General features: G+C 57.2%; 65 protein-coding genes and 3 pseudogenes. 20 read left to right on the forward strand and 48 right to left on the reverse strand.

Going from position 1 to position 81,636, the window contains the following annotated elements; genetic code table 11:
• Positions 1 to 682: 682 nt before the first annotated feature.
• The 4 genes and pseudogenes from QCE48_RS11055 to QCE48_RS11070 form a co-directional block, all read right to left on the reverse strand.
• Complete coding sequence (locus tag QCE48_RS11055; RefSeq protein ID WP_309787804.1) at positions 683 to 1,369, reverse strand: heavy metal response regulator transcription factor; 687 nt, start codon at positions 1,367 to 1,369, stop codon at positions 683 to 685.
• 451 nt (positions 1,370 to 1,820) lie between these two features.
• Positions 1,821 to 2,153: a DUF4148 domain-containing protein gene (locus QCE48_RS11060; protein WP_309787803.1), complete on the reverse strand. Its 333-nt coding sequence runs from the start codon at positions 2,151 to 2,153 to the stop codon at positions 1,821 to 1,823.
• Between the two features lie 333 nt (positions 2,154 to 2,486).
• Positions 2,487 to 3,194: pseudogene (locus tag QCE48_RS11065) on the reverse strand (type II restriction endonuclease); the annotation flags it as partial.
• A 25-nt stretch (positions 3,195 to 3,219) separates the two neighbouring features.
• Positions 3,220 to 4,005 carry a DUF305 domain-containing protein gene (locus QCE48_RS11070; protein ID WP_309787802.1) on the reverse strand — a complete coding sequence of 262 codons (786 nt, stop codon included), beginning with the start codon at positions 4,003 to 4,005 and terminating at the stop codon, positions 3,220 to 3,222.
• Between the two features lie 570 nt (positions 4,006 to 4,575).
• Here QCE48_RS11070 and QCE48_RS11075 point away from each other — a divergent pair.
• On the forward strand, positions 4,576 to 4,773 hold the full coding sequence (locus QCE48_RS11075; RefSeq protein ID WP_309787801.1) for a heavy-metal-associated domain-containing protein: 198 nt from the start codon (positions 4,576 to 4,578) through the stop codon (positions 4,771 to 4,773).
• 238 nt (positions 4,774 to 5,011) lie between these two features.
• On the opposite strand, the gene QCE48_RS11080 is transcribed toward QCE48_RS11075, so the two are convergent.
• The 3 genes from QCE48_RS11080 to QCE48_RS11090 form a co-directional block, all read right to left on the reverse strand.
• The gene (locus tag QCE48_RS11080; protein WP_309787800.1) at positions 5,012 to 6,136 is read right to left on the reverse strand and encodes a copper resistance protein B; all 1,125 of its coding nucleotides are present in this window, start codon (positions 6,134 to 6,136) and stop codon (positions 5,012 to 5,014) included.
• Complete coding sequence (locus QCE48_RS11085; RefSeq protein ID WP_309788350.1) at positions 6,133 to 7,959, reverse strand: copper resistance system multicopper oxidase; 1,827 nt, start codon at positions 7,957 to 7,959, stop codon at positions 6,133 to 6,135. Before QCE48_RS11085 ends, QCE48_RS11080 begins: the two co-directional genes overlap by 4 nt.
• Before the next feature lie 1,411 nt (positions 7,960 to 9,370).
• The gene (locus tag QCE48_RS11090; RefSeq protein ID WP_309787799.1) at positions 9,371 to 10,432 is read right to left on the reverse strand and encodes a DMT family transporter; all 1,062 of its coding nucleotides are present in this window, start codon (positions 10,430 to 10,432) and stop codon (positions 9,371 to 9,373) included.
• 151 nt (positions 10,433 to 10,583) lie between these two features.
• On the opposite strand from QCE48_RS11090, the gene QCE48_RS11095 reads away from it, so the two are divergent.
• Positions 10,584 to 10,859, forward strand: a complete 276-nt coding sequence (locus QCE48_RS11095) for a metal/formaldehyde-sensitive transcriptional repressor (protein WP_309787798.1) — start codon at positions 10,584 to 10,586, stop codon at positions 10,857 to 10,859.
• Between the two features lie 7 nt (positions 10,860 to 10,866).
• Positions 10,867 to 12,153 carry a CDF family Co(II)/Ni(II) efflux transporter DmeF gene (gene dmeF, locus QCE48_RS11100; protein ID WP_309787797.1) on the forward strand — a complete coding sequence of 429 codons (1,287 nt, stop codon included), beginning with the start codon at positions 10,867 to 10,869 and terminating at the stop codon, positions 12,151 to 12,153.
• A 469-nt stretch (positions 12,154 to 12,622) separates the two neighbouring features.
• Here the strand turns inward: dmeF and QCE48_RS11105 are convergent, their stop codons facing one another.
• Positions 12,623 to 13,855 carry an acyltransferase gene (locus QCE48_RS11105; protein ID WP_309787796.1) on the reverse strand — a complete coding sequence of 411 codons (1,233 nt, stop codon included), beginning with the start codon at positions 13,853 to 13,855 and terminating at the stop codon, positions 12,623 to 12,625.
• A 716-nt stretch (positions 13,856 to 14,571) separates the two neighbouring features.
• On the opposite strand from QCE48_RS11105, the gene QCE48_RS11110 reads away from it, so the two are divergent.
• Both QCE48_RS11110 and QCE48_RS11115 read left to right on the forward strand, forming a co-directional pair.
• Positions 14,572 to 14,775, forward strand: coding sequence for a hypothetical protein (locus QCE48_RS11110; RefSeq protein WP_309787795.1), 204 nt, complete (start codon positions 14,572 to 14,574; stop codon positions 14,773 to 14,775).
• 814 nt (positions 14,776 to 15,589) lie between these two features.
• Positions 15,590 to 16,408 (forward strand): hypothetical protein, encoded by an 819-nt coding sequence (locus QCE48_RS11115; protein WP_309787794.1) that lies wholly within the window; start codon positions 15,590 to 15,592, stop codon positions 16,406 to 16,408.
• Between the two features lie 3 nt (positions 16,409 to 16,411).
• On the opposite strand, the gene QCE48_RS11120 is transcribed toward QCE48_RS11115, so the two are convergent.
• From QCE48_RS11120 to QCE48_RS11180, 13 genes are all read right to left on the reverse strand, one after another.
• A complete protein-coding gene (locus tag QCE48_RS11120; protein WP_309787793.1) occupies positions 16,412 to 16,627 on the reverse strand; it encodes a DUF2934 domain-containing protein in 216 nt (71 codons plus the stop codon).
• A gap of 67 nt (positions 16,628 to 16,694) precedes the next feature.
• Positions 16,695 to 18,035 (reverse strand): alkaline phosphatase family protein, encoded by a 1,341-nt coding sequence (locus QCE48_RS11125; RefSeq protein WP_309787792.1) that lies wholly within the window; start codon positions 18,033 to 18,035, stop codon positions 16,695 to 16,697.
• A gap of 559 nt (positions 18,036 to 18,594) precedes the next feature.
• Positions 18,595 to 18,981: a response regulator gene (locus QCE48_RS11130; RefSeq protein ID WP_309787791.1), complete on the reverse strand. Its 387-nt coding sequence runs from the start codon at positions 18,979 to 18,981 to the stop codon at positions 18,595 to 18,597.
• A 771-nt stretch (positions 18,982 to 19,752) separates the two neighbouring features.
• The gene (locus tag QCE48_RS11135) at positions 19,753 to 19,908 is read right to left on the reverse strand and encodes a hypothetical protein (RefSeq protein ID WP_309787790.1); all 156 of its coding nucleotides are present in this window, start codon (positions 19,906 to 19,908) and stop codon (positions 19,753 to 19,755) included.
• Between the two features lie 91 nt (positions 19,909 to 19,999).
• Complete coding sequence (locus QCE48_RS11140) at positions 20,000 to 20,227, reverse strand: DUF2933 domain-containing protein (RefSeq protein WP_309787789.1); 228 nt, start codon at positions 20,225 to 20,227, stop codon at positions 20,000 to 20,002.
• 54 nt (positions 20,228 to 20,281) lie between these two features.
• Positions 20,282 to 20,572, reverse strand: coding sequence for a hypothetical protein (locus QCE48_RS11145; RefSeq protein WP_309787788.1), 291 nt, complete (start codon positions 20,570 to 20,572; stop codon positions 20,282 to 20,284).
• A 133-nt stretch (positions 20,573 to 20,705) separates the two neighbouring features.
• Positions 20,706 to 21,116 carry a hypothetical protein gene (locus QCE48_RS11150; protein WP_309787787.1) on the reverse strand — a complete coding sequence of 137 codons (411 nt, stop codon included), beginning with the start codon at positions 21,114 to 21,116 and terminating at the stop codon, positions 20,706 to 20,708.
• Positions 21,117 to 21,131: 15 nt separating this feature from the next.
• Positions 21,132 to 22,919 (reverse strand): protein-disulfide reductase DsbD, encoded by a 1,788-nt coding sequence (dsbD, locus tag QCE48_RS11155; protein WP_309787786.1) that lies wholly within the window; start codon positions 22,917 to 22,919, stop codon positions 21,132 to 21,134.
• Between the two features lie 159 nt (positions 22,920 to 23,078).
• On the reverse strand, positions 23,079 to 23,426 hold the full coding sequence (locus tag QCE48_RS11160; protein WP_309787785.1) for a copper-binding protein: 348 nt from the start codon (positions 23,424 to 23,426) through the stop codon (positions 23,079 to 23,081).
• Positions 23,423 to 26,629: an efflux RND transporter permease subunit gene (locus QCE48_RS11165; protein ID WP_309787784.1), complete on the reverse strand. Its 3,207-nt coding sequence runs from the start codon at positions 26,627 to 26,629 to the stop codon at positions 23,423 to 23,425. Before QCE48_RS11165 ends, QCE48_RS11160 begins: the two co-directional genes overlap by 4 nt.
• The gene (locus tag QCE48_RS11170; RefSeq protein WP_309787783.1) at positions 26,626 to 28,152 is read right to left on the reverse strand and encodes an efflux RND transporter periplasmic adaptor subunit; all 1,527 of its coding nucleotides are present in this window, start codon (positions 28,150 to 28,152) and stop codon (positions 26,626 to 26,628) included. The genes QCE48_RS11165 and QCE48_RS11170 overlap by 4 nt, the downstream gene beginning before the upstream one ends.
• An 11-nt stretch (positions 28,153 to 28,163) precedes the next feature.
• A complete protein-coding gene (locus QCE48_RS11175) occupies positions 28,164 to 29,459 on the reverse strand; it encodes a TolC family protein (RefSeq protein WP_309787782.1) in 1,296 nt (431 codons plus the stop codon).
• Positions 29,460 to 29,550: 91 nt separating this feature from the next.
• On the reverse strand, positions 29,551 to 29,913 hold the full coding sequence (locus QCE48_RS11180; protein ID WP_309787781.1) for a hypothetical protein: 363 nt from the start codon (positions 29,911 to 29,913) through the stop codon (positions 29,551 to 29,553).
• Positions 29,914 to 30,362: 449 nt separating this feature from the next.
• Here QCE48_RS11180 and QCE48_RS11185 point away from each other — a divergent pair, with 449 nt between their 5' ends.
• A complete protein-coding gene (locus QCE48_RS11185) occupies positions 30,363 to 31,571 on the forward strand; it encodes a permease (RefSeq protein ID WP_309787780.1) in 1,209 nt (402 codons plus the stop codon).
• Positions 31,572 to 32,201: 630 nt separating this feature from the next.
• Complete coding sequence (locus tag QCE48_RS11190) at positions 32,202 to 33,527, forward strand: Nramp family divalent metal transporter (RefSeq protein WP_309787779.1); 1,326 nt, start codon at positions 32,202 to 32,204, stop codon at positions 33,525 to 33,527.
• 258 nt (positions 33,528 to 33,785) lie between these two features.
• On the opposite strand, the gene QCE48_RS11195 is transcribed toward QCE48_RS11190, so the two are convergent.
• Together QCE48_RS11195 and QCE48_RS11200 are read right to left on the reverse strand one after the other, a co-directional pair.
• Positions 33,786 to 34,511 (reverse strand): hypothetical protein, encoded by a 726-nt coding sequence (locus tag QCE48_RS11195; RefSeq protein WP_309787778.1) that lies wholly within the window; start codon positions 34,509 to 34,511, stop codon positions 33,786 to 33,788.
• 392 nt (positions 34,512 to 34,903) lie between these two features.
• The gene (locus QCE48_RS11200) at positions 34,904 to 36,907 is read right to left on the reverse strand and encodes a heavy metal translocating P-type ATPase (protein ID WP_309787777.1); all 2,004 of its coding nucleotides are present in this window, start codon (positions 36,905 to 36,907) and stop codon (positions 34,904 to 34,906) included.
• 275 nt (positions 36,908 to 37,182) lie between these two features.
• On the opposite strand from QCE48_RS11200, the gene QCE48_RS11205 reads away from it, so the two are divergent.
• Positions 37,183 to 37,629, forward strand: a complete 447-nt coding sequence (locus tag QCE48_RS11205; RefSeq protein WP_309787776.1) for a Cd(II)/Pb(II)-responsive transcriptional regulator — start codon at positions 37,183 to 37,185, stop codon at positions 37,627 to 37,629.
• A 178-nt stretch (positions 37,630 to 37,807) separates the two neighbouring features.
• A complete protein-coding gene (locus tag QCE48_RS11210; RefSeq protein ID WP_309794135.1) occupies positions 37,808 to 38,044 on the forward strand; it encodes a cation transporter in 237 nt (78 codons plus the stop codon).
• A 111-nt stretch (positions 38,045 to 38,155) separates the two neighbouring features.
• Here QCE48_RS11210 and QCE48_RS11215 read toward each other — a convergent pair whose 3' ends face one another.
• From QCE48_RS11215 to QCE48_RS11245, 6 genes are all read right to left on the reverse strand, one after another.
• Positions 38,156 to 39,364, reverse strand: coding sequence for an MFS transporter (locus tag QCE48_RS11215; RefSeq protein ID WP_309788348.1), 1,209 nt, complete (start codon positions 39,362 to 39,364; stop codon positions 38,156 to 38,158).
• A gap of 1,418 nt (positions 39,365 to 40,782) precedes the next feature.
• Positions 40,783 to 41,727: a CopD family protein gene (locus QCE48_RS11225; RefSeq protein WP_309787774.1), complete on the reverse strand. Its 945-nt coding sequence runs from the start codon at positions 41,725 to 41,727 to the stop codon at positions 40,783 to 40,785.
• A complete protein-coding gene (locus tag QCE48_RS11230; RefSeq protein WP_309787773.1) occupies positions 41,727 to 42,101 on the reverse strand; it encodes a copper resistance protein CopC in 375 nt (124 codons plus the stop codon). Before QCE48_RS11230 ends, QCE48_RS11225 begins: the two co-directional genes overlap by 1 nt.
• A gap of 73 nt (positions 42,102 to 42,174) precedes the next feature.
• Positions 42,175 to 42,522, reverse strand: coding sequence for a copper-binding protein (locus QCE48_RS11235; protein ID WP_309787772.1), 348 nt, complete (start codon positions 42,520 to 42,522; stop codon positions 42,175 to 42,177).
• Positions 42,523 to 42,579: 57 nt separating this feature from the next.
• On the reverse strand, positions 42,580 to 43,878 hold the full coding sequence (locus tag QCE48_RS11240) for a copper oxidase (protein ID WP_309787771.1): 1,299 nt from the start codon (positions 43,876 to 43,878) through the stop codon (positions 42,580 to 42,582).
• Position 43,879: 1 nt separating this feature from the next.
• On the reverse strand, positions 43,880 to 45,313 hold the full coding sequence (locus QCE48_RS11245) for a TolC family protein (RefSeq protein ID WP_309787770.1): 1,434 nt from the start codon (positions 45,311 to 45,313) through the stop codon (positions 43,880 to 43,882).
• Between the two features lie 1,161 nt (positions 45,314 to 46,474).
• Here QCE48_RS11245 and QCE48_RS11250 point away from each other — a divergent pair.
• From QCE48_RS11250 to QCE48_RS31860, 5 genes are all read left to right on the forward strand, one after another.
• A complete protein-coding gene (locus tag QCE48_RS11250; RefSeq protein ID WP_309787769.1) occupies positions 46,475 to 47,146 on the forward strand; it encodes a heavy metal response regulator transcription factor in 672 nt (223 codons plus the stop codon).
• Entirely contained in the window at positions 47,143 to 48,567 is a 1,425-nt protein-coding gene (locus QCE48_RS11255) for a heavy metal sensor histidine kinase (RefSeq protein ID WP_309787768.1), read from the forward strand. Before QCE48_RS11250 ends, QCE48_RS11255 begins: the two co-directional genes overlap by 4 nt.
• On the forward strand, positions 48,564 to 49,523 hold the full coding sequence (locus QCE48_RS11260) for a beta-propeller fold lactonase family protein (protein ID WP_309787767.1): 960 nt from the start codon (positions 48,564 to 48,566) through the stop codon (positions 49,521 to 49,523). Before QCE48_RS11255 ends, QCE48_RS11260 begins: the two co-directional genes overlap by 4 nt.
• Positions 49,524 to 49,653: 130 nt before the next feature.
• Entirely contained in the window at positions 49,654 to 50,058 is a 405-nt protein-coding gene (locus tag QCE48_RS11265; RefSeq protein WP_309787766.1) for a DUF305 domain-containing protein, read from the forward strand.
• A 591-nt stretch (positions 50,059 to 50,649) separates the two neighbouring features.
• Positions 50,650 to 50,958 (forward strand): DUF4148 domain-containing protein, encoded by a 309-nt coding sequence (locus QCE48_RS31860; RefSeq protein ID WP_409014660.1) that lies wholly within the window; start codon positions 50,650 to 50,652, stop codon positions 50,956 to 50,958.
• A gap of 1,536 nt (positions 50,959 to 52,494) precedes the next feature.
• Here the strand turns inward: QCE48_RS31860 and QCE48_RS11270 are convergent.
• The 6 genes from QCE48_RS11270 to QCE48_RS11295 all read right to left on the reverse strand — a co-directional run bounded on the left by QCE48_RS11270 (position 52,495) and on the right by QCE48_RS11295 (position 58,082).
• Entirely contained in the window at positions 52,495 to 53,754 is a 1,260-nt protein-coding gene (locus tag QCE48_RS11270) for a helix-turn-helix domain-containing protein (RefSeq protein WP_309787765.1), read from the reverse strand.
• A gap of 351 nt (positions 53,755 to 54,105) precedes the next feature.
• On the reverse strand, positions 54,106 to 54,537 hold the full coding sequence (locus QCE48_RS11275; RefSeq protein WP_309787764.1) for a hypothetical protein: 432 nt from the start codon (positions 54,535 to 54,537) through the stop codon (positions 54,106 to 54,108).
• A complete protein-coding gene (locus tag QCE48_RS11280; protein ID WP_309794137.1) occupies positions 54,512 to 54,949 on the reverse strand; it encodes a DUF6088 family protein in 438 nt (145 codons plus the stop codon). The genes QCE48_RS11275 and QCE48_RS11280 overlap by 26 nt, the downstream gene beginning before the upstream one ends.
• Entirely contained in the window at positions 54,946 to 55,335 is a 390-nt protein-coding gene (locus QCE48_RS11285; RefSeq protein WP_309787763.1) for a hypothetical protein, read from the reverse strand. Before QCE48_RS11285 ends, QCE48_RS11280 begins: the two co-directional genes overlap by 4 nt.
• A 446-nt stretch (positions 55,336 to 55,781) precedes the next feature.
• Entirely contained in the window at positions 55,782 to 56,336 is a 555-nt protein-coding gene (locus QCE48_RS31865; RefSeq protein ID WP_404983211.1) for an HAD domain-containing protein, read from the reverse strand.
• Positions 56,337 to 56,420: 84 nt separating this feature from the next.
• Positions 56,421 to 58,082 carry a hypothetical protein gene (locus QCE48_RS11295; protein ID WP_309787761.1) on the reverse strand — a complete coding sequence of 554 codons (1,662 nt, stop codon included), beginning with the start codon at positions 58,080 to 58,082 and terminating at the stop codon, positions 56,421 to 56,423.
• Between the two features lie 182 nt (positions 58,083 to 58,264).
• On the opposite strand from QCE48_RS11295, the gene QCE48_RS11300 reads away from it, so the two are divergent.
• On the forward strand, positions 58,265 to 58,717 hold the full coding sequence (locus QCE48_RS11300; RefSeq protein ID WP_309787760.1) for a helix-turn-helix transcriptional regulator: 453 nt from the start codon (positions 58,265 to 58,267) through the stop codon (positions 58,715 to 58,717).
• Between the two features lie 840 nt (positions 58,718 to 59,557).
• Positions 59,558 to 60,691, forward strand: coding sequence for a GNAT family N-acetyltransferase (locus QCE48_RS11305; RefSeq protein ID WP_309788346.1), 1,134 nt, complete (start codon positions 59,558 to 59,560; stop codon positions 60,689 to 60,691).
• Here the strand turns inward: QCE48_RS11305 and QCE48_RS11310 are convergent.
• The 7 genes and pseudogenes from QCE48_RS11310 to QCE48_RS11340 all read right to left on the reverse strand — a co-directional run.
• Complete coding sequence (locus tag QCE48_RS11310; protein ID WP_309787759.1) at positions 60,675 to 62,021, reverse strand: hypothetical protein; 1,347 nt, start codon at positions 62,019 to 62,021, stop codon at positions 60,675 to 60,677. The two genes, QCE48_RS11305 and QCE48_RS11310, sit on opposite strands and share 17 nt — an antisense overlap.
• A gap of 185 nt (positions 62,022 to 62,206) precedes the next feature.
• Positions 62,207 to 64,228, reverse strand: coding sequence for a helix-hairpin-helix domain-containing protein (locus QCE48_RS11315; protein WP_309787758.1), 2,022 nt, complete (start codon positions 64,226 to 64,228; stop codon positions 62,207 to 62,209).
• Entirely contained in the window at positions 64,225 to 64,593 is a 369-nt protein-coding gene (locus QCE48_RS11320; protein ID WP_309787757.1) for a hypothetical protein, read from the reverse strand. The genes QCE48_RS11315 and QCE48_RS11320 overlap by 4 nt, the downstream gene beginning before the upstream one ends.
• A gap of 14 nt (positions 64,594 to 64,607) precedes the next feature.
• Complete coding sequence (locus QCE48_RS11325; RefSeq protein ID WP_309787756.1) at positions 64,608 to 65,213, reverse strand: hypothetical protein; 606 nt, start codon at positions 65,211 to 65,213, stop codon at positions 64,608 to 64,610.
• Complete coding sequence (locus QCE48_RS11330; RefSeq protein WP_309787755.1) at positions 65,206 to 67,551, reverse strand: hypothetical protein; 2,346 nt, start codon at positions 67,549 to 67,551, stop codon at positions 65,206 to 65,208. The genes QCE48_RS11325 and QCE48_RS11330 overlap by 8 nt, the downstream gene beginning before the upstream one ends.
• A 75-nt stretch (positions 67,552 to 67,626) precedes the next feature.
• Positions 67,627 to 69,777, reverse strand: coding sequence for a hypothetical protein (locus tag QCE48_RS11335; RefSeq protein WP_309787754.1), 2,151 nt, complete (start codon positions 69,775 to 69,777; stop codon positions 67,627 to 67,629).
• Positions 69,778 to 70,115: 338 nt separating this feature from the next.
• Positions 70,116 to 70,355, reverse strand: a pseudogene (locus tag QCE48_RS11340) (peptidogalycan biosysnthesis protein); the annotation flags it as partial.
• Positions 70,356 to 70,534: 179 nt separating this feature from the next.
• Between QCE48_RS11340 and QCE48_RS11345 the strand changes: the two are divergent.
• Positions 70,535 to 70,804 (forward strand): annotated as a pseudogene (locus QCE48_RS11345) (GIY-YIG nuclease family protein); the annotation flags it as partial.
• A gap of 132 nt (positions 70,805 to 70,936) precedes the next feature.
• Here QCE48_RS11345 and ppa read toward each other — a convergent pair.
• Positions 70,937 to 71,464, reverse strand: a complete 528-nt coding sequence (gene ppa, locus QCE48_RS11350; RefSeq protein WP_309787752.1) for an inorganic diphosphatase — start codon at positions 71,462 to 71,464, stop codon at positions 70,937 to 70,939.
• Positions 71,465 to 71,653: 189 nt separating this feature from the next.
• Between ppa and QCE48_RS11355 the strand changes: the two genes are divergently transcribed.
• From QCE48_RS11355 to QCE48_RS11365, 3 genes are all read left to right on the forward strand, one after another.
• On the forward strand, positions 71,654 to 73,093 hold the full coding sequence (locus QCE48_RS11355) for an aldehyde dehydrogenase family protein (RefSeq protein WP_309787751.1): 1,440 nt from the start codon (positions 71,654 to 71,656) through the stop codon (positions 73,091 to 73,093).
• Between the two features lie 25 nt (positions 73,094 to 73,118).
• The gene (locus QCE48_RS11360) at positions 73,119 to 73,877 is read left to right on the forward strand and encodes an SDR family oxidoreductase (RefSeq protein ID WP_309787750.1); all 759 of its coding nucleotides are present in this window, start codon (positions 73,119 to 73,121) and stop codon (positions 73,875 to 73,877) included.
• Between the two features lie 152 nt (positions 73,878 to 74,029).
• Complete coding sequence (locus QCE48_RS11365) at positions 74,030 to 75,346, forward strand: MFS transporter (RefSeq protein WP_309787749.1); 1,317 nt, start codon at positions 74,030 to 74,032, stop codon at positions 75,344 to 75,346.
• A gap of 394 nt (positions 75,347 to 75,740) precedes the next feature.
• Here QCE48_RS11365 and QCE48_RS11370 read toward each other — a convergent pair whose 3' ends face one another.
• From QCE48_RS11370 to QCE48_RS11390, 5 genes are all read right to left on the reverse strand, one after another.
• Positions 75,741 to 76,736: a hypothetical protein gene (locus QCE48_RS11370; protein ID WP_309787748.1), complete on the reverse strand. Its 996-nt coding sequence runs from the start codon at positions 76,734 to 76,736 to the stop codon at positions 75,741 to 75,743.
• Positions 76,737 to 76,792: 56 nt separating this feature from the next.
• Positions 76,793 to 78,103, reverse strand: a complete 1,311-nt coding sequence (locus tag QCE48_RS11375) for a sel1 repeat family protein (RefSeq protein WP_309787747.1) — start codon at positions 78,101 to 78,103, stop codon at positions 76,793 to 76,795.
• A 3-nt stretch (positions 78,104 to 78,106) separates the two neighbouring features.
• Positions 78,107 to 79,234: a phospholipase D-like domain-containing protein gene (locus tag QCE48_RS11380; RefSeq protein WP_309794141.1), complete on the reverse strand. Its 1,128-nt coding sequence runs from the start codon at positions 79,232 to 79,234 to the stop codon at positions 78,107 to 78,109.
• Positions 79,234 to 80,511 (reverse strand): sel1 repeat family protein, encoded by a 1,278-nt coding sequence (locus QCE48_RS11385; protein WP_404983207.1) that lies wholly within the window; start codon positions 80,509 to 80,511, stop codon positions 79,234 to 79,236. The genes QCE48_RS11380 and QCE48_RS11385 overlap by 1 nt, the downstream gene beginning before the upstream one ends.
• A gap of 5 nt (positions 80,512 to 80,516) precedes the next feature.
• Positions 80,517 to 81,636 (reverse strand): phospholipase D-like domain-containing protein (locus tag QCE48_RS11390; protein WP_409014661.1); only part of this gene is annotated, 1,120 nt, incomplete at its 5' end.

The raw sequence follows: 81,636 nt of genomic DNA on the forward strand, positions 1-81,636 counted from the left end.
TCATCTTCTGTCATGGATTGCGTCCGCAAAGTGAGGTTGCGGACGCAATCGTGAGCCTTCTTAACAACGCAAGCTAGGTGTGCGAAATCGCGCGCTTACGAGCAAAACAAGGTCGTAGACGCCGTTTCCGAGCGCCAGTTCCCCCGCTCTTCCATCGTTCGCCCAGTCAACCGCGTGGCCGAGCACTCTCAATGCGTCAAGGACGCACTCGGCAATCATGCCATCGTCCTCTACAAGTAGTAGACGCATAGTCCGCCTCCTGGACTGTAAGATTGCCTTTGTACCTAGAAATCCAACGCTCGCCCCCACTTGGCGTAGACGTCCAAGCCGCGCTCTTTTGCGGTACAGACATTGCACAGTTTTAACTAACAGGCGATGCGTCGAAAGAAAGCCCTAAGTGAAGCAGTATTCACCCTCTCCGGAAGAGACCGCTCGCGAGCGTGAGACCAAGAGTTCGTTCCATCTCGATGCCCCCGTCCAAATCGGATTGCGTTCACGATATGTTGCGCCAGCCATGCTTAACGCATGCTTAACGGCACAAGACAAAGACGAGATGGCGAGTTCAAGACCGACTACTCCGGTCGGCCGCCCAGAAAACCCCGCGGACAAATCTTTGCGGGAGTCGTAGAAGCGCAACCGCGGCATCTCCGTCTTCGAATCCTCAGAATGAAGCTCAACAGCACTATTTTGCTCCCGCTGGAGACCTGTCCTCCAGTACGTAGCCCATCCCGCGGACGGTATGCACCAACTTCTTTTCGAAAGGTGAATCAATCTTCGTTCTTAGCCTTCGGATTGCGACGTCCACCAGATTCGTGTCGCTGTCGAAGTTAATATCCCAAATTTGCGACGTAATAAACGTCCGGGTCAACACCTCTCCCTGCCGGTCCGCAAACAATTGAAGGAGTGTAAATTCTTGCGCCGTAAGGTCAATACGAACACCGCCACGCCTCACCCGCCTGTTGACAAGTTCAATCTCCAAGTCGGCTATGAAAAGAAAATCCCGCGTGTTACGTGGTGCCCGGCGTAGCAACGAGCGAATGCGAGCCAGCAACTCCACGTACGCGAAAGGCTTCGGGAGAAAGTCGTCGGCTCCTAGTTCGAAGCCCTTCACCTTGTTGTCGACCCCGTCACGCGCCGACAGCAACAGAACCGGCGTTTGCTTCTGCTCACGGAGGCGCTTCAAAACCTCGAAGCCGTCAATCTCTGGGAGCATCACGTCAAGAAGAATAAGGTCAAATTCCTCGTGTAACGCCAGAAACAATCCGTGACGTCCGTTGTCGGCTGTGTCGACTTTGAAGCTAGCCTCAGTCAGCCCTTTACGAAGGTAAGAACTCATCTTCTGCTCGTGTTCGATGATTAGGATGCGCATACGGTATAGCTTGGTCCTTCAACCAACGTCCGCGGGCGGTTGCTCCAAAGTTACGCCGCCTCGAATAATGGTTATCAACTCAGGGCTGCAAAACGTGCGGCCTCAATTTCGGCGTTCGCAACCGTAACAACGTTTCTCGTTGGGCATTGTCGCGTTGGAGGAAGTGCTCAACCGTTCTCCATTTATCGGGGTGGACAGTCTGGCGGCTTCACGTGTAGATTTTGACAGGGGAAGTCTTGCCTTAAGTGAGGGCTCGAACCGAATCGTGCGATGCTTTCCGGGTGTGAATCATCTTGCTTTGAAACTCCGCTACATGCGGCGAGCAAGTTGCTTGCTAACGCCGCTCCCAGTGCTATCCTCGCGCCGAAGACAATTGATTTCACTCTTGACCTCGCCTGTGCCCAGTGCCAGTTTGATGACTGTACCAGCCAATCGACGGGCCAGTTGACGCTCACTTACCTTGCCCGAACCGTTGACGACCTGCATAACGTTCCTTGTTCATCTCGATGAGACGTTCGCTCGACGGATAGTCGCTTCTGCTCGTCGGAAGGAGTCCGTCTCGTTGGGCCTGAATCAGTTCCTCGACGACCTGCTGTCGGGTCTTTCCAACGGGCATGGCGGAATTGGAAGCCGGCGCTTGCCAGGCGGAAGCAGGTTGTTGTCCGGTTGAAGTAGCGGTCGCCCCCGTTGCCTGCTGTTGAGGGAAGTTGTGTAAAGAGTCTGCGAGTGCAAGTGTAGAGGCAGCGCTAAAAGAAAAGGCGATAGCCAAGTGATGCAGTTTCATAAGGACCTCGTTGGTTAAAGCTACGCCGGTGAGTCGGCATGCAACGGGAACCATTCTGAAGAGTGGCGTCTGAACTGACCGTGACGGCTGGATGACCATTCAGTCACTCAACTTCCAGACGCCAAGCCCGATGCAGTCGCAATTCTCTCCACTGCACCTCAAGGAATCGCTAGTCCGAGACGCGAACGCTTGCCGCCAACGGTAAGAGCGACCATTAGCTTTGCCGAAGTTTAATACTCCACCAAGTACGGCGCCTAGCGGTTTGAGGTCCTCCAAGACGGCACAGAATACCCCTTGGCGACCCCGTTTATTTTTCCGGCCGACAGACGAAACCTAGAGCTCTGAGGCGATAGCCTCAATGGGCTTAATGCCGCTTCCGAAACGCGCAATGTTTTCTCGATGTTCTCTCAACGCACTGTATCGAATGTACCTAATGCCCAATTTAGCCACCAGGGAGAATGCCGGTCTTCGAAGCTGACTACGCACGTCAGACTCGCGACTATCAGGGGGGACAAGGTACAGGTGCCGATGAATAGTGTCCGCGGAGCCCAATGCCAAGTCGAGCAACCGCACGATTCCGGAGTAGATTGACGTTGAGTGCTCGACTTCGAAGGCTGCAACAACAGAGCCTTCGTCATTCAACCAGATGACGTCGATGAGCGGCACCGTCTCCCCTCCCGCGATAGAAAGCGAAAGTGGTAACTGAACCAGGCATCCATCGGCGAGCTTCCCATCACGGTACGGTCGGGACCTATCATTTGTCGCAATCCAGACCTTATATCCGAATGAGTGTCCAAGGTCTCGAAGCCATCCCTGAACCTGCGTGTGCGTTGCGTCCTCTTGCCTGCTCGCTTCAAGTTGCTTCGCCTGACTCGCAGACTGCGCGCGCACCTCTTCGAGGTCTATTCGCCACGCGTCACGGGAGGCCGCGCCGTCACCCGATGGTGGAAGCGGGTACCGCCCACTCCCAACATCAAACAGGAAACCGGCTACTGCACCGAGGTCGTTCGACAGCTGCGTCCGGTGGGTCGCGTTAAATGCGGCGGGCGACGAAGTGTTTTCTGCTTCAGTCGCCGCCACTGTGGTACCCACGCGGGCTTGCCGGCCTGGTCCGCAGCGGCCTGTCGCCGTCAAAGGGTTGATAGTCGACAACGCCGAATTTTTGCTCCAGGAGCTCGCGCATCTCGTCAACGCCGGCAGTCTGAGCGTGCCACATCTCTGTGCAGAGACGAACCAGCGCAACGTGACGCCTATCCGCTCCTGTGATACAACCGTTCAACGGTTCAAACAATTCGTAATGGTGGCGCGCGAAAACCTCAAGATAAGCATGGTCAAACGTCCTTCCCGACTGCGCGTGTTCCAAAATTCCAATAGCCGGCTGCTGCTCCGGACGAACCTTTGGTTGATAGTTGACTCCATACCACTCTGTTAGAAACTGTTCTAACTGCAGAATCTGCTCTCTCTGCGTACGATTCTCCATGCGAGCGTTGGATTTAACTTCCGCCATCGAAGCTTTGGACCGCGTCGCAGGATACGCCGGCGTGGGAGAGGTGCCTTCGTTAGGTGAAAGGTCGCCCGTACGACGGGTATCTGTACCGGCCGCTAATTCAGTCATTCTCAAGGCCGAATAATGATGGTCGATTATCTGCTCCATAAGTGCTATTTCGAAGTTGGCAGTGAGTCCCCTGCCCTGCTCTGCTGCAACCGCCGTCGTGCTCGCGGGGAACCCAAAGGCCAACATGGCGACTGTCGTTAGAATAGTTTTCGAGAGGCGCAGCCATGACCATTGGCTCTTCAACGTGGTTCCGGGCGCGCGTGCGAAATTTCCATCAACTCTGGGCGTTTGAATCATCGCATCCTCCGGCATATGAATAATCGGGCTCGCGCATACTTGACACCATGTCCGAGACGCGAGTTAACGCGCCTTGAGCGCGCGGTGCGGACCACGCAATCGAGATTCCTCCGACTCCTTAGATGACAGCCGCGTAGCCGGCAAGACGTTTGGGGAAAATGCGCTTCAACGGGCGTAGCTTAACAGCGTAGCTTGCAGGCCGAGAGCGCATTACACAGGTAGCAAAAATGACTGGAAGATGACTAAGATGTAACCCCGGAGCCATTTTTGATTTCACTTGGGGACCTCCGAGCGTTTGAACAACCACTGCCGACTTGCAAGAACATGGGCTACGTGTTCAAGCACGTCGTGCATCTTAGTCAGCTCTAGATAGCAACGCTTCTCGCGCTCTAGGAAGACGTGCGTCGGTCGACTTTGCCGTGCGGAGACTTCCGGCCGGGCTGTTAATTTCTGAAGGTTCGCTGCAGCGCGGCCCTAGGTAGCCGGCCAGTTCCATGTTAATAGTTCCTTGACCTTCCTTCGGTGGGAAGGTCGATACTACTGTCACAAACATCACCGGATGAGGGAAGCATGGAATTTCAAGTTGAAGACATGAGCTGCGGAGGCTGTGCGAAAAGCATCACCAATGCAGTCAAGCAAGTCGACCCCGCCGCGTCAGTGGAGGTCGATATCGCAAAGAAGACGGTAAGAGTGTCTTCCCCGGTATCGTCCGAGGATGTGCTCAGTGCAATAAATGCGGCTGGGTACAGCCCGGTATTGAAGAGTTGATTGCTGTCGAGTTCGGTGACAGCCGGGCGACCCGTCAAGATGTCGGAAACCGTTGGCAGACGAGCCGCTGCGATGCTCAAGCAAGGGTAGTTTCTTGCGCGGCTGCGCCATTGAGGCAGCGTGCCTGCGTTCTAACCGGCGCAAACCTAGGCGCTGAGGATGTCTACGCAGAGCCTGGCGGGTGTCGAAACTACGCCGGTGTGTACGCGGACACTGGTACCTACCCCTCACTTGAATGTCAATACCAGAGCCGCACACCGACAACGAGTTCCTTGTCCGTCACTGGCTCACCATCACGACGCGAGAAATCCGCGGTACGGCCGAAGCGCCGTCCCCAGACAAATCCGACGTACGGGGCTATCTCCCGTCGCACTTCGAAACGGAGCCGCAATCCGAGCTTGATATCGGATATACCGCTGCCGATTTCACGCTCCGGGTCCGACTTCCCATAGATGTTCATTTCAGCTTCGGGCGTCAAGAAAAGCTTCTGCGAAAGCAGAAAGTCGTAGGACGTTTTCAGCTGCAAGGCGGTTCGGCCAGACGTCCCGATATAGCCAGTCGCCTGTACATTGAAGAAGTATGGCGCGAGGCCCTCGACGCCGATAGCAGCCCAATCACGGGTCGGACCGTTGCCGAAGTCATGGCGCCACCCGGCTTGTGCGTTCCAATAGGTCGAGTACGCATGGGATATCAGCGCTTCAACGCGTGCGTCGTCTGTTTTGCCGTACAGCCGCTCGCCAGAGCTTTTTAACCATAACCTATTGATATCGCCGCCAACCCAAGCCTCCCCATCCCACGCCCATCCTTGTCCACCTGCTGCCTTAACGTACTCCAACTGATTGAGAAGAATTTGATGGTAGACGTCGTCATCCGCCATATCCATTCCGGGCATAGGTATGCCTTGATTCCGGTTCTCCATCGGAATTTTAGGCTCGGCAACTCTGATAATGTGATTGGGACCGTCGGACGGACCGCCCTGTTGAATTTGGGAACCGCTAGAATCGAAACCGGTGGAGTGACCGGTATGGCCCTGTTCGCCACGCTCAGAGCGTCCACGGGACGTGCCTGCAGGCTGGTCACTCGGCATCTCCATGTGCCCCATTCCTTTCATTCCGGGCATGTCATTCATCTCGGACCGGCCCTCCGTTTGCGGAGGCTGGCCGTGATGCCCGGAGGCATCTGGCGCGTTTCGTGGCATGTCCATGTTGCCCATGCCCTTCATCTCGGACATATCTTCAATTGTCGAAACATCACTGGCTGCAATAGCCGATTGGGAGGCTATGCACAGGGCAATCCACGCCGACGTGATAGCGAAGATTGGTACGCTTCGAGCGAAGCGAGCGGGAAATTGATTTGAATTCATGCGACAACCACTTTGCGGAACATTCCCGCTTCCATGTGGTACAGAAGGTGACAGTGAAATGCCCACTGTCCGGGAGCGTCTGCTGTAATTAGATAGCTCACCCGTTTCGTTGGCTGGACATTCACGGTGTGCTTTCGAACGAGGAACCTGCCGCTTTCGTCCTCCAGTTCCTGAAACATGCCGTGGAGGTGAATCGGATGATTCATCATCGTGTCGTTGATGAGTGTAATCCTTAACCGCTCGCCGTAAATGAAAGCAATAGGCTCCGCCTCAGAGAACTTCTTGCCGTCAAATCCCCAAATGAAGCGCTCCATGTTCCCAGTAAGGCGCAACGTTATTTCGCGGGTAGGTGGTCTATTGTCCAGTGGGCCACCGACGGTGTGCAGGTCCGCATACGTAAGCACCTTCCGCCCATTTCCGCGCAACCGTGGCCCAGCGTCACTTAATGAGCGCGAAACCTTCATGGGTCGCATGTCAACTTCGGGTCCCGTCCGGAGCGCCATCTCGCCCCTGTCGCCACCATCGCCCACATCGTCCATGCCGGCCATGCCTTTTCCGCCGAGTTTCCCCTTCATGCCCTCCGTATGGTCCATGCCCTTCATGTCGCCCATGTCCTTCATGTCGCCCATGTCCTTCATGTCGTTCATGTCGTTCATGTCGTTCATGTCGCCCATGTCGTTCATGTCACCCATGCCGCCCATTCCCATGTCATCCATGCTCAGCCAGGTCTTTGGGTCCATGGGCGGAATGGCGGCTTTCATGCCAACTCGCGGTGCGAGAGTGGCGCGGGCGTACCCACTTCGGTCCATTGATTGACAAAAAATCGTGTAGGGCCTGTCGTCGGGCATCTCCACTACTACGTCGTAGGTCTCCGCCACAGCAATCCGAAACTCGTCAACCGATACGGGCTCGACCTCTTGACCATCCGCCGACACAACCGTCATCTTCATGCCGGGAATGCGAATATCGAAAAAGGTTTCGGACGACCCGTTGATAAAACGGAGCCTTACTTTTTCGCCTGCGCGCGCAACACCCGTCCAGTTGCCCGCAGGCGTAACACCGTTCACGAGGTATGTATAAGTGGCTCCCGAGACATCATGAAAGTCGGTCGGATTCATTCGCATCTCGTTCCACATCTGCCGCTTTTTTAACGCGCCCTTTAGCCCCATTTGTCGCACGTCATGAAAAAACTGCGGCGTCGTCGGCATCTGGTAGTTGTAGTAATCGCTGGACACTTTCAGCTTCTCCATGATTCGCTCAGGATTCTCATCGGTCCAATCGCTGAGCATCACAACGTAGTCACGGTCCGTATGTATGCTTTCGCCGGTGGCAGGTTCGATAACCAGTGCGCCGTATAGCCCCGTTTGTTCCTGAAACCGGCTGTGACTGTGATACCAGTAGGTTCCCGCCTGCCTCACTAGGAAGTTGTAGGTGAAAGTCTCGCCAGGCTGAATACCAGGAAAACTGATGCCGGGGACACCGTCCATTCGGAATGGGACGAGGATGCCGTGCCAATGGATGGAGGTCGGCACAGCGAGTCGATTCGTCACGCGCATTGTGACTTCACTGCCTTGCTTCCATTTTAGAATCGGAGCAGGAATCGACCCGTTGACTGACGTGGTGGGACGTGTTCGGCCGGTGTAATCAACAGGCGTGGAGTCGATTGTTAAATCGAATTGCGTCCCAGTGAGCTCCGCCGGTCCGGTTTCTATACTGGCAGCACGCGAAACAAAAGACCACCCGCCGAGGCCGGCAATAATACCGCCCGATGCGAGTCCCTGTACGAATCGACGTCGGCTACCGGCGTTTACCGCAATGTCCATTTGCTGCTTTACCGTGCTCACGACAAGCCCTCACAGAGCTGATTAAGGTTTAGCGCGCGCCAGTCGAATATGACGACCAACTGGCGTCGCCTCTAACATGTATGAACAGCCGCCCGTCGATGGGCACGTCCGAGCGTTTGCTCAAACGCGAATGACATTCTGGCTAAACGCGTCGCCGCGCTTAGCCAGTGATATCGCATTCTTCCCGCGCGGTCCTGCCGACCTTGGGTGCGAGATTAACTGCACACTGCTCTCGTTGGAAAGTGAAAAAGCACTATAAAGTCCAACATGGCAAGTAAATGACCAAACGGTAATGCCCTTGCAATCAACGAGTCATTTGCAAGCGCTTCCGAGAGTTGAGGTGACGCGGGACGCCGTGCCCGAGGTCGCTACAAGCTAGTTCAGGAGGAACTGCCGGTAACCGAAAACAATCTGCGAGTCGAACATGTGTCGACTGAAGAAGCTTCCGTCGTGCAGCGCGCGCTGTGGAACCGCCAAGGGCTACGGCATGACCGTCGTTCATTATGGTCCAAAGCCGCTTGCGCTCAGGGGCACCGGGTCAACTCGGTGTAGCGGTTCCCTTGCCGTCGCCCGGAGAGCCCATGTTTTACATGCCGAGGTTCTTGTCTCGATTCATCTTCGTAGGTTTAGGATGCTTTTATGAAAGCTCCTGATTTAGGGCGGATAGCGAAGCGAAGGACGGCAGTGGAAGAACAAACGAGCACGACCAACTCGGTCTAATAGCGAGCTGAAATTCCGCTGCGACGCGAAATTGCATCTCCGACATCGATGGACGTTTCCGCCCAGTACGTCGTCGTGCGATGCCATGTTCACGGAGCGTTGGCGTGAGTAGTTGCGGCGCGATTGCCGAACCGGGACAGGCCGAGAGACGGTAACCTGGAATACCGCTTGCGGAGCTTCTCTGTAATCTGCATTCTCCTCCTAGACCTTTACCGGCGCGACGCGCCCTGACTCGCGGCCAACTCGAGACCACATACAGCACGGGGTGCGCTTTGATTTGGCGAGAATTGTCAATGAACAAACTGCGCACACTAACTGCAACGTTGATATTCATTGCGGCAATCGCCGGTCTGGTCGCCTACGCGACGGTGATTTTCTTGACGAGCGATTGATTGCTTTGCGTCGAAATGGCATGGGAAATTTGGCGCACAGCTCACGAACACTCGAGATAGCTGGTAGCTTTAACGGCCCCACTTCGGCGACCTTCGCAACGCCTTTCGATAGTCTCTAGACAGAAAATCTTATCGTTTGGGTGAGGAAGGGGCGCGGTAACGCGCGGCTCGGCTAAATTTGCGATGAAGACGCTCGGAGAAGGAACGACCGTGCGGTCGACTCGTCGGACCAAGCAAAACCAATATAGTAATTGCTTACACGCGCCAGTTGTCGCGCATCAGTGCATGTGGCGATGATGGATGTCGGGAAAGTGCGGATGCACATGCGTGATGGGTTCGTGCCGGTGTGGATGGGTATGCGGTTCCCGCTCGTCCCACGCAAAGTCGTGCGTGTGCTGGTGGTGTACATCGTGTCGGTGTCGATGATTGTGTTCGAGAACCTCGTGCGTGTGAGCATGTTCGTGCCTCTCGCGGATGTGAAGCCAAACTCCTACGGCCATCAGGACAGACGCTGTCCAGAACAGAAACGAAGGGACTTCGGGCCACAGCACGAGCGATAACGCGACACCGAAAATGGGCGCACCTGAGAAATACGCGCCGGTTCTCGCCGTGCCCAGGTTCCGAAGCGCAACAACAAAAAGGACAAGGCTGACGCCATAACCAGCGAAGCCCGTCACCATGGCAGCCGCCATGGTGACGACGCTTGGCGGGCGCGCACCTAGTAAAAGCGCAACGAAGAGGTTGACCGCACCCGCGACGAGCCCTTTCATGCAGGCAATTACCATCGCGTCGTTAGTTGATACCTTTCGCGTCAAGTTGTTGTCAACGGCCCACGCCACGCACGCTGCGACGACGAGAAGCGCGCCTGTCGATAGCCCAGCGGCCCCGGGGTGCCAAGACAGGGCGACGCCACCTGCCACTATAGCGACCATCCCAAAGAATATCTGAAGGTCGACGTTCTCTCGGAAAATTACCCACGCAATGACTGCTGTGAAGACACCTTCGAGATTGAGAAGAAGAGAGCTCGTTGCCGCGGGCGTCGTGCTGAGGCCCAACATCAGCAACGACGGTCCTGCGATACCACCGGCCGCAATGGCACCAACCAGCCACGGCACCTCCGAGAGTTGAATCCGACTCACTTGTTGACTCTCCCGATGAGAGCGCCGCAGACGCCGAACAAGCAGTGCAGCGGCGAGCCCCAGCCCGCTACCGAGGTAGAACAAACCAGCGACCATGAACGCCGAGAGGTTACCCAGCAACGTCTTAGCGAGTGGAGTGGTTGCACCAAAAAGCGCGGCTGCGAGAAGCGCTGTGAAGGCGGCGTTATGACGTACGAGCATAGGCTACGGGCTTTTAAAAAAAGCTAAAACGGAAAAAATCTTGTATTGACATCTTACGCAAAATGCTTGGCTTTCGGAAAAGCCGCCTATACCCCTCCCCCCTATCAGGTTATGCGATGAAGTATACACTCGCGTTGGAATCGGAGAAACAATGGCACACACCATCAAGGATAAGCAGAAGCTTTTGAACAGGGTTCGCCGTATCAAGGGACAAGTAGAAGCCATTGAGCGAGCGCTCGCCGAAGAGTACGGATGCTCAGACGTTCTGCAACGGATTACGAGTTGTCGGGGGGCGATGAACGGACTATTGGCCGTCGTGCTAGAAGACCACATCAGGAACCACCTCGTTGATGTCGATAACGGCGAAAACCCCCACGGCAGCGCGGCGGACCAGTTAATCGAAGTTGTTCACAGCTATTTCAAGTAGAGTAAAAATGAATGATGAGAAAAACACCGCATTCTGCGCGGGCCATGACCACATCTTTCTCGGCGCAGCCCATGAGCAAAACGAACGCAAGACATGGGCGGTGATTGCACTATGCTCTGCAATGATGGTCCTCGAGATTGTCGGCGGTACGTTGTTTGGGTCGCTTGCGCTCGTTGCCGATGGTCTGCATATGTCCACACATGCCGGCGCAATGCTCATCGCCGCCCTTGCCTACACATACGCTCGAAAACATGCGACCGATTCGCGCTTCGTGTTCGGAACGGGCAAGCTTGGCGACCTTGCAGGATTCTCTAGCGCAATCGTTCTAGCCATGATTGCTTTGCTCATAGGCTATGAGGCTGTTGCACGCTTTATCTCCCCCATCCCGATTCATTTCAGGGAGGCAATTCCCATTGCGGTGCTCGGCTTAGCGGTCAATCTCGCGAGCGTCTGGCTCCTGCGCGGGAACCATCACGGGCATGGGCATGGGCATGAACATGAACACGACCAATCCAGTGACCACCCGCTTGATGCGGCAAACCATGGGGGAGACGCACAACTTATAGCCACCAAGTTCGGCCATCAGACCTTGAGTATCTTTGAACATGGCATTCCTCCGGTTTTTAGAATTACGCCGGCAGGAGACGCGCTGAAACTTCCGACGTCATGTCTGTCTGTCGACACGGTCCGCCCGGGCGGCTCCGTACAAAAATTCGACTTCGTTGACCAAGGTGATTTCCTCGAATCGACCGCCAGCATTTCGGAGCCGCACGAGTTCAAGGCTATAGTCAGGTTGGCAGGTGAAAATCATGAGGTCGATTTCGCGGAGCATAGTCACGCGCATGCGATGCGCACTAGCTCCGTTCATCGCGACCACAATATACGTTCGGCGTATGTTCACGTGATTGCAGATGCTGCCGTCTCGGTCCTGGCAATCGTCGGGCTACTCCTCGCCTGGACGTTCGGGTGGAACTGGATGGACCCGCTTGCGGGCATCATTGGCGCTCTGGTCATTGCAAATTGGGCATACGGACTTATGAGGGACACGGGACCTATTCTTTTGGACGTCAATACTGATGAACGAACTACGCAAACGGTGCGCAGCGCAATTGAGGACCGAGGCGACAAGGTACTCGACCTGCACGTCTGGCGTGTGGGCCCCGGCCACATGAGTGCAGTCCTCTCAGTTGCCACGGACTGCCCGGCTCGGAGCGCGGTGTTCTACCATGGCGTTCTGCAGAACGTCGCGTCACTATCGCACGTCACCGTTGAGGTTCGGCGGGCAGGTAACTAGCCACCGGACCCGGCCCGGGCAACGACCATACGGTCCGATTTCCGTCCATCGTGGGAAGGTTGTCAATAGCGCTGGCGACCTCGACATACTTATCCACAGATTCTGTTAAAGAAGTTCCTGAAAAACCTGCAATCACGCCAAATCGAGCGATTGGAGGCTTCGCTCAGATTGCACGGCAAGAGTAGCGTCTCGACCCGGCCGGCGGAGCAATCTGCGCTGGGCATGAATCAGGTCCTAAAATGCGTTCTAGCATTGGCCACGGCTCGAAGCTCAGAAATTTGTCTTCGCGGCAGACTCTGATTTCTCCGCGGCAACCGCGCGCCCTCGCGCAGGGGCACTAAATACCGTTAATGCTGGCGTCTGCGAGACCTAGCGGGCGCGACCCGCGGACCGTCACGTGCAGCCGTTCGGGCACGCCCGGAAACTCGAACGGCAGCAGTTAAAGTATTGACGCGGTGCGACTGCCGAACTAAGCGTTCGGACTGACCGCCTCGTTCGACACCTTCTTCGTCTTCGCTAGCAGCCTGCGCCGAATCAAATTTCTCATCGGATTGACCAACCTCTCTTGAAAGTACACTGCAACAAATACCGTCCCGACCAGGTAAAGCGGATAAGTCGCCATGCTAGGTATCACTTCCTTTGAGGCGGAGACGCAAGATGCGAAATTTGTTGCGCACCACACGGGCGACTCCCCTATGGAAAACAGTTTCACCACTTTGATAAGCACCATAAAGAGAGGTACGTGGATAGCGAAGATTGACAGTGCAGAGTTTCCGAGAGTAACGGATATCCGTTCAAACGGCGTCGGCACAGTTACCCGAGCGCATAGCACGATTAGCGCTACCTCCGCCGGCATAAGCGCTCCATTGTGAACCAGATAACGCGCGTAGAGCGGGCCGACGCTTATCACCCGAGACGCCAAGGCAAAGCAAACACCGACGAACAGCAGCCCAACAGTTCTTTGGACTCGTGTTGCATATATCCATTCCAGTTTACCTTCTTTGAACAGGCCGTACAGGACGATGCCACCGAAGAACTCGGGCAACCTAAGCAGTGGGTTACGGGTCACAATTCCCACAGCAAGCGGACCGTACCACTTCATCACACTCGCGAGCACAGGCGGAACGAGATAAAGAACCCATAGCGCGATAAGAATCCACCCCTTGTTGCGGGCCGGAAGCAATCGAGACGCAGCGAACGGGAAGATGACATAGAAGGACAACAACGTCGACAATGACCACGACGGAGGGTTTACCGACCCGAAGAGCGGATTCCACACCTGCAGCATCAATAGATTCAGGGCGAAGTTGAACGCTGTCCCTGCCGACCCAAGGACGACCATATTCTTTGGACCGTCTTCCAGTGTCATGAGGGCAAACTGATTCAGTGCTCGTGTGCTGGACAACGAAACAATCATCAGCAGCGCGAGTGCGATGAGGTGTATAGGGTACAGATTCGAAAGGCGTTTAACAAAGAACGCCCAGGTGCCGCCGCGCAGTTCGGTCGATTGACCGAAATAAACGTGGCTCAGTATGAAGCCCGACAAAAGGAAAAAGCTGCTCGTTGCAAACCCGCCCAGGCCGGCCAAATCAATAAACGGGATAGCGACGTTCTGGGGATACTCGTGAATCGAGTGAAATATCATCAAGTAAAACGCCAGCGCAAACCGCAACAGGTCGAGCCCGATAAATTTCTTTTTCACGCTACCTCTGCAAATAACGTCGTTGGTCGGCTAGGCCAGCCGCGGCCGGGCTCCGTTGAAGCCCGCTGAGAGCCCTGAACGTACAACGTGGTCAACTCGCTTCACGTTCGGAAGGACACAAAGCGCCGGTTTTCGAAAGAGGCAAGGCGAATATGCGGACCCATTCAGATAGAACTGGGTTTGCTCAATTGGCGAGTTCTCCAAGAATTCTTTTCCCGGGTTCCGGCCAGCAACCATTGAATCATTGCACGACTCATTTGGACGGCCAAGAAAGATGACATTTCGATGTCGAAGATGTCATCCGCTCGCCATCTGGTTCCCGGACTGCCGCGTTACGGGACGTCTTGAGCTTCGTTCTTTTGACAGTTCGGTTTTCGAGACAAATACGTGAAGGCGGTCACTCTCCGCCCCAAGATGTCAGAAAGATTGCTGAATGGTCATTCCCGGGCCACGCCCGATTCAGCGGCCGTTATGCAAAATAGCGACCGCTAGTGCTCCTTCGAAAGCGCCGGCGTGGCAAGACGACTAAAGGAGCACGTTGTGCTGCTCAAGCGATTGATTGCCGGCGCCCTACGGACACCAGGCTTGACAAGATGGGAACGCAGCCACTTACAGTCTGCGATGAGCAACGTAGAACGCTTTATCCAGCGCGCGAACTATGGCGTCGCGAACGGATTCATGACGTTTCGGCGATTCCAAACAACAGGAGGGGCACCATGGCGGAATCTCTTTGCGGCATAGATTTGAACCAAGCACGGCGTAGCGGGTCGACTATCAAAATCGAACTCGACGATGGAGAGACCGTCGAAGGGCGTATCGTGTCCTTTGACCACTGGCACTTGCTTGTTCAATTGGAAGAGTTCCCCTGTGTCGTCCTTATTGCGGCGATTGCCCGGATGGAGCAAGTGCGCGCATCGTAGCGGAACAACGAAGGCGAAGCTATTGCCTTTAGCACGGACATTGCCGCGAACGCCATGGCAGGCGGAAAGAGAGCGTTCCGTACTCCCCCTGCAATGAAGATGTTTCTGCTGATGAGGCGCAGATATATACAGTGAAGATTGACCCTCCGTCAAAGGCCGTCTCTGTGACCATGAACGTCTTTGCGGAGCGCCCACATTACTGACGGCGCACATGACGTAAAGACAAGCACTGGCGCGGGGCTCTTTCTTGCGACGACGTCGATGGCGCATATGAGTTATAGAGACGGCCGGAATCGCCACGCACAGCTGCTGTGTCGGCCTCTTACCTGTCGTGAATGACGGCGGCGACGCACGGCGCCGAAGCGGGCGACATCGGCCGGCGGAATCCAACCCCGAAGAACGCGCGTGCGCGCACCGGAGACGATGCGTGGAGATTCGACCCTAAAGTAAATCGTTCGCTTGCCGATAACTCCTGGTTAGACGGAAGGTCTTTTGAATTCAGGCTGCGTTTGCGGCGTCGGCATCACAAGGGTGCTACGCAGGTGGTGTACTGCCTCTCGGAACGGGCAAGTTGAATGGAGAACCGATGGATATTAGTCTATCTAGGGGCTTGGCGAGCCGGTTCATGAGGGAGCATCTTGAGAGTTTGGTCCGCTCGTTGCACCAGATGAACCGCCTCACCCTTTCTGCTCCAAAATGTGGGTTTTCGAAGCGCACGCAGTGGAAGAATTGGGCGACGCGAGTACGTGACGCCCTTGCGAAGTCAGTGATTTCTGACGTTGAGCAGGGAAGCGCTCGGAAGAGGTTGAGAGTTATGCATTTCCTGGGCGGCCCGAACTCGAACCCGCTTACTCAATGGCAGGAAGAAGCCATCCCAGTGCAGGTGCTCGCCACGGCTTATCCGAACGGCATCATTCCACTTCTGCTTCCGATTAGATGCTTGCTTGGCAAGCACGCGATTGCGCGCCTCATTCAGCGAAGTGGTCACTTCGACGCGCGTGACGTACGAAATATCGACTTCTGCGCGCTTAACTCAGAAATCGCGCCGTTGACGTCGTGGTCGGCGGTTTGGACGATATTGTTAGCCGAGGCACTGCGTTCGCCCGGTTTGCAGAGAAGCGAACTGATGGTGCCAATCCCAACGCAGAGCGGCGTCTTTATGGCGACCATATGCTCCGACCATCCCCTACTAAACGTACGCACATTTTTATGCGACCAACAGTTGTCCGAGCGCCAGCTCGCGCTGAAAGACAGGCTGGTCCGAGCGATGAGTGCAGACGAGCATGCACTCATCGAGTGCTGTGCGCCAGAACTGCAAGTTCCTGATGCGAGTTTCGCCCTGTCAATGGTGCTTTCGCGTGTTGCGCGCATCTCGCAGGATTGGCTCGGGCCGTTGATGACTCGCATCGCATGTCGAGACGACAGGCGGAAACTCGCGACGTCTATCGCGGCCACACTCGCCGTCTTCACCCTCGACGACTCGATGCACACCCTATATGAGCGGGTTGGCCTTTCTGCAGTGTCGGCTGCGCTAAGAAAGCCCGACGCCAATGCCGCATTGATGCGCCTCCTCGCAAGTGAGGCAAAGAAAATGCGGCCGACATTGAACCCGCATATAGAAGTGGAGGCATGAATGTCACGACCGCTTGTCTTGGGAGGCTGGCTTCGTGGACGGTGCCTCTGCGAATTCATCAGAGTCCGCAACAACGTCTTCCTGAGTAGGCGCCTCTAGCTCTACAAGTTGCGAGCGCGCCTGCTCCCAAAATTCGTCTGCGCGCCCTTCTGGGCTGCCTGCCTCGAGCCAGAGTTCATATGCACAAGAACGGATGTCGTCGTCGGAGCCTGTGGTCATACGATGCCTCAATTTTCGTCTGCGATTTAACCGCTAGTCGCGCCACAATGGTGCGCCTTCCCGGAAGTCACCCCCGAGCATACAGCGGCAGAAAGGGGTGCTTGCTCCGGGGAGCGCCGGTACTCGACGGGCGCTCGTCCCCAATCGCGACTGGCGAGGGACATAGAGGAACGTCTGCCCTGGCCGTCGTGAGCGCGAGCATCTTCGTAAAGTCATTTGCGGCACGCACGCGCGCAGTGAGGTTCAACGCTCCGCCCAATCGAAATGCCTTGTCGACAGTCTTCAATAACGACGTGTGGTCGTACAGAGTGTGGTCAATGGTACCCGGTGGAACATGCGGCGAGATGACAAGGGCTGGCACCCGCACTCCCAAACGGTCAAAGGAAAAGTTGTGCTCTTTCAGTCGTGGGTTCTCTTGTGCGCCCGGCGGCACCGCCGGCGGGGAGCGAACATGGTCGAAGAAGCCCCCGTGCTCATCGAACGTAATAAGGAACAGACTGTTCGGCCAGAACTTCGAAGCACTAATTGCATCATACAGGGACTTGACCAGTGCTTCTCCGCGACGAACGTCGCCAGCCGGGTGCATCGAGTTTCCATTTCTGAAGTCATTCAGGGCGTCATACTCCGGCTCGATGAAAATGAACCGCTCAAGCAGTGAGCCGTCGGACACCTGAGCGATGAAGTTCTCCATCGTCGAGAACCGGCTCCGTTGATTTTGCATGCCGTAGATGCAGCGCGTCTGTGCCACATCGCCCCGCACGATAAGCCAGTCCGACGGCGGCAGTTTCGAGAAAACAGTGCCGTTCGCAAAAGTGAAGATGGGCTCATTCAAGGCTACAGCCTCAAGAACCTGCGCGCTGCTTGGTGTATGGTCCAGCCCGGACGACGTCCCGGCGACGGCAAAGAAGCGATTAGGCCACGTCGGCCCGGGGACTGACGCAAACCAGTTGTCGCACACGCCGAACTGAGAGGCGAGAAAGGTTAGGACCGGCAATTGGTCGGGAGTGAAGGCGCTGAAGGCGTCGGCGATGATGCCGTTCACGTCTTCGTACGTCGCCGCAAAGCCCGTCTTGGACCAATCTGGCGCCAATGGTGGATATCCGCCCGCGCCTAAAACAAGGGTGTCCTTCTGGACGGCGGACGTGCTTGCCACCGCCGGCCCGCACAGTTGGACGCATGAATCGGTGAATTCGTGCCCTGGGTCGAAATTGAGAAAATACGGAGACCCTTCTCTCAGTCGATAGACCGTACCGCCGCGACCGACATTAGTGACGGCCTTAACTAGCAGCCCGTTAGCGGATGTCGGCGTTCCGTCTGGAGACTGCCCGGAAAGATTCGCAAGGCCGAACACGCTGTCGAACGAGCGGTTTTCCAGCATCAGGACAAAGATGTGAGTTATCGCGCACATATCACTTGGATGCCGGCACGTCGCTTCACCGCCGCGCGCTAAATCGCGGAAGCCTTGGAAAACATTTTACACTTTCGCGCGATTCCCACCGCTTCGTTCACCAAGAACGATGCGGTCTGCCGATTGCGCTCTTATACAAATTTGGGTGTGACATGGACGTGGCGGCAGGTTCGCATCGATGTCCCGGCCTGTAATCGATTTTGAGGAAGAAGAGAGGTTACATGCCGACCGTGCATTTCCTCGACCAAGAATTGGCACATATCGAGGGCATGGTTCGTCACCCGCTTGTTGGCGACTGCGCAGATGGACCACTCGACGGCTGTCGTTAGTCCGCCTTATTCGCGACGACGTATCGAAGGCGTTCTGGACTTCTCAAGCGGTGAACTAGAACTTCTGGAGGTGCGTCCGCGCTGATGCGTGCTGTCGACCAATTCCCTGACAACGAGTTACGGTGATGCGCGACGGGACTTGCATGCCAGAGGACCGAGAGCGCGGTAAGCGGAACCAAGGCGGCGGCCCCCTTGGAATATAAACGTGGCTTCAACCTGTCCCGGCGACGCTACCTTGCGGGCCGCCGGTGAAGCAGACGCGGCTCTTCAAGGTCTGGCGACAACGTCGCTTCAAAATCAGCCAATGCAACCGGCTTCAGTAGGTAGCCGTCGAAGCACCGGGGGTCGTTCCGCTGGACAACGTCGGCGTTCCCGGTAATGGCTATGATTGTTGCGTCGCGTGACGGTCCTTCACTGCGGATGCGGTCACAGACATCGCACCCGTCCGCGTCGGGCAGTCCGATGTCCAAGAAAATCCGGTCGAACGGCTGTACGGCCGTAAGCGCGAGACATTCAGCCCCATCGTGCGCAATAGCAGCGGTATGACCAATGCCGACTGCGATGTCTGCAAGTATTTCGGCACAAGCGCGTGAGTCGTCGACAAAGAGTAAATGCATAGCAACGCAGCTTTAAGTGGCCTCAGTTGCGGCCTCCGACTTCGGAGGGAGTGCTTCCGGCGGGTCGCAATCCAGCACATGGTCACTCCGTCAGCGTAGAGCTTACCGAGCAGAAAACCAAGAGCGGAAAGTCCGACGGGCTCTAAGCATGCGCCGCCTGCGACCTCCGAACGTGGACAAATGGCCGCGCGGCGGCGGCGGGACAGGCCTTTGATTTTATCTTTTGTGCGATAAGGGAACTGCGATGCGCAAAGCGCTAGCCGACGACGCGCACGCGGGACTTATCGAGAACTTGTCGTGCGGCTGCCGCCATGCAAGAACGCTTGCCAGTCCGTGCGGCCGTGGGCGGACGCCGCACTCGGCTTCGCAAGGTGTCTCACCTTAGGACGTGAGACCGGGCGATTGAGTGCTGCATGAAAAGCGATGCCGCCTTCACCGACCTTAATGCGCTACACCACTCCCGTAAGCGGGATAGACGGTCAACCCGCGGCTTCGCGCCTGATTTGTTCATCACGGAACCTAGACAAGATATCTCGCGCATCGTCGTTTCTGTCCGGGATTTGGGAGCGAGGACAGCCGTTAAGTAAACGCCGAATGAAACCGGACGGATATAGAAGCTTCCCGCGGCTACGGTCAGTAGGATTGCAGTTGCACACGCACTACAAAGCGAAGAATTTCGATGTCGGTCGAGCTGAAAACGCGGTAATTCGACCCGGTGCGGCCCGCTGTATCCGATTTTTCATTGCAACTCTTTTTTTCACAGGCCGGCGGCTATCGCCAGAGACGCATCGCTTCACTGCAAGAACGCATGCCGTGCATCATGCTTACGTGCATCACAGTCATGCCGGCGTTGCCAAGCACAGCGACGAGGCCAATGACGGCGAAGATAACGATGACGACGTTAAGTATCCGAGCACTGTCGAACATGACTTCCTCCTTCGTATCAGTCGCGGAGCAGCGTGATGGGCAGCAACATCGCGCCGCTCCGCGTGACTTGAACGTGGCGTGATGAATCAGGTCACGATTTCGGCTCCGTCACTGCATTACTCTGCACGTCCTGCTGGTCGGTACTGGACTTCTTAGCACGCGTCATGAGCAGCATCGAGAGCGGACACACCAGCATGCAGGCGACCAGGATGAGTGGAGCGAGAGCGCCTCTGAACTGAGGCAGCGCCCAATCTCCGAGGGCGATAACAAGTGCGAGCGCAAGTGCAGTCGTCGCCATGGTCTTTGTGTTGCACTTCATAAGTGTTTCCTTTCGGGAACTGGATTGGATATCAGTGTTGGGAAGAAATCCGCGTCACTTCGATGGAGACGTACCCGCCTGGTCCGAGTACTTGAGCATGATGTCGCCCATCGCCTTCATCATTTCCCCATGCATGCGCATCGCGGTCTTCGGGTCCATACCCATATTGCCGCCCATCATTGGACAACTACCCATCATGCCGCCGCCCATCATGGAGGGACTGTGCTCGCGCGTTTGCGGGGGGCGACTCGCGTCATTGCCGGTCCCACCGGCAGCCATTGCCACAGCGCCCGTACCCAACGAGAGTGTCAATAGGGCAGCAGTCAGTAGTGATTTGGCGTTCATATGTATCTCCGGATTCGGTTAAATCGTGTCACTGAGAAAGCAGTTGTCGAGGCGCGAGCCGACGCTCTCCGCGTTCGCGACACGCGTGCGTGCACAACGACGCGGGGCCGTTCGAGACTCATCGACGCGGGAACTACAGGGAGCGAGGTGGAGGCGCTGGCAGTTCGGGGATGAACTGCGATATGAGAATGAGGTTGGTGGCCCGGTAGACGGGCGAGGAAGTCACGACTGCCGTCTTGTGCGTCGTGGGTATGACCGCCATACCACAGCCGAGACCGCTCAGGTTGCCGTGACATGCGAGCTGGGAACCCGTTACGTGGGCTCTTGCATCTTGTGCGCACGCCACCATGCCCGGTGTATGCGGCGCTTTCATCTGAGACTGCATGGTCGACGACGACATCTCCGGGCAAAGCGCCACCTGCGCGGGGTAGCCGAGGAGCGGCAGCCACGCGATAAGCAGACAGGCGACGAGCTTTGCCCAGAATTTCATCATTTCAGTATAGGTGGTCCACGCGGCATCGCCAAAGGACAGGATGACGCTCACGCGTTACCCGGTAAATCACTGGCCCCAACGTTTTAGATGCGCGAGGAACGCGTCAGCACCCACAAACCCGACCAGCTGCGCGTCGAGCTGCTGATGCCCATTGCGGTCGTAGAAAATGAGCGCCGGTGGCCCGAAAAGCCCGAAGCGCCTTAACATCTCAGCGTCTTCGGGTGTGTTCTTCGTCACATCAATACGCAGCAGTTTCCAGTGGGCGAACTCGCTTACCACGCGCGCATCGGTAAAGGTAAATCGCTCGAGTTCCTTGCAACTGATGCACCAGTCAGCGTAGAAATCCACCATGACGGGCTGGCCGCGTGCCGATTCAAGCGCCCGGTCGAGTCCGGCAGTCGACCGTATCGAATCAAAACGCTCTGCACTGACCGTCTCGGTCTGTGCCCCCCGTATAACACCGCGCAATGGCTGAAGAACGTCAAAATTCCCAGACGCAATGCCGACCAGTTCGGCAATCGCGGCGGCCAGCAGCAGTACACCAATTGCTTTGCCTGCGCGAACCACGCCGTGGGCGTCCGGCGGCAGCGGGTCGAGGGCGCGCAGCATCATCGCGCAATCGGCTAGCAGCAAAGCGACTAATGCCATCAGCAGCCAATCCGGCAGTAGCGAATAGACGAACCACAATGCTGCTGCAAGCAGCGTGACGCCCAACGTGTTCTGAACGGCAACCATCCAGGGACCGGATTTCGGTAGCACGTGTGTGCCGAACGTGCCGACGAGCAGTAGCGGAATGCCTATTCCGACGCCCATCACGTACAAGGCCAGCGCTCCGCCGACGACATCGCGACTGTTGGCGATATACAGCAGTGCACCGGCCAGCGCTGGTGTGGAGCATGGGCCGACAATCAGTGCGGAGAGCATGCCCATCACGAACACAGGGACAATCCGGCCGCCGGGCAGCCGATTGCTCCACTCGGTAAGCCTGGTCTGCCAGCCCGTTGGCAACTGCAGTCTGAATAGACCGAACATACCGAGCGCAAGGACGACCATGAGCAAACCAAAGGTGGCCAGGGCCCAGGGCTTTTGCGTGACAGCCACCAACGGGATGCCAACGAGTGCCGCAATGGTGCCGGCGACCGCATAGGTAACCGCAAGTCCCTGCACATAAGCGACCGACAGCGCGAAGCCGCGCCACACGGTTGGCCGTTGCTGACCTCCGCCGACGACAGTGGTCACAATGGGAATGAGGGGATACATACAGACCGTGCCGGCCATCAACAGGCCGGCAAGCAGGAAGCCCAGCAGTTCGGGAAGGCCAAGGCCATTCGCCGGTCGCAGAGTCAGGCCGAATACAGCGATACCCCGGTTTTCGACGACAACTGGAAACACGGTCGCCCCCGCTGATGCGTTCCCTTCGTTCGCAATGGGGGTGACGATGCCGTTGGAAGCTATCCGGTAGCTCCGGGTTAGCGGTGGGTAGCAGACCCCGAGGTCCGCACACCCCTGCGACGTGACAGAGAGCACAGTGCTCACCGCGCTGGCGCGGGCCAACGGAACGCGAATCTGCACAGGCCGGTGATAGACCTGGACCACGCCAAATGTCGGGTCGTTTTTCGATTCTGCGGGCGGCATCTGGTCCGGCGTCACTGACTTACCATCCACGGCGAAGCTGAAGCGGTCCCGGTACAGGTAGTAGCCAGATTTTGTGCCGAAGTCGAGCGTTACCTGTTGCGGACCGCTGACGCTGACCGTCAATGGGAAGGCTTCGTTGACGGGTAGCAGGTCAGATTCGTTCACCGCGTAAGCGGCTAGAGACACGAATACGAACAGCAAGCCAAGCGCGATGCGCAACGCGTGCTTCGCTGCGTCTGTTTGACGGCAAATTCCCCGCCGTACGTCGGATGATGTCACTCGCATTGCAGTGCCTCTACTCACAAGATGTCAGCGCAAACGCGTGACCGCTGGCCCACTGCCACTCCGCGAGCCCGCGAGTGCGGTGTCAACGCTTCATCACGACTGCTTTTCCAGTTTCATAATGGTCAGGGTGCCGTTGACGTTTTCGACGCGGACCTTGACCTTGTCGCCCTCGTGAACCTGCTTGACCATCGCGGCATCCTTCGCCTTGAACGCCATCGTCATCGGCGGCATCCCGACGTTCTCCAACGCGCCGTGCTTCAGCGTGACCATGCCGGTCGCAGCGTCCACCTTCCTGACCTCCGCATCGGTGAGCGCAGTGTTCAATGACGTCTTCGAAGCCGACGGCTTGGACATGTCCATGCCGGCCATATCATCACCAGCGAACGCGGGCGCAGCAACGATAGCTGCAAGAGCAACAGACGCAACAATCAGCTTTTTCATTGAGTTTCTCCAGTCTGGGTAGATGGCACTTTCATGCCGGAAGGTACTGCATGGGGGTGCCGCGCATGGCCAAGCCTTCGCGCGCGGCGGCGTTGCAGCAGGAACCAGGCTGCAGGGATAACGAACATTGAAAGGATTGGCGCCGTGACCATGCCGCCTACCATCGGTGCGGCGATGCGCTGCATGACTTCTGAACCGGCGCCGTGCCCGACCATGATGGGGATGAGACCAGCCAGCACGACAGCAACCGTCATCGCTTTCGGACGCACGCGCAACACGGCGCCTTCGCGAATTGCATCGAACAGAAGCGCCTCAGTTAGCGGTTCGCCAAGCTCCAGCCGACGATTGAGCGCGCCCTTCAGGTAGAGCAGCATCACGACGCCGAACTCAGCCGCGACACCCGCGAGCGCGATAAATCCAACGGCGGTTGCGACAGATACCGCGTGGCCCAGAATCCAGATGAGCCAGAAGCCACCGACCAAAGCGAATGGCACGGTCGACATCAGCAACAGCGCATCGGCTGCGGAGTTGAAAGTAAGAAACAGCAGCACGAAGATGACAAGGAGCGTCACCGGAATGACCGTGCGCAACTTCGCGGCAGCGCGCTCCAGATATTCGAACTGTCCGGACCAGGCAATCGAGTAACCGGGGGGCAATACGACCTTATCGGCGACAGCGCGCTGCATCGCCTTCACAGCCGATTGCAGGTCCGTGTTACGGATGTCCACATAGACGTAGCCGGAAAGACGGGCGTTCTCGCTACGAATCATCGGCGGACCGTCGGCAATCGTGATGTGCGCCACATCGCCGAGCTGGATTTGTGCCCCGCGGCCCGTGACGACTGGTAGCTGACGCAGTTTCTCGAGGGAATCGCGAATTTCGCGTGGATAGCGGATGTTGATGGGGAACCGCTCACGGCCGGCAATCACTTCTCCGACGTTGTCACCGCCAACGGCCGAGGACACAACCGACTGGATGTCCGCCACGGCAAGCCCGTAACGAGCGGCCGCGAGTCGGTCGATGTCGACGTCAACGTAGCGGCCCCCGTTCAGTCGTTCAGCCAACGCCGATGTGACGCCCGGAACACCCTTGACCGCTGCTTCGACCTGGGCCGCAACCTTGTCGATTTGTGTGAGGTCTGGGCCCGAAATCTTGACGCCAACGGGCGTCTTGATGCCGGTGGACAACATGTCGAGACGATTCCGAATAGGTGGCACCCACACATTCGAGAGGCCAGGCACCTTGACCGTCCGGTCCAGTTCATCAATCAACTTCTCCGGCGTCATATCTGGTCGCCACTCGCCGCGCGGCTTGAACTGAATCGTCGTCTCGAACATTTCGAGCGGTGCCGGGTCAGTCGCGGTGTCCGCCCGCCCAGATTTGCCGAAGACCGTTGCGACCTCAGGGACAGTCTTGATAAGGCGGTCCGTCTGCTGCAGCAGTTCGCTGGCCTTCTCGGCGGAGATTCCCGGAAGCGCTGTCGGCATATACAGCAGGTCGCCTTCATCAAGCGGCGGCATGAATTCGCCGCCGAGCTGGGAAAGCGGAATCACCGAAGCGGCCAGCGCAACGACCGCCAAACCAATGGCAACCCACGGCCGCCGCAGCGTCGCTTCCAGGAACGGTCGGTACAGTCGAATCAGTACGCGATTGATTGGGTTCGAGTTCTCATAGGGAATGCGACCTCGAATCAGATAGCCCATCAGCACGGGCACCAGCGTCACTGACAACCCGGCAGCAGCGGCAATGGTGTAGGTCTTGGTGAAAGCCAGCGGCGAAAACAGCTTCCCCTCCTGCCCCTCGAGCGAGAACACCGGAATGAACGACAGCGTTATGATGAGCAGCGAGAAAAACAACGCCGGCCCCACCTCCGCTGCAGATGTCGCGATGAGTTCCCAGCGCTGTGCCGTCGTTATTGGTTCACCCGGATGCTCGTGGTCGTACGCTTCGAGATGCTTGTGAGCGTTCTCAATCATCACGATGGCCGCATCAATCATCGCCCCGATGGCAATTGCGATGCCGCCCAGCGACATCAGGTTCGCATTCACCCCCTGATAGCGCATCACGATGAAGGCGGCCAGCACCCCTAGCGGCAGTGACAAAATCGCCACGAACGCGCTGCGCAAATGGAACAGGAACACCGCGCAGACCAACCCAACGATGATGAATTCCTCGATGAGCTTGTCCTTGAGATTATCCACCGCGCGCTCGATGAGCTGGGAGCGGTCGTAGGTGGTCACGACTTCGACACCAGCCGGCAACGAGCGCTTCAGGTCGGCCAGTTTCGCCTTCACCGCATCGATAGTCGTCAGCGCGTTCTTGCCGGAACGCATGACGATGACGGCGCCGGCAACTTCCCCCTGGCCATTCAGCTCGGCAATACCCCGTCGCATCTCCGGTCCGATTTGAATCCGGGCTACATCGCCGAGCAGAACCGGGGTACCGGCATCGTTCGTCCGCAGTACGACGTTGCGAAAGTCGTCGAGCGTATGCAGGTAACCTGACGAGCGGACCATGTACTCCGATTCGGCCATTTCGACGACAGACCCACCGGATTCCTGGTTCGCCTTGCCGAGCGCGTCGGCCACCATCCCCTGCGTGATGTTGTAGGCGCGGAGTTTGTCCGGGTCGAGCACAACCTGATACTGGCGCACCATGCCGCCGATGCTTGCAACTTCAGACACGTCCGGCACTGACTTCAGTTCGAACTTCAGGAACCAGTCGTTCAGTGCGCGCAGTTGTCCGAGGTCGTGTTGCCCGGTTTTGTCGACGAGTGCATATTCGTAGACCCAACCCACGCCAGTTGCATCAGGGCCAAGCGAAACAGTCGCGCCCTGCGGCAGGCGGCTTTGCACCTGATTCAGATATTCGAGCACGCGCGAGCGTGCCCAGTACTGGTCGGTCTTGTCGTCGAACAGCACGTAGACGAATGCATCGCCGAACGACGAATACGCGCGGATGGTTTTGGCCCCAGGCACACCAAGCAACGTGGTCGTAAGCGGATAGGTCACCTGGTCCTCGATGACCTGCGGTGCCTTGCCAGGATACGACGCCTTGATGATGACCTGGGTATCGGACAGGTCGGGCAGTGCATCGAGCGGCGTTTGCGTGACCGAATAGACGCCCCATGCCGTAACGAGCACGGTCGCGAGCAGAACCAGGAAGCGGTTGTGAATAGACCACCTTATAAGACGCGCAATCATTTGGCGCCTCCGACCGGTTCGACCTTGGTCAACTGGTAGCCGTCGTCAGATTGCTTGAAAACAAAGTGCACGGTCTCGCCAGGCTTCACGTCTGGAAACGCCGTCGGCGAGGGTTTGCCGAATGCCATCGTCATCGCGCCCCAGCCGAGCGCTGGAACGGGTTGATGTGAAAACGTGATGTCTCCGGCCGTCACCTGCTCGACCTTACCTGTGGTGTCGTAGGTCTGCGGCGCTGCCGCGGCAGATGCCGGAGCCGGCGCGCTAACACCGCTCGGTGCGGTTGCTTCGAGTTTCGGCAGAACGGATTTCAGACTCGCTTCTGAGTCAATCAGAAACTGGCCGGATGCGACGACCTGCTGGCCTTCAGTCAGGCCGCTGCTTACCTCGGTATCGTCGCCGGCATCGTTGCCAACGGTGACCGAGACAGGTTGCAACCTGCCGTCGGAATTCCTGACGATGACCACCGACCGCTTACCCGTCGTGATGACGGCTTCCGAGGGAACCAGCAACCGCGAAACCTTTTTCGCGGCGCCGATGCGCGCCCGCATCAGCATCCCCGGCGTCAATCTGAAGTTCGCGTTGTCGATTTCGAGGCGTGCCTGGAGCGTGCGACTGCTCGTGCTGATGCCCGGCAGGATTTCGCGGATGTGCCCCATGAAATGTTGCGCCGGGTCGCCGGCAAACACGGCGTCCACGGTCATCCCTGGTTGAACCTGGAGGGCCAGGGCTTCGGGCACCTCGACAACGAGCCACAGCCTGCTGAGTCCGGACACTTTCGCAAGCGTCTGACCGGGCGACACCATCGCGCCATCGCGCACGTTCAGTTCGGTCAGCACACCGGTTTCTGGTGCAGACAGTGTGATGTGCGTCTGTGCCTTGTCGGTATGGTCGAGACTTGCAATCACACCGTCCGGAATCGACATCGCCCGCATGCGCGCACGTGACGCCGCGAGCATGCCGTCGTCCATGCCGCCACGTTTCAGCGCCAGATACTCTTCCTGCGGCGCAAGCCAGTCTGGAACGAACAGGGACGCAATCGGAGCGCCTTTCGTTACGCGTTGCATCGGCGCGCTGGCGTAAAGATGGTCAATGTAGCCGGTCACCCGCGACTGGACGACATCAGCTTTCGACTCATCGAACTGCGTAGTACCCACTGCGTCGAATCCGTCCGTTGTTTCCTGCCGACGCACCGTTGCGTAGCGAATGCCCAGATTCTGCTGAAGACTCGGGTCAATCTTGATGCCGTTCGAGCCACCTTCATCAGCGTAGACCGGCTCTAACTGCATGTTCATGAAAGGTGACTTGCCCGGCTTGTCGAAATGCTGGTTTGGCACCATCGGGTCGTGCCAGTACAGTACCTTCCGGCCAGTCTTCGGGTCGATTTTGTCGCCGGAAGGTGTAGCCGCAAGAGCGCTCTCGCCACTCATCGCCGAACGATGCGTGCCGGCGACATAGCCGGCCCCGAGCAACGCCGCAGCGGCAAACACTATCAGGGCCAAGCGTGCCAGTTGTTTCTTCTGCATGTTGTTCTCCTTCACTGACTCACGGACATCGAGGCGGGTACGACTTGGTACTCGAGCTGAGCCCATGTCTGCGATACGTCTCGCTGCAGGTCGAGCACCTGAAGCTGGGAGTCGAGTTGCGCGCGCCTGGCAGCGAAGGTGTCCGCAAGCGAGCCTGTGCCTGACCTGTACGCTGCAGTCGCGAGTCGAGCGCGCTGGTCCGCAGCGGGCAGCAGGGAATTGCGGAGGTTGTCAATACGTTCGCGACCGCTGGCGAGAGTTGCCGCCTGCGTGCGAATATCCGCTTCCACCTGACGCTGCGCATCCTCGTACATCAGACGGGCCCTAGTGCCGAGTTCCGCCTTTTCGGCGGCATCGCGGTTCTGACGGTTTTTGCGATTGATAGGCAACGGGATGCTGACGCCGACCGACACCATGTTCGAGTACGCCCCGCCGCGCTGCTGATACGACACCTCCCACGTCCAGTTGGGACTGCGGTCACTGTTGGCAACCGCGGTATCAGCATCCGCTACGGCGATGTCCCTTGACGCGGCGATAAGTGCTGGCTGGACTTCGCGCAGCGCATCGGCAGGTAGGGACGAGACATACGACTGTGGCGCCGGTGGCTCGCCGGTCACATCAGAAACGGGTGTTGCCGTCCAGCGAGAAAGGCCGATGAGCGCGGTTTGAAACGTCTGCTGGCCCTTGAGCAACTGGTCCTGCGTCTGTGCAAGCATTGCCTGAGCCTGTGTCACATCGCCGGCCGTTGCTTTAGCTCCTCGATAGGACGCTTTGGTCGCCTCCAGCTCATGGGTCATGTGGCCAACGAGTTCCTGCTGCAGCACTACGGCTTTCTTCGCATACACGGCGTTCAGCCACGCCGTGGCTGTTTGCTGGCGCGTATTTGCCAGCTGGGCGAGGTAGCCGGCCCGCTCGCGGTCCACTACGTCATTCGCTAATGCGGACCGCAGCCGCCGCTTGTCGCTCGATACCCATTCCTGCTCGATGCCGATACGGCGCATCGTCATGAAGTCCTGGCCGATGGTGTATTTCTGCTGTCCGGTCACAGGCAGGTTGTCGACGCCGGCTTTCAGCATTGGGTCCGGCAACTGGCCAGCTTTTACAGCCACCTCTGAACTGGCACGCACCGAGGCCTGCGCAGCCCCCATTGCGGAAGAGCGGTCGGTAGCGGACTGGAGTGCCGCATCGAGCGTGACGGGCGTTTCCTGCGCGTGCGCGGCGACGCTCGCGAGAATCAGCGCGGCAAAAAGCGAACGCGCGCGCAGTGCTGCACGCCGGTATGACGGCGTGCCAATAGTTAAAGGCATGTTCTAACCCCAACGGCGGAATCCCAAAGGAATCCACGTCCTGAACGCAGGACGACCTCACCGCAAGTGCGGTGAACCTGTCAGAAAGGGATTAGATGGCGCGCGGAGGTCGCCAGAGACCGGCCAGTTCACGGACGGTCAGCGACTGTGCGTAGTGGAATACGACGGCGATGGATAGCCCGGCGGGACGGGTTACTTCAGTCGTGGACACCGGATGATACAGGCTACCAAGCTGGCATTGCGCCGTTACCTTGCAGAGGAAGCCTTTGGCTTTCGCCGGTTGCGAGGATTTCATCGTCTCGCACCCAGGCATCTCCGAAGGCATTGCACTGCCATCATCGGCGCCCATGCTCATCTGCATTGGACATTCTCCAGTCAAGCCGCTGGCCGCCAGCCCACTAATGGGCAGCACAGCGCAAAGCAATAGGAGAAGCAATGTCCGGAGAAATTTCATGGCTGAATTATATCGACGTCATTTTACCCATGTTCCGTGGACTTTGTCGTCGCACCAGGTCACCAAATCGGGCGAGAATACAGCCCTTGACATTCCTGTCATGGGAAGGTTGATGCTTGGGTCCGCGAGTTGCTAATGAAAGTAATAATGGAATTCAAAGTGACGGATATGTCACGCGTCGGTTGCGCCAATTCGACTACGCGCCCGGTCACTCCTGTCAGTCCGACGGGAAAGCTCGACATCACCAGAAGAATCCTGGAGGTCGATTCGGCTTCGCAATGAGAGCGTCTGGTCGCTTTCACTGAGGTTGCGAATTATCACTCAAAGGTCAGTTGGCAGTTCCATCGGTTAAGAAGGTAAATGAAGTGCGGCTCGGATAGTCGTCGCACCGCGTCTTCGTTTCTAGCCGTGCGCGGCTTTTTGTAGGAGTTTCGACACAGGAGGTTGCGATGCAGATTGTCACCGCGCTCGGTCATGCATTCTGGATGGCCTTCACGATGCTGTGGCAGATTTTCTGGGGCTTGAGCCTGGGGTTCCTGTTCTCTGCCGTGATTGAGATTGCCGTCTCGAAGTCCGAAATGTCGAGGCTGCTGCCTGACTCATCCGCCCGGTCGCTGACCGTGGCCAGCCTGCTAGGCGCGGCATCCTCCTCATGCTCCTACGCTGCTGTCGCCATGGCTCGCTCAATTGTGCGTAAGGGCGGCGACTTTACCGCGGCAATGGCGTTTCAGTTCGCCGCGACGAATCTGGTGCTGGAACTGGGCGTGCTGATGTGGGTGCTGATTTCGTGGCAATTCGCCGCCGCCGAATTCGTCGGCGGCCCAATCATGATTGTCGTTCTGGTGCTGCTCTTCCGGGTCTTCCTCAAAGATTCTACGAAGAAGAAGGCCATCGAGCAGGCGGACAAGGGAGTCGCCGGCAGCATGGAAGGTCATGCCGCTATGTCGATGGGCGAACAGCACGGGAACTGGAAGCAACGACTCTCATCCAGAACTGGATGGATAGCAATCAGTCACAGCTACGTGATGAACTGGTCGATGCTTTGGCGAGACATCGGGATTGGATTGCTCGTCGCAGGCGCGCTCGCCTCCTGGGTTCCGGACAGCTTCTGGCAGAAATTCTTCCTCGTCAGTCATCCGACGGCCGCGATGATTTGGGGTGCGTTTGTCGGACCCCTGATTGCCGTCGCGTCGTTTACCTGTTCCGTGGGAAATGTGCCCCTCGCCGCCGTGCTGTGGAATGGTGGTATCAGCTTCGGTGGCGTCGCTTCGTTCATCTTTGGCGACCTCATCATTCTTCCCATCTTAAACATCTACAGGAAGTACTACGGGGGCCGGATGACCGGCTTTCTCGCTGTGACCTTCTATCTCGCGATGGTCTCAGCCGCACTTGTGGTTGAAGCGCTGTTCCAGTCGCTCGGATGGGTTCCGACGGAACGGCATACAGCAGTCGTCAACGCAGCTATTACATTCAACTACACCACCGTGCTCAACATCATCTTTGGTGCAATCTTCATCGTGTTGACGATTGTATTTTTCAGGACCGGTGGTCCGGAGATGATGCGCATGATGGAGGGCGGCCAGCACGACCACAGCGGTCATGGGCATCAGGCTGCACATAACGACGCCCATCACCATCATCACGACCCATCGCACTGATTCACATGCAGGGAACTTCAGCTTGACGCCCTTCCCATCCCAAAGCCCGGGGATTCCTGAGCTTCGGAAGTCAGGTTCCTGTTTCGCTTCGGACAGTTGCGGCCATGCGAGGTAAAGCCGTTGCGCCACAGGGAATAGCTCTGCGCGGCCCGCTTGAGCATGAAGCGAGGAAAGCCCGCCCGCCGGCCGAAAAATTCCCGTACGCTATGTAGAGGTGACGAATCGACGTTTGATGGGGGACGCTGGAGATATCACGCAGCCGACGTCGGCTTGAGCGCGGTCAACGCGGCGGCGTCATCAACGTAGTTCGAGTTCAGGCCGTCCTTGTGTCGCTGCTGACGACGCGCGAGCGACATGGTTGTAGACGAACCGCATGCAGCGAGGGCGCTGCGCCAGCTGCTGGCAAGCAATTCGTGACGCGGCCAGCTAGCAGCACGCGGTGAAGACTGGCGCCTATCGGTGCGGTGCAACGACAAGCAATGGATGCGCTCCCCGTTCAATTGCTCGCTGGGCTTGATTCGGCTCGAGCGAAAACCTTGGGGCACGTAGTCACCGATAAAGTTTCATGTTAGAAATGATGTTGCGGCAGAAGTCTCGACGAGTCTGCTCGCAGGTATCGGTGGAGTTGCTATGGACGACCGCGCTCGTGACAAAGGCAGGCGTAAGCCGCTCACAGAGCGAACCACATCGGCGATACGAGAGCGGCTCGAAGGCGGAGGGGCGCCATTGCTCTTGCCATTTGTCGGACCGGCCGTGGTCGTCTCAATCGCGTACATGGACCCGGGCAACTTCGCGACGAACATTCAGGCTGGCGCGAAGTACGGCTATTCGCTCCTCTGGGTTGTGCTGCTGGCAAACCTGATAGCTATGCTCTTTCAGGCGCTCTCCGCAAAACTCGGCATAGTTACCGGTCGAAACCTCGCGGAGCTTTGCCGCGAACACTTCCCCAAGCCGCTCGTCCTTTTCATGTGGGGTGTGAGCGAGTTAGCAGCGATGGCAACGGATTTGGCCGAGTTTCTGGGCGGAGCAATCGGCCTGTCCCTGCTGTTCCACATGCCTTTGTTTGCCAGCATGGTAGTCACCGCTCTCGTGACCTACGTACTTCTGTTGTTTGAGCGCGCGGGATTTCGTCCACTCGAACTGGCAATTGGTGGACTGGTCGGCGTGATTGGCATCTCATACCTGGCCGAGCTATTCATCGTACCGATTACGTGGCCCGACGTCCTCGTCCATACGTTTTCGCCGCATCTCCCGGACTCAGAAGCGCTCACCATTGCTGTCGGCATTATTGGCGCGACCGTCATGCCACATGCGCTTTTTCTTCATTCGGCCTTGACTCAAGGTCGCGTGCTACCTAAGACAGAAGCTGAACGCACCACGCTGCTCGCGTATTCGAACATCGAGGTCATCATCGCATTGGCCACTGCCGGTCTTATAAACATGGCCATGGTCATCATGGCTTCCGGCGCATTCCACGAGGGACACCCTGATATCGCCGAAATCGAGACGGCATACCACACACTGGGGCCGCTGCTGGGCATAGGGGCCGCGGGCATTTTTCTCCTGGCGCTAATCGCTTCCGGGATATCGAGTTCGGTCGTGGGTACAATGGCCGGCCAGATTATTATGCAAGGCTTCATTGGCTTTCGTATTCCGCTTTGGGTCCGAAGGGTCGTCACAATGGTGCCCAGTTTTGTCGTTGTCGGTTTCGGGGTGAACGCTACCAACGCGCTCGTCTTAAGCCAGGTCGTATTGAGTCTTGCATTGCCGTTTCCGATGATGGCGCTGCTATGGTTCAGTTGTCGACGAGACATCATGGGCGTCCGCAAGAACCGCATGGGCACTACCATATTGGCCACGGTAGCAGCCGCCATCGTCTTATCCCTCAATGCGTTTTTGCTGCTGCAAACGTTCCGAGGCTCACTTCCGGGTTTGTCACGGCTATTATCTGGCTAGCGTGAACGGTCGGTGGACCTTCACAATCAATACGCAGCGATGCCAAGGTTGGTCGGACTATTCGCGCGAAAGCCCAGATATTTGCAGCTTGCGCCGGGGCGTCGCCCGTTGCGACGAGGGTTACTACTACCGTGAATATCGGCCTTTCCATCGTCTTCTCCTTGACCGCCCTCGCCCAAGCAACTACTGGCACCGGTATGAAGAAGCGACGGAGCGCTTGAATGATTGCAAGATGACAGAAGTCATGAAACGGGCAGCTCATCCTGTCTTGACGGATGCCTCGATTATGAAGAAGACAATAAAGCCCAGGAAGAACGCTGCGGTGGCAATTGACGTCTCGGGTACTTCGTGCGCTTCGACCAGCAGTTCCTCTGTGACAAGGTAGATAAGAGCGACGGTTCCGAGACCCAGCAGCACTGCATAGAAGTTCGCCGGCAGGCCGGCGAACAACACGTGACCGCCGACCGCGGATATGCTCAGCAGCGCCGCCAGCAAAACCGGCGCGCCCAGAGTCCACAACCTGCGAACGCGCGCAGCGGCGAGCGCTGTACCCACCGACAGCGCGAGGAAGAGCACTTCGAGAGTGAGCGCTACCGTCAGTATTAGGCCCGTCTCTTCACCCGCAGAAAATGCTATTCCGAGCACAAGGCCATCGACGATGAGGTCAATGGCAGTCACGATAATCAGACCCGTCGGCAGGCTCGAATCTTCAAACCGCCGTTCCAGCTTGGTACACAACTGTCGGATGGTCAGCATCAGTATCAGGCCGAGAACAAATCCAATGACAACTGGCGCTGTGGAGTGCGTTCTGTCCTGCGGAAGTAATTCAAGGGCTGCGGCCGCGAACACAATACCACCGGTGAAGTGCTGAATGACGCTCGTCGCGCGAGCGCCCGGCGTTTTAATCGACGCGACGAACGCCCCCGCGCCTGCTGCAATTAGCGGAGAAACCGTGAGAACTGCTAGCTTGACGGAGGGCGTCATCAGGTCGCCGCAGTGCCGCACTGGCTACGGAACTTCACAGCCGCTACCGGCGCGCTGTCGCACTTCCCGCAGGCTGCCGGAACGAGCAACGTAGCGCATTGACTGCAAAAGCGCGCGCCTTGGGAATTCGCCATCTTGCACTGGGGGAAGATAACTGCGCTCTGAACAGGGTGGGCTGGCGGGTGTCCTTCCCGATGTCTGGTCCTCACGGTGAGCATAGCCGTGTCCACGTCCATCACCGTGCCCGCCGTTGCGTCCATGTCCACCCTCGTGCGAACGCGATATCCGTAATCGCGGCTACGCGGCCGCCGTGATAGCCGCCACGCATTCTTTCCAACCATCCCATCATAACCTCGGGTTTGTTCAATCCATTGTTAACGTGGTCCGTCTGGTCACTTGCGTAGCAGACGAAGGCCATTGCCGACAACGAGCAGACTCGCTCCGACGTCGGCGAACACGGCCATCCACATGGTTCCGTAACCGACAAGCGTCAATGCAAGGAAGACACCTTTGATTCCGAGTGCTAGTGTAATGTTCTGCACAAGAATCGAGTGTGTTGCCTTCGACAAACGAATAAACGCGGGAATTTTTCTTAGGTCATCGTCCATCAACGCGACATCTGCCGTCTCGATTGCCGTATCTGTTCCCATTGCTCCCATTGCAAATCCGATATCGGCTCGCGCAAGTGCCGGGGCATCGTTGATGCCGTCGCCGACCATACCAACCATCACTGAGTTGCCAGACAGCCGCTCCACCGTGCGTAGCTTGTCTTCCGGCAACTGATTGCCCTCAGCCTGGTCGATGCCGACCTGCTGCGCGATTGCCTGCGCTGTGTGAGGGTTGTCGCCGGTCAGCATTGCTGTGCGCACACCAAGCTTGTGAAGCTCCGAAATCGCCTCGCGGCTGCTGTCCTTGACAGTATCCGCTACGGCAAAGAGCGCCAGCACGCGAACTTCATCAATTAGCATCACAACCGTTCTGCCTTGACGCTCAAGCGCGTCAAGTCGCTCTTCCAGTTCCGCGGAGCAGCGGCCGAGTTCTTCGACGAGGCGGTGGTTGCCAAGCGAGTAACTCCTTCCGTTCACTAAGCCGCGAACGCCTCGCCCTGGAATTGCTTCGAATTGCTCGACCGGGTGTTGCGGTATGTTGTCAGCTTCCGCAGCTTGGGCGATGGCCATCGATACGGGGTGGTCGGAACGGCCTGCCAAGCTCGCTGCGAGTGAGCGGACGGGGAAAGCATCGATGTCCGTGACACGGAGTTCGAACTCCGTCTGAACCGGTTTGCCATGGGTGATGGTTCCAGTCTTGTCCAACGCGAGCCACTTAAGCTTGCGTCCCTGCTCCAGATAAGTACCACCCTTGATAAGGATGCCGCGACGCGCGGCTGCCGCGAGGCCGCTGACAATCGAGACCGGAGTCGAGATAACCAGCGCGCAGGGGCAAGCAATGACGAGCAGGACAAGCGCCTTGTAAATCCAGTCGAACCAGCTTCCAGAAAAGAGTAGCGGAGGCACTACCGCAACAACAAGTGCCACAACGAACACAATGGGCGTATAAATGCGCGCGAACTGGTCGACGAATCGCTGTATTGGAGCCTTCGAACCTTGTGCCTCTTCAACGGCGTGAATTATGCGCGCCAGCGCTGTGTTGTTCGCTGCTGCCGTGACCTTGTACTCGAACGAGCCGGATTCATTGATTGTTCCCGCAAACACGGCGTCCCCTTCCACCTTTTCGACCGGAAGGCTTTCGCCAGTGATGGTGGCTTGGTTGATGGTCGACTGACCGCCGGTGATTTCGCCATCGAGACCGACGCGCTCGCCCGGCTTTACTCGCACGACTGAGCCGAGCGTGACGGAATTCGGTTCGACTTCAGCCCAAGTCCCGTCTGCCTGTCTGACCGTCGCCTTCTCCGGCGCCAGCCGCATTAGGCCATGGATGGCATTCCGAGCACGGTCGAGCGACCTGGCCTCGATGAGTTCCGCAATCGTGAACAGCACCATGACCATCGCTGCTTCCGGCCACTGGCCGAGAAGCAGCGCGCCCGTAACAGCAATGCTCATCAGTGCGTTGATGTTCAGGTTGCCGTTGCGAACGGCAATCCAGCTCTTCCTGTACGTCGTCAGGCCGGCGCCGAATACCGCGAGCAAAGCAAGCGCGGCAACGAGCCATGTCGATTGCCCGAGCCAACTGGCGGCTTCGGCACCAATTGCGACGGCGCCGGCAAGTGCGAGCGGCCACCACGGCGTGTGCTCAGATTGCGGCACATTCGCCGGTCGGTCACCTGCACCGGCCAGTTCGGGCGTAAATCCCAGCGACCGCAAGCCTTCGAGTACCGAGGTAAGCGCCTCGGGCTCGTGGACAACCGTCAGCACTCGCTGCATCAGGTTGAATTCCATTCCCCTAATCGCCGGCATGCCTGTCAGCTTTCTACGGATTAACGCCTCCTCCGTCGGGCAGTCCATCTGGAGCACGCGAATTTGCGTCCGGACAGTATCGCGAACGGCAGCCGGTGCGGCTAGGGCGCCAAGAGAAACGGCTGCGGGTGCGCAGCAGCTGTCGCCGGCCGCATGAAAATGACAATTGCCATGCTCCTGGCTGTGGCCATGGCCGTGTTCGTGCTTATGCTCGTGGTCAGACGCGCCTTTGCAGCAGTGGGCGTGACCGTCCGAGGATGACGGTCTGCATTCGGACTCGTCGTGGTGCTCTGCGCCGCCAGCACAATCTGACCGACACAATCCGGTTCTATGAAAAGGAAGGTCTGCTACCAGAGGCGGACCGGACGGAAAAAAACTACCGCAGCTATAACGAGGGCCACATTGACCGTCTGCGTTTCATCCGGAACTGTCGCGCCTTGGACATGACGCACGACGAGGTTCGTTCGCTGCTCAAGGCCGCCGATGGTCCGGCCACCGGTTGCGGTGTCGTCAACGCGTTGGTCGATGAGCACATTGAGCACGTCAATACGCGTATCAACGAACTGCTTCAGCTCCGAGCGCAGCTAATCGCGCTGCGGGAACGATGCGCGGGGGAACAGCCGGTTGCGAACTGCGGAATTATTCACAGGCTGACGTCGATGGAGAGTGCCCAGCCGAATGCAAACACTTCCCACCTAGGTTAGGCAACACGCAGATGCCCTGCTGCTGGCTGAGCGTCTTCTAAATGACGGAGTTTGTAGTCGCAACCAACTGCGTGGCGTAACAGCCCCGCGACGCATCGGATGGGAGTTCATCAGCGCCCTGTTGATGTTCGTCGAGTTATCGGAGGCGGCCTGTCGGGCTCGCTGGCCCTGTTGGCGGATGCGGGCCACAGGTAGGTTATATGGCAGCCCTCGGACTCAGCTTCATAGCTTTTCACTATGGCCGGCATCCGGCGACCGCGCAACTTTGTACGGCCACAAGCGGCTCGAAGTCCTCGCGGTGTTCGTGAATGGGTGTGCGTTCCTCATCATCTCGGCTTGGATTTTATTCGAGGCAATTCAGCGGTTCTTGTTGCCGGGGCCGGCGCAGTCAGCGCGACACACCGTCACTAAGTAGGAAGACCTTCAATCTCAGCACGATTGTGATTGCAGAACCTTTTTATTGCCGTGTGGCTTGTCACCGTCAAGGCGAAGATGGCACGTTTGGCATCCCTTCAGGCACGCCGGCTCAGCGACCCGCCGCAGTGCCAGGCGTCCTTCCGGACAAAAGCAACGCGATGGTCAGCACGCAAAAACCTGCTCCCGCATAGAAAGTGGCAGCTGCACCAAAGCCGTCCCACAAGGCACCGGCAATAACACTAGACGCAAGCGTAACGATGCCGCTGAGCAGGTTGAAGAAACCGAAGGCGGTGCCACGCAGTTGCGCAGGCGCGGTATGAGCAACCATCGTGGCCAGCAACCCTTGCGTCATCCCCATATGCAGGCCCCACAGCGCGACACCCACGAGCACGACGCTCCAGTGGGAGCCGTGGGCGAGGAGCAATTCCGAAGTAATCAAAATCACGAGACCAGCGACCAGCAATGGGACGTGGTTCATCGTGTCGGCGAGTCTTCCGAACGGATAGGCTGACAGCGCGTACACGACGTTCATGGCGACCATCGTCAGCGGGACCAACGCAATCGGCACTCCGCTGCCCATGGCGCGCAATATGAGGAAAGCTTCACTGAACCGAGCCAGTGCGAATACCGCACCCACGCCGACTACCCACCAATAGCTGGCGCCGAGCTGCCTAATGCTGTCCCAGCGAACAGGATTGACCCGCTTTGTGCCCGCCTCCCGCGCTGGCTCTTCGATGCCAAAGGTCAACAGGGCTACTGCGAGCAGACCGGGAATGACGGCGAGCCAGAACGCGAGCCGGAAGTTATTTGCCCACACCAGCATGATTACAACGGCAAGCAACGGTCCGAGGAACGCTCCGACGGTGTCAAGCGACTGACGAAGACCAAATGCTGCACCTCGCAGATGCGGCGGCGTGACATCGGCCACGAGAGCATCGCGCGGCGCACCTCTGATACCTTTTCCAACCCGGTCTATGACGCGCGCCGTTACAACGATACCGATGGTTGGCGCCACTGCAAATAGCGGTTTGCTTAGTGCGCCCAATCCGTATCCCGCAACTGCAAGCCATTTGCGCTTACCGAGGTAATCGCTGAGGGTACCTGAGAACACCTTGACGATTGGGGCTGTCGCCTCAGCGAGTCCCTCAATCAAGCCGATGGTCGTTGCACTAGCACCGAGACTCGCCATGAGAAACATGGGCAACAGGCTATGGATGATTTCGGAAGAAACATCCATGAGCAGGCTGACACACCCAAGTACCCACACACTGCGTGGAATTTGTCGAAGAACCCTTGTCCGCCGCTCTTCAGTCTGCATTGGAAATGCCTTTCTCAAACCAAAGATGTGGATAGTCGAGCCTACCGCGAGAGGCAGGCGTGCTGGGTGATTTTTTAGTTCAATACGATGCTTATTGCTGCGCCCGACCGGCATCTCGCAATTTCAGCACAACTAGCTTGCGTCCTCCGCACGTCCGCAACGCTCGTCGCCCGGACCTTGAGATGCGACGCAGCTAATTGACCACTGTTCTTCCGAAAAAGCGGTCAAGTCAGATTAAAGTGGTCGGGCGCGAGAATCCGAAGACCCCCGGAATTGGGTCGTCGGACCCATGGAACCTAGTTCATGACGGTCGCATTATCGAGAATCAGTCACAAGGCCGTCGTTTGCACGACTCCTTAAACGTGGCCGTCAGCCGTGGCTGCAGCGCTGTCGGGGCAAGCGTATCAGATGCGCGTGCTCGCTCGCCTTGCTGCGAACTTGCCCAATACGCTTGCCAATGATTCTACAAAGCAGGCGACGGACCTGTGAAGTCCATGGATTCCGGTTCTGGGCAGGTAAAAGCCGAGTCACTCTTCCTAAACTAATTTGAAAACACGTCGCACCTAGTTACGGCAAGATGACTAACATGTAATGAACGCGCCATGTTGAGCATTGGAAATGAGGACGTGGTTCGGACCGGCGATGAAGCAATAGCAGCGAAATCCCTACGTCTGTCGACACCGCCGGTTTCGGTGTCAGCCCATTGTTTGACATTCGGCGGCGCATTTTCGACAAGCAGCAGCGCATTGTTTGCAATGCCCGGCCTCGTGCTTCTCGCATTCTGCAGCGCATGCTTCACAGAGTTCGGCGCAAAGCGCGCAAATGGATTTAACGTGGCTGCTGCTCCTCGCCATCGCGGCAGATGCCAGCCTGCACACCGCAGCGCAGTCGATGTCAAGCTTAATGCAAGCGGCCATCTCCGTTGCATGACCCTCAGATAAGCAAGATGCAGCGCAGTGGTCACAGGCAGTAGCACAGGCGTCGCAAGCTGAGATGCAAGATTGAAGCTGTCCGTGTGGCATGTTGTTCTCCAGTGGAAGGTCCGGTTGAAGTACCGGCAACCACATCGAGCAATGCGGAGGCCAGGTACGTGACTGTTGTCATCTCGCGTTACCCGGCGGAGGCGTCTTCAAAAGAACCCACACGAGACAATCGGCGCGCTCTTTATAGTTCACGATTCGCGACCCGGTTCCAACCAACGATGGAACGAGTTGCTCGTGGCCAAATGCGCCTTTGTAAAAAAAAGGCCCAGAGGAAACGCCCTTGGCCCAAAGAATGACTCGCCGCGCTCGTCCGCCGATAAACTTATAGTTACAGCAACCCCGCATAGAATCATCGCGTGGATATATCGGACGCAGTCCGGACGCAGTCCGATAGAACCGCAAGACCTTCCGAGATACCGGACCCGAAAGGAGAAGTCACTCTGTACCGGGAAGCGGGCTCGATACGAGGACCGTCGCAACGGCAATCACGCCAATTAGCACCCACGACTCGACATGCAGAACCGTGGAAAAGCGTTTCAGATGGCGCGCCTGATTGTCCGAAGACGTGCCGCGTAACGAAGCAAGCAGCGCAGGCATCTCGAAGAATCGATTGTGGCCTCCTAGTGCCGCCGCGACTAGCACGAGTGCGAGCTTAAAGACGAGCACCAGACCGTACCACGAACCAAAAATGTTTTCGGGCGCACTGACACCGCGCCACCCGTTGTAGGCGCCAGTCAAGAACAAAGCGACAAGCGCAACGGTAGCCGCGTCCGACATTGCTTGAATAAACGTTGCTGCGCCGGAGAGCTCAGTTGGCCGGGCGAGAGAAATCCCCGGCGAAACGATGAATGTTGCAACGAGAACCATTCCAACCCAAGAGCTAATCGCGAGAAGATGCACCCAGTCGGCCCATACCGGAAGACTCAGAATTCCCGCATCGACCGGATGCCCCGCATTGCTCTTTGCCAACGCCACTCCAGCTATGACGAGCCACATAAGAGGCTGAGCGGGTATATCTAGGCGCCTTGCCCTTATGAACGACACCGCAACGGCGCAAAATATCAGTCCCGTCCCGATTGCCCAAATATGGCCGAATTGCGTTTTTATCACCATGGAACGCACGGCAGGCCAAGCGTCCTGAAGTGACGTCTCGCTCATCAACGCACAATGCACCCAAAACCCGAAAGTGCTCGACACCAACGCCGCTACGGCCGAGGCTTTAAAGACAGATGCGAGCTTTGCAGATACGCGCACCTGCCATCCGGGCGCAGTTCCCTTCAACCACCGCGCGCCCAACAAGGCACCCACCATCGTGGCAAATGCGAGGTTTTGCAGCGCAATCAGAACCAGGCGTGCGATGTCTAAGGACCCGTAGTTCATCACTTCACCGAGAATTTATACGTGCCCTTCGCTTTGTGGCTGTCGCCCGTCATCACCGCCCATTGCACCGAGTATGTACCGGCCGGCAACTTTGGGACACCAAGCGTCAAAACGCGCTTGTTTTCGGCATCAACCTTGGCTTTTTCGCCACCGATAGCGGCTCCGCTTCCGTCGGTCAGCTTGACGGTGCTAAATGCCGGCTCAAGGTCTTCATTGAACGTCAGGCGCAATGCGCTCGGTGCCGCCGACACGGTGCCGTTCACAGGCGGTTCGGCGCTTTTAAGCCTCCCATGTGCGAGCGCAATAGTTGGGGCCAACGCGATGGCACCGGTCGTGAATGCCGTAACCATGAACTTTCTTTTCAATGCATTCATTTCTGAATTTCCCTGAAAATACGCTGGTGCGGCTCATCGAAACGCTGCCGCACGCCAATGCTCCAACCGGCCTTCACTGCTTCTGCAGTTTCGTGACGGTCAGCGCGCCATTGACTTCCTCAGCGACGAAGTCAATCTTGTCTCCCACCATGACTTGCGACAGCATGGCCGGGTCCCTTACTTTGAAGGCCATCGTCATGCCGTCCATGCCGAGGTTTTCAAGCGGACCGTGCTTGATGGTCAACTTTCCCGATGCCGTGTCCACCTTCTTGACTTCACCATGTGACATCGACGGATTGGTCGCCCCGGTCTGCTTTGCGCCGCTCGACATGTCCATGTTGCCCATTTCGCCGGCGGCGAAAGCCGCGCCAGAGGTAGCCACTGCAAGTCCTAATGCAATCGATATAAACGTCTGCTTCATGCTCTCTCTCCAATTTCTGTTTAAGAAAAATCTGCGGTACGCCGTATGCTTTGAAAATCAGCTTTCTGACGACATGTCGCCGGTGTACTCGTATGCGACGGTGCCCTTCGGGTGCTTGTACCAACCAGGGTCTCGATAATCGTTTCGGCCTAAGCCTTCTCGAACTTTCACCACCGTGAACATACCCCCCATCTCGAGCGGTCCGAACGGACCTGTTCCGGTCATCATGGGCAACGTGTTATCAGGCAACGGCATTTCCATTTCACCCATCGCGCCACCCGCACTCCCCATTGCCATGTAGTCCGGCACAAGCTTGTTGATGCGCTTTGCCAGGTCTTTCTGCTGCACGCCAATCAGGTTCGGGACCTGATGCCCCATGGCATTCATCGTGTGGTGCGACTTGTGACAATGGAACGCCCAGTCGCCGGGCCGGTTCGCCGTGAATTCAATGGCTCGCATCTGGCCCACAGCCACGTCTGCTGTCACCTCCGGCCAACGCGCGCCAGGCGGTATCCAGCCCCCGTCCGTGCCCGCTACTTCAAAGTGGTAGCCATGCAGGTGAATTGGGTGATTGGTCATAGTTAGATTGCCGAATCGGATGCGAACGCGGTCGCCCATACGGACCGGCAGCGAGTTAATGCCCGGGAACACGCGGGAATTCCACGTCCACATATTAAAGTCGGTCATCTCGTTCACACGGGGCGTGAAGCTCCCGGGGTCAATGTCGTACGCGGACATAATGAAAACGAAATCACGGTCGACGCGCAGGACGTTCGGGTCCTTCGGGTGGACTATGAACGTACCCATCATGCCCATCGCCATTTGGACCATTTCGTCCGCGTGCGGGTGATACATAAACGTCCCGTGTTTTTCGAGTTGAAATTCGTAGACGAAGGTCTTGCCTGGCGGGATGTGCGGTTGCGTCAAACCTCCGACGCCGTCCATGCCGGACGGCAGGAGCATCCCGTGCCAGTGCACCGTGGTGTGCTCCGGCAGCTTGTTCGTCACGAAGATGCGAACTTTGTCGCCCTCGACAGCTTCGATGGTCGGGCCTGGGGATTGGCCGTTGTAGCCCCACAAGTTCGCTTTCATCCCGGCAGCCATTTCCCGCACGACCGGCTCGGCCGTTAGGTGAAATTCCTTCCAGCCGTTCTTTATGCGCCAGGGCAACGACCAGCCGTTGAGCGTCGCGACCGGCGTGTAGGGGCGGCCATTAGGCGGCGACAACGGCGGCTGCATGTCCACGCTCGCCATGCTCGGAGCTTCCGGCAACGACGCAGCTCCGGCCTTGCTCACAAGGGCGGCGCCAAGCAGAGCAGCACCCGAGCCGCCGATGAAGTTTCGACGTGAAACCATTTCATTTACCTTCAGTATTTGTGGGCGACACAGGTTGCGTCAGAGGCCGAGGCTGAGACTGAGCCACTGCGAGCGCAGGAAGGCGACCACCAACTGCTTGCTGCAAATCAGTCTCGGCAATCCAATAGTCTTTTAGCGCCTCGATATAGCTGTTGACAGCGCCGACCTGCTCGCGTGAATCCGCCAGCAACTCAAAAACGCTTGCGAGCATGCCGTTGTAGCGAAGCAAAAGCTCGTCGGAGATTGTTTTGCGCAGCGGGACAACCTCGTCGCGATAGTGCTTGGCCACGTCGTATCCGGTTGCATAGGCCGAGTATGATTCGCGAACCTCCGAGCGAGCGTTGACCGCCGTCTCCGCCAACCGGTTCGCCGATTGCATGTAGATTGCTTCCGCGCGCGCGACCTTCGAACCGCCCCAGTTAAAGATGGGGATTTCGACGCTGATTTCGTAGCCGTGCTCGTGGCCCTTGTCGGTCTCGTAATTATTCAGAATGCCGACATCAAGCGCGTTGATAAAGCGTGTCGCCTTAGTCAAACCCAACGACGTGGCCACGCTTCGCGTCTGCAACCGCGCCGCTTGGATGTCCAGCCGGTTTTGCATCGCAAAGCTCTCCAAGTCTTTCAAATCAGGTCGCGACGCGGGAAGGTCCGGCAGACGGTCCGGAAGCTGGTACTGGGCACCCGACCCCCACAGCCCCAAGATACGGGTCAACCTCTCGCGGGCTGAGACGCTTTCTTGACGCGTTTTGGCTAGTTGAGCCACCGAGTCGGCGTAGAACGCCTGTTCCCGAGCGTAGTCGAGCTTGCTAAAGTTGCCTGCTTGTTGCATCCGTTGCGCGAGTTCTGCGACCGCCTCTGCCGAATCCCTGACTTGTTCTGCATAAGCAACCGACTGCTGCGCAGCTACTGCAGTGACGTATGCGCGGCGAGCGTCAGCGGCGACCTTGAGCATGGCGTCGGCAGTAAGCAGTTTCGTCTGCTCAAAACGACGGCTCTCAATTCGAGTGGCGAGCGGCAGTGTGAAGATACTCAAAATGCCGATTGAGAACGTACGGCTGATACTCAAATCGTTGCTGGAATGCGTCCGACTAAATGTGAAACTAGGGTTCGGCAAGCGTCCAGCCTGCACGAGGTCAGCCTCAGAGATGCCGAGCTCGCCGTAAGAAGCCTGCAATCCGCGATTGTTCAGAAGCGCGACCTGTACTGCATCGTCCATTGAGAGCGGCTTGGCCAACAATTCCTTGGTTCGCTCGAAGACCGCGTTGCGGTCTTCGTCAGTTTTTACGACGACAGCATCCTTTCCCAATCGCTCCGACGCGACGTTAGAAACTGTGTTGAAGCCGCCGTCCTTGGAAAATGTCGTGCACCCGGCCAGCACCGCGACGACGCTTACGGTCGCGACCAGACGGCCAGCAGGAAAAAGGTGCTGGTTCATTCGTGCATGCCCTCGTGATTCATGTGCCCTTTCTTGTAGTCACCGGCCGCACCCGTCTTAGGGGCGGGGACTGCATTCGGGGACATTTGCGAATGGTCCGTTCCGGCCATCATGTCGTAGTTCGTTTGCCCCTTCCCGTCGCTGCTCGTCCCGTCAGTTTTTGCGCTGCGAGTAGCCGTTCGGGCGGGCATCCTCGAGTGGCCCATCCCTCCCATTCCCGGCATGCCAGTCACACCACGCTTCTTGGCTGGCGTGGCTACGGCGTTGTTGAGCTCGCGCCAAGACGCGACCGGCTCGTCTCGGAACGGTTGGTAGGCGCCGGTTACTGACGGAACGCTCTCGGCCGGCACCGATGCGGCGGCGTCAGTCGGCTCGGGGAGAGACGGCGCCTCGCTCGCGAACGAAGGCATCGCCGCAGCTGCAGTGAGCAGCGCCGCTAAAATAATTCGCATGAGGGTTTTCTCGACGTAAGTCAGCTGTCCGCAAAAACTGCGGCCAGAACAATGGTGCGTCACGCCACGGGCGAGACGGCTCGACTTAAGCGAGGAGAGTGCGAGGGGGCCGTTCGATGCCACCCGTCAAAAAACAGGCTGCACGGATGGGCGGTGGTGTAGGAGCCACGGGATGGGCTAGTTCGATGAGCGTTGCAACGACCGCAACAGGCGGCAACGCGCTCCCGAAGCAACACGACGCGCAGGAACTGCAATGTTCACTGCCGTGACTGTGGGAGGCTTCGTGCGAGTCGTGATTGTATCGGGCGGCATCCATCGACACGACGGAATTCGTCGATGTATGGAACATGTGGTGAAGGTGGCGATGATTGACGGACGAACCTTCTCCGCCGGCCTGCGCAAGTTCGCAGTCCAACGGGGCGCTTGCGAACGCCGGAGCCGACAAGCTCAGCATCAGCAGAACGACAGTGAGAAGACTTCGCCAGTTAATCATGGGGCCAGAGTCTAGCATGCGGGTTTATACCCGTTGTAAGGTTTGAAGAGGTATTTGACGGAACGATACCGACGCGACGGTGACGCCACCGTGGCGTGAACATTACTGCTTTGTCATCGAAGCGGTGAAAATGACCAAAATGTCATTTCTTCGCCATCTCATTGAATGGCGGCAATTGTTAATCTCACCATCGTAAGGACGATTGTAAGGCTCGGTATGCGCATACTTCTCATTGAAGACGAACAAAAAATGACGTCGTACCTGCACAAGGGTCTGACAGAGGCGAGCTTTAATGTCGACGTCGCCACCAATGGCAAGGACGGACTCTTCCTCGCATTGCATGAGGACTTCGATATCGTCGTCTTAGATGTAATGCTTCCCCAATTAGACGGATTTGAGGTGCTGCGCCGATTGCGCCAGCAGAAGTCGACACCGGTTCTTCTCCTAACCGCCCGGGACACCGTCGAGGACAAGGTAAAGGGACTTGAGTTAGGTGCCGACGACTACCTGTCGAAGCCGTTTGCGTACGCTGAATTCTTGGCACGCATCAAATCGCTGCTCCGACGCTCGCCGCGTGGGGCGCGCGACGTCATCAACATCGCTGACCTCGAGCTTGAACTTTTCAAGCGGCGGGCGCGGCGCGGAAACGTTCGCATCGATTTGACCGCCCAGGAGTTCGCGCTTCTTCAACTTTTTGCAGAACGCCAGGGAGAGGTGCTAACCCGCACCTTCATCACGTCGCAGTTATGGGATATGAACTTCGACAGCGACACAAATGTAGTCGACGTCGCGGTAAAGCGGCTGCGCTCCAAAATCGACGCATCCTTTGAACGTAAGCTGCTCCACACGGTGCGCGGCATGGGCTATGTCCTGGAGGACCGGACATGAGCGAGCATGCCCGGCACTACTCACTGTCCGGTCGCCTCGCCTTCGCCTTTCTCCTGGTCGCGGCGATGGTATTCGCGCTGATGGGCGCCTTCCTCTATACCTCGCTTTCCGCCGAACTTCAAAGGCGTGACGACATCGAGATTGATGGAAAACTTAGCCAATTTCTCCAGCTAACCCACGACGCCGGAACGGTGGCAGGGGTCCGTTCGGCGCAAGTAGTGTTTCACGAAATATTGCTATCACACCCAGGTGTGTATCTGGCCGTGCTAGACAAAGCAGGGACCGTTGTAGCGCAGCATTCTGAGGCCCTCAGCATGCATCTTCCATCCCTGTACGACGCAAGCCGGGCTGAACGAATTCCGTACACATGCGCGGCCGGCCTAATCGGGTCGGCTAGGTGCGTCTTCGCCAATCAAACCTTGCCTTCAGGCGAGCCCGTTCGCATACTTCTCGCGCGCACGGCAGCCGACAGAGAGTCGCTGCTGGGCAGCTACCGTCTCGACGTCTGGGGCGCCGCGGCAGTTGGTTCGACTCTAGTCGGCCTTTTGGGCTATCTCGTCGCGAGGCGCGGTCTGACGCCGGTTAAAAGCATAGGTCGTCAAGCATCCCGCATTGAGGCAGACAACTTGAGCGAACGGCTCAATATCGGCCGCGGTCCTGTCGAGCTGAATGACATAGCAGTCTCTGTAAATCGAATGCTAGACCGCCTTGAACGCGCGTTCGTCCGCTTATCACAGTTTTCCTCGGACCTCGCCCATGACATGCGTACGCCGCTGGCAAACGTAATCAGTTCATCCCAGATTACGTTATCCAAGACCAGAAGCGTTGAAGAATACGAAACGCTTATTGATTCGAATATCGAGGAATGTGAACGCCTTCAGCGCATGATTGAAAATATGCTGTTTCTTGCTCGGACGGACAATGCAAGGCAAGGGCTAAGAGTGTCATCGTTAGACATTGGCTCAGAACTGCGACGCCTCGCATCATACTTTCAAGGCCTTGCTGATGAAAGCGGACACAACCTTGTTATCGAAGGGGACGGCGCCGTCAAAGCGGATACGACCATGTTCAGACGTGCAGTGAGTAATCTTGTCAGTAACGCCTTAGACCACGCGGCACCGAGTTCGACCATAATTCTGAAGGCGGTCGAGTTGCCGAACGGTATGAGCATTTCAGTAACCAACTCGGGCAAGGTCATCCCTCCGGTGCATCTCGGCAATATTTTTGACCGCTTTTATCGCATCGACCCGGCCAGGCACGATTCGGGGAAGAACTCCGGACTAGGGCTTGCCATTGTGAAGTCCATCATGGAACTGCATCGCGGCCATGTTGAGGTAGAGAGTGGCAATGGACGCACGACCTTCACCCTGACGTTCCCCAAGTGCGTGGCCAGCCCGTCGCTGGAGGAGTCCACCATATGAGATTTTTCCCCGCCTTGTACGGATTTTTACTAGCCTCAACCGCTGCCCATGCCGAGCTCGTCACCGTACTGAACTCCGCCGACGCGAGCGTGAGCTTTGTCGACATGTCTACTCAGACGGTGTTAAACACCATTCCGGTCGGTAAGGAACCGCATCATCTGATGGCCACACCGGACAATAAGTCTCTCATCGTCGCAAACTCGGTGAGTAATAGTCTGGTCCTGCTCGAGCCGAGGACTGGCAAGGTTCAGCGTTGGATTGACGGCATCGAAGACCCCTACCAGTTGGGTTTCTCGTTCGATACGAAGTGGTTTGTCACCAACGGGTTACGGCTCAATCGAATCGATATCTACCGATACGATGGTACTAATTTCGCTCTCGCCAAACGAGTACCGCTCGCGGAAACGCCTAGCCATATGGCTTTCACACGGGACAACAAGACGGTCTTCATCACTTTGCAGACGTCCGGGGAGCTCGCCGCAATCGACCTTGCGACACAAACCGTCAAGTGGAAAATGAAGGTTGGCAAGGCGCCCGCGGGACTTTTCTTCACACCCGACGAGAAATATTTGCTCATCGGCATGACGGGCGCTGATTACGTTTCCGTGGTCGACTGGCGAACACAGACGGTCGTCAAAACCATTCATACTGACCGCGGCGCCCACAATTTCCGCTCACTTGCGGACGGTCGGCGCGTTCTGGTAAGCAATCGGGTGGGTAACACAATTAGCGTTATCGACCTTCAGACGCTCAGCGTAGTCAACACAATCACCGGCTTGCTTCCTGGCCCAGATGACATGGAACTGACGCCCGACAAGCGGTTTCTTTGGGTGACATTCCGATTCACTAGATATGTGGGAGTGATTGACCTCCAAGCGATGAAGCTGCTCAGCACAATTCACGTTGGCAAGTCTCCTCACGGCATTTATTTTCCGGACCGAGCACCATTGAGCTAAACCTGCAACTCGCGAAGCCATGGAGATTGCGCGAAAAAATTATCACTGCGGTCGCCGTCCCTACCGCGGACGCAGTTTTTGCAGCATTTTTTTTGCGATTTGACCAAGGACGCGAAACAGGAAGGATGGTATGAGCAAAAAGTTGAGTTCCAAAATGTGCGCCGCAATCGCGGCGGGAGTTGTATCCGCATCGCTCACCAACGCAGCATTCGCGCAACAACCTGCAAGCTCGCCTATGCCCGGCATGAAAATGGGCAAGGAGTCGCCTTCCGGCAAGAACCCCTCTTCCCAGGCGTTCATGCAGGGCCGCTCCGACATGATGCAGCACATGGACGTGCCGTTAACGGGCGATGCCGACAAAGACTTTATCGCCGGAATGATTCCACACCACCAAGGTGCAATCGAAATGGCGAAAATCGAACTGAAGTACGGGAAAGACCCGCAGGCCCGCAAGATGGCGGAAAACATCGTCGCCGAGCAGAAGAAAGAAATCGTCGAGATGAAAAAGTGGCAAGAAAAGCGCGGTGTGAAATAGAAGCCAATGAAGACATCGCTTTCGGCCAACGATGTCGTAGCGACATTCAGCTTGTTGGACGGTTAGCGTGCTCGTGTGCTCGCCGTCCCATACCGAGCTCAGAGGGACGTCTGAGTCCTCTACCTTTCGTATCGCTCTCGGCGGTGCTGAGCGAGACTCGACATCGCATGCCTAAAGCGTCTGCTTCGCGGACATGTTGGCTAGCCCCTGTCTCCTAGTTTTTTCCTCGGCTTGGACAAAAAGATGACCAAAAGTTCATCTAAGGGCCACGTCACGTACATGCCGCACGTTCCACAATGTTTCAATGCGCTGATAAGGGCGCTGGCACGCAAGGGAGCCCCGTATAACGTTGTTCATTGGCGTTGCCGCACCCCTGCGACCCATTGGTTTAATGTTGCCTTCGCTGACGGCGACCATAACTGTACATACGCCAATCGTCATCAGAATCACCGCTGGGCGCGAATCGTCCCCACCGACGCAAGGCTGCCGGCGAGACGAGCGCCGACCTGCCTGTACATTGACCTACTATAGCTGTTCGGACGGGGGGAGACGCCGTGAATGGCGTGAATGGTTGAAATCGCGGAGTCAGACATGAAAAAGTCAATCGTTGCCGTCGTGCTTGCCGTGACGACGTCCGTAGCCAATGCTCAATACGCCCCCTGTCGGCCGCCCGTTGCTACGACAGACAGCGTGTCATCGAGCGCGCTTGGCGCAAATAGCAACGAGCCCGGGGTTGCGAGGACCCGCGCGCAGGTGATGGCAGAGCTTTACGAGGCGCGAAGGCAGGGCTTAGCTCCTTCGGGGAGACAAGACTGGCCTCCGACGGAGCAAAGTATCCGGCGTAATAAGGCACGCTATGCAGCCAGCCAACGTTGGCACGAGACTCACCCGTGCGAATAGCCTCGATTGACCGATGGGTACGACCCACCGGCAACCCGCAGGGATAGCTCAGCGCAAAAGGCGGAGCGTCGGCCTTCACCTCGACGATGAGCATTTTTTAATCTCAATCGTCGTGCGGAGCGCTGCCGCCTCCAGATAGCCAAGCAACGTCGACGCCGAGAATCAAGGCCAAACGCTGGCACTGAGCGCTATTTGGAACAGTCGCACCGGCACGCCAAAGAGCTACTTCACTCTCCTGCACATGGAGCAAGGCGGCTATCTTGTTCGATGACAACTTCGAACGTTTTAGCGACATGTCGAGCTTCGCAGCGAGAAGTCTGCGAAATTCGCTACTGGCAATTCCGGCTGCCAGTCGCGCGGCGAGATTTGGACGGCGATTCATTAGTCGGAAAGTTCAAGACGAGTTAGGCGGCATCGAGGCTACGACTTCCCGGGAGTGCAGAAGTTCCGATTCTGCGAGTAAATACCCCCGACCAACCAGTGCAAACAGCCGAGCAAATGTACCGCCTCAAGTTTAGCTCCAACATGACCCGCACCGATATTCATTGCCTGCTTTTAATTCGAGGTATGCCGGACCGTCGCGCCCTTTCTACTACGACGTCGGTCTCTGTGAACTGTGCAACGAAATAAACACCTCGAAGAAACGATTTCGCGCCACAGCAGCGTGACCGACCTCATTTGATAGCGTCCGAAGACGGCTCCCTCGGACCGGGTGCAGCGCCTTGACCAATTCCCGGGGGCCGTTTGCGGTTCCCCCGTTTGCCCAAAAGCAGGAGTTGGCGCAACATTTGGCTATGAGCGGTTCGCGTTCAACACGTTGCTCGCGAGCCGCCAGCAGTGACCAGGCGGCCGAGTTCGACCTCCTAGCTGATTGAAGCTGTCGACGCGTGCGGCATCTTCGATTCAACACCCTATGAGGCAAATTGAGTGAGGTCGCGCAGCGCGGAAGGCCGCGGATTTTAGCCCGACGGGGCGTCCTCCAATGCGCACGTATTGCAGGCGACCGCTTTCGTGCACGGGCACTTCGGGAAGCGTCGATTTTGCCGGCAGCTGTTCAACGTCGCTGTTGAGCGCGACAACGATGCTCCGTGCCATCAAATGCCATATCGACCGAGACCATCGAGGGTAGCTGCAAAGCGTCGGAAATTTGCCCACTTCGCAACACAGGTCTTCCTGAGTTCCAGTTCGTAATCGACAAGCGTGCCGCGTCTTAGGCGCGCGATATTAGCGGTCGCGATTACACGCCGTTCCGGTTCGCCCCACTGGGCCATTGTTCCATAATAGCTCTCAGCATTCGCTTCCTCTTAGTCAACGCATCGAATAATCACGTGCCTCTGTTCCCATGGTACGCAACGCTTCCGAGCGAACAATCCGTGCATCGTATGCCGTCGATTCTTCGCGGAAAGTGCGCGACGACTTTCTTTGTTTGCTACCAGCCGAAGTGGTGCATCCAGCCTTTCCATAAGCCGGTCTATTTCTTGGCGCTCTAACCATCCTTTGCGTCCAATCGGATTTCCCACGAGCGCGACGGTGTCGTCATTGACCTGGTAGTCCCTTGTCTTCGGCCTGGTTCGCAAGCCATACCGTAGCCTCGACGAGTTTCTTCTCCTTGTACGCGAGCACGTCGACTGTCCGAACGAACCGGGCTTTGCCGACACGGTGATGCAATGGCAGCAATCTGTCATTGATAAGTTTCACGACGTGCTGCCGCGACACACAGAGAATCACAGCCGCCTCCTTCGTCGACATGACTTCGTCAGTCGCCGCTGCGCCCTCATGCGACGGTGACCGCACGTTTTGTGGAATATCCGCGAGCCGAATAGCGCTCGCTTTCAGATTCGCGATAACTCGCTTCGCTAGGCTAATCAGGTTCATGTTCTTGCCAGCATCGAACGCCTTCGACCCGAGCGTCGTCCCAGACGCCGCGGCAATACGAATCCGAATGACCTCCCCATCCACGGCAATATTCACACGGGCTTCTGAAATTGCCGACGGTTGACCGGCCGTCTGACGTTCAACGAACAGGGTAAATTCCCGCACATTCCGATATGGGCCGAGCGGCCACTCGTACCCATGTGTATAAAGCGCTTCCGAAGCGCGCTCCCACAATGGCCGCCGGGGGTCAATCTCCGCCGCCGCCGTGTACAGCGGTTGAAGCTCCTTCGGCTCACGGTCGTGTTCGCCCTCGTACATCGTCACGGTCGTGCGGGACCACTCCGCCGCCCATGCGGCAGCCACCGTTTGCAGACGCTTGAAATCAATGTCATCGTCTAGCATTTCAAGAGGAATTTGGTCACCAAGGCTACCGCGTGGCGACGTCAAAAAGTCGAGGCGGCTAGTCGCCGGCGCGGGCGCGATGATTCGGCAGATTGCCTGCAATCGCTTTTGATTGCGTGATGGGTCTACCAGCTGTGAAGGGAAATACTGCGTCTCGTCGACTTCCATTGCGAAGACGCTCCCGTCTGCTACGATTTTTTCCAAACTCCGTTTTGTTATGCCAAGGCGTTCGCGGAAATCGGATTCGGGAATGAGTTCTGCATTTGCAATCATCTCGCGGCGAGCGGCGAAAGCTTGCTGCCGAAGATACCCGCGCAGGGCGTCGCCGCCGACAGCCACGCCTACTTCCAAGTAAGCGTGGCGCACAATTGCTTCCACGCGAGCAATCACATCGTCCGGCAACTTCTGAAACTTTTCGCGCTTGCTTTCCGGCACGCGAAAGTTGCTCGCAGCGATTGTGCGTACAAGAGAGGACGCCAGAAACTGCGGGATGTCGAATTCCGCGTCAATGCGTCGCATTGCGATGCTCCAGCCGCGCTCCTGCAAGGAAGACTGACGTGACATGGCGTTGCTACGCCGAAAGAAAAATCACAGAGACGTTTTGGTAAATCACGTTCTCGCAGTCGTATCGGAGGGTACTATGAGGTTCTCCGGGATGCAGAGTTTCGTACGGCCGGCCCTTACTTAAGCCCCGCTCGTATGTCCACGTCGTCTCGCCCGAACGAACGGAGCAGACTGCTTGAGCTTCTTCTTCGAGCGCATCGTCGGAGAGAAGCATCACCGTGGCATCCGGGTCCGCCCTGCGCAAGTGACTAATCATGTCTCTTACCTTCATTGAGTGTCTCTCCTCCACTTCTATATTGAAGATTCTCATGACCCGGCCCGGAAAATCGCACGCGCTATCTCAACAACGTCGTCGCCAATGCGGAAGCGGACGGGGTCAAAATCAGCGCGCGAACCCGTGCTGTGAACATAAGCGTGCGCCACGCTCTGTTCGCACATGACATCGACGCGATACGCGGCCAGCACATGCGTATCGTCGGTTACATCCGGAAGCGTTTCGTGGACAAAAATCGTAAAGCGATTCGTAACAGGGTAAGGCCCGGGAGGTGACGGTTGAGTAAGTGCATCAAGAGCCCGTTGCCACGTCGAACCGCCCGATTCAATGGTTGTTCCCTCGCAGGCAATGAATAGGCTCTCGCCGGTGCAATCGCCCAAATAAAGAGTGACGTCAGTCTGCAAGCTCACGCCCGGCTTCTCGGAAAACGGCAGCGCGCTAGTTCGTTCCTCTGGTTCGCTCATAGATAACTCGCTTGCTCCCAACCTGTATTTTCCTGGTGATACGGCGTCGCCCCGTGGTCACGACTGGCATGATAGGTATTTGGGTAGACCGGCCGGAGTTGTATTCTTCAGCTAGCATTCCGGGACCGACCGCAATCCCGAGTCTGTCGAAAGCTTCGGCAGCGATTGACTCAAAAGTGGCAGCAGGCATGAGCGTCCCAGTGAATTTATTCATCTTCGTCTTTGCGTACACGCCGTGGCTGATTCGTACAAGTTTCCTTGTGGCTACGAGCGCGGCAAGGACCCGCGTGAGCTCCGAGCGGCCACCTAGCTTGGTCAGGTCCGACCGAAGAACCACGACCCCTACGCGACGGTGAATCGAACGCATTACTCGGTCTTTGAGTCGGGCCTTTTTCCTCTTCCCCGTGCTCATCCGTTATCAAACCCGATGCGACAGAGCATCGCGTCGTAAATGCGTTCCGCCAACTCGCAGACATCGGTCACCGAAACTGCCGGCACGAACGGTGAACTACGTTGTGACCAATAAAGCAGCACGTCGACAGTTACGCTGTCTTTGCCGGGTAGTTTTAGCGCCGGAAGGGCTACATCAAGAATTTTAAGTCTGGAGTGCGCAATTTCATCGACCGGCACGCCTTCGGACTCTACAACCTCGACACAGCAAAGATACATGCACTCGAGCGCCAATCGATAACGCGTATGCAGGGAGAGCGACTCATTTTTGGCGTCGCGCAGTAGGTCCTTGCATCCAGGAATACGAGGCCGAATGCTGTCAAGAGACCGCTGTCGAGTTTCCGTCATGCATCCCTCCGTTAGCGCTGGCGAACGTTTTTCCGTGGCGTCGCCCGCCGCGTCAGCATTGGGGCCCGCTTGTGCGTTCATTGTTGCGGGTTGCGGTCGGAGTGTGCACGGGCGTCGTGCGTCGGCGGTTCTTCGGTCTCCCGCACTGCACAGGAGAGCCATTCGCATGTAACGTCGGTCCAACTCTCAACACCGCTCTTCATACATTACTGCCGCCAAACCGCATCCGCAGCGACTGAGCTTTTGCTCGGTCCTTCGAGCTTGTAGCGATTTCCAGAGCGTGTGGTGCCCTGTAAGACCTCGCGGTCAAATGACTTAATCTCGGAACTGACACGCCCTCGCCCGTGTGTCGCCCGGCATCCGACAAAGTGACAAGTTCCCGCGCATATCCGCAAGATGCGCCAATCAAAAATTTCAATCAGTTGCTGCGTCATGTGAGTAGATGTTCAATCAGTGCCAATGCCTGTTGCGGCGAGCCAAAGCTGAAGCTTCCTTTGCACATCGAGAGCACCGAGTCCTGTTTCTGACGATGTTCGTAGGAAATGATGCTCAAAACCTGACGGAACGCCCCAAGCTTCATCGTCCAGCGCGAGCCACAGTCGAATTGCGTGCTTTCGAGCATGATGGATGGGCACCCACGCCTTAGCGGAGCCATCGCGCAGTTCTGCCAGTCGCGGTGGCGTTTCTCGCGTGGTTCCCACAACGCGTCGACGTAATTCGTCGGGCAGTAGCTCAGTTGTTCTTTCTGCACCTAGCGTTTGGAGCCAAGAAGTTGTGAGAACAATTTGAACCATTGGCTGCGACGTCAAGAAGTTGATAAGAATCGGCGCATGCTCGAACAGCTCTCGTCCCGAATCCAAGGTGACTACCCCGTCGTCGCCGACGAGCCCGTGCCCAACGTTCAGCACTCCCCCGAAGTTTAGGTACAGCGTTGGCGCATCGACCCTCAGATTTCTGACTTGCTTTGTCACGTCGGGCACCACTCGGTTTGTTTCGCGCATGGTCGTGGGGAATACTCGATACGTTCAAGATGCTGGGATATTCCGGAGAATCGGAGCGAAACATATGCACGGCCAATTCTTCTCTCACTGCGAGCACGAGGGCGCCAGCGAGTTGACCGCCGTAACGATGCCCTTTAACTCCGCAAGCGAGAGCAGTCGGCCCGACGAGCCCTCGAAGCTTTCTGTGCTTGACACATAAAGGGCGAAGCTCCAATCACCGTCGAATGCGAGCGCCTTCCTGGCCTCTGTCCTGATGGTTTCGAAATCAAAGTCTTTTGCTTTGACCTTTACCTCAAGACGACGGGCAAGCCTTTCCAGGCGCAAAGCATGTGGCGATGGCGCAACCGCTCTAGCTTCGATATCTCGCGAGTGAAGCTCCTGCAGGATGTCATATGCTCCGCGCGCCCACCGCTGAAGCCGTCCATGAGCACGACTCGGTAACTCGCTCAGCCAGTCGATATGCTTGTTCATCTCGTCGAGCATGCGGTAATAATCGAAGGCGCTCTCCTTTGATTCTTGCGACGGGTAGCCGTGAGGCGGGTCATAGTCGGTCCGAGCGTGCATGAGCGCAGCCTCGACGTTGTTGCTCGGCGGGTAGAGTTCCCGTTCGATTTGCCATGCCTCGTGACCCGCACGCTTGAATAGCTGCATTTCGGCGTGAATAGTGCGCCGCACGCACTGGCGGAGCGTCGGACTCCGTCCCATGGTATGCGGCACAATCGTGCTGACACTCTTTTCAACCGCCTTCATTTGCGCGAGAAGGCGACTAGAGGCACGGGACAGCGGATGCAAAAGTCCTGTCTCGATTTCCACAGTCGGGCTTTGAAGTGGCTCCCGCGGAGGCATGTCCACCTTGCCCCGCCTCGCTCTCTTCGCCGCGACTTCGGCTAACTTGCCGGCCATGAAATCGCCGATGTCAAAGTCCGGTTCCGTATGCCCACCGAAGACGCGAACACTTTCGATGACGACGTCCTCTTGCACACGAGCGTGGCCGTAAAGCCAAAGGTCGACCGATTCCTGATTTTCGCGCAGTAGCAGTCGGCTACGACTGGGACGCAACGATGCATCAGTGTGGACGCCTTCGACTGCCCGCGGTTCAAAGTAAGAGACGATTATTGTCGGACCGTCAAACTTGTAGGCCAGCCTGTCGGCCAGCCACTTGAGGGTTCGCCGATGCTCGACCATAGCGACGGCTGGATGCATCTCAACATGCCCTTCTGCGGTGGAGAAGTCAGGCATTGCCCATTCATTTGCGGCGCAGATGGCGGACGCGTCGGCTGCATTGCTCGCTTCCCTCCACCAATCGGCGCATCCAATTGGTTTCAAGTCGGTCGCTGTCTTCGCGAACCAACCTACGATATCGAGGCGCGAGTCCTCGGGCGATGTCCATAGCGGCGCTCCCAGAAAACGGACGCCATCTAAAACGACTTGGTCGCGCTCCAGCACGTTGACGAGGGTGTCCGCAGCTGCCTCTCGGCCTGCCGCCGCGACCGAAGTAATCTCTCTTCCGCGGCACTCTTCAATTCCGGGAACGTACACGACGGGAAGTCCGCTTTTAGACAAAGCTTCCACGCTCGAAACAATGTCGCCGAGCCCTCCGGCGACAACGAGGACGTCGCAGTCACTTACGCAGGTCAAAGCGTGACTCCGCTCATCCGCGTTTCCGCCGGCGAGCAGCTTAATCCTAGGAAAGGGCGTGTCTCGAAACAGCCTAAAAAGGCTGTCCCCATATTTCGGTACTGGCACTCGGGACCCCAGAAAGGAAATATCGCTTTACGTCGATGCTAAAACGGATGGCGTGTACGAGTAAGTGTAGACGGCTGCGTTGTATATGTAAACGCCTCCAACGCGATTGTCTCCAACGCAGCAGTCGTAGACAGCTAGATTGGAAGCAGGAGAATGGTGCCGTTCCATTTTAGAAGTGACCGATGACGTTACAAGAGCGCTTTATCCGCAACCTGAGGCGGTTTCGCGAGGACCTCAATTGGACTCAGGAACAACTAGGCAGCGCGATGGGGTCCGACAGAACAGTAATCGGCAGGTACGAGCGCTCCTCGTCGCGCATGAATCTTGAGCGCGCGGATGAACTGGCACGAGCACTGGGAGTGGATGTCCGAGCCCTGCTCGAATCGCCAACAACGGGACCGATTGTTCGCCGCCCACCTGGCGGCCCAGTCAGCAGTCGCCAAGTCGGCGCGAAAGTGAAGATGATGCGAGAAGCCGAAGGGATTACGCAGCAAGAACTCGGTGAGCGTATCGGAATGGACCGTAACCATATTTCGCGAATCGAAGCGCAAGGAGACAATGTAGCGGCCCTCCAGCTATCAACGCTTGAACGGCTAGCTGCGGCACTTCGGGTGAAGCCTGTCGACCTTCTGTGAGATTGTCCCCACGGCACGGAGAACAGGCCCGCCATTTTCGGCCTTCCAGCTTTCCGAGTCGCTGCATAAGCGCGCCTGGCAATCAACTCGGGCTCGAACTATGGCGTGTCCGCGTTCTCCCGCGCGATACGCTGGGTAGCCCCCCTTCAGTGGGAATCCGCAGCGCCAATAAGGGAGGGTCAATACCTTGCTTTACGAGCCGCGCCGACACAACGTCGTGCCTCCACCGCAACATGCATTTGTCGAAAAGCGAGGCACGCGGTGGCAGCAGCCATGGGCGGTGTTTTGCTCGCAACACTACGGTTCGCACGGAAAGATTAAGGACGTCAGCTAGTTCTTGGGAGGTCGAGGTAGGTCTGGCGGTCGCGCGATTCGATTGATGTCGTCACAAATCTACCGCGGCGTATTAGCCCAGCTGATACCGCACATGGAGCAGCACCCGCGTAGAGCCCCGTTCGACGGGGCGCCGGCGGTTTGCAACAAAAAATCCCTACCGGACGATAGAGGCGCTCTCGCAGCCTCTTGCAAGCCTGCGCTCCGGTCTTTGCGCCAGCCGACGTGGCCGTGTCCCTAAAAAAGGTGCGGCGCGTTCTAGAAAGCAAAAAGAAAGCTAAGGGTGGTCTTCATGTTGAAAGTTGGGCGCTCCGCTGCCCGGGCCGGACCCGTGGCGGCCAGGTCATGCGCCACAAGGTGACTGAATTCCGACCGCCGCCGTCTAACTCGTTTGGCGCCCTCACCTTCCCTTCTCAACACGGTGATTTAAGTTGCTGCAAAATACGCATTTGCGTCCTGACGACATTCGACGGGCTCGCCACCTCCGCCAAAGCTAGACGAGGCAATGTGATTCGCGAAATTGAAATTCAGGTAGTTGAGTCGCTCGTAGACGTCGACGCGAAGGAGTGGAATGCCCTCGCTGGCGCAAACCCTTTCGTTCAGCACGCGTACCTGTCCGCGATGCACGATACCAAGTGTGCTTCGAAGCGAACTGGGTGGCAGCCACATTACCTCCTGTTGATGCGTGGTGGCTCTCTCGCGGGCGCCATGGCGCTCTATTTGAAGGCTCATTCCAGGGGAGAGTACGTGTTTGACCATAGTTGGGCGGACGCCTTCCAGCGGCATGGTCTGCGGTATTACCCGAAGCTACTCAGCGCAGTGCCTTTTACGCCAGTGACAGGGCCACGCCTGCTTGCAAACAATCACGATGACCGGGTGCTATTGGCACGAGGCGCAATCCAGTTGGCACGTCAGATGGACGTGTCCTCGATACATGTGCTCTTTTCCGACGAGCGAGACGTCGCCGCCGTGACTGATGCAGGGTACATGCTACGAGAAGGTGTCCAGTTTCACTGGAAAAACGACAGCTACGCGAACTTCGACGCGTTTTTGGCCACAATGAACCAGCAAAAGCGCAAAAAAATAAAACAGGACCGTCGACACGTCGCAGAAGCCGGCGTCTCCTATCAGTGGCTGCGCGGGACTGAGATTGATGCTGAAGCATTGGACTTCTTCTACTCGTGCTATGAGAACACATACCGTGAGCACTGGAACCCGCCGTACCTGACGCGGGAGTTTTTTGGTCTCATCCATGAGGCAGCGCCGGAAAGTTTGTTCCTTGTCATCGCAGAAGCGGATGGGGAGCGACTCGCGTGTGCGCTCAACATCATTGGCGACAACGTCATGTACGGTCGGTACTGGGGAACTCGTGAGTTCGTCTCGGGCCTGCACTTCGAGACCTGTTATATGCAAGGCATCGAGTACTGCATTTTGAACGGCCTGGACGCGTTCGAAGGCGGAGCCCAAGGTGTTCACAAGATGTCGCGCGGCATGCTTCCGACGCCCACTTGGTCAGCACACTGGATTGCGGACGACCGGTTTGCTCATGCCATCAGTGAATTCCTGGACGAAGAAACGTCAGCAATGGACGAGCATATTGGCGAGCTTGAGGCACACACGCCTTTTAAGAGCCGAGCTTAGTCTTATCGCGCTTTTTTGGGGCCTGTGCTGTCTCCTTCCAATGACGAGCTTCCTGTTGGGCTGCCTCCAATTGCTTCCTAAGGTCCGACTCCATCTCCACCGCCTGAGATTCAAGTTGCTCCAGCCGCGCCTCGAGGAGGGCCGCCTCCGCACTCGCATCTGTAATCTGCTCGCGCAGTCGGGCCTCAACGCTCGAGCCTTTCACGCGCTTAACTGCACGGACGTAACACTCCCACGAATAGTCACCTCGATGGTCGAGCGCGCTCTTCATCGTTGCCGCCAAGTTCTCCCATGTAAGAGCGATACCACGGCTCTTGAATGAAGCAATAACCTCATCAGCAGTGTTATCGCCAAACAAGCGCTTGAAGGAGTGCAATCCGGCCCCTAGCGGCGCACCGACTGCCCGAAAGGCGTCGCCAAACTCTGCTGAGATGTGCGCTGGAGTGAGCGGAGTACCATCAGAAACGTTCACAAATACAGCGCTGCACTGCTGCGCGCCCGTCAGCAGTAGTCTCTTCATAATTCGCGCCCTACCACCGTTGATATAAGTGTTGACCATTCGACACCAAAGGAGGCTGACCGGCTTTTTAAACGCGTTACCGGACTTCTGTGTCGACGGCCTAATCAATAGCGTTGTCTCTCCGTTTGCAGCGGCGTTTTCGATGCACTCGAGAGAAAACAAGTCAGTCGTCAGGCTTAATAGCGCATTTCGTCTCCAGCCGGTGTACTGCGCCAGTCGCATCAATAGCACATTTCGCTCGGCCACATCCGGCCCCCGATTCTTCCGAAACCATGTAGTCAATGCGTCAGCGTCTTCTTCTGTTGCCCAATATTGGTCATCCGAAATGCGAGAATTTTCGCCCACACTTGGAAAGCATTTCGGGTGCATCCGTTTGTCGGGAAACGATTTCCCAGCTCGCTTCGCTTCCACAATGACACTCTGAATCCGGTATTCTTTTCCCTTCCCAATCAAGTTCTCGCAGAGCCTTGCTTCTTCCTGCGCCCAACAGCAAAACGCGTAGATAACTCTAAGCCTGTAGTTGGATGTTCTCTGTGACGACAAGTCGTTTCGGACTCGCGGGTCTTTCTTTGTGCGCTCATTCAGCCAGTCACGGAAAGACTCGAGCCTCTTGTCGTTGAGCTCATTCCACGTGATTCCAAACTCGTTCAAAAACAACGAAAGTAGCTGCAACGCGCGAGCGACTTCATCGATGCCAGAATCGTACGACAATGAACCAGGTCGCTGGTATATCTCAAGCAGTTCCCTTGCCACGTATTGTGCGTAATGATTAAACGCGTCAATGCGTCGGAGCTTGGCGTCGCGATACATGGGTATTCTCCGACCTCCTCGGAAGCGGACCATACGCATGCATGGCTCAATCTTCCTCGTAAGTCTTCGTGCGGGCAGCCTTACCACGTTTGCAATGGCTGTCTCAGAGTAGTCGAGCGCAACCCTAAATGCTTGTTCGTCGTCCGTCTTTTGCTTCATTAACGCACTCCTTTATCAAACTGGCGTTACGTTATTACACCTGCCGCTAGCATCTCGTTGGCGCTTCCGACGACTACAGTTCCAGCGGCGGAGCGCGATGTCGCCATTGCAACTGCGTCTGAAGAGAGAAAGCGAGTTCGCGCCAACAGAACGACCGCGAACTCGACTCTTGGTTGAACGGCGTCTAAAAACGACGTCGCATACCCAAGGCGCAGTGAAGATAGTTCATCGCGTCCAACCTTCACGTCGCCAACACCATCGAAACGTATGGTCATCGCCAGTTCCCGCACCCTTCCCTCGTCGTCAAACTCTATGTACCCGCGTTTCAAAACATCAAGGACTTGTCCGCGGGCGCCCCGAAATAACCGCCGTCCGAAATCTTGTCCTTCCCAAATGACCATGTCTCCAATCGTTGCAAATTGTTGACGGGACAGTGCGGCAAGCGGACACGGTAGAGATTGGTACTTTCTGGCATCCAAATTCTCAACGTGAAACTGGCGATTTATCAAATTCCCCACGCGTCGCGACATAGTGACGAAGAGCGAGCTTCCTACGGAAGAACACAATCTGAATTGTCCACAGGCTACGTCGTACCCAGTTCGCAAGTCATTTACCTCAACGCAGAGACGAGTAAAACCGCTTGCGCCTCCCATCGAGCACTGCAACCCGTCTGAGTTCGACTCTTCATGCGTGGTCTTCGACCAACGGTGAGGAGGAATATTCCTGCGGCGGAGTGTCTGCTTGCCTCGACTGGGTTGCGCACTGTCGATGATGTTTGCCTGGAAGTGGGGCTCGAGCCTGCAAGGCGCATAGCACAAGAAAACGACCCGCATCACGCGCTCTAAACGGCGAAGAAGACCGTGCGTCACGGAGAAACTCAGCGTCGACGCGTCGTGGACTAGAGCAATATCGAAGCCCTGCGTAGCCTCTACCCCTAAGGCCAACACCTCTTGAACAGAAAGCAGCGCTTGTCCTGCTGCCCCCCGCCCCAATCGAGACGATATGCTATCGGAACTGAACAGGTGGATGGTGCGCCGCATTGCCGGTGTCTTCACGTTCAGCCAGACTCCTGACCGTTCACCAAACATCACTATCTGAAGAGAGCGTGCTTCATCCCGCTCTTCGAGAGCAAAGCCCTCTTCGAAGATATGTCTGGTAACACGTCGGCGTGCGAGCACATCAGAAATAGAGTCCTCAAGAATGGAAGCGCCCTGGGCTTGGAGAGTCGCTTCTCTCACCCGATTTTGCTTCCTCACGTGTCCGCTTCGCACAGACTCTTTGATTGCCTTATCGGCAAGCTTACCGGTGCCGAGTAGGCGCGAGATGCGCTTAGTAGCCTCAATTTGAGTGAGCCTCAGCTCGCCTTGGGCCGCAGCGTCGTTGAGCACCTTGATGCAAGCCCATCGGCACCGAAGGTGCGAGTTAGAGTCTACATTGAATAGGCTTGTAGCCACGCGGTCGACCGTCGCCCAGCGGCTGAAAAGAAGCAGTAAATATGGGTCTTCCGCAATCCTCGCAAACGCATCATGCCCCCACATTTCGTATGCTTTCCGCACGACCGATTGAGGTAGTTCATGCTCTGTTGCATGGCGTCCTATTTCAACATCGGCGTTGTAGTGGGTCCATCCGCGTACAAGGACGTGTGCCTGACGAATAGTCAAGGCTTTAGCAGTCAACTCGTCGACTCTTCGGTCGTTCAGCAATTGGTAGAGCCGGGAGCCTTCTTTTCGCCAGAGGTCGGAAATCGCGGCGCGACCAACACCGACAAAGAACGGGTGGTGCTCAACAAAAGTCACAATCTGGTCGAGTTCTGGCAGTCCGCGAATTACCTGGCAGGCTTCGAACTGCGGACCATAGGCGGAATCGACATACGTTCCTTTCGCCTCCAATACCTCTCCAAGCCAAGGCGCGTCACGCATTACACAGTACGAAGCACGGACCCGAACGCCTTTAGATGTCGATTTGCTACGAAGCCTGAAGATTGCACCGCCGAAGGCTCCTTCACTGGTGATTCTAGTAACGACGCCGGTGACACTGAAGGTATTCATCCCGGAATCCATATGACGTATTCCTCGAGGTAAGAAAGTCTCGCCAGCTTTCGCCGCAAGGCATCAGCCTCGGCTGGCGAAACTCCCTGCGACTCCACGGATGGTCGCAGCGCCCTGGCCGGATGCGACCGGCTAGGCATTGGAGCCGAATTGCGTAATCGCTCATCCAACTCATCAAACACCTTGCGGATGCCGTCGTTGCTGCCAACCGTGGAAGGAGAAATGTCAAAAGTTTTGCAAATCCTGGAACGATTGATTTTGCCAAACTGATTTAATGGCATCGATTCTAATGGCGTGCGTTTAACCCAGTCGGATAGCAGTTGCGCGGCCTTCTCACCTTTCTCTTGATTCGAGATAGTGCTCATAGAGCTTTCCTGAATTACATCGATTGCAAAGGAGCTATCTTTCGCGCAATGCTAGATAACTCAGCGTTTCGCTTTTCGAGCTTCTCGATACGCCCCAGTAGTTCCTCTTCATTGCTCCGGCGCGTCTTCTTCTCGCGCTCAATCTCTACTTCCATGACTGCAACTTCATCGAGCAAAACCGCAATTTCCGTCTCCTGTTGCTGGATAAGCTTGCGTTGCCACGAGCGCTCGCCTAAAAGGCGATTTATCAAGTCGGCTTTATTTGCGCGTAGAAGTTGATGGTTTGCCCGGGCCTTCAACGTCCGAAACATCTCTTCGACCAGAAGTCGCGATGAGAGATGAGTAGTTCGCGTCATTGCCGACCTACTTGGGCCCTTGAAGTCCAGTCCCTCTTTCTGCCTTACGAAGCTCGAGTTCCGAGTACCGTCCCAGTCGCAGAATGCGTAGATGTTTGTCGGGAAGAATTCAAGAACGAGCTCGCCTCTTTCGTCTCTTGCAGGCTGACCGTCATCTTTAGCCTTCCACGGTATCGCTCTACTCCAGCGACGAAGGACGCCCAATTTACGGTCTATTTGCTCCGTTACTCGGCGCTTTTCGGTGACTGATACATGCTCAGGCATGTGACTTCTCCCTGAATACGATAGGCTTCCAACCCTTCACTAGCCGCCCCATCATTGCCTGCATCTCTGCAGCGGTATCCAATTCCTTTTGTGCGATGGCCTTGAGCCCATCTGCCGCATCTTGAGCAGACAAGCGGAGTTGCATCGGTCGTTTTGCGTCGTTCGCGGCCTTCGTCAGCTCTTCAATCTCCTTCTCTAACGTCGAACGGTGATTGCACGTAGTGATTGCGTGGATACAGTCTGCGCACGTCTCTGCGCTGGCCGTCTCGGGACTTATGCGTCCCTCTTCTTGGTTGTAGCAGTTCGCTTGCCGCTTTGTCTTTTCAGCAGAGCCGGCCGCGCAAGACGTGTTCGCTTTTGGTTCTGTAGCATACCCCTCCTTCTCAGCCTCTTCGCGAGTTAGCCTCGCTTTCTCATCTATGGATGCTTCGCGGAACGACGCATTAGCTTCAAGCTTGCGTCCAATCTTGGCCACGATTCGTGCGAACTGGCCGCTGACGCTTTCCCCTTTGAGAATTTGTAGAATCTTGTCTTGAAAGTAGGTTGACCGTACGTCCTCGAATTCGTCACGGAACCCGGCGTCATCTGCGTCGATAGCAGCAAAAAGGCTCTCGATGCTCCGAGCATCCTCAACATCTTTGCCGTCGGTGACGTAGACTCGCGTCGTTTCCAATGTGAGATGACAGAGGTGTCTGCTGAGAGCCATTAAAACAGGGTGGTCATGTCGATACATGTAGATAAGCGCGAAGCAACGCCGGTAGATGTGCGAAGCACTGACCTTCTCGACTGAGACATCTAAGTCCGCGAAGAACAGCTTGGCCGCAGCAGCGAAGTTGAACATGTTCGGCTCACTCTCGAACCCGGCGTGCGAGAAATGGCGCCAAACGAATAACTTGTCTTTTCGAGCGTCGGCAAGTTCGCCTGCAGGTGCCAACGCGTCGGTTCCAAGGGGACGAAACGTCTGTCCAAGTCGCTCGAGTACATCAACGGCGCGTTCTACGATTTCGTTTGCCCACATAGACGCGTAACGCTGGAGGGTCTTTTCAATGTATATGTCTAGATACGACCCACCACCATCAGTTGAGGGAGTCAGGCAGCCGCGATACAACCCGTATGGCACGCGGTACCCAATCACTTCCTCACGTCTTCGGCCGTGATTGAAAAGGACAGCAATTGCACAAGAGAATTGCAGCTTGAGAATAAAATGCCGCAGGCTATGTTCGCCGTCCCGCGCAAGTGCCCGCAGGCCGTCAGGGAGAGCGAATCTCTCAGCGATTGCTTCGTGCGTAGCCAGAACCTGGGAAGTCACCCTGTCGGAGATGGCTTCCGGAAAGAGGTCCGCTGGGTCCCATAGCTCCAGTTCTTTGCGCGCCGCCTCGCAGAGCATGACGATGCCGTCCGCGCGCACGTGGACCCACATGAGTGCCTCGGTAAATATAGTGACTACGTCTTCAACACCTAGGTTCTCAGTTCGAGGTTCGCGATGACTGCCTGTATACAACGCTCGGGCGCGGGCCTGCGGTGACTTGAACGGCGGGTGTAGGAAGGAATCAAAGCCCTCGATGAGCGCGCAGCGGTTGAGGAATTTGAAGTGCAAGTACAGGCTGTGAAGCGTGACCTTAGGCGGGTCATTGTCATCGGCTACTGTTCTACTGGAGCCCGCAAGCTGCGCAATGCGCCGCACGACTTGCCGTGGAAGCTGACTGCCCATCAGCGGCAGACGCAACTCAGAGCGAAGAACATCCATGTTGCAGGTAAATTTGTCCGTGTGCCCACTTCCTTCTAACGACTTTGCGAGCTTAACGTCTCCTGCTGCTCGCTTCAGAAGCAAGTCAAGTCGCTTATCGTATTCCAATACGTCCCACCATCCACCGCGGCCCAGTTCTATGGCAAGTTCCTTGAGAAGGTTCGGTTCAACGTTTTGCAACTTGTAGCGAGCGCGTGAGAACATCCAGGCTATTAACCGGACGAAATGGTTTATCGTTCTTACGGCTGCAACGCGGACATTTCCCTTGTCGCAAGCGTGACAGTCCTCATTTATCAGCACCTTTAATGTTGCAAATAAGTCTGGACGCTCGGCGAGAGTGATGACCTTATGCGCACTATTTCCTCCTGAGACATCGATTTTCATCCGTCCATCAAAGACAACCTGCACATCCGGATTGCTGACGTCAGCGTCAGCCACATCAAGCCGAATCTCAGCGTCGTCCCAAGCGCTTTTGTATCTTTTGTGTCGGCTAGCCTCGAAGAAATCCCTGCCAGCATTGATAGTTTGGTGCTCCTCGCCGCCAATCGACATCGCTTTACGAATAGTAATCGCTGCTCTTCGCCGATTCATGGAACCCTCCTTAGCTGAAGCTGTCCAGCACGCGCCAGTCTTCAAAGCCCGCAACTGTATCCCGGGGTTTCGCACTCAAATATCGAATTCCTTTCGTCTAACTATGTAGGAGAATGGACTTTCTTTGAGAAGCCTATGTAACGCAGCACAGAAAACTATTCTCGCCAAGTGATATTCCAAAAATCTATTCTCGTTGAAAGAAATTAAAAATCTCAAATTTTTTTCGTAAAACTTTTGTTGATAACAGCAATGGATGGCGTCGCTTTCCGTTATTTCGAGGCGCATCTCACCGATTGATGCCAGCCACGCGTCGGCTGCACTATCGCTCTTTTCCGCTGAGTGTGGCGATAGGGGAAAGAGCAATCGCCTCGCAGCCTTGGATTCTTCGGTATTATCTAGTTGCTTTCGGCCGGTCACCCACAAAATCGATTTGGCTAAAATTCGCATATATCTACGGATATTTGAGTCGTGTAACTCAGCCTGGATTCTTCCCCTAATATAACGAGCCGTAGTAGCAAGGCTCGCGTGACCAGCGCGGATTTGGGTGGCGACAATATCCCCACCTCCGGCGACGTAAGTATAGTTGAGCCGAAGGTTCCGATAATCGCGTATCGTTATGCGGGGAAGATTATTAGCCTTGAGGAATGCCAATAAAGTCCTATCGAACCGAGGCAGATTTGCAATCCGAGGCCCGTCAAATTTGAGTCGCATAGGGCAAAAAACTGATTCGGTTCTGCGTTCAGCAAACAAATCAACGTTTTTGTTATGCCAGAGAAGTAATTCTATTGCACGGCAGGCTAGTTTATCATCTGTTCGAGATTCAATTTCCTCTATTTCTTCCTGTTGAAGTTGATTCGTTTTTGTCTTAATGCCGGTCATTCGGTAACCACTTCCCGTCTTCCGGATTCTGCTTGGGCTCAGCGTCGCAACTGTTGAGCCGTTCCAACCGGTCGTAATCGCCAAGATTATGAAGCAAGCAATCATGGAGCTATGCGTAAGGTAAAACTGCGATAACGCTACGTCGAAGGCATAACCGGCTGTCGGCTCAAACCCATAATTCGACAAAAAAACAGATAGTCCAAAACCTCTATTCTTGGATGTGCCATGAGAGAACATTTGCTCGTTATGGACAAACGATAAAAGAAACCAGTCTAGAGCGTCCTGCGGAAGGCGCTGCATTGTGTCGTAGGAAGGAATAATACCGTTCCTATAACCCTTCAACAGTTGACGGGTTACCGTCGAAGGGGGCCCTCCCGAGAGGATGGCATCCATTCGTTCCACACATTCTCTTTGCTCGTTAAGCACCTGCTCGCAAGCAATAAGATATGTGTCCATTTGGGCGCGGATTTGCTGGGTCGCCTTATCGTAAGCTTCGCTATCGTCCGACGCTGAAATGAATTTCAAGGAATCAAGTAACCCTCTTTGGGAATCATCTCGCTGAAGTTGGTCTGCATCTTCCTTCTTCTGCAAAACGACCTGTTCGCTTACCGGGGACGCGTTTCCTTCGGTGTGGTCCGACTCTTTAAACGGGTGACATCGCACACCGTAAGCCGCGTCGGCGAAATACTGGCCGCTCTTGAGATGTGCCAAGCTAAATCGCATGACTTTCTTGAACGAATTAAAATAATCGCTCCGACTTTTGAAATTGGGTAAAAGACTGTCTGCCAGGGCAAAGAGCCGATATACGTGGCTTGCTTCTTGAAGAACTGCGGGCGTCGAGAGAAGCCGTCGGCCCTCTTCAACCGCCGAGACGCGAGACAGCAGTGATGTAAATCGATAAAAGTCCACGCCAAGAAGCGGGTCCGGTGCACCCAATAGCGCCTCTGAAAGTAGTCCGCCTGCTTTGATTCCGAGTACGTCTAGGTTGACTACCCTCAGCGAGCTGGTTTCAATTCCGTTTACCCTCGCGCGCGTGGTTACCTCAAAATAGTTGCCATGCGCCGGCAATCTTTTAAGCGTTAAAAAGTCAGAAGCCGCTTCAGCCACGCTCATCCCGTCACTAAGAGGACGCGGACATAACGACAGTGCCTTAGCGAAAGCCCGGAGTCTTTTCGCCTTATCCCGGCTGTCATCTGAAGTTAAATTGCTTACGTGTGAAAGGAGTTCACGAAGGTCTTTAGAACTGATGTGCTCAGGCGGCTTTGAAAGCATCCCTCGTCCGAACTTGCTTTCCAGTGCTGTCCGTAGTGCGCCACTGACCCGGTAGAACATGATTTCAGGCAGCACGCGCGGTAATGCATCTAGCGCAAGCCACAGAATGCTCTCAGACGCAATTCCTGACTCGCCGAGACTAACACACCGCGTTGTAACTTTCCGTAATCCGTGCTCGACACGGACTGACTGCAAGACGACATCCATTATTCGCTGGGTCACCGGCGTAACTCCAGCCTGTTTCCTGGCACAAAAGAGCGCACAGATAACGGTTGGCGAATTTCCGCGCCAAAAGTAACCTTTTCCGGTGTTTCACTAGGCTGCATGCCTTTACCTCCTGCGCCATCCCTCACTTATTGAGTTATAGGCCGTTCGTTCAGTAAGTCAAGTTAGGCCATCCTACATAAGCGAAAGTACTCGCCGCGCGAATGCGACTTCAGATAGAGCGGCATCGCGCCGGCGAGCTGCCCGCCGCGCTTGAGCAGCAGATGCTGGGCGCGCCAGCCGGTGCGCGCGATGGCGCAGCGCGTGTCCTGCAGCGCCGAAAGGAACGCGTGACGCACGAACGGATTGTCGCCGGCGAGGCGGTTCCAGTCGTCGGCGCTCACGCCTTCGAGCGTATCGACCACATGTATTTCGACATCGCGATTCAAGAGGCGTCCTCGCTGGGTGATCCGAAGCGCGGCGCCGTCGATTCATTTAACGGAGCGCGCCGCGAAGGGCCTATTCTCGCGCAAGTCGAAAAAATGCGCCGTCCGCTTTGGCGCGAAGGCTCGCCTCAAAGCGGTGCTCTCGGCGATAATGCCGCCAACTCAACGCGGTCCCGCTCGCCATGCCGTGGTTTCTCTACCTGATCGAATGCGCCGACGGCAGCATCTACACCGGCATCGCGACCGACGTTACCGCACGCTTCGAAAAGCATTCGAGCGGCAAGGGCGCGCGCTACACGCGTTCGAGAAAGCCGCTTGCCGTGCTGGCGTCGTTCGAACTGGCCGGGCGCTCGGAGGCGTCGCGCGCGGAATACTGGGTCAAGCGGCTCTCCGCGATGGAAAAACGCGCGCTCGTCGCGGGCGTGCGCACGCTCGACTCGGTGCTGCCGGCGCGAGAGGAAGACGCGTCGCCGGAGACACCCGCCTAGCGTACCGAACGCACCGGACGCATCAAACGCAAAAAAGCCGCGCGTGCCCGGATTGCCCGGAGCACGCGCGGCTCTTTGACCCGCTCGACGAACCGCTTACTTCTTGTAGTTCGCGACGCCGTCGGTGATTTCCTTCAGTGCGGCGTCGGCGTCTGCCCAGCCTTCGACCTTCACCCACTTGCCTTTTTCGAGCGCCTTGTAGTGTTCGAAGAAGTGCTTGATCTGGTCTTTCAGGTACTCGGGCACGTCGTCGATGGACTTCATGTGCGCCGTCATCGGGCAGATCTTGTCGTGCGGCACGGCGATCAGTTTCGCGTCGACGCCTGATTCGTCCGTCATCTGCAGCATGCCGAGCGCGCGCGAGCGCACGACCGAGCCTGCCAGGAGCGGGAACGGCGTGATGACAAGCACGTCGACCGGATCGCCGTCGCCGGAGAGCGTCTGCGGAATGAAGCCGTAGTTGACGGGATAGCGCATGCCGGTGCCGATGAAACGGTCGACGACGAGCAGGCCCATGTCCTTGTCGGCTTCGTATTTGACCGGATCGCTTTGCGCAGGGATTTCGATGATGACGTTGAAATCGTGCGGAAGGTCCTTGCCCGGGGGTACGTTGTTGAAGCTCATGAGCGCTCTCTGAGAAAGTTGAGGTTCTGAAGCCGGTGACGCGCACCGCGCGACGCGCGAACGGGACGCATTGGAAATGAAAATGCGCGAATGCGTCATTATAGCCAATCGGGATTTGGGTTCGGACGCGTCCGATGGCGCGATAATCGCCGGAAGCGTCGGACGAAGAACCGCTATTAGGAGACACGCATGGAAGAAGCAAAGCACTTCATTGGCAACCGCTGGGTCGCGCCGGCGGTCGGCGAAACGATTCCGGTCGTCGATCCGTCCGACGGGCAGGTGTTCGCGCAGCTCGCGCGCGGCAACGCCGCCGACATCGACCGCGCCGTGCAATCGGCGCGCGCCGCCTACGACGGCGCCTGGGGCCACACGAGCGCCGCGGACCGCGGACGCATCCTCGCGCGGCTGTCGATGCTGATCGCCGCGTGCCAGGACGAGATCGCGCAGCTCGAAGCGCGCGACACCGGCAAGCCGCTCAAGCAGGCGCACGCCGACGCGGCGGGCATCGCGCGCTATTTCGAGTTCTACGCGGGCGCCGCCGACAAGCTGCACGGCGAAACGCTGCCCTACCAGACGGGCTACACGGTGCTGACGATCCGCGAGCCGCACGGCGTGACCGGCCACATCGTCCCGTGGAACTATCCGCTGCAGATTTTCGGGCGCAGCGTCGCGGCGGCGCTCGCGGCGGGCAACGCGTGCGTCGTCAAACCGGCCGAGGACGCGTGCCTGTCGCTCTTGCGCGTCGCCGAACTGGCCGCCGAGGCAGGCCTGCCCGAAGGCGCGCTCAACATCGTGACGGGCTACGGCCACGAGGCGGGCGCGGCGCTCGCGCGGCATCCCGGTATCGATCACATCTCGTTTACCGGCTCGCCCGCGACGGGCGCGGCCGTCACCAAAATGGCCGCGGACAACCACATCCCGGTCACGCTGGAACTCGGCGGGAAGTCGCCGCAGATCGTCTTCGCCGATGCCGACATGGACGCCGCGTTGCCCGTGCTCGTCGCGGCGATCGTGCAGAACGCCGGCCAGACGTGCTCGGCGGGCAGCCGCGTGCTGATCGAGCGCGCCGCCTACGAGCCGCTCGTCGAGCGGCTCGCGCAAGCCTTTTCGGCGCTGAAGGTCGGGCCGAGCAGGCTCGATCTCGACTGCGGGCCACTTATCAGCGCGAAGCAGCAGCAGCGCGTGTGGGATTTCCTCTCCGATGCGCAACACGACGGCATCGCGATGGCCGCGCACGGCGAAGTCGTCGCAGAAGCGCCGGAAGCGGGTTTCTATCAGGCGCCGACGCTCCTGCGCGATGTCCCGCCGACGCACCGTCTCGCGCGCGAGGAAGTGTTCGGCCCGGTGCTCGCCGCACTGCCGTTCGACAGCGAAGACGACGCATTGCGGCTCGCCAACGACACCAACTACGGGCTCGTCGCCGGTATCTGGACGCGCGACGGCGGCCGTCAGATGCGCCTTGCGCGCCGCGTGCGCTCGGGACAGGTGTTCATCAACAACTATGGCGCGGGCGGCGGCGTCGAATTGCCGTTCGGCGGCGTCAAGCACTCGGGGCACGGCCGCGAGAAAGGCTTCGAGGCGCTCTACGGCTTCACGGTCCTGAAGACGATCGCAATCAAACACGGCTGATCGGGCCGGCAAACAAGGAGACACCATGCGACTGCAAGGCAAAACGACCATCGTGACGGGCGCCGGCTCGGGTTTCGGCGAGGGCATCGCGAAGACGTTCGCGCGCGAAGGGGCGAACGTCGTCGTGAACGATCTGAACGGACCCGGCGCCGAGCGCGTCGCGAGCGAGATCGCGCTCGCGGGCGGACGCGCGATCGCGGTTCAGGGCGACGTCACGAAGCGCGAGGACTGGCAGACGCTCTTCGATGCGGCCATCGAGGACTTCGGCAGCGTGCAGGTCGTCGTGAACAACGCGGGCACGACGCACCGGAACAAACCGGTGCTCGACGTGACCGAAGCCGAGTTCGACCGCGTCTACGCGGTGAACGTGAAGAGCCTCTACTGGAGCGTCGAGCAGTTCGTGCCGTATTTTCGAGCCCAGGGCGGCGGCGCGTTCATCAACATCGCGTCGACGGCGGGCGTGCGGCCCCGCCCGGGCCTCGTCTGGTACAACGGCAGCAAGGCGGCGGTGATCATCGCGAGCAAGGCGCTCGCGGTCGAACTCGGGCCGGACCGCATCCGCGTGAACTGCATCAATCCGGTGATGGGTGAAACGGGGCTCTTGTCCGAATTCATGGGCATGGAAGACACGCCCGCGAACCGCCAGAAATTCCTCGCGACGATTCCGCTCGGGCGCCTCTCGACGCCGCAGGACATCGCCAACGCCGCGCTTTATCTCGCCTCCGACGACGCCGAGTTCATCACCGGCGTGAGCCTCGAAGTGGACGGCGGACGCTGCGTCTGAGCGTGCGCCAAGCGGGCGCGGCAGCGCGCCCGCGCATCCGTGTTTTCCCCGATCAATTGAGCTGTCTGGCGTCCATCCGAGCGGCTAGAATCCAGCAGCATCGGGCGCTTTCTTGCAAAGCGCTTTCTACTAAAAAATCGAGGAGACAACACATGACCAGCACCGCACCGCCGCTGCATCGCCCCGGCGCAGGCGCGCCTTCCGCCTTCGAGGAAGCCACCTATCGCAAAGTCGCGTGGCGGCTTTCGCCGCTGCTGCTGCTCTGTTACGTGGTGGCGTATCTGGATCGCGTGAACGTCGGCTTTGCGAAGCTGCAGATGAGCGCCGACCTTGGTTTGTCGGATGCCGTCTACGGTTTCGGCGCCGGCATCTTCTTCTTCGGCTACTTCATCTTCGAGATTCCGAGCAACGTCATCCTGCACAAGGTCGGCGCGCGCGTGTGGATCGCGCGGATCATGATTACGTGGGGCATCATCTCCGCGCTCACGATGTTCATCACCACGCCGACGATGTTCTACGTGATGCGCTTTTTGCTCGGCGTCGCGGAAGCAGGGTTCTTCCCCGGCATCATCCTGTATCTCACGTACTGGTATCCGGCGCACCGGCGCGGCCGCATGACCACGCTGTTCATGACCGCGATCGCGCTCTCCGGGCTGATCGGCGGGCCGGTCTCGGGCTGGATCATGAAGAGCTTCGACGGTGCGAACGGCTGGCACGGCTGGCAATGGCTGCTGTTGCTGGAGGGCATTCCGTCGGTCGTCGTCGGGATCATGGTGCTGATGCTGCTCGATGACCGCATCGCGAAGGCAAAGTGGCTGACGGCCGAGGAACGCGACCTGCTCGAGCGCAACATCGCGGCGGATAACGTCGAGAAGGAAGACATGCCGATCGGCAAGATCCTGTCGAGCGGGCGCGTATGGATGATGAGCCTCATCTATTTTTCGTTCGTGATGGGGCTTTACGGCGTGAGCTTCTGGCTGCCGACGATCATCAAGGCGACGGGCGTCACGGATGCCTTGAGCATCGGCCTGCTTTCGGCGATTCCCTATGGTGCGGCGGTGGTCGGCATGCTGCTGGTCGCGAGAAGCGCCGACAAGCGCGGCGAGCGTCGCTGGCACATCGCGATTCCGGCGGTGCTCGGCTCGATCGGACTGGTGTTGTCGGTGATCTGGGCGAACAACACCGCGCTCGCGATGCTCGGCCTGACGCTCGGCACGATGGGCATTCTCACGACGCTGCCGCTGTTCTGGAGTCTGCCGACGGCGTTTCTCGCAGGAACGGGCGCCGCGGCCGGCATTGCGATGATTAATTCGCTTGGAAATCTCGCTGGCTTTCTGAGTCCGTATCTCGTGGGATGGCTCAAGCAGGTCACGGGATCGAATTCCAGCGGGATGTATATGCTTGCCGGGTTTCTGATTCTTGGCGCAGTGCTCGTGTTAAGTGTGCCGGCTCGGATGGTCAATCGGTAAGGTTCGTGACGGGTTTTTTTAAAACGTCGGATGCCTTCGTGCTTCTGGAGAACTTGCTTTGCCGTGGCCTACTAGTTCTGCCCCGGACAGGGGCGTCATTTGTGTAAGCTCGCATTCCACGCAAGCGTTGCCAGGTAAGGCTTCCAGCGGATGACCCTGTTCCAGGACTGATCAAAACACGTCCCGTGTGGGGAGCCAGCGGGGAATTCGCGGGAGCTTTCTAGGAAGCCCACGTGTTACCGGCTCCGTTTAATCTTCCGCTGCCCCTTCGGGGACCTCCTGCACGACACGCCGTTTGCGTATCACGACTACCGCCGTCCACGTTTCCGGTGTCGTGATTTTTCCGGCTCAGAATTCGAGAACGGTTTGCTGTCCATCAAATAGAAAAAGACGCCTATTCGCTGTCCGCAGAAGCTTCGAACTCTAAAAGTTTGAGAAGTTCGTCATCGGACGGATGGAACTCCAAAGCAACCGGCAGCGGACGAAACAGGTCAGGCAATTCTGTGTCTCCGTACATAAAGCTATCTGTGTAAAACTGGGTGATCCGCTTCAATTCCGGCAGCAAGTCGATCATTGATACATTATCTGGATCATAGCCGTTCCGAATCTTTGCAAGCCTTGCCAAATTATCGACGCATTGGTCACACCCGCTGTTCAGTCCCTTGACCCAGAGATGAAAAGCATCAATCTTGTGACCTTCCATGTCGGCAAGCCGGCCGAGACCGGCGTACGCGTTTGCATTGCCCTGATTCGCCGCACAATCGAGCATTGCTTTAGCCAATGAGCGCAATTGCTTTGATCGGGCAATTATGCTCCTGCCAACTAGCTCCATCGCATTTGGACTCCCTCTGTCAATTGCCTGCTTCAGAAGGTAATACATCATTTCGTCGTCTCGACCATATAGATACGTGGCGTATTTGTATGCGGCGATTGGAATTCCCTGGCGAACAAGCTGTTCAAGCTGTCGGGATGCGTTCTGTCGCGACTGGCTCGAACTTGGGAAACGGATCGACCAAATCGAATCGACATAAGCGGCCTTCCAGCTTCCGGCATCGACTGCCGTTTTTAACAGATCATCGCGTTTCTTCCGATTAGTCTCACTCAGCCAGAGCTTCTCATCGGCGTCGCCCTGCTTCGTATAGCGAACAAATTCGCTGAATTTACCTTTGGCCTCGTCCGCATCCAGTGGCGTATAGTCCACAGCATTGCGACATACAAAGGGACGTCCCTTGAACGCGGATATCAACATAGTGTCCGATTCATCGGCGCTTGCCCCGTCCGATGGGGTCGATTGGTTAAACTGGTCGAGCCGGCTATCTGCCGCATGCACGGAAGATAGCGGTACTGACAATGCGAGAATAAAAGAAACAATTTTTGAAAAAAATCGCATGTTTAAATGTTCACAAAAAATTTACCTGAAAATCGGCGACTCGCCCCGGTAGCGTCTCAGAAAGTCCGGCATCGGTGGTTTATTGGTCGACGGGCTAATGAAAAAAATGCTGAAATACACCATTCGCTGTCGCTCCGAAACTTGCGCATGCCGAGCAGAGCGTCGAGGCCCGGAATGAGACGAGGATCGTTCATCACGAGCTGTGGCATCGTTTCGCCTTTTCTGAAGCGGCGCGTCGCGTCATAGGAAACGGCCGCGAATTGCTTCACGGTCCAGAGCCCGTCCTGCGGACATACTTGCCCCGTGCGGGCAACCGTCCCCAATGGCACGCGCTCGTCCTTCGCGCTTTTGGCAGGGGCAAGGGGGAATCCCGTCGCAGGGTCGAGGTTCTTTTCGCGCGCAAGACGTTCAATCAGCTTGTCGTCGGGCTTTTGCGGCGGCACGGCCGCAGCCTGTTCCTTCGCCCACTGGAATGTGCCGTCCCACGCGGGCAAAGGTGCCGGTGGCAGCGGTACGATTTTGTCGATATCGGGGACTTTGGGGTTCAGACCTTCGTTACTGTCGAGAAATTTACGGATCACTCTGTAGCGGCGCGAGCGTTCGGGATCGTTCGGAACAGCAAGGTAGTACAGACGATCATCCGGTGGGGGACCTTTGAAGCCATTTTCCAGAGCCCACGCGGCCTCACTGTTTCCCGCCGCCACGCCCTGCTGGAAAGCCTTGACTGCTTCGCCGTAGAACTTTTCTGCCGCACGACCTATAGCGTTGGAGGTCGCGGCTTTGCCATGTCCCTGATCCGCTGAACACCGATACATTTGCAGCGCAACTTCCGGTGCGGCGTCGATCGGGAACAGTTTTTCCGCGAGGTAATACTGCGCATCCGGGCTGCCCAGATCCGCTGCCTTGCGGAAATAACGCAGGGCCGTCTCACTATTTTGCTTCAGGCCGTAGCCGAGTTCGAGGTAGTGACCGATATCGTAATAGCCGGCCGGCACACCCTGTTTCACCAACTGGATCGCCAGATCGACTGATTCGTTCGGTGCGTTCGGCGAATCAGCCAGCCCCGTCGATACCAACTGCTGAAGGTTGGTGTTGGCCTTGTAGTGATCGTGGGCCGCCGCGATCCGGTAATACCGTGCGATATCGCCGAAGTCCTTCGGGCCGTCCTGCTTTTGCAGCCAGCGGGCGTATTTGAACAACTGGTCCGCATCGGGATCGAGCGGCGGCAGATGGTCAGCCTCATGCACGCAGGTAAAGGCGAGATTCGCGCGCACGGCGCTCAGATCAGGGAGTGAGGCCAAGGGATTCTCCTTTGTACAGGCGCAGGCAAGACCTGCCAGCAGGGCGATAAGAATGCGTCGTCTCATGGTTCAATCCGCGTAAGCGCGATTAGGCGAGGTACGCAGGAAACCCACAAGGGACGCCATCGGAGCCTGCTTTCGGCTCTGATTTTTGGTGTTCTGGGAAATGACGTAGCTCCACGCGAGATACGCTTCCGACACGTCATCTTGCGCCCCCCGATTGTTCGTATGAAGCGCCCACATCTGTTTGCGCAGCGCGCGCGTCACGCCGCCATGCTCATGGCAGATATTCAGTTCGCTATCGACTTCCATGCTGCGCCGGTTGACATTGGCCGAACCGTGCGTGGTGAACACATCGTCAACGATCATCAGCTTCTGGTGGATGTAGACGTAGTCCCACGCCTTACCGGCCGGCGCGTCCGGGGCGACCAGGGTACAGACCAGCACTTTCATGCCGGGCATGTCCTGTGGCGGCACGAGATCTCCCTTCTCCGTCACGCCTTTCGGGCTGAGGTCCGCCACCCGGCGTTGCTCCTGCCTTATCTTGTCGAGTTGCTGCTGTATTTCAACCTGCCGGGTCTGCTCGTCCTGAAGGTAGTTCCCAAGCCCTTGCGCCTCCGAAAAACTCGCGCCCTGCTTCAACAGGCGCTGGACGGCCGCCTGCTCGCTGGCAAGCTGCTTCTCCAGCGCCTGTGCCTGCGGTGAAAGCTGGTCGCTCTTCTCCAGCTTCTCGACGCCAGGCATCCGGTCGCCGTATCCGAGCGCGTCGAGCATCTGGTAGGTGCTGACCGTGCCGAGCCCAATGCCGTCGTCGTTCGAGTTCGTGACCACGAACAGATAGACCATGCCGTGCTTCGCCGGATTGCGTCCGCCCGCTATCTGCGCATTGACGTTCTTGCGCAGCTTGTCGGCCACCGGCATATACCGGAAGTACTGGTTTTCGATGTAGACGAACTTCGTCGTGTTGTTCACCGCCTGAAGGTACAGCGAAGAGATGTCCTTCGTGCCGCCGTTGCCGTGCTGTGACTGCGTGCGAAGAACCTGCGCCATGACCGGCGTGCCGTGTTCAGGACGCAGCTTCAGCCGGCACGCCAACATCGCCCGTGCCGGGGTGATGCTTTGGCCGGTCGCGTCGTCCCAGGCCTGGCAGAAATTGCGGTCCAGGTAGTCGACGATCGGTCCTGTCACGAAACCCACTACGCCTCTTCGACGTAAGCCTTCAGGGTCCATTCGCTGTCCCTCCGAAACTTGCGCATGCCGAGCAGAGCGTCGAGGCCCGGAATGAGACGAGAGTTGTTCATCACGAGTTGGGGCATCGTTTCGCCTTTTCTGAAGCGGCGCGTCGCGTCATAGGAAACGTCCGCGAATTGCTTCACGGTCCAGAGCCCGTCTTGCGGACATACCTGCCCCGTGCGGGCAACCGTCCCCAACGGCACACGCTCGTCCTCCGCGCTTTTGGCCGGCGCAAGGGGGAATCCCGTCGCAGGGTCGAGGTTCTTCTCGCGGGCCAGTCTTGTGACCAGCGTTTCGGCGGGCTTTTGGGGCGGCTGAGCCGCGTCTTGTTCCTTCTGCCACTGGAACGTGCCGTCCCATGGCGGCAGTTTCGTCGGCGGCAGCGGCACGATCTGGTCGATGTCCGACACCGTGGGATTGCGGCCTTCGTTGCTGCCGATGAATTTGCCAATCAGCTTGTATCGACGTGCTCGCTCTGGATCGGCAGGCAACGCCATATAGTTAAGCGGATCGGACGGCTGCGTGTTGAATCCATTTTCCAAAAAAGAAGCAGACTCGGCATCACCAGCCTCTACCCCTCGTTGAAATGCCCGTACGGCTTCGGCATAGAGTTTGTCTGTCTTTAGATCTATGCCCAAATAACTGGCTGCCTTGCCAAGTCCTTGATCGGTCGCACACTTCATCATCTGTCTTGAAATGTCCGGGGCGCGATCTCGTGGCGAAAGCAAGTCCCCAACATAATATTGGGCGTCGGGATCACCCAGATCGGCCGCCTGACGAAAATACTGACGCGCTTTATCGGCGTCCTGCTCAACGCCATAACCCGTTTCAAGGTAGTGGCCCATGTCGTAGTAGCCCCAGGGTATGTCAGCCTTGATTAACTGTATCGCCAGACCAACAGCTTCCGAAGGCGCGTCGGGCGAAGATGCCACACCATTCTCCAGCAAGCCCTGAAGATTGTTATTGGCTTTATAGTGTCCATAAGCCGCCGCGATCCGGTAATAACGGGTTATCTCGTCGTAGTTTTTCGGGCCGTCCTGCCTGTCCAGATAGCGCGCGTATGTGAAAAGTTCATTGGCAGTCGGATCAAGGGACGGCAAGTGATCGGCCGCGTGAACACATGTAAAGGTCAGGCGCGCACGAACCGCAGCCATGTCAGAGGGGGAAGGCACAGCGTTCTCCTTGTTCGAACAGGAACACAACAATGACGCCAAAAGAATTAATAGAGATACTCTCGGCATAGACATCAGTCCAACTGGCTTTTTAGCGTTGACGTACGCGAGAATCCAATGAGCGAAGCGATGGGCGGCAACCCAGATTTCTGATTCCTCGCATTCTGATCAATGGTTTTTTTCCATGCCATGAAAGCATCTTCTGGCGAGTCCGATGCTCCATCCTTGATTCCTTTTGTATGGATATTCCACAAGCGCCGGCGCAATGGCTGTGTCACGTCCATCCGCTCATGACAGATGTTCAGCTCGCTATCCACTTCCATGCTGCGCGTGTTGATGTTCGCCGAGCCGTGCGTCAAAAACACGTCATCGATAATCATGATCTTGCTGTGAATATAAACCGGCATCCAATTGTCACCTGGCGAATCGGGCGCCACCAGCGTACAGATGTGAATTTTCAGACCGGGGATGTCCTTTGGCGTAAGCGGTCCATTGCGCCCCTGTCGAGCGTCATCAAGTTTCTTCTGTGCAGCCTTCTGACGCGCCGCAGCGTCCGTTCCAGAACTCATCCGGGCGATCGCAAGTTCATTCACCGCGCTCATGACGTCGTGCTGTTGCTGGATATCCTGATGCTCTTTCGCCATACCGGACATGAGGTTTGCCCGCCCAAGACTATCGAGCATCTTGTAGGTACTTACCGTGCCAACACCCATCCCGTCATCGCTTGAATTGGTCACAACGAAAAGATAAATCGACCCGTGTTTTCCGGGATCGCGGCCCCATGCGACTTGCTTCGCGGCAGCTTCCTTGATCTTTTTAGCCAGCGGTTCCCAGCGGAAATACTGGTTCTCGATATAGATGAACTTCGTCGCGTTGCACGCCACCTGAAGATAAAGCGACTTGATATCCTGCTTGCTTTCCTGAGACTGGGTGCGCGTAATCTGCGCCATGACAGGAATTCCAAAGTCAGGGCGCACCTTCAGACGGGCTGCCAATGGCTTGCGCTTCGTCAGTAGATCAACCTTTGCATTATGCTTCCACGCGTTACAAAAATTCGCGTTCAGGCATTCCAGAATCGGTCCCGTGACAATGCTCGACATATCCTGACGCGGCGTTTCTCCGTTGCGTCCAAAGCGCGCATTCATTCTGGCATAGCGATGCGCGTCATCGTCCCAATATGCGTCGAGCGTATTG

The organism is Caballeronia sp. LZ024 (genome assembly GCF_031451455.1).
GTDB lineage: Bacteria > Pseudomonadota > Gammaproteobacteria > Burkholderiales > Burkholderiaceae > Caballeronia > Caballeronia telluris.

Bases quoted from the DNA above. Each gene is read 5' to 3' on its own strand.
- QCE48_RS11370 (WP_309787748.1), bottom strand. From the start codon at position 76,736: ATGCGATTTTTTTCAAAAATTGTTTCTTTTATTCTCGCATTGTCAGTA.
- QCE48_RS11210 (WP_309794135.1), top strand. From the start codon at position 37,808: ATGCGGGCCACAGGTAGGTTATATGGCAGCCCTCGGACTCAGCTTCAT.
- QCE48_RS11070 (WP_309787802.1), bottom strand. From the start codon at position 4,005: ATGATTCAAACGCCCAGAGTTGATGGAAATTTCGCACGCGCGCCCGGA.
- QCE48_RS11270 (WP_309787765.1), bottom strand. From the start codon at position 53,754: ATGCGACGCATTGACGCGGAATTCGACATCCCGCAGTTTCTGGCGTCC.
- QCE48_RS11245 (WP_309787770.1), bottom strand. From the start codon at position 45,313: ATGAACCAGCACCTTTTTCCTGCTGGCCGTCTGGTCGCGACCGTAAGC.
- QCE48_RS11240 (WP_309787771.1), bottom strand. From the start codon at position 43,878: ATGGTTTCACGTCGAAACTTCATCGGCGGCTCGGGTGCTGCTCTGCTT.
- QCE48_RS11200 (WP_309787777.1), bottom strand. From the start codon at position 36,907: ATGGAATTCAACCTGATGCAGCGAGTGCTGACGGTTGTCCACGAGCCC.
- QCE48_RS11365 (WP_309787749.1), top strand. From the start codon at position 74,030: ATGACCAGCACCGCACCGCCGCTGCATCGCCCCGGCGCAGGCGCGCCT.
- QCE48_RS11320 (WP_309787757.1), bottom strand. From the start codon at position 64,593: ATGAGCACTATCTCGAATCAAGAGAAAGGTGAGAAGGCCGCGCAACTG.
- QCE48_RS11360 (WP_309787750.1), top strand. From the start codon at position 73,119: ATGCGACTGCAAGGCAAAACGACCATCGTGACGGGCGCCGGCTCGGGT.
- QCE48_RS11055 (WP_309787804.1), bottom strand. From the start codon at position 1,369: ATGCGCATCCTAATCATCGAACACGAGCAGAAGATGAGTTCTTACCTT.
- QCE48_RS11250 (WP_309787769.1), top strand. From the start codon at position 46,475: ATGCGCATACTTCTCATTGAAGACGAACAAAAAATGACGTCGTACCTG.
- QCE48_RS11275 (WP_309787764.1), bottom strand. From the start codon at position 54,537: ATGAGCGAACCAGAGGAACGAACTAGCGCGCTGCCGTTTTCCGAGAAG.
- QCE48_RS11385 (WP_404983207.1), bottom strand. From the start codon at position 80,511: ATGCCGAGAGTATCTCTATTAATTCTTTTGGCGTCATTGTTGTGTTCC.
- QCE48_RS11075 (WP_309787801.1), top strand. From the start codon at position 4,576: ATGGAATTTCAAGTTGAAGACATGAGCTGCGGAGGCTGTGCGAAAAGC.
- QCE48_RS11260 (WP_309787767.1), top strand. From the start codon at position 48,564: ATGAGATTTTTCCCCGCCTTGTACGGATTTTTACTAGCCTCAACCGCT.
- QCE48_RS11300 (WP_309787760.1), top strand. From the start codon at position 58,265: ATGACGTTACAAGAGCGCTTTATCCGCAACCTGAGGCGGTTTCGCGAG.
- QCE48_RS11185 (WP_309787780.1), top strand. From the start codon at position 30,363: ATGCAGATTGTCACCGCGCTCGGTCATGCATTCTGGATGGCCTTCACG.
- QCE48_RS11145 (WP_309787788.1), bottom strand. From the start codon at position 20,572: ATGAACGCCAAATCACTACTGACTGCTGCCCTATTGACACTCTCGTTG.
- QCE48_RS11230 (WP_309787773.1), bottom strand. From the start codon at position 42,101: ATGAATGCATTGAAAAGAAAGTTCATGGTTACGGCATTCACGACCGGT.
- QCE48_RS11355 (WP_309787751.1), top strand. From the start codon at position 71,654: ATGGAAGAAGCAAAGCACTTCATTGGCAACCGCTGGGTCGCGCCGGCG.
- QCE48_RS11135 (WP_309787790.1), bottom strand. From the start codon at position 19,908: ATGTTCGACAGTGCTCGGATACTTAACGTCGTCATCGTTATCTTCGCC.
- QCE48_RS11215 (WP_309788348.1), bottom strand. From the start codon at position 39,364: ATGCAGACTGAAGAGCGGCGGACAAGGGTTCTTCGACAAATTCCACGC.
- QCE48_RS11115 (WP_309787794.1), top strand. From the start codon at position 15,590: ATGCATTTCCTGGGCGGCCCGAACTCGAACCCGCTTACTCAATGGCAG.
- QCE48_RS11110 (WP_309787795.1), top strand. From the start codon at position 14,572: ATGGCGGAATCTCTTTGCGGCATAGATTTGAACCAAGCACGGCGTAGC.
- QCE48_RS11085 (WP_309788350.1), bottom strand. From the start codon at position 7,959: ATGGACATTGCGGTAAACGCCGGTAGCCGACGTCGATTCGTACAGGGA.
- QCE48_RS11330 (WP_309787755.1), bottom strand. From the start codon at position 67,551: ATGAATCGGCGAAGAGCAGCGATTACTATTCGTAAAGCGATGTCGATT.
- QCE48_RS11090 (WP_309787799.1), bottom strand. From the start codon at position 10,432: ATGCTCGTACGTCATAACGCCGCCTTCACAGCGCTTCTCGCAGCCGCG.
- QCE48_RS11205 (WP_309787776.1), top strand. From the start codon at position 37,183: ATGACGGTCTGCATTCGGACTCGTCGTGGTGCTCTGCGCCGCCAGCAC.
- QCE48_RS11255 (WP_309787768.1), top strand. From the start codon at position 47,143: ATGAGCGAGCATGCCCGGCACTACTCACTGTCCGGTCGCCTCGCCTTC.
- QCE48_RS11125 (WP_309787792.1), bottom strand. From the start codon at position 18,035: ATGTGCGCGATAACTCACATCTTTGTCCTGATGCTGGAAAACCGCTCG.
- QCE48_RS11195 (WP_309787778.1), bottom strand. From the start codon at position 34,511: ATGACGCCCTCCGTCAAGCTAGCAGTTCTCACGGTTTCTCCGCTAATT.
- QCE48_RS11180 (WP_309787781.1), bottom strand. From the start codon at position 29,913: ATGAAATTTCTCCGGACATTGCTTCTCCTATTGCTTTGCGCTGTGCTG.
- QCE48_RS11095 (WP_309787798.1), top strand. From the start codon at position 10,584: ATGGCACACACCATCAAGGATAAGCAGAAGCTTTTGAACAGGGTTCGC.
- QCE48_RS11060 (WP_309787803.1), bottom strand. From the start codon at position 2,153: ATGAAACTGCATCACTTGGCTATCGCCTTTTCTTTTAGCGCTGCCTCT.
- QCE48_RS11225 (WP_309787774.1), bottom strand. From the start codon at position 41,727: ATGAACTACGGGTCCTTAGACATCGCACGCCTGGTTCTGATTGCGCTG.
- QCE48_RS11310 (WP_309787759.1), bottom strand. From the start codon at position 62,021: ATGTATCGCGACGCCAAGCTCCGACGCATTGACGCGTTTAATCATTAC.
- ppa (WP_309787752.1), bottom strand. From the start codon at position 71,464: ATGAGCTTCAACAACGTACCCCCGGGCAAGGACCTTCCGCACGATTTC.
- QCE48_RS11170 (WP_309787783.1), bottom strand. From the start codon at position 28,152: ATGCAGAAGAAACAACTGGCACGCTTGGCCCTGATAGTGTTTGCCGCT.
- QCE48_RS31865 (WP_404983211.1), bottom strand. From the start codon at position 56,336: ATGCGCGAAACAAACCGAGTGGTGCCCGACGTGACAAAGCAAGTCAGA.
- QCE48_RS31860 (WP_409014660.1), top strand. From the start codon at position 50,650: ATGAAAAAGTCAATCGTTGCCGTCGTGCTTGCCGTGACGACGTCCGTA.
- QCE48_RS11130 (WP_309787791.1), bottom strand. From the start codon at position 18,981: ATGCATTTACTCTTTGTCGACGACTCACGCGCTTGTGCCGAAATACTT.
- QCE48_RS11315 (WP_309787758.1), bottom strand. From the start codon at position 64,228: ATGAATACCTTCAGTGTCACCGGCGTCGTTACTAGAATCACCAGTGAA.
- QCE48_RS11120 (WP_309787793.1), bottom strand. From the start codon at position 16,627: ATGACCACAGGCTCCGACGACGACATCCGTTCTTGTGCATATGAACTC.
- QCE48_RS11280 (WP_309794137.1), bottom strand. From the start codon at position 54,949: ATGAGCACGGGGAAGAGGAAAAAGGCCCGACTCAAAGACCGAGTAATG.
- QCE48_RS11190 (WP_309787779.1), top strand. From the start codon at position 32,202: ATGGACGACCGCGCTCGTGACAAAGGCAGGCGTAAGCCGCTCACAGAG.
- QCE48_RS11325 (WP_309787756.1), bottom strand. From the start codon at position 65,213: ATGCCTGAGCATGTATCAGTCACCGAAAAGCGCCGAGTAACGGAGCAA.
- QCE48_RS11235 (WP_309787772.1), bottom strand. From the start codon at position 42,522: ATGAAGCAGACGTTTATATCGATTGCATTAGGACTTGCAGTGGCTACC.
- QCE48_RS11375 (WP_309787747.1), bottom strand. From the start codon at position 78,103: ATGAGACGACGCATTCTTATCGCCCTGCTGGCAGGTCTTGCCTGCGCC.
- QCE48_RS11080 (WP_309787800.1), bottom strand. From the start codon at position 6,136: ATGAATTCAAATCAATTTCCCGCTCGCTTCGCTCGAAGCGTACCAATC.
- QCE48_RS11165 (WP_309787784.1), bottom strand. From the start codon at position 26,629: ATGATTGCGCGTCTTATAAGGTGGTCTATTCACAACCGCTTCCTGGTT.
- QCE48_RS11285 (WP_309787763.1), bottom strand. From the start codon at position 55,335: ATGACGGAAACTCGACAGCGGTCTCTTGACAGCATTCGGCCTCGTATT.
- QCE48_RS11140 (WP_309787789.1), bottom strand. From the start codon at position 20,227: ATGAAGTGCAACACAAAGACCATGGCGACGACTGCACTTGCGCTCGCA.
- QCE48_RS11175 (WP_309787782.1), bottom strand. From the start codon at position 29,459: ATGCCTTTAACTATTGGCACGCCGTCATACCGGCGTGCAGCACTGCGC.
- QCE48_RS11160 (WP_309787785.1), bottom strand. From the start codon at position 23,426: ATGAAAAAGCTGATTGTTGCGTCTGTTGCTCTTGCAGCTATCGTTGCT.
- QCE48_RS11265 (WP_309787766.1), top strand. From the start codon at position 49,654: ATGAGCAAAAAGTTGAGTTCCAAAATGTGCGCCGCAATCGCGGCGGGA.
- dmeF (WP_309787797.1), top strand. From the start codon at position 10,867: ATGAATGATGAGAAAAACACCGCATTCTGCGCGGGCCATGACCACATC.